Genomic DNA, 112,063 nt, shown 5'->3' with positions numbered 1-112,063 from the left:
ACGCACACCGGCCGGGCCGTCCCGCTGCGCCGCAGCAACGTCGACACCGACCAGATCATCCCTGCTCACTGGCTCAAGAAGGTGACGCGGGACGGGTTCGAGGACGGGCTGTTCGAGGCCTGGCGCAAGGACCCCGAGTTCGTGCTCAACAAGCCCGAGCGCGCGGGCGCCACCGTGCTGGTCGCCGGCCCCGACTTCGGCACCGGCTCGTCCCGTGAGCACGCGGTGTGGGCCCTGCAGAACTACGGGTTCAAGACCGTGATCTCCGCCCGGTTCGCCGACATCTTCCGTGGCAACTCCCTCAAGAACGGTCTGCTGACCGTGGTCCTGGACCAGAAGGTCGTGGACGCGCTCCAGGACCTGGTGGAGAAGGACCCGCAGGCCGAGATCACGGTCGACCTCCAGGAGCGCGAAGTTCGGGCGGAGGGCATCACCGCCTCCTTCGAGCTCGACGAGAACTCCCGCTGGCGACTGCTGAACGGGCTCGACGACATCAGCATCACGCTGAGCAACGAGAGCGACATCGCCTCCTACGAGGCGAACCGTCCCGCCCACAAGCCGCGGACGATCCAGGTCTGAGCAAGGCTCATTCAGGCCACATCCGCAGGCCCGGTACCCCCAATCGTGCATCGGTTGGGGGTACTTCTGTGTGCGGCTCCAAAGGCCCCCGGCTGACCTGAACGGGTGGTCTCCGGCGTGTCTCAACTCCCTTGCATATCAAGGGTGTTCCTGGGGTACGCGGGTCTCGGTGTGGCTCTGACCGGGCACGTCGCGCACGGGTCCAGGAAGCCCTTGTGGGGCGGGAGTTACCCCCTGCGGAGGCGACAACTCGCCCCAGATGGCACAATCTGTGCATGGAACACGACGGCCAACTCCAGATGTACATGGCGGTCGCGAACCAACTGAAGGAAGCGCACGCCCGAGTGCGCGCACTGCAAGTCCCGGAGGGCGTACGGATGGCGCTGACCCGGAAGCTGCTGGCCATTACGGCTGCGGCCAAACACGATCTCGCTACTGCGGCAAGGCGTCTGGAGCGATTCAGTGCGGACCTCGACGACTTCGAAGAGGGCTCAGGCACTGAAGAGGAACTCTGAGACAGCCGAGTTCGTTGCGGCACAAGGGTGATTAGCCCGTTTCGCGTTTGATTTGCGGTATATATCTGCCTAACGTGCGAAAAAGCCGGGTCGAAAGACATTCGTTCCGGCAATGGTCTCCGAAGGGGAAGACGTGAACAAGGCGCAGCTCGTAGAAGCGATTGCCGACAAGGTCGGTGGCCGTCAGCAGGCCGCCGAGGCTGTCGACGCCGTACTCGACGCCGTAGTCCGTGCCGTGGTCAACGGTGACCGCGTCTCGGTCACCGGCTTCGGTTCGTTCGAGAAGGTGGACCGTCCGGCCCGTTACGCCCGCAACCCGCAGACGGGTGAGCGCGTCCGGGTCAAGAAGACGTCGGTGCCGCGTTTCCGTGCGGGCCAGGGCTTCAAGGACCTCGTCGCGGGCTCGAAGAAGCTCCCGAAGAACGACGTCGCGGTCAAGAAGGCGCCCAAGGGCAGCCTGACCGGCACTGCTTCGGCGACCGTCAAGAAGGCCGCTGCCAAGAAGACGACGGCCAAGAAGGCCGCCGCCAAGAAGGCCACGCCGGCGAAGAAGACCGCCGCGAAGAAGGCGACCACCGCGAAGAAGGCGGCCACCGCCAAGAAGGCGTCCGCGGCCAAGAAGGCCACGGCGACGAAGACCGCCGCTGCCAAGAAGGCGACGCCTGCCAAGAAGGCAGCCACCGCCAAGAAGGCCACGGCCAAGAAGACGGCGCCTGCCAAGAAGGCCACGGCCAAGAAGGCGCCCGCCAAGAAGTCGACGGCGCGCAAGACCACCGCCAAGAAGGCCACCGCCCGCAAGAAGTAAGGGCGTACGCCACCAGGCTGCTCACGCGCCGGGCCGGGCTCCCCTCGGGGAGCCCGGCCCGCGGCATGTCCGGGCCAGGGCGCCAGGGGAGCGGCCGGGTGGTTCAGAAGGTCTGCCGGGTGGTTCAGAAGGTCTGCAGGGTCACGAGCGCGATCTGCCGCGCCTCGCCCTCACCTTGGACCTCGATGCGTACCCGCTGGCCGGGCCGGAGCAGGCGCAGCCCGCCCGCGTCGAAGGCGGCGGTGTCGAACGGCAGCGGCGTGCCGTCGTCCAGCAGGACGCTGCCGGAGCGGGAATCGGGGTCGTACGTATACGCGGTGGCCTGCATGCAGGCAGCGTACTCAGTCCACCGTCAGCAGCCCGGTGGTGGCCTTGGCGGTGTACGGGCCCACGCCCAGCGCGAGTGCGACGCGCAGATCGTCGCCGGTGTCGACGTCCTGGCGTACGGAGTCCACGCCGTCGAGGAAGAGTTCCGCGGCCCCGGACGCGGTGTGCCGGGCGCGAGAAGCCGTGCCGAATGCGGGAAGCAATTCCGCACCGGGGGCCGCACACAAGAGAGTGGTCCCGATTCCGGCGGCATCGGGCAGAAATGCCCGCGGAAATGCGGCGGCCGCGGTGAGAACGCGGGCCAATTCGACGGGCCGCAGCGCAGGGAGATCGGCGTTCATGGCCACCACGGGCGCGGCGGGGCGCAAGGAACGTACGGAAGCCGCCCCATGGGAGAGAGCGGCGTTGAGGCCCGCCCGGGGAGAGTCGGGGACGACGCGGGCGCCCAGCGCCGTCAGTTCGCGCGCCGCGCGGGCGTCGTCCGTGACGACCACCACATCGCGTACCGCCCTACAGGCACCCGCGGCGGCCACGGTGTCCTGCGCGAACGCCAGGGCCAGGCCCGGGCGCAGGCCCCCCGCCGCGGGTGCCAGCCTGCTCTTGGCCCGTACCAACGGTTTCAGCGGTATCACCAGGGTCCACTGCACGTGCCTATTGTGACCTGTGCATGAGGTGCGGCTGTTCAGGCGGGCGTACGGTGTTCTCGACAGACCGGTGGCCTGGGGCGACACTTGTGCGGCCCGACGGGGTCCCACCTGTCAGGTCCTAGAGGAAGGTGTCCGAGTGTCCCGCCGCAGAATCGGCTTCTGGTACCGCTTCGCAGCGGTCCTCTGCAAACCGCCCCTGGTGGTTCTGTTCAAGCGGGACTGGCGCGGAATGGAGAACATTCCTGCCGACGGCGGATTTATCACCGCGGTGAACCACAATTCGCATCTGGACCCCCTCCTGTACGGCCATTTCCAGTACAACACCGGACGGGTCCCGCGTTTCCTCGCCAAGGACGGCCTCTTCAGGAAGGGGTTCGTGGGGGCGGCGATGCGCGGCACCGGGCAGATTCCCGTCTATCGCGAGTCCACGAACGCGCTGAGCGCCTTCCGCGCCGCGATCGATGCCGTGGAGCGCGGTGAGTGCGTCGCCTTCTATCCCGAAGGAACTCTCACCCGGGATCCCGAACTGTGGCCCATGACCGGTAAGACGGGCGTCGCGCGCGTCGCGCTGCAGACGCAGGCCCCGGTCATTCCCGTCGGACAGTGGGGCGCCACCGAAGCACTCGCGCCCTATGCGAAGAAGCCGCATTTCTTCCCGCGCAAGAAGCACTATGTCCTCGCCGGTGAGCCCGTCGACCTGACGCGTTTCTACGACAAGGAAATGACCCCGGATCTTTTGAAGGAGGCGACCGAGGCCATCATGACCGAGATCACCTCCCTGGTGGCGGACCTGCGCGGCGAGAAGGCCCCGCAGAGGCGTTACGACCCGCGCGAGGCCCGCATCGAGCAACGCCGCAAGTCGCAGGCGCAGAGCGGCAGTTCGGAGGAGAGCAAGTGACCCGACCCGTGAAGGCCGCAGTCTTCGGCAACGGTTCGTGGGGCACGGCCTTCGCCATGGTGCTCGCGGACGCGGGGTGCGAGGTCACGCTGTGGGGCCGCCGCCCCGACCTCGCCGAAGCCATCAACTCCACGCGTACGAACCCGGATTACCTGCCCGGCGTCGAGCTTCCCGCGGGTGTGCGGGCCACGGCCGACGTGGCCGAGGCCGCGGCGGACGCCGACTTCACCGTGCTCGCCGTGCCCTCGCAGACGCTGCGCGGCAACCTCGCCGAGTGGGCGCCGCTGCTCGCCCCCGACACCGTCCTCGTCTCGCTGATGAAGGGCGTCGAGCTGGGTTCGGCGATGCGGATGACCGAGGTGATCGAGGACGTCACCAAGGTCGGAGAGGACCGCATCGCGATCGTCACCGGTCCGAACCTCGCGCGGGAGATCGCCGCCCGGCAGCCCGCCGCCGCCGTGGTCGCCTGTCGCTCCGAGCCGGTGGCCCAGCGCCTCCAAGTCGCCTGCCACACCCCGTACTTCAGGCCGTACACGAACACCGATGTGGTCGGCTGCGAGCTCGGCGGAGCCGTCAAGAACGTCATCGGGCTCGCTGTCGGCATCGCGGACGGCATGGGCCTGGGCGACAACACCAAGGGCTCGCTCATCACGCGCGGCCTCGCGGAGACGACGCGCCTCGGACACGCGATGGGCGCCGACCCGCTGACCTTCGCCGGGCTCGCGGGGCTCGGCGACCTCGTCGCCACCTGCTCCTCACCGCTGTCGCGCAACCACACCTTCGGCACGAACCTCGGCAAGGGCATGACGCTCGCGGAGACCATCGCGGTCACCAAGCAGACCGCCGAGGGCGTCAAGTCCTGCGAGTCCGTGCTCGACCTGGCGCGCCGCCACGGTGTCGACATGCCCATCACGGAGACGGTCGTCGGCATCGTGCACGAGGGGAAGCCGCCGGTCGTCGCTCTCAAGGAGCTGATGTCGCGCTCCGCCAAGCCCGAGCGACGCTGAGCGACGGCGCCGCGGCTTGGCTCTGTTGGGCGCTGACTCCCGTACTACCAGCAGGTACGCTCAACGCGATATGAGCAGCGAGAACCTCCCCCAGAGCCCTGCGCCTTCAGCGTCCTCGGCGTCCTCGGCGTCTTCGGTGTCCTCCGCGTCCTCTGTGAGTGGGGCGGACGGGCACAAGCCGCGGGTCGCCGTCGTCTTCGGTGGTCGTAGCTCCGAGCACGGCGTCTCCGTCGTCACCGCCGGCGCCGTACTGCGCGCCATCGACCGCTCCAAGTACGACGTGCTGCCCATCGGCATCACGCGCGAGGGCCGCTGGGCGCTGACGTCGGACGACCCCGAGCGGATGGCCATCGCCGACCGCAAGGTGCCGGATGTCGCCGACCTCGCGGATTCGGCCGAGGGCGGCGTGGTGCTCCCCGTCGACCCGGCGTCGCGCGAGGTCGTCTACACCGAGCCCGGTTCCGTGCCCAAGGCCCTCGGCGACGTCGACGTCGTCTTCCCCGTGCTGCACGGCCCGTACGGCGAGGACGGCACGATCCAGGGGCTCCTGGACCTGTCCGGGACGCCCTATGTCGGCTGCGGTGTGCTCTCCTCGGCCGTCGGCCAGGACAAGGAGTACATGAAGCGGATCTTCACGTCCTTCGGGCTGAAGGTCGGGCCGTACCTCGTCGTCCGGCCGCGCGAGTGGGAGCACGATCAGGAAGGCACGCGGCGACGCGTCGCGGAGTTCGTCGGCGAGCACGGCTGGCCGCTCTTCATCAAGCCCGCGCGTGCCGGTTCGTCGATCGGCATCACGAAGGTCGAATCGTTCGAGGGACTCGACGAGGCCATGGAGACCGCCCGCGCCCACGACCCGAAGGTCATCGTCGAGGCGGCGATCGTCGGGCGCGAGATCGAGTGCGGCGTGCTCGAGTTCGAGGACGGGCCGCGCGCCTCCGCCCCGGCCGAGATCCCGCCGGTACAGGCCCATGACTTCTACGACTTCGAGGCCAAGTACATCGACTCCGCCGCGGGGATCGTGCCCGCGCCACTCACGCCGGAGCAGACGGCGGAGGTCCAGCGGCTCGCCGTCGCCGCCTTCGACGCCGTGTCCTGCGAGGGAATCGTGCGGGCGGACTTCTTCCTCGGGGAGGACGGCGAGTTCGTGATCAATGAGATCAACACGCTGCCCGGCTTCACACCGATCTCGATGTACCCGCGGATGTGGCAGGAGAGCGGGGTCAGCTATCCGGAACTGGTGGACCTGCTGCTGCAGGCCGCGCTGCGCCGGTCGACCGGGCTGCGGTAGGACTCCGTCCCGCGGACGCGCGCCAGGCGCGTCCGCGTCAGTCGGCGATCCCCTTCGGGATCGCCTTCGATACGGGCCCGGCCAGGTCCACCAGCGGGCCCGCGCCGCCCTGCGAGACCTGCTTTTTGGGGATCGTCAACTCCACGTAGGCGAGACGCCCGCCCGTCGTCACGCGCTGCGCGCCGTTGTCGAGTTCCTCCACCACCCACTCGACCCCGTCAACGGTCGCGGGCATGGTGCCCTTCTTCAGCACCGCGTCAGGCCAGCCCACACCGCAGCGCAGTATGATCGCCGGACTTCCCCAGGCCGCGGTCAGCTCGGAGTGCGGTTCGGGATCGTTGCGCTCAAGTCCGTCGACCTTCTGCGGCAGCAGGTCGTGCAGATTCCGGCACAGCTTGGTGACCTTCGCGTCCGGGGTGGGCACCGTCGCCGCGGGCGCGTCGTCCGTCGAAGCGCAGCCCGAAGCGGTGGCCATCAGCAGCGACAGCGCGGGCACCCCGATGACAGAGCGGACACGACGGATCCGGTGACGGAAAGAGTTCACCGGAACAGGGTAGACGGGGGCTACAGGTGGACGACCGGGCAGGTCAGGGTGCGCGTGATGCCGTCCACTTGCTGGACCTTGGCGACCACCATGCGACCCAATTCATCCACCGTGTCGGCCTGCGCGCGCACGATCACGTCATAGGGGCCGGTGACGTCTTCGGCCTGCATCACTCCTGGAATCTTCGCGATCAGCTCGGCGACAGTCGACGCCTTGCCTACTTCGGTCTGGATCAGGATGTACGCCTGTACCACGGAACCTCCAGGGCGGCCACGAGGATCATGTGGGGGAGAAGGGACGCCACGGTATCGCGTCGTCGCTCGTCGCGGGGAGACCCGGGGCGGCTGTGGCGTACTCACCGTGTGCACGGCGACCGCCCGAGGGATCGTGGAGGCAGGCCCATGAGAGAAGCTGAGGGCACGCCCATGACAGAAACCGTACCCATGACAGAGACGGCCCGCGACCGCAAGCAGGCCGTGGCAGAAGGGGCAGCACGCGCATGAAGGGCACCGTCGGCGAACTGGGGGAGTTCGGACTCATCCGAGAGCTGACCTCTCGGCTCACCACCACCCCGGCCGTACGGATCGGCCCCGGCGACGACGCCGCCGTGGTCGCCGCGCCGGACCGCAGAGTCGTCGCCAGCACGGACATCCTGCTGGAGAACAGGCACTTCCGACGCGACTGGTCCACGGCGTACGACGTCGGCCGCAAGGCCGCCGCGCAGAACCTGGCCGACATCGCGGCCATGGGCGCCGTGCCGACGGCCCTGCTGCTCGGCCTCGTGGTGCCCGCAGAGCTGCCGGCCTCCTGGCCGTCGGAGCTGATGGACGGATTGCGCGACGAGTGCCAGGTGGCCGGCGCCGCGGTGGTGGGGGGCGACGTCGTCCGCGGCGACACCATCACCATCGCGATCACCGCCCTCGGCGATCTGCGCAACCACGAGCCCGTGACACGCGGTGGAGCAGGGCCCGGTGACGTCGTGGCCGTGACCGGGTGGCTGGGCTGGTCCGCGGCCGGATACGCCGTGCTCTCCCGCGGCTTCCGCTCGCCGCGCGCCTTCGTGGAGGCGCACCGACGCCCCGAACCGCCGTACCACGCGGGCCCCGCCGCGGCCGGGCTCGGCGCGACCGCCATGTGCGACGTGAGCGACGGACTCATCGCCGACCTGGGCCATATTGCCGAGGCCAGCAAGGTCCGCATCGACATCAAGTCCGGGAACGTGGACGTGCCTTCCCAGATGAACGACATCGGGCAGGCCGTCGGTGTCGACCCGCTGCAATGGGTGCTGACCGGGGGAGAGGACCACGCCATCGTGGCCACCTTCCCGCCGGACGTGAAACTGCCCGCACGCTGGAAGGTGATCGGCGAAGTGCTGCACCCTTCGGCTCTGCCGCAGGTCACTGTCGACGGCGCGCCCTGGACCAGCAAGGGCGGCTGGGACCACTTCGGGGACGACAGCCCCGGTGGGGAGATCGAGTCATGACCGCTTCCACCTCTTCCTCTGCCCCCTCCTCCGCCCCCACCGCGCCTGTACGCGTGCTGACCGTCGCCGGGTCCGACTCCGGGGGCGGTGCCGGGATCCAGGCGGACCTGAAGACCATGCTCGCCCTGGGCACCCACGGCATGAGCGTCGTCACCGCCGTCACCGCTCAGAACTCCCTCGGCGTGCAAGGAGCCTGGGAGCTTCCGGCGGAGGCGGTACGCGCGCAGTACCGCAGTGTCGTCGACGACATCGGGGTGCAGGCCGTCAAAACGGGGATGCTCGCGTCGCCCGAACTCGTGGAATGTGTAGCCGAGTTGCTCGCGGGCACCGCGGCCCCGATCGTGATCGACCCGGTCGGCGTGTCCAAGCACGGGGACTCGCTGCTCGCCGCGTCCGCGCTGGACTCCGTCCGCACGAAGCTGCTGCCGACCGCCACCGTCGCCACCCCGAACCTCGACGAGGTGGCACAACTCACCGGCGTGCACGTCGAGTCGGAGGACGGGATGCGCCGCGCCGCCGCGGCCATGCTCGCGTACGGGCCGAAGTGGGTGGTCATCAAGGGTGGACATCTGCGCTCCGAGGGTCGGCATGCGCTCTCCGGTTCCGAGTCGTTCGAGTCATTCGGTTCGGCGGGTTCAGCTGGTTCGGCCGGTTCGGCCGGTTCAGGTAGGGAGGCACTCGCCCCCGCGGGTTCCGCAGAGGCCGTTGATCTGCTCACGGACGGGTCCGAGGAGTACTGGCTGCGCGCCCCGCGCCACGACAACCGCCACACACACGGCACGGGCTGCACCCTCGCCTCCGCGATCGCGGCCCAACTGGCCAAGGGCCAGTCGGTGCCCGAGGCCGTGTACGCGGCCAAGGAGTACGTGGCCGGGGCGATCGCCGCCGGGTTCGCGCTCGGCGGTGGAATCGGTCCCGTGGATCACGGCTGGAGGTTCAAGCCTGCCGCGGGCCTTGACTCGACCGACTCACCGGCCAGGCCGTAGTCCTTCAGCGCCAGGTTGCTCGCCGCCTTCTCGGTGAGGCGCTTGAAGAAGCCGGCCACGAAGCGTGAGCTGAGCATCCGGTACGCCCGGTCGCGACTGCGTATCTTCTTCTCGGTGGGCGGGGCGAAGAACGGGCCCGCGTTCCCGGAAAGTTTCTGGCAGCCCTTCGCGTACTTCGTGATCTGCGCCTCGAAGGCCGCGAACGCGGTGCGGTGGTCGCCGTGCGCCGCCACGAGCTCGCCCGCCAGGACGTAGGCCGACACCAGCGCCGTACCGGTACCTATGCCGCCCATCGTGGCACCGTGCCCCGCGTCGCCGAGCAGGATCACACGGCCCTCGGAGAGCCGCTCTATATGGACCTGGGCGATGGCGTCGAAGTACAGGTCGTCCGTCGTGTCGAGGGCATCGAGGATCTGCTGCACATGAGGCCAGGCCATGCCGTGCAGCTTCTCGGCGATGATCCGCTTCTGCTGGGCGACGTCCCTGCGGTCGAACGTGAGCTGCTCCGAGTGGAAGACCACGGCCGCGCCCGCCCGGTCGGGGTGCCCGTCATAGTTGTTGATCATCGCGGTGCGGCCGGGCTCGCTGTACAGCCGGGCGGTCCGGTCGAGGCCCAGGTGGTTGGGCATGTCGAACCCGGCGATGTAGTAGTCGAAGAACCGCAGGAACCGGGGCTCGTCGCCGAAGGCCAGACGCCGGGTGTTCGAGTGCAGGCCGTCCGCGCCCACGACCAGGTCGAAGGTGCGTGGCGCGCCGTGGTCGAACGTCACGTCGATGCCGGTGGGCGTCTCCGTGAGCGAGGCGATCGAGTCGCCGAAGACATACGCGACGCTGTCCTTCGTGCGCTCGTACAGGAGCGCGGAGAGATCGCCGCGGAACACTTCGACGTCGCCGCTCATCAGATACGCGGGCAGGTCCACGCGCTCGCTGTCGTCGGCGCCGACGATGGTCTGCCGGCCCATGTCGGTCTGCATCCTGTGCAGTTCGTCCCAGATGCCCATGCGGGTGAGGACAGCGCGGTGGACGGGGCCGCGGAAGTCCACCGCGAAGCCGCCCTGGCGCAGGGCGGGCGCCTTCTCGACGACCGTGACGCTAGCGCCCTGAGCGGAGAGCCAGAAGGCGATCGCGGGGCCGGCGATGCTGGCACCGGAGACCAGGACGTCGAGGTGGGCGAGAGCATTGGAGGTGCTGGGAGCGTTGGAGGTGTTGGGGGTGCTGATGGTGTTGGGCGCGGGCTCGGGCGCGGAGTGAGTCGTGGGCCCGTGATGTTCGGGGGCCGGGTGGCCGTCGGTGAGGTGCGGCTGCTTCGTCATGTCAGTGAGCTTGCGGCCGAGGGCTTACCGTTCGCTGACCATGCGCTGACCGTCCCTTACCGGTCGCTGACCAGAGCGCCGGGGACGGCCCGGCCCGGCTCGACATGTACCGCGAGGGCGGCTGACCGGAGCGACGCTACGGCTCGCCCACGGCGTTGTGCCGCAGGCTGCCGCCCAGCTCGAAGGCCTTTTTGTACACATCCGGCGCGAGCATGCGCCGGAGCCGGAGTTCGAGCGGCGTGACGTCCGGGTCGTCCACGATCAACTGTCCCCGTAGCGCCGACGCGGCGCCGAGAAGCGTCGCCGCGTGCTCGGGCTCGTCCGTCCGGGACGCCAGCGCCTCGGCGACCTGAGCGACTTCGAGCCCCTGCGTCTGGGTGCCCGCCGACAGCGTGCGGGCCTGTGCGAACCAGTCGTCCGCCTCGTCCGTCCGTCCTTCGGCCAGGGCCACGCGGCCCAGCCCCACGAAGATGTGCACCGTCTGGCCGACGCTGTACCAGGAGCGTGCGCTCGTCTCCAGAGCCGCCTCGTAGTGCTCCCGCGCGAGCGCCGTGTTCCCCGACAGCCGCGCCGCGTCCCCCATGCCCCACATCGCCCCGGCCACCTTCCCTGGAGCGCCCGCCGTACGCGCCAGCTCAGCGGCCCGCGCGAAGTCCGCGGCCGCCTCGTCGTACGCGCCGCTGTGCAGCAGGACGGCGCCGCGTCTGCACAGCAGATCGGCGGTCTCCTCCGGCGCCGCCAACTCCCGTGCGTAGCCGAGCGCTTCGTCGATGAGCTCCAGAGCGCGGCCGCACTCGCCGCGCCAGTCGGCATACATCCCCAGCTGGTCGAGGGAGTTGGCCATGCCCCATCGGTCGCCGGTCTCCCGGAAACCCGCCAGGGCCTGCGCGAACAGCGCCTCCGACGCCGCGGGGCGCCCCGCGAACTGCTCCTGGAACCCCATCCCGACGGCGAGCAGTGCCCGCCCCCACGGATCGCTCCCGACCTGTGCGTGCACTCGCTCGTCGCGGGACCGCTCGGGCCCGACGGCGAGCGTCCACAGAACCACCGTGAACGGCAGTCTCAACTGGCGGTCGATCGTGCCCAGCACCCTGTCCGCACGGGCGAGCCGGACCTCGTCGCCGTCTCCCGTCACCGAGTTGAGCGCGCACAGCGCGTACTCCTCCTCCAGACCCGGCGGCGCCTGCGGCCCCACCTCGTCCATCAGTTCACGGGCCAGGGCGACCCGCTCGCCGGCCAGGCCGTGCAATCGCCAGAACCATGAGAGGTCCGCCATGAGGCGCAGTCCGTCGGACGGGGCGGCATGGAGGAAGTGGCGCAGGGCGGCGTCCAGATTGCCGCGCTCGGTGGACAGTCTGGCCAGCCAGGGGAGTTGGTCGTGTCCGCGCAGGCGCGGCTCGGCCTCCGCCGCCAGCCGCAGGAAGTAGGCCGCGTGCGCGCCCTTCAGCTCCGCAAGGATGGTGTCCGGCAGTTGCTCGGCGCAGAACGCGCGGATCGTCTCCAGCATCCGGTAGCGCCCGTCGAAGGCCTCCAGGAACGACTTCTCGGTGAGCGAGGCCAGCAGGTCCTCCGGATACGGGATGCCGCACACCGTCTCCACTGCGTCCAGCGTCGCACCGCCGGACAGGCCGCTGCCCACGAACACCGTCATCCGGCAGGCGAGGTCCCGCTCCTCCTCGTCGAGCAGCTCCCAGCTCCACTCCACGACGGCCCGCAGCGTGCGATGCCGCGGCGCCTTGGTGCGATCTCCGCGCGACAGGACCCGGAAGCGGTCATCGAGCCGCTCGGCCAGCTCGTCGACCGTGAGCGTACGCAGCCGGGCAGCGGCCAGCTCGATCGCCAGCGGCAGCCCGTCGAGCGCCTCGCAGATGCGGTCGACGGCGGCCACGTGCGCGTGCCCGGCCGCCTCGAAGTCCGGCCGCACCGCTGCCGCCCGGTCCCGGAACAGCTGGGCCGCCGGGCCGGCCGCGAGGGGCGGTACCGGGCACCGCACCTCACCGGTGATGCCGAGCGCCTCCCGGCTGGTCGCCAGGATGCGCAGGCCTGGGCAGCTGCCCAGGAGCACCCCCGCCATCTGGGCAGCGCCCTCGATCAGGTGCTCACAGTTGTCGAGCACCAGCAGCAGGTCTCGGCTTTCGAGCGCGGCCTCGAGCCGCTCCGTGGCCTCCTCGTCCTGCGGGCCGCGCAGCCCCTGACGCACACCGAGCGCGGTGAGGATCGCGTACGGGATCCCGGCATCGTCGGCGAGCGGCGCCAGTTCGACGTAACAGACGTCCTCGTGGGCCCGCCCCGCCTCGATCGCGAGCCGCGTCTTGCCCGCGCCGCCGGGGCCGGTCAGTGTCACCAGACGGGCGTCGGCCAGCAACGCGTCGATCCGGGCCAACTCCTCCGTGCGCCCGACGAAGCGCGTCAACTGGGCCGGCACCCTGCGCTGTCGCACGGGCCCCTGCCCTCGCAGCAGCTCCAGATGCAGCGCCGACAGTTCAGGTGACGGGTCGGTGCCCAACTCGTCCGCGAGCACGCGCCGCGCCTCTTCAAAGGCGTGCAGCGCCTCAGCGGGCCGTCCCGCCGCGTGCAGCGCGCGCATCAGCAGGCCGTACAGGCGCTCGCCGAGCGGATTCCGCGCGATCAGCTCGCGTACCTCCGCCACCAGGTCCGCATCGCAGCCCAAGGACAGATCGGCCTCGATCCGGTCCTGCACGGCACCGAGCCGCAGCTCGTCCAGGCGCGGCAGATCGTCCGGCGCCGGGCCGCGCCACAGGCCGAGGCCCTCGTGCAGAAGCGCCGCCGCGCGCGCGGGATCTCCCGAGGCCAGTGCCTGCTTGCCCTCGCGCGCCAGGCGCTCGAAGCGGTGCACGTCCACGGTGTCCGGATCGACGACGAGCCGGTAGCCGGCCGGGCCCGTATCGATGTCCAGGCCGAGCCGCTTGCGCAGCCGGGACACCTGCGACTGCAGCGCGTTGGCCGCGTTGGCCGGTGGGTCCTCGCCGTACAGGCCGTCGATCAGGCGCTCTGCCGAGACCGCACGCCCGGCCTCCAGGAGCAGCACGGTCAGCAGGGCACGCGGCCGTGGCCCGCCGGGGTCCAGGGGGCTGTCGTCGGGGCCCCGCACATCGAGGGGGCCGAGAATGCCGAACCGCATGCGCAGAGTCTGTCAGCCGCCACTGACAGTGCTCCCCGTCACGCGGGCCTTGTGCCTGTTCCGTTGAGCGGGCATACGAAAGAGCCGGCCCCCGAGGGGACCGGCTCTTTCAAGCAACCAGCGAGGTGGCCGCGCTACACGATTCGTCAGCGCGAGACCTTGCCGGCCTTGATGCACGAGGTGCAGACGTTGAGCCGCTTCGGCGTCCGCCCGACCACTGCACGCACACGCTGGATGTTCGGGTTCCAGCGACGGGACGTACGGCGGTGCGAGTGCGAAATGTTGTTGCCGAAGCCCGGCCCCTTGCCGCAGACGTCGCAGTTGGCAGCCACGGGTCACTCCAAAGACTTCAGATGCACTTAAGCACTTACGGTTGATCCCGGCATGCCGGAATCAGGATCGGAGGATCTGAGTGGCGGTGCCAGGGGAGAGCCCGACGGATATCGGGCAACCGGAGCAGCATACAACGGCTGCTTCGGTACAACGAAATTACCATGGCTGCCCGGGCCGCTGCCCCGGCGGCCGGACCGGGCCCCTTCCCCGGTGACGGCCCGGCGGGGTCTACTCTGCGAGGCCAGTCCGGCCGCTCAAGGAGGCGCAGGTGCCGCAGGTGCCGCAGGTGCTCGGCGTGGTCGCCGTGCGTACCTGGTGCTCACTCGCTCTGGCGGCGCTCGGCCGCGACCGTGCGGAGATCGACGCGATCAACGTCTATCCCGTGGCCGACGGGGACACCGGCACCAATCTCTACCTGACCTTCGAGTCCGCCCACCAAGCCGTCGAGGCGGTCTTCACAGGGCTCGAGGCAGGTCGCGAGCCCGCCGCCCCCACGCTCCCCGAAGTAATGCGCGCGATGGCCCATGGCGCGCTCATCGGCGCCCGCGGAAACTCGGGGACGATCCTCGCGCAGTTGCTGCGGGGCATGGCCCAGGTCCTCGCCGACAGCGGCGGAGGTGACGGGGGTCACGACAGCGGGGCGGACGCGGGCGTACTGCGGCTCGCGCTTCTCCGGGCCGCCGACTCCGCGCGCGAAGCGGTCGCCCACCCTGTGGAAGGCACCGTCCTGACCGTCGCGACGGCGGCCGCGCAGGCGGCATCGGAAACCGAAGGTGACTGCGGCGCGGTGCTCCGCGCCGCATATGAAGGCGCGTGCGCGGCGCTTGACGCGACGCCGGGACAGCTCACGGCGCTGCGCCGCGCCGGAGTCGTGGACGCGGGCGGGCGCGGCCTCGTCGTCGTGCTCGGGGCTCTGAGTGAGGCCGTCTCAGGGCAGGCCGCGCCGGTGCGCGGCCGTGGGGACGGCGGGCCCGCGCGCGTGGAGGCCCCGCTCGCCCCTACTGACGAAGCGCCTCTTGAATGCGGGGAGGAGCCCGGCGTCGCCGGGCCCGCCTTCGAGGTCATCTACCTTCTCGAAGCCGACGACCGAGCCGTGGCCCGGCTGCGGACCAGGCTCGACGCCCTAGGGGACTCGCTGGTCGTGGTAGGCGGGGACGGCCTGTGGAACGTGCACGTGCATGTCGACGACGCCGGCGCGGCCGTGGAGGCCGGCGTCGAGGCCGGTCGGCCGTACCGCATCCGCATCACGCACTTCGGGCTCGGCGACGCGCACGCGGCCCGCTCCTCGGCGCCGCCCCGCGAGCGGGCACAGCGGGCCGTGGTGGCGGTCGTACCGGGCGACGGGCTCGCCGGCCTGTACGCGGAGGCCGGCGCGACGACCGTGCCCGACCGCCCCGGTGAACCGCCCGCCAGCGGAGAACTGGTCGAAGCGATCCGGCGTGCCCACGCGCGTGAGGTGGTGCTGCTGCCGAACGACGCGGAGCTGCGGCACACCGCGGCGGCCGCGGCCGAACAGGCCCGGTCCGAGGGGGTACGGGTCGCGCTCATCCCGACCCGGTCCGCCGTGCAGGGCATCGCCGCGCTCGCCGTGCACGAACCCGACCGGCGGTTCGACGAGGACGTCGTCGCGATGACCTCGGCTGCGGGAGCGACCAGGTACGCCGAACTGGCCGTCGCCGAACGGCAGTCGTGGACGATGGCCGGCATCTGCCAGGCCGGTGACGTCCTCGGCCTCATCGACGGCGATGTCGCTGTCATCGGGGGCGAGGTCCCGGCGACCGCCCGCACCGTTCTGGACCGGATGCTCGCGGCCGGCGGTGAACTCGTCACGCTCGTCCTGGGCGACGAGGTCCCCGACGAGGTCGCGGACGGCCTCGAGCAGCACGTCCGCGAGACCTATCTGGCCGTGGACACCGTGGTGTACCGCGGCGGGCGGCAGTCCGCACCGATGCTGATCGGCGTCGAGTAGCCGTCCGCCGAAGGTTCGCCGGTCGTCCGCCTCCAGAGTCAGATGTGACCAGCGGTTTTCGGAGATGGTCGCGGGATTGTCAGTGGCGTGGTGTGCAATGGATCTCGTGCCCGTGCTCGAAGAACCGCTGAAGAAAGTGCTCGGCCCTCCCACCGCGAAGGTGATGGCCGAGCATCTAGGTCTGCACACCGTCGGTGACCTGCTCCACCACTACCCCCGCAGATACGCGGAGCGCGGGGAGCTCACCCGCCTCGCGGAGCTGCCGCTCGACGAGCACGTCACGGTCGTCGCGCAGGTCGCCACCGCCCGCATCCTGAGGTTCAACGGGGGGAGTGGGCAGCGCCTCGAAGTCACCATCACCGACGGTAGCGGCCAGCTCCAGCTCGTCTTCTTCGGCCGCGGCATCCACAAGCCGCACAAGGACCTGCTGCCGGGCACGCGCGCGATGTTCGCCGGCAAGGTCGGGGTCTTCAACAGGAAGATGCAGCTGGCGCACCCCGCCTATCAGTTGCTCAGCGCCGAGTCCTCGGAAGACGCCGCGGAGGCCGTCGGCTCCTGGGCCGGAGCGCTGCTCCCGCTGTACCCGGCCACCGCCAAGCTGGAGTCCTGGAAGGTCGCCAAGGCCGTCGACCTGGTGCTGCCCAGCGCCCAGGAAGCCGTCGACCCCCTGCCCGAGGCGCTGCGGGACGGCCGTGGCCTCGTTCCGCTAACCGAGGCCCTGCTCAAGATTCACCGGCCGCACACGAAGGCCGACATCGAGGACGCCCGGGCCCGCCTCAAGTGGGACGAGGCGTTCGTCCTCCAAGTCGCGCTCGCCAGGCGCCGGTTCGCGGACACCCAGCTGACCGCCGTCGCGCGCGTGCCGAAGCCGGACGGGCTCCTCACGGCCTTCGACGCGAAGCTGCCGTTCACACTCACCGACGGCCAGCAGAAGGTCTCCAAGGAGATCTTCGACGACCTGGCCACCGAGCACCCGATGCACCGGCTGCTCCAGGGCGAGGTCGGTTCCGGAAAGACGATGGTCGCGCTGCGCGCCATGCTCAGCGTCGTCGACGCGGGCGGTCAGGCCGCGATGCTCGCGCCCACCGAAGTCCTCGCGCAGCAGCACCACCGCTCGATCACCGAGATGATGGGGGAGCTGGCCGAGGGAGGCATGCTCGGCGGCTCCGAGCACTCCACCAAGGTCGTGCTGCTCACCGGCTCCATGGGCACCGCCGCGCGCCGTCAGGCACTGCTCGACCTGGTCACCGGCGAGGCCGGCGTCGTCATCGGCACGCATGCGTTGATCGAGGACAAGGTGCAGTTCCTCGATCTGGGCCTGGTCGTCGTGGACGAGCAGCACCGGTTCGGTGTGGAGCAGCGCGACGCCCTGCGCTCCAAGGGCAAACAGCCGCCGCACCTCCTGGTGATGACCGCGACGCCGATTCCGCGCACGGTCGCCATGACGGTCTTCGGCGACCTGGAGACCTCGGTCCTCGACCAGCTCCCGGCCGGCCGCTCCCCGATCGCCAGCCATGTGGTGCCCGCCGCCGACAAGCCGCACTTCCTGTCCCGCGCGTGGGAGCGCGTACGGGAGGAAGTGAGCAAGGGACATCAGGCGTACGTGGTCTGCCCGCGCATCGGTGACGACGAGGACGAGAAGCCCAAGAAGGGCGCGGCCTCCAGCAAGACCTCCAGTAAGACGTCCGGTAAGACGTCCGGCACGAGCTCCACCAAGACAGCCGCCAAGAAGCAGACCACCGAGGACGAGGCGGAGAAGCGGCCGCCGCTCGCCGTGCTCGCCGTCGCCGAGGAGCTGGCGCACGGGCCCCTCCAGGGACTCAAGGTCGAGGTGCTGCACGGCCGGATGCAGCCCGACGACAAGGATGCGGTGATGCGCCGCTTCACCGCGGGCGAGATCGACGTCCTGGTGGCGACGACGGTCATCGAGGTCGGTGTGAACGTGCCGAACGCGACAGCGATGGTGATCATGGACGCCGACCGTTTCGGCGTCTCCCAGCTCCACCAGCTGCGCGGCCGCGTCGGCCGTGGCTCGGCACCGGGCCTGTGCCTTTTGGTCACCGAAATGCCCGAGGCCAGCCCCGCCCGCGCGCGCCTGGGCGCCGTCGCCGCCACGCTCGACGGCTTCGAGCTGTCCCGTATCGACCTGGAGCAGCGCCGGGAAGGCGACGTCCTGGGACAGGCCCAGTCCGGAGTGCGTTCCTCGCTGCGGATGCTCGCCGTCATCGAGGACGAGGAGATCATCGCCGAGGCACGGGAGGAGGCCACCAAGGTGGTCGCCGCCGACCCGGACCTGGAGCGCCTGCCCGGTCTGCGTACGGCACTCGACGCCCTTCTGGACGAGGAGCGTGAGCAGTACCTCGACAAGGGCTGAGACACTGATCCCGCAGCCCTGCAGCCCCGTACTAGGACAAGGACCGAGATGACCCGCGTGATCGCCGGGCGCGCCGGCGGACGCCGCCTGGCCGTGCCGCCGGGAAACGGCACCCGCCCCACCTCCGAGCGGGCGCGTGAGGGCCTCTTCTCCACCTGGCAGGCGCTGCTCGGCACACTCGACGGCGCCCGCGTCGCCGACCTGTTCGCGGGCTCGGGAGCCGTCGGCCTGGAGTCCCTCTCCCGCGGCGCCGCGCACGCGCTGCTCGTCGAGGCCGACGCCCGTGCCGCCCGCACCATCCGGGAGAACATCCGCGCGGTCGGCCTGCCCGGCGCGGAGGCACGTACGGGAAAAGCGGCGCAAGTCGTTGCGGGAGCGCCCCCTGCCTCGCCCTACGACCTGGTCTTTCTCGACCCGCCGTACGCCGTGTCGGACGACGATCTTCGCGAGATCCTGCTCACACTCCGCACTCAGGGCTGGCTCACGGAGGATGCGCTCGTCACCGTGGAGCGCAGCACCAGAGGCGGCGAATTCCGGTGGCCGGACGGCTTTGAGGGACTCAGGTCCCGTCGCTACGGCGAGGGCACGTTTTGGTACGGTCGCGCCGCCCTGAACACCACCCTCACGTGCGACGACGCACGATGACCGGACCGGAGAGCGAGGGACTTCCCGTGCGCCGCGCAGTCTGTCCCGGGTCGTTCGACCCCATCACCAACGGCCACCTAGACATCATCGCCCGAGCCTCCAAGCTGTATGACGTCGTGCACGTCGCGGTGATGATCAATCAATCCAAGCAGGGCCTGTTCTCGGTCGACGAGCGGATCGAGCTGATCCGCGAGGTCACCGCCGAATTCGGCAACGTAGAGGTGGAGTCCTTCCACGGCCTCCTCGTCGACTTCTGCAAGCAGCGCGACATTCCTGCCATCGTGAAGGGCCTGCGCGCCGTCAGCGACTTCGACTACGAGCTGCAGATGGCCCAGATGAACAACGGCCTCTCGGGCGTCGAGACCCTCTTCGTGCCGACGAACCCCACCTACAGCTTCCTGTCCTCCTCGCTCGTCAAGGAGGTCGCTGCCTGGGGCGGCGACGTATCTCACCTGGTCCCGCCGCTGGTCCACGAGGCGCTGACCGAGCGCCTCCCCAAGAAGTGACAGCCACACACCAGTTGGGCATACAGTCGTCCCGTCCGTCTCCAAACCCCCTGTCACCCCGGTGACAAGACGAGAGAGTGGCGAGCACACGGTGGACGTGCAGAAGAAGCTCGACGAGATCGTCGCCGCGGTCGGCGGCGCCCGGTCCATGCCCATGTCGGCCTCGTGCGTGGTCAACCGCGCAGACCTGCTCTCGATGCTCGAAGAGGTGCGCCAGGCGCTGCCCGGCTCTCTCGCCCAGGCCCAGGAACTCATCGGCGGCCGTGAGCAGATGGTCGAGCAGGCCCGGGCGGAGGCCGACCGGATCATCGAGACCGCGCACGCCGAGCGCGGCTCCCTGATCTCCGACACCGAGATCGCCCGCCGCTCGCAGAACGAGGGCGACCGCATCCTCACCGAGGCCCGCCAGGAGGCCGAGGAGGTCCGCGCCGAGGCCGACGAGTACGTCGACTCCAAGCTGGCCAACTTCGAGGTCGTCCTGACCAAGACCCTCGGCTCCGTCGGCCGCGGCCGCGAGAAGCTCCTCGGCACCGGCCCCGGTACGGACGAGCAGGGGTACGAGGACGAGGACGCTCCCGAGCGCAGCCACGACCCCGAGACGCTCCGCCGCGACGCCGACGCGTACGTGGACACCAAGCTGGGCGCCTTCGAGGCGGTGCTCGCCAAGACGCTGGACGCCGTCGGCAAGGGCCGCCAGAAGCTGCACGGCCGCCTCGCCAGCGACGACCTGGGCGCGCTGTCCATGGACGGCGAGGGCGGCGCCCAGGCCCACACCAGCGACGCCGACTACCTGGCGGGCCTGGCCGAGATCGGCGGCCAGAGCCAGAGTCAGAGCCGGATCCCAGGTCAGGGGCAGGGCCAGGAGCAGCAGCCGGACCCCGCTGTCATGCCCCAGATCCCGGAGATCCCGGCCCAGCAGCCGGCCGCGGCCTACGCCCAGCAGCAGGATCCGTACGCGTACCAGCAGCAGTACGGACAGCAGGACCCGTACGCCGCATATCAGCAGGACCCTTACGCGTACCAGCAGCAGGTGCAGCAGGACCCGTATGCCGCGTACCAGCAGGATCCGTACGGATACCAGCAGCCGCAGCAGCAGGACCAGCAGCAGGACCAGCAGCAGGACCAGACCGGCGCGCTCGACGAGACCAGCCTCTTCGATACGAGCATGATCAGCATGGAGCAGATGCGGCAGTACGAGCAGGGCCGCTGACACCACTGCTCCGGGGGCGCCGCAGAGGGTGGCCGGGACCGGATTGGGCCGAAAGCGAAAGGTCCAGTACCCTGGTTCTTCGGTCGCGCGTACACGTGTGATCTCAAGCTGCCCGGAAATTTCGGGGTGGCGACCCCCATGAGTTTCGAAGATCGAAAGCAGGATCGGCCCTGAGTACTCACCTCGACCACCGCAACCCACTTGTGTTCGATACGCACGAGCTGGGTCGGCGTCCTGGTGCCATGCAGCGGTTGTCCCGCACGATCGACGCTCCCAAGGACTTCGGTATCCAGGGAGTCATCGAGGTGCCGGAAGGCGCCCCGGTGGAGCTCGACCTCCGTCTGGAGTCGGTCATGGACGGGGTGCTTGTCACAGGCACCGCCCGTGCACTGGCGAAGGGGGAGTGCGTAAGGTGTCTGGAGCCGATCGGCCTCGATGCCGATGCGGACTTCCAGGAGATGTTCTCGTACCCTGACGCCGACGACCGTGGCCGTGCCCGCACGGAACCGGTCGACGACGCCGAGGAAGACGAGGACAGACTCTTTCTCGAGGACGGCTTGTTCGACCTCGAGCCCGTGCTGCGTGATGCGGTGGTGCTCTCACTGCCGATGCAGCCGGTGTGCCAGGACGACTGCGAGGGACTGTGCTCCGAGTGCGGAGTGCGGCTCGCGGACGAACCGGGTCATCATCACGACGCCGTCGACATCCGTTGGGCGGCATTGCAGGGACTCGCTGGATCCGTCCAGGACGGCGAGAAGGACGAGCTGAGCGGCGCCGAGTCGGGCGTCGACGAGAAGCAGGAGAAGTAGCCGTGGCTGTTCCGAAGCGGAAGATGTCGCGCAGCAACACGCGCCACCGCCGGTCGCAGTGGAAGGCTGCGGTCCCCAACCTGGTTTCGTGCGAGCGTTGCCAGGAGCCCAAGCTGCAGCACATCGCGTGCCCGGCTTGTGGCACCTACAACAAGCGCCAGGTCCTCGAGGTCTGAGCGGCTGGTGAGAGGCACAGTGGCTAGCCATAAATCGGCGGATGACGCCAAGAAAAAGGCCGACACCACAGCCTCGTCCCACACGCTTCTGGAAGGGCGGCTCGGGTACAAGCTCGAGTCCGCCCTTCTGGTGCGTGCGCTGACGCATCGCTCGTACGCGTACGAGAACGGCGGACTGCCCACGAACGAGCGCCTGGAGTTCCTCGGGGACTCCGTGCTCGGCCTCGTGGTCACCGACACGCTCTACCGCACCCACCCAGACCTGCCCGAGGGCCAATTGGCCAAGTTGCGGGCCGCGGTGGTCAATTCGCGTGCACTGGCGGAGGTCAGCCGCGGGCTCGACCTGGGCTCCTTCATCCGGCTCGGCCGGGGCGAGGAAGGCACAGGCGGCCGGGACAAGGCGTCCATTCTGGCCGACACCCTTGAAGCGGTGATCGGCGCGGTCTATCTGGATCAAGGGCTGGAAGCGGCCGGTGAGTTGGTACACCGGTTGTTCGACCCGTTGATCGAGAAGTCCTCGAACCTGGGAGCCGGCCTGGACTGGAAGACCAGTCTCCAGGAGCTCACGGCGACCGAGGGGCTCGGCGTTCCCGAGTACCTGGTCTCCGAGACCGGCCCCGATCACGAGAAGACCTTCACTGCTGCCGCCCGCGTCGGAGGCGTCTCGTACGGCACCGGCACCGGCCGCAGCAAGAAGGAAGCGGAGCAGCAGGCCGCAGAGTCCGCGTGGCGTGCGATTCGCGCTGCCGCGGACGAGCGGGCCGAGGAAGCGGCTTCGGCCGCCGCCCCGGACGACGCCGCCCCCGGCGTCTGACCCGTTGCGCTTCCTGCGCCCGCCCCCAACCGGCTTCGGCCGGTGGGGGCGGGCGTTTTTTGGGCCCTGCCCCTGAGGGATGCGGTGGTACGCGCGGCTTCGTGGGGGCTGGTCGCGCAGTTCCCCGCGCCCCTTTTCGGGGCGCGATACGCTCCCCGGATCCCATCGCAACCGCCTTTTACGGAGGACCCCGTGCCAGAGCTGCCCGAAGTAGAGGTCGTCCGGCGCGGCCTCGCCCGCTGGGTGGCGCACCGGACCGTCTCCGACGCGGAGGTCCTGCACCCGCGCTCCGTACGCCGCCACATCGCGGGCGGCGACGACTTCGCGTACCGCCTCAAAGGGCAGCGCATCGGGGAGCCGAGCCGGCGCGGCAAATATCTCTGGCTGCCGCTCGAGACGACGCACATGTCCGTGCTCGCCCACCTCGGCATGAGCGGCCAGCTCCTGGTCCAGCCGCACGAGGCCCCGGACGAGAAGCACCTGCGGATCCGTGTCCGCTTCGCCGACGACCTCGGCACCGAACTCCGCTTCGTCGACCAGCGCACCTTCGGCGGGTTGTCGCTGCACGAGACCGCCGAGAACAGTGCGGACGGTCTGCCCGATGTCATCGCGCACATCGCCCGCGATCCGCTGGACCCGCTCTTCGACGACGTGGCTTTCCACGGAGCGCTGCGCGCGAAGCGCACCACCATCAAGCGGGCGCTGCTCGATCAGTCGCTCATCAGCGGCGTCGGCAACATCTACGCGGACGAGGCGCTCTGGCGCGCGAAGCTGCACTACGAGCGCCCCACGGGTACGTTCACGCGCCCGCGCACGGCCGAACTCCTCGGCCACGTAAGGGATGTGATGAACGAGGCGCTCGCGGTGGGCGGGACGAGCTTCGACTCGCTCTACGTGAATGTGAACGGGGAGTCGGGCTACTTCGACCGGTCGCTCGACGCGTACGGACGCGAGGGCGAACCCTGCCGTCGGTGCGCCACGCCCATGCTCCGGCGGGCCTGGATGAACCGGTCGAGCTACTTCTGCCCGCGCTGTCAGCGCGCCCCGCGCGTCGCGTCGTAACGCTCGCGCGCCACCAGTACGTCGTCCATCCGCTCCTCCACGAAGTGGATGAGGGCCAGCAGCCGCTCGGCCACGTCGCGGCCCAGCGGGGTCAGTTCGTAGTCCACGCGCGGCGGGTTCGTCGGCTGGGCGTCGCGGTGCACCAGGCCGTCGCGCTCCAGCGCTTGCAGCGTCTGGGAGAGCATCTTCTCGCTGACCCCGTCCACGCGGCGGCGCAATTCGTTGAAGCGGAGCGTGCCCTCGTACAACGCGCCGAGCGTGAGGCCGCCCCAGCGGCCGGTGACGTGCTCCAGTGTGCCGCGGGACGGACATGCCTTGGAGAACACGTCGAAGGCGAGGTCGGTGGAGTCCATACGCCGAGAATACTCTCGCGCAGCGCTATCCAATAGTTAGCGCAGGTGGGGGCGGTGAAGGGCTCAGAAGCCGAAGTCCTGCGTCCACCACGGGCCACCGGACCCGAAGTGCACGCCCACGCCGAGGGTCTTGTAGTCGCAGTTGAGGATGTTCGCCTTGTGGCCGGGGCTGTTCATCCAGGCGTCCATCACGGACTGGGCGTTGGCCTGGCCGCGGGCGATGTTCTCGCCGCCGAGGTCGGTGATGCCGGCCTTCTTGGCGCGGTCCCAGGGAGTCGCGCCGTCCGGGTCCGTGTGGTCGAAGAAGTTCCGTGCGGCCATGTCCTCGCTGAACGCGGTCGCCAGTGCGGCGAGGCCGCTGTCGGCGGTCACGGGGGAGCAGCCGGCCTTGGCCCGCTCCTGGTTGACGAGAGTCAGTACCTGAGCCGCGGCCGAGCTCTCCGTGGACGCGGCGGGCGCGCTCGCGGCGGGCGCCTTCGTCTTCTCGGGGGCCCTGGTCGAAGGGCTCGCGCTCTTCGTCGTACCGGAGCTGCCGGGAGCGGACGTCTTGGCCGGCGCCGGCTTCGTCGAGGGCTTCGCGGACGGCTCGGCCGACGTGGACTTCGAGGGTGAGGCCGAAGGAGTGGTGCGCTCGTTGTCGCGGCTCGCGGCGGACGGGGCGCGGTCGTCGACCGTGCCGCTCGTGCCGCCCTGCGCCTCGATGGTGGGGGTGCCGGCGGCCTGCACCTTGTTCCCGTTGTGGTCGCCGCCGAGCTTGAAGTTGTCGCCGCCCGGGATCAGCCCAGAGGCCACCGCGACCGCACCCATGGCGACGGCGGCGGAGACACCCAGCAGTCCGGTGCGGACGGGGACGCCGCCGCGCTTCCTGCGCCGGTGGGACCGGCCGTGCGGTTCCTGGCCCGAGCCGCCGGCCGCGGATATGGAGCCGTACACGCCGGTCACGGTCTCGTCGTCGTACGGGGAGTATGCCCCCGCCTGACCTGCGCCGTACGTCTCGCCATATGCTTCGGCGTACGTTCCCTCGGGTCCCGCAGAACGGATCTCCGAGGTTCCCGCGGCGCGGCCCGTGACGGCGCTGCCGGCGGCGGAGCGTCGGTGGCGTCCCATGTCTTGGCCTTCCTCGTCCTCGCGGTCATCAATGTGACTCACTCATACGAGTGAGGCTCATCGGTCCGCGACGGTACCGCAAGACGGAAGGGGACGAAGTGCTCCGAGTGCAATCGGCCGGTTAGCGTGCACCCATGAACGAAGAGGTGCGGCTCACCGCGTGGGTGCGAGGACGCGTCCAACGTGTGGGTTTTCGGTGGTTCACGCGTGCGCGAGCCATGGAGATCGGCGGCCTGAGTGGCTTTGCTCTCAATTTGGAGGACGGCCGCGTCCAAGTGGTCGCCGAGGGACAGCGGCCCGCGTGTCAACAACTGCTCGACTGGCTCCACGACGGCGACACACCCGGCCGCGTCGACGGTGTCACTGAGATCTGGGACACGCCCCGCGGTGGCTACGACGGGTTTGCCATCCGCTGAACAGTCACCGCAGGCGAGGCCGTGCGGCCCCCGGGAAGAGGTGCCGTGGGCAACTGCTCCGGGCAGAAACGCCCTGGTGGTTGCCAAGGCAGGGGACTCGTGGCAGGCTCCGGGGTTACGGAAGATCGCTACGCCCCCAGGGCCCCGAAGGTCAGGCCGCGCCGGACGATCCACGGCGCGAAGCCCCCGGGTTACCCACCGATACGGGGCGTGATCGTGTTGACCGTCAAACTTTTTGGTGAGACTCTGGAATCCCCGCGCACCTTAGCTGTTTGGCATGTAGAGCGGCAGCAAAAGACAGTAGTAGTGCCAAGCACCGCGGGTGCGATTCTCCCGACCCACACCGCTTCGGTCGGTCACTCAGTGTGGAGGACCATCCATCATGGCAAAGGCGCTTCTCGGTTACGTCGGCGGCAGCGACCCGCGACTCCTCTCCGAGATGCGACGGCTCCAGCAGCGCGTTCAGGATCTTGAATCCGAGCTCGGTCGGATCCAGGCCGAGAACGATGCGCTCGCGGCTGCCGCTTCTCACGACTCTCTGATGGAGAGCATCGACGTACCCCAGGCGGAGCCGGCGCTCACCTGATCACGCCCAGCGACGCGCGTGAGCAGGCTGCTCGTACCAGCCGCTTGAGAGTTCTGTAGCTGACAGAGATATGCAAGGGACGCTTCGGCGTCCCTTCTTTCTTGCTCCCCGTGTCTCGCCGCCCCGGCCCTTACAACCCCCACGCACCGAAGCACAGTCTTAACGTCTGATGTGCCCTGCACCTTCACAGGCGAAACCGTGGGTTCATGGAGTGAGACATGGCTGCCGGGTAGAGTCCGACGGCGTGCACCTCAAGGCTCTGACCCTGCGCGGGTTCAAATCATTCGCCTCGGCCACCACGCTGCGGTTCGAGCCGGGCATCACCTGCGTCGTGGGTCCCAACGGATCGGGCAAGTCCAACGTCGTGGACGCCCTGAGCTGGGTCATGGGAGAGCAGGGCGCCAAGTCACTGCGTGGCGGCAAGATGGAGGACGTCATCTTCGCCGGCACCACCGGGCGCCCCCCGCTGGGCCGCGCCGAGGTGTCGCTCACCATCGACAACTCCGACGGCGCGCTGCCCATCGAGTACGCCGAGGTCACCATCACGCGGATCATGTTCCGCAACGGCGGCAGCGAGTACCAGATCAACGGGGACACCTGCCGCCTCCTCGACATCCAGGACCTGCTCTCGGACTCCGGCATCGGGCGCGAGATGCACGTCATCGTCGGCCAGGGGCAGCTCGACGGCGTCCTGCACGCCGATCCCATGGGGCGCCGCGCCTTCATCGAGGAGGCCGCGGGCGTCCTCAAGCACCGCAAGCGCAAAGAGAAGGCGCTGCGGAAGCTGGACTCGATGCAGGCCAACCTCGCGCGCGTACAGGACCTGACCGACGAGTTGCGGCGGCAGCTGAAGCCGCTGGGCCGGCAGGCCGCCGTCGCGCGGCGGGCCGCCGTCATCCAGGCCGATCTGCGCGACGCGCGACTGCGGTTGCTCGCCGACGATCTCGTACGCCTCCAAGAGGCGCTCAGCACCGAGGTGGCCGACGAGGCCGAGCTGAAGCAGCGCAAGGAAGCGGCCGAGGACGAGCTGAAGAAGGCGCTGCTGCGCGAGGGGCACCTGGAGGATCAGGTGCGACAGCTGACGCCCCGGCTGCAGCGGGCGCAGCAGAGCTGGTACGAGCTGTCGCAGCTGGCCGAGCGGGTGCGCGGCACGATCTCGCTGGCCGACGCACGGGTCAAGAGCGCCACCTCCGCCCCGGCCGAGGAGCGGCGCGGGCGCGACCCCGAGGACCTGGAGCGCGAGGCCGCCCGGGTGCGGGAACAGGAGGCCGAGCTGGCCGCGGCGCTCGAATCGGCCCAGGTCGCGCTCGACGAGACCGCCGCCCACCGGGCCGAACTGGAGCGCGAGTTGGCGGTCGAGGAGCGCCGGCTGAGGGATGTCGCCCGCGCCATCGCCGACCGGCGGGAAGGCCTGGCGCGGCTGCAGGGCCAGGCCAACGCGGCCCGCTCCCGGGCCGCTTCCGCGCAGGCCGAGATCGACCGGCTCGCGGCCGCACGGGACGAGGCGCAGCAGCGGGCCGGCGCCGCGCAGGAGGAGTACGAGCAGCTCAAGGCCGAGGTCGACGGGCTCGACGCCGGTGACGAGGAACTCGTAGAACAACTGGAAGGCGCGAGGGCCGCGCTCGCCGGTGCCGAGTCCGCGCTGTCCGCGGCGCGCGATGCGGCCACGCAGGCCGAGCGGGAGCGGGCCGCTGTCGCCGCGCGGCGCGAGGCGCTCGCGCTCGGGCTGCGCAGGAAGGACGGGACGGGCGCGCTGCTCGGGGCCAAGGAGCAACTGACCGGGCTCATCGGGCCCGGCGCCGAGCTGTTGTCGGTGGCGCCGGGGTTCGAGGTGCCGGTGGCGGCCGCGTTCGGCGTGGCCGCCGACGCGATCGCCATGACCACGCCCGCCTCCGCAGCGGAAGCGATTCGCCTGCTGCGCAAGCAGGACGCGGGGCGGGCCGCCCTGCTGCTGGCGGGGGAGCCGGAGCCGGCCGGGACGCCCATGGACCAGCCGCCGGGCAGCCCGCCGTACGCCGCCGAACTCGTCCGCGGCCCCGCCGAGCTGATGCCCTCCGTGCGGCACCTGCTGCGCGGCATCGTGGTCGTGGGCAGCCTGGAGGACGCGGAGGATCTGGTCTACGCGCGTCCCGAGCTGACCGCGGTGACCGCCGAGGGGGACCTGCTCGGGGCGCACTTCGCGCAGGGCGGGTCCGCCGGGGCCCCCAGCCTGCTGGAGGTGCAGGCGTCCGTCGACGAGGCCGCCGCCGAGCTGGAACGACTGGCCGCACAGTGCACGGAGCTGGCCGAGGCGCAGCAGGTGGCGGCGGAGCGGCGCGAGGAGTGCGCCGGGCTCGTCGAGGAGCTGGGGCAGCGGCAGCGAGCCATAGAGCGGGAACGTTCCGGCAGGGCTCAGCAGCTCGGGCGGCTCGCCGGGCAGGCCCGTGGCGCCGCGGGCGAGGCCGAGCGCAGCGCCACCGCGGCGGCGAAGGCGCAGGACGCGTTGGAACAGGCCGCCATGGACGCGGAGGAGCTGGCCGAGCGGCTTGCTGTGGCCGAGGAGCAAGCCTCCTTTGGGGAAGGAGGGGATGAGGAACCCGACACCTCCGTGCGCGACCGCCTCTCCGCCGACGGCGCCAACGCACGGCAGACGGAGATGGAGGCCCGGCTCCAGGTGCGTACGCACGAGGAGCGGGTGAAGGGGCTCGCGGGGCGGGCCGACTCGCTGGACCGGGCGGCCCGCGCCGAGCGCGAGGCACGCGCGCGTGCGGAGCGGCAGCGAGCCCGGCTCAGATACGAGGCCGCTGTCGCCGAGGCCGTGGCGTCCGGCGCGCGGCAGCTGCTCGCGCACGTCGAGGTCTCCGTCACCCGGGCCGACGCGGAGCGGACCCTGGCCGAGCGGGCCAAGGCCGAGCGCGAGCGGGAACTCGTCACCGAGCGGACCCGCGGCCGCGATCTGAAGGCGGAACTCGACAAGTTGACTGATTCAGTTCACCGAGGCGAGGTACTAGGAGCTGAGAAGAGGCTGCGGATCGAGCAGCTGGAGACCAAGGCTCTGGAGGAACTGGGTGTCGAACCGGCCGGGCTCGTCGCGGACTACGGTCCCGGTCAGCCGGTGCCGCCCTCGCTCCCCGCCGAGGGTGAGGAACTGCCGGAGGATCCGGAGCACCCGCGCAACAGGCCGCGGCCCTTCGTCCGTTCGGAGCAGGAGAAGCGGCTCAAGTCCGCCGAGCGCGCGTACCAGCAGCTCGGGAAGGTCAATCCGCTGGCCCTCGAGGAGTTCTCGGCGCTGGAAGAGCGCCACAAGTTCCTCAGTGAGCAGCTGGAGGACCTGAAGAAGACCAGGACGGACCTCCTTCAGGTGGTGAAGGAGGTCGACGAGCGCGTCGAGCAGGTCTTCACCGAGGCCTACCGGGACACCGCGCGCGAGTTCGAGGGTGTCTTCAGCCGCTTGTTCCCGGGTGGCGAGGGACGGCTGATCCTGACCGATCCCGACAACATGCTCACCACGGGCGTGGACGTCGAGGCCCGCCCGCCGGGCAAGAAGGTCAAGCGTCTGAGCCTGCTCTCGGGTGGCGAGCGGTCGCTGACCGCGGTGGCTCTGCTGGTCTCCATCTTCAAGGCGCGACCCAGCCCGTTCTACGTGATGGACGAGGTCGAGGCCGCCCTCGACGACACCAATCTGCAGCGCCTCATCCGCATCATGCAGGAGCTGCAGGAGGCCTCGCAGCTCATCGTGATCACGCATCAGAAGCGCACGATGGAAGTCGCCGACGCGTTGTACGGGGTCTCCATGCAGGGCGACGGGGTGTCGAAGGTGATCAGTCAGCGGCTTCGGTAGCGCCGGACGGCATCGGCCGGCCCCTGACCGCGTCCGCCAGCGCTTCGGCAAAAGCGGAGCCGTCTCCAGGCAGTCTTCAAGAGTTGAACTCAATGTGCCACTTCATGCCCAGAAACTCACACCACTCGAAGTATTGACTTCGAAACTTGAAGGCATAGTCTCTGCAACGTTGCTTTTACCTTCAGGTGGTGGGCGGCGTGAAGTTGTGCGCCACTGGAAGGGCTCTCGCCCCCACCCCCGGCAGCGAAGCCGGTGGCCCGAGGAGTACACGTGACCAGCACTGAGGCACCTTCTTCAGGAGCCAAGGACGCCCAGCCCGATCACCTCGGGCACGTCATCTTCATCACGGCGGCAGCCGCGATGGGTGGTTTCCTGTTCGGATACGACAGCTCCGTGATCAACGGTGCGACCGTCGCCATCCAGCACAAGTTCGACGTGAACGCCGACGTGCTCGGCTGGATCATCGCGTCCGCGCTGCTCGGCTGCGCCGTCGGCGCGGCCGTCGCGGGCCGGCTCGCCGACCGCATCGGCCGTATCCGCTGTATGCAGATCGCCGCGGGCCTCTTCGCGATCAGCGCCGTCGGCTCGTCCCTGCCGTTCGCCGCCTGGGATCTGACGATGTGGCGCGTCATCGGCGGCATCGGCATCGGCATGGCCTCCGTCATCGGCCCGGCCTACATCGCCGAGGTGGCACCGCCCGCGTACCGCGGCCGGCTCGCCTCGTTCCAGCAGGCCGCCATCGTCATCGGTATCGCGATCTCCCAGCTCGTCAACTGGGGCATCCTGAACATGGCCGACGGTGACCAGCGCGGCAAGGTCGGCGGCCTGGAAGCCTGGCAGTGGATGCTCGGCGTCATGGTCATCCCGGCCCTGCTCTACGGGCTGCTCTCCTTCGCGATCCCCGAGTCGCCGCGCTTCCTGATCTCCGTCGGACGCCAGACCGAGGCCAAGAAGGTCCTGGCCGAGGTCGAGGGCGAGGGAATCGACCTCGACGCGCGCACCGCGCAGATCGAGGCCGGTATGCGCAGCGAGCACAAGTCGACCTTCAAGGACCTGCTCGGCGGCAAGTTCGGCTTCCTGCCGATCGTCTGGATCGGCATCTTCCTGTCGATCTTCCAGCAGCTCGTCGGCATCAACGTGATCTTCTACTACTCGAACCAGCTGTGGCAGTCCATCGGCAAGGACCCCTCCAGCTCTTTCCTGTACTCGTTCGAGACCTCGATCGTGAACATCATCGGTACGGTCATCGCGATGGTCTTCGTCGACCGCATCGGCCGCAAGCCGCTCGCGATCATCGGCTCCACCGGTATGGCGATCGCCCTGTTCACCTGTGCCTGGGCCTTCTCCTACCGGACCGGCTCCGGCGACAACGTCTCGCTGCCGAACGCGCAGGGCCTGACCGCGATCATCGCGGCCAATGCCTTCGTCCTCTTCTTCGCCCTGTCCTGGGGCGTGGTGGTCTGGGTGCTGCTCGGCGAGATCTTCCCGAACCGGCTGCGCGCGGCGGCGCTCGGTGTGGCGGCCTCGGCCCAGTGGCTGGCCAACTTCGCCATCACCAAGACCTTCCCGAGCATGTCGGAGTGGAGCCTGACCGGCTCGTACATCATCTACGGTGCCTTCGCCGCGCTCTCCATCCCGTTCGTGATGAAGTTCGTGAAGGAGACCAAGGGCAAGGCCCTGGAGGAGATGGGCTGACAAGCGCCCTGCTCCCCGCGAGACCCGGGGAGATGGATCAAGTCCCCGCTGCCATCTCCCCGTTCCCGTCACTGCCCCGGTTCATCGGCCTACGACAGGTCCTTGAGCCGGGGCAGTACGTTGTCGCAGAACAGGTGCAGGCTGCGCCAGCCCTCGTCGAGGGGCATGCCGCCCGACAGCGGGTGCAGTACGTAGCTGTCGAGGCCCTGCGCCAGGCACTCGTCGGGCGTGAGGATGCGGTAGACGCCCTCGGCGCGCAGCTCGTCGACCGTCGTCGCCGCCGACTTCACCGCCGACTTGATGTCCGTGGACTGCCAGGACGCATAGGTCCGCGCCTCGTGCAGGAAGTGCGCGCCGTGCGCGGCCCATGTGCGGTCCGGGTCCTCGGACAGGTGCAGCAGGGGCGTGGTCTTCGCGGGCATCATGGTCCAGCCCTCGGTGCCGTACTCGGCGAGCCGCTCCTTGTAGTACGCGTCGAGCTCCGGCAGATGCGCGCTCGGGAAGAAGGGCAGCCCGAGCCGGGCCGCCCGGCGCGCCGCCGCCTGTGAGGAGCCGCCGACCAGGAGCAACGGGTGCGGCTGGGTCAGCGGGCGCGGGGTGACGCGGACCCGGCGCCCACGGAAGGTGAACTCCTCGCCCGTCCAGGCCTGCAGCAACGTGTCGAGGAGCTCGTCCTGGAGCTTGCCGCGCCGCTTCCACTCCACGTCGAACTGCGCGTACTCCTGCGGCCGGTAGCCGATCCCGGCCACTGTCACCAGGCGGCCGCCGCTCAGCAGATCCAGTACGGCGATGTCCTCCGCGAGACGCAAGGGGTCGTGCAGCGGGCCGATGATCGCGGAGACGGTGACCGCGATGCGGCGGGTGGCGCCGAAGACCGCGCCCGCGAAGGTGAAGGGCGAGGGCAGCCAGTTGTTGCCGGCGCCGTGGTGCTCCTCGGTCTGCACCGTGTCGACGCCCCGGTCGTCGGCGTACGCCGCCATTTCGACCGCTGCTTTGTAGCGGGCGCTCAGCGACTCGGGGGTGCCGGCCGGGTCGACCAGATTGAACCGTACGACGGAGACGGGCATGAAAAAGTCCCCCTTCACGCGGGCTCGGGCTCGGGTGAAGGGGGACGGTAGCTGACGGAGCGTCAGACGGCCAGGGGTGCGGGCTCCCTGCTCCCGTCCGGGGCCGTGGTGGTGTCCGCGGGCTTCGGCAGCGCCATGTACAGCAGGCCGGAGACCACGATGGTGACGACCCAGCCGAGGCCGTACTCGCCGATGAAGTTGTTCGAGGCGAGCGGTCCCGTGAACCAGTCGGACGTGGTGAACACCAGTCCCGCGCCGAGGCCGACGGCCCAGGAGATGACGGCCGCGGGGGAGAAGCCGCCCTTGTACCAGTAGGCGCTGGTGCGGGTCGTGTCGATGAGGGCCGCCGCGTCGTAGTGCTTGCGCGTGAACATGTCCGCTCCGAACACCCCGACCCAGGCCGAGAAGGCGACGGCGAGGAGCGAGAGGAAGGCGATGAACGAGCCCATGAAGCTGGTGGCGACCAGCATCAGGATGCCGCCGAAGACCAGCGAGATCAGCGCGTTCACCGAGACGGCCCAGTGGCGCGGGACCTTGAAGCCCAGCGTCTGCGCGGTGAAGCCGGCCGAGTACATCGACATGGCGTTGATGAGCAGCATGCCGACCAGGGCGATCAGCAGGTACGGCACCGCGATCCACATCGGGAGGATCTCGCCGAGGAAGGAGACCGGGTCGGCGGCCGAGGCCAGGTCGGGGGTGGACACCGCCATGACGGCGCCCATCAGGACCATCGGCAGGACGACGATGCCGGCGCCGCCGATCGAGTTGCGCACGATCGCCTTGGAGGAGGCGGTGCGCGGCAGGTAGCGCGTGAAGTCGGGGGAGGCGGGGATCCAGCTGACGCCACCGGCGGCGATCAGGCCGATGCCGGCCACCATCAGGGACGTCCGGCCCGCGGGCCGCCCGAACACCTCCGACCAGTCGGTGTCGACGATCAGGAAGATCAGCACCAGGGCCGTGAAGAGACCGAAGAGGTAGGTCGCGTACTTGTTGCACTTCTGCACGGCGTTGATACCGAGACCCGAGATCACGAACGTCGCGACCACGAAGAGCAGCAGCGTCACGATCACCACGACGTCGTTCTGCTTGATGCCGAACAGGATGTCCAGGACGGTGAGCACGGCGTACGCGCCGGTCACCGCGTTGATCGTTTCCCAGCCCCAGCGTGCGACCCAGATCAGCGAGCCGGGCAGCAGGTTGCCGCGCTGACCGAAGACCGCGCGGGAGAGGGCCATGCCGGGGGCGCCGCCCCGCTTGCCCGCGATGCCGATCAGGCCGACGAGCCCGTACGACACGATGGGCGCGGCGACCGCGACGACGATGGCCTGCCAGAAGTTGAGCTTGTACGCCACGACGAGGCTCGCACCCATCGTGAGCAGCAGCACGCTGATGTTGGCGGCGACCCACGTCGGGAACAGCTCGCGGGTCTTCGCTGTGCGCTCGGCATCGGGGACGGGCTCGATGCCGCGCGTCTCCAGGGCGCCTTCGGATTCGGCGGTCTTGCTCATGCGGTGGGGTTCCGTGCCTCTGTGCAGTGGGGCGGGGCGAGGTGACGTGCGTGGGGGGCGGGTGCGGGATTGCGTTGGACTCTACGCGCGTTGATACACCGGCTTCCATCGTACTTTAGTCCGAGTAATGACCTCCGTATGCGTTTGTCCTTTGGAGGAAGTCACAAGTACGGCGCTGCCGGGGCCCCATGGCTGATACTGGACGAGTTATGGACATCGTCATCCTTGCTGTAGTCATCGCCGTGGTCGTGATCGGCGCGCTCGGTGGTCTCGTAGTAGGTAGCCGCAAGAAAAAGCAGCTGCCGCCTGCGCCGCCCTCCGCGCCCGACATCACCACCGCCCCGCCCACTGAGCCGCTCGTCGGCGACGAGGCCGAGACGCCGCGCGACGAAGCGCGGCGCACGATCGAGGAGGTCGACCTCCCGGTCGCCGAACCGGTCACCGAGGAGGTCACCGAAGCGGAGCCGCCGGCCCCGGCCGCTCCCGAGATCGAGGTCCCGGAGCCGACCGCGGGCCGCCTGGTGCGGCTGCGCACCAGGCTGTCCCGATCGCAGAACGCGCTCGGCAAGGGGCTGCTCACGCTCCTGTCCCGCGAGCACCTCGACGAGGACACCTGGGAGGAGATCGAGGACACACTGCTCACCGCCGACGTCGGTGTGCAGCCCACGCAGGAGCTGGTCGAGCGGCTGCGCGCGCGGGTGAAGGTGCTCGGCACGCGCTCTCCGGAAGAGCTGCGCACGCTGCTGCGCGAAGAGCTCCTGACGTTGCTCGTCCCCGAGTTCGACCGCACCGTGAAGACGGACTCGGCCCTGGACACCCCGGGCATCGTGATGGTCGTCGGGGTCAACGGCACCGGTAAGACCACCACGACCGGCAAGCTCGCGCGCGTGCTCGTCGCCGACGGCAAGAACGTGCTGCTCGGCGCCGCCGACACCTTCCGTGCCGCCGCCGCCGATCAGCTGCAGACATGGGGCGACCGGGTCGGCGCGCGTACGGTGCGCGGGCCCGAGGGCGGCGACCCGGCGTCCATCGCCTTCGACGCCGTGAAGGAAGGCATCGCGGTGGGCGCGGACGTCGTGCTCATCGACACCGCCGGCCGACTGCACACCAAGACCGGCCTGATGGACGAGCTCGGCAAGGTCAAGCGCGTCGTGGAGAAGCACGCGCCGGTCGACGAGGTGCTTCTGGTGCTCGACGCCACGACGGGGCAGAACGGCCTGGTGCAGGCCCGGGTGTTCGCCGAGGTCGTCGACATCACCGGCATCGTGCTGACGAAGCTGGACGGTACGGCCAAGGGCGGCATCGTCGTGGCCGTGCAGCGCGAGCTGGGCGTGCCGGTGAAGCTGGTCGGTCTCGGTGAGGGCGCGGACGATCTGGCGCCGTTCGAGCCCGAGGCGTTCGTGGACGCGCTGATCGGGGAGTAGAGCGAGGAGAGGTCCCGCTCGGGACTCGGGTTGTACAGGGGCGGGGGGGGGGGGGGGGGGGGGGGGGGGGGGGGCCGGGCCCCCCCCCCCCCCCCCCCCGCCCCCTGCTGTGTGCGCGTCTTTACGCGCAGGGCGAGCGATGGGCGACGTACGCCAACGTCCCCAGCAGCAGCCGCGCCTGCGGCGGCTGCGTCGCCGTGTCCAGGGACGGCGCCCGCAGCCAGGTCGCCGGGCCGAGGCCCGCACGGTCGGAGGGCGGGGCCGTGATGTACGTGCCAGGGCCGAGCGCGTGCAGGTCGAGGCTCGCGTCGTCCCAGCCCGTGCGGTAGAGCAGGGTCGGAAGCTGGGCGGCGGCTCCCGGCGCCACGAAGAAGTGGGCCCGGCCCTCGGGGGTGGCGATCACCGGGCCGAGCGGCAGACCCATCCGCTCCAGGCGGATCAGGGCCCGCCGGCCCGCCGGCTCCGGGACGTCGATGATGTCGAAGGCGCGGCCCACCGGGAGCAGGATCGAGGCGCCGGGGAATCGGCCCCAGGACTCGGTCACTTCGCCGAGTGTGGCGCCGGCCGGTACCACCGCCGCCGGGTCGAGCGGGTGGGCGCCGGGCGCCGGGCAGTTCGTCCTGCCGCAGGAGCAGTCCGGCCCCGCGGCGCGCGCGCCGGGCACCACGTCCCAGCCCCACAGTCCGGTGAACTCCGCCACCGTGGTGCACTCCGAAGCGCGGCCGGATGTGCGGCCGCGGCGACGAGAGCCCGAACGCATCTCGCGAATGCCGCCGATCGTGAAGCCCATGCCCCCTCCAACGGGTCCTGCGCGCCGGTGGTTACGAGACGGAATCGGATCGTGACCCACTGTGTGCGCCGCCTGGTCGCGGCGGCGCCGAGTCGTATCCGGGGTGGTGCGCCCGGTGTCACGCGCCCCGGCGCACACCGTTCCGCCTACTTCCGGCTGTCCTATGTCAAGTGAATCGTGTGGAGCCGCTTCTGAGTTCATTCGAAGGGGTGGCGAATGGTGGCGTTTCCAGGTTCGCCCTCGCCGGACGGGTGATCGTAGGATTACTTTCAGTGCACGAACCCTGAGGGTAAGTGCACCCGTGGGTATGCCGCAGGCAACTCGGTTTCCTGTTCGAGGAGTGACAAGTGCCGGACGGAAGGCCGTAGTTGACGGCATCCTGATAGGGCTTGCGGGCGAGAGCGACCGACAGGACGCGGCGTTGAGTGGCTTAGACGGCTTAGATGGCTTCAGGGATGGGGGCGTTCCAGTGGGCGGCAGCGGCGGAAGCGTGACGAACGCTGAGAAGCGCCCGAACGAACTGCTCGGCTCGTGGTTCGTGCGCAGCGGTTGGTCGAAGGGCGAGCTGGCGCGTCAAGTGAACCGGCGGGCACGGCAGTTGGGGGCGAACCACATCTCCACCGACACCTCGCGTGTGCGGCGCTGGCTCGACGGGGAGAACCCGCGCGAGCCGATCCCGCGCATCCTCAGCGAGTTGTTCTCCGAGCGGTTCGGCTGCGTGGTCGCCGTCGAGGACCTCGGGTTGCGGGCCGCGCACCAGGCACCCTCGGTGTCCGGCGTCGACCTGCCCTGGACGGGACCGCAGACCGTCGCCCTCATCGGTGAGTTCTCGCGCAGCGACCTGATGCTGGCGCGCCGCGGGTTCCTCGGCAGCTCGCTCGCGCTCGCCGCGGGCCCCTCGCTCATCGAACCGATGCAGCGGTGGCTGGTGCCCGGTCCCGGCGGCGCCTCGCCCTCGTCCTCGTCCGCACCCGACGCCGCGGCCCAGCGCCGGGGGAACCGGCTGTCCAGGCCGGAGTTGGACCTGCTCGAGTCCACCACCGTCATGTTCCGCCAGTGGGACGCCCAGTGCGGGGGCGGTCTGCGCCGCAAAGCGGTCGTAGGGCAGTTGCACGAGGTCACCGACCTCCTCCAGGAGCCGCAGCCCGAGGAGACCACGAAGCGCCTCTTCAAGGTCGCGTCCGAACTCGCCGAGCTGGCCGGGTGGATGAGCTACGACGTGGGTCTGCAGCCCACCGCCCAGAAGTACTTCGTGCTCGCCCTGCACGCCGCCAAGGAAGCGGGCGACAAGCCGCTGGGCTCGTACGTCCTGAGCAGCATGAGCCGCCAGATGATCCACCTCGGCCGCCCCGAGGATGCCCTGGAGCTCGTCCACCTCGCGCAGTACGGCAGTCGCGACTGCGCCAGCCCGCGCACCCAGTCCATGCTGTATGCGATGGAGGCCCGCGCGTACGCGAACATGGGGCAGCCCGGCAAGTGCAAGAGAGCCGTCCGGATGGCCGAGGACACCTTCACGGACGCCGACGACTGGGACGACCCGGACCCCGACTGGATCCGCTTCTTCTCCGAGGCCGAGCTGCACGGGGAGAACAGCCACTCCTTCCGCGATCTCGCCTACGTCGCAGGTCGCAGCCCCACGTACGCGTCGATGGCCGGGCCGCTGATGCAGACGGCCGTCGAGCTGTTCGGCAAGGACGTCGAGCACCAGCGTTCGTACGCGCTGAACCTGATCGGCATGGCCACGGTGCACCTGATCCAGAAGGAGCCCGAGCAGGCCACGGTCATGGCGGAGCAGGCGCTCGGGATCGCCAAGAAGGTGCGCTCCGAGCGGGTCAACACCCGTATCCGCAAGACCGTGGACACCGCCGTGCGCGACTTCGGGGACGTCGCCGAGGTCATCCAGCTGACGGACCAGTTGGCCGTCCAGCTGCCCGAGACCGCGGAAGCGGCGGTCTGACACCCCCGCATACGCCGGCCGCGGCCGACCGTCCCTGACAGCCCGACTCGGCTCCCTCACGCCAGGTCATCGAGGACGGAGGACCGTGGCCGGTTCTGTCGTGCCCGCGCCTGGTTGCGTCACGATAACGATCGACCCCGTCGCTATCCGGCATTTCATGTACGCGTAACACCCAGGACCTCTTCGTCACTGCGGCGAAACATCGAGGGGCGCCCGCGGAAACCGCGCTGGGCCAAAGTCTGGCGCATAACCGGCCCACCCCTCATGACCGCATCAGGCTTCGCCCGCACGGGGCCGTACCAACGACGAGGAGACGCCGATGGCACCAGCCGCCATCACGCTCGCCGCAGAGGCGCCCAAGCTCTCTGCCGCGAACACAGGCTTCATGCTGATCTGTTCCGCCCTGGTGATGCTCATGACGCCGGGCCTGGCCTTCTTCTACGGAGGCATGGTCCGCGTCAAGAGCACGTTGAACATGCTGATGATGAGCTTCATCAGCCTCGGGATCGTCACGATCCTGTGGGTGCTGTACGGCTTCTCCCTCGCGTTCGGCACCGACAAGGGGTCGCTGATCGGCTGGGACGGCGACTTCGTCGGTCTCAGCGGGGTCGGGCTGACCCAGCTCTGGGACGGCTACACGATCCCGGTCTATGTCTTCGCCGTCTTCCAGCTGATGTTCGCCATCATCACGCCCGCCCTGATCAGCGGCGCCCTCGCGGACCGCGTGAAATTCTCCGCATGGGCCCTGTTCATCGCCCTGTGGGCCACGATCGTCTACTTCCCGGTCGCGCACTGGGTGTGGGGGACCGGCGGCTGGGCCTTCGACCTCGGCGTCATCGACTTCGCCGGCGGCACGGCCGTGCACATCAACGCCGGTGCCGCAGCGCTCGGCGTGATCCTCGTCATCGGCAAGCGCGTCGGCTTCAAGAAGGACCCGATGCGGCCGCACTCGCTGCCCTGGACGATGCTCGGCGCCGGTCTGCTCTGGTTCGGCTGGTTCGGCTTCAACGCCGGTTCGTGGCTCGGCAACGACGACGGCGTCGGCGCGCTGATGTTCATCAACACACAGGTCGCCACCGCCGCCGCCATGCTCGCCTGGCTCATCTACGAGAAGCTGCGCCACGGCGCGTTCACCTCGCTGGGTGCCGCCTCCGGTGCCGTCGCCGGTCTCGTCGCCATCACCCCCTCCGGTGGTGCCGTCTCGCCGCTCGGCGCGATCGCCGTCGGCGCCATCGCCGGTGTGCTGTGCGCCATGGCCGTGGGCCTCAAGTACAAGTTCGGCTACGACGACTCGCTCGACGTCGTCGGTGTCCACCTGGTCGGCGGCATCGCCGGCTCCCTGCTCATCGGCTTCTTCGCCACCGGCGGAGGCCAGTCCGACGCGTCCGGCCTCTTCTACGGCGGCGGCCTCACCCAGTTCTGGAAGCAGTGCGCCGGTGTCGGCGGTGTCCTCGCCTACTCGCTCATCGCCTCCGCGATCCTCGCCTTCCTCATCGACAAGACGATGGGCATGCGGGTCAGCGAGGACGACGAGGTCGCCGGCATCGACCAGGTCGAGCACGCCGAGACCGCGTACGACTTCAGCGGGGCGGGCGGCGGCTCCATCGCCCGCACGGCGACGCCCGCACCGGGTGCTCAGAATTCGAAGAAGGTGGACGCATGAAGCTCATCACCGCGGTCGTCAAGCCGCACCGGCTCGACGAGATCAAGGAGGCCCTCCAGGCCTTCGGCGTCCAGGGCCTGACCGTGACGGAGGCCAGCGGTTACGGCCGCCAGCGCGGCCACACCGAGGTCTACCGTGGGGCGGAGTACACCGTCGACCTGGTGCCCAAGATCCGTATCGAGGTACTGGTCGAGGACGACGACGCCGAGCAGCTGATCGATGTCGTCGTGAAGGCCGCCCGCACAGGCAAGATCGGGGACGGCAAGGTCTGGGCGGTCCCTGTCGAGACGGCCGTGCGGGTCCGGACCGGCGAGCGCGGACCGGACGCGCTGTAACCGATTCGACGGACGGAACGGGAGTCGCTGGGTGACGAATGTGAACGACGTAACGACCGAAGCAGCGGACGACAAACCCAGCGGCTACGCGGCGGCCCGGCTGCGCCTTCTCCAGGGAGAGGCGCGGTCCGGGCCGCCGCGCCGTTCCGCCCTCGCCGAGCTCACCGACGACTGGCTGACGGAACTCTTCGGCGCCGGGGCGCCGGGAGGGGGCGTCTCGCTGGTGGCCGTCGGCGGGTACGGGCGCGGCGAACTCTCCCCGCGCAGCGACCTCGACCTGCTGCTCCTGCACGACGGCTCGGCCGACCCCGACGCGGTCGCCGCGCTCGCCGACCGCATCTGGTACCCGGTGTGGGACCTCGGCCTCGCCCTCGACCACTCCGTCCGTACGCCCGTGGAGGCGCGCAAGACCGCGGGCGACGATCTCAAGGTGCAGCTGGGACTGCTCGACGCCCGGCACCTCGCGGGCGACCTCGGCCTCACCGCAGGACTGCGCACCGCCGTCCTCGCGGACTGGCGCAACCAGGCACCCAAGCGCCTGCCCGGACTGCGCGAGCTGTGCGAGGAACGGGCCGAGCGCCAGGGCGAGCTGCAGTATCTTCTCGAACCCGACCTGAAGGAGGCGCGGGGCGGGCTGCGGGACGCGACCGCGCTGCGGGCGGTCGCCGCCTCCTGGCTGGCCGACGCGCCGCGCGAGGGCCTCGCCGACGCCCGGCGCCGCCTCCTTGACGTACGCGACGCGCTGCATCTGGCGACCGGCCGCGCCACCGACCGGCTCGCCCTCCAGGAACAGGACCAGGTCGCCGCTGAACTGGGCCTGCTGGACGCCGACACACTGCTGCGGCAGGTGTACGAGGCGGCCCGCACGGTGTCGTACGCGAGCGACGTGACCTGGCGCGAGGTCGGACGGGTCCTCAAGTCCCGCTCGGTACGCCCCCGCTTGCGGGCCATGCTGGGCGGCAGGTCCGCACCCGTGGAGCGCTCGCCGCTCGCCGAGGGCGTCGTCGAGATGGACGGCGAGGTCGTGCTCGCGCGGGCGGCCCGGCCCGAACGGGACCCGGCGCTCCCGCTGCGAGCGGCGGCCGCCGCCGCTCAGGCCGGCCTCCCGCTGTCGCTGCACGCGGTGCGGCGGATGGCCGCGGCGACCCGGCCCCTCCCCACGCCCTGGCCCGCCGAGGCCCGCGAACAACTCGTCACCCTGCTCGGTGCCGGCCGGACGACGGTCGAGGTGTGGGAGGCGTTGGAGGCCGAAGGACTGATCACGCGGCTGCTGCCGGACTGGGAGCGGGTCCGCTGCCGCCCGCAGCGCAACGCCGTCCATACCTGGACCGTCGACCGGCATCTCGTCGAGACCGCCGTGCGCGCCTCGGCACTGACGCGCCGCGTCGGGCGCCCCGACCTGCTGCTCGTCGCGGCGCTGCTGCACGACATCGGCAAGGGCTGGCCCGGCGACCACTCGGTCGCGGGGGAGGTCATCGCGCGGGACGTCGCGGCCCGGATCGGCTTCGACCGGGCCGACATCGCGGTGCTCGCCTGCCTCGTCCGCCACCACCTGCTGCTCATCGAGACCGCCACCCGGCGCGACCTGGAGGACCCGGCGACCGTGCGGGCCGTCGCCGACGCGGTCGGCTCGCACGGCACGCTGGAGCTGCTGCACGCGCTGACGGAGGCGGACGCGCTGGCCACGGGCCCCGCCGCGTGGTCGACGTGGCGCGGGTCGCTCGTGACCGACCTCGTCAAACGGGTCGCCGCGGTGCTCGCCGGGGACGATCCCACCGACCCCGACGCTCCCGACGCGGCCGAGCCCACCGCCGAACAGGAGCGGCTCGCGGTCGAGGCGTTCCGCACGGACGGGCCCGTGCTCTCGCTGCGCGCGCAGACGGAGGCGGTGGCTTCCTCGGAGGACGCCTCGGAGGACGCCTCCGAGGCGGTCGAGCCGGAGCCGCAGGGTGTCGAGTTGCTTATTGCGGTGCCGGACCAGTCGGGAGTGCTCCCCGCGGTGGCCGGCGTGCTCGCGATGCACCGGCTCACCGTGCGCACGGCCGAGCTGCGGTCCCTCTCGCTGCCCGACGAATGGGGTCAGGCCGCGCGGCCGCGGAAGGGCGCCGCCGGGCGGCGGGACGGCCGGTCGGTCCTGCTGCTGAACTGGCGGGTCTCCGCCGAGTACGGCTCCCTGCCACAGGCCGCCCGGCTCCGGGCCGATCTCGTACGCGCCCTCGACGGGTCGCTGGACATCGCGGCGCGGCTCGCCGAGCGGGACGCGGCCTACCCGCGCCGGCGCGGCGCCGTGGCACCGCCGCCCCGGGTCACCGTGGCGTCGGCCGGCTCCCGGCTCGCGACCGTCATCGAGGTACGGGCCCAGGACGCCCCGGGACTGCTGCACCGGATCGGACGCGCGCTCGAGGTCTCCGACGTGCGGGTGCGCTCCGCGCATGTCTCCACGCTGGGCGCCAACGCCGTGGATGCCTTCTACGTCACCGGGCCCGACGAGGCGCCGCTCCCGTCGGAAGAGGCGGTATCGGTGGCGCGGTCGCTGGAGAAAGCACTGCAGACAAGCCCCTCCGGTGGCTGAGAAGCTGGGTCCGCGTCGGGTACGGGAGGTACGTGGCCGGACGCGTGGTTTCCCATGCCCCCGACGGGGCGCTGACCCAATCCGTCGCGACAGATACCCTGGAAGGCGACCTGTCCGTAGAGCCACCCGACCCGAGGATTCGCGACCGCCGTGTTCGACACTCTTTCCGATCGCCTCGCAGCGACATTCAAGAATCTCCGTGGCAAGGGTCGCCTCAGCGAGGCGGACATCGACGCTACGGCGCGCGAGATCCGGATCGCCCTGCTGGAAGCCGACGTGGCCCTGCCCGTCGTCCGCGCCTTCATCAAGCAGGTCAAGGAGCGCGCTGCCGGCGTTGAGGTCTCCCAGGCGCTGAACCCCGCCCAGCAGGTCATCAAGATCGTCAACGAGGAGCTCGTCGGCATCCTCGGTGGCGAGACCCGCCGCCTGCGCTTCGCCAAGACCGCGCCGACCGTGATCATGCTCGCGGGTCTGCAGGGTGCCGGTAAGACGACCCTCGCGGGCAAGCTCGGCCACTGGCTCAAGTCCCAGGGCCACTCCCCGCTGCTCGTCGCCTGCGACCTGCAGCGCCCGAACGCCGTGAACCAGCTCAGCGTCGTCGCCGAGCGGGCCGGCGTCGGCATCTACGCCCCCGAGCCGGGCAATGGTGTGGGCGATCCGGTCAAGGTCGCCCAGGACTCCATCGAGTACGCGAAGTCGAAGGTCTTCGACATCGTCATCGTCGACACCGCCGGCCGCCTGGGTATCGACCAGGAGCTGATGCAGCAGGCCGCGGACATCCGCGACGCGGTCTCGCCCGACGAGGTCCTGTTCGTCGTCGACGCGATGATCGGTCAGGACGCGGTCAACACGGCCGAGGCATTCCGCGACGGTGTCGGCTTCGACGGTGTCGTGCTGTCGAAGCTCGACGGTGACGCGCGCGGTGGTGCGGCGCTGTCGATCGCGCACGTCACCGGCCGACAGATCATGTTCGCCTCGAACGGCGAGAAGCTGGACGACTTCGACGCGTTCCACCCGGACCGCATGGCGTCCCGCATTCTCGGCATGGGCGACATGCTCACGCTGATCGAGAAGGCCGAGCAGACCTTCTCGCAGCAAGAGGCCGAGAAGATGGCCTCGAAGCTGGCCTCCAAGAAGGGTCAGGACTTCACGCTCGACGACTTCCTGGCGCAGATGGAGCAGGTCAGGAAGATGGGCTCCATCTCCAAGCTGCTCGGCATGCTGCCGGGTATGGCCCAGATGAAGGACCAGATCGCCAATCTGGACGAGCGTGACGTCGACCGCACCGCGGCCATCATCAAGTCGATGACCCCGGCCGAGCGCGCCGACGCCGCGATCATCAACGGTTCGCGTCGCGCCCGAATCGCCAAGGGTTCCGGTGTCGAGGTCAGCGCGGTCAAGAACCTGGTCGAGCGGTTCTTCGAGGCCCGCAAGATGATGTCCCGCATGGCCCAGGGCGGCGGCATGCCGGGGATGCCCGGCCTGCCCGGCATGGGTGGCGGAGCCGGTCGGCAGAAGAAGCAGGCGAAGAAGGCCAAGGGCAAGCAGCGCTCCGGCAACCCGATGAAGCGCAAGCAGCAGGAGCAGGACGAGGCCGCCCGGCGTGCGGCCGCCGCTGAGGCGGGCGGCGCGCTGGGCCTGCCCGGCGCCGACCAGCAGGGCGGCAAGGACTTCGAACTCCCCGACGAGTTCAAGAAGTTCATGGGCTGACGTCATGGGTCGGTGACCTTTCCGTATACGGAGGGGAGAGGGGCGCTCGCTGGTGCGGGCGCCCCTCACCTCTGTACGGAGGTCCCTACGGAGGTGGTCAGGCGGCCCGCGTGGCGGCCCCGCGTATCTCCGTGCCGCTGGCCAGATCCGCCGGGTCGAGGCCCAGTGCCGCCGCTGCCGTGGCGCCCACGTCGGCCAGGCTCGTGGCGTCCGGCAAGAGCTCCGGACCCGGCGCCTCGGGGCGGTGGATCAGCACGGGCACGTACTCGCGCGTGTGGAAGGCGTGACCGATCGTCGGGTCGTTGCCGTGGTCGCCCGTGACGATCAGTCGGTCGCCGGGCTCGGACAGCAGGGACAGCAGAGCCGCCAGGCCCGCGTCGACCTGCTCCAGGATCCGTCCGTACCGCTCGACGTCCTGCTGGTGCCCGGCGAGGTCCGACTCCTGCACGTTCGCCACGACCAGCGCGTCTCCGTCGGCCCGCACCGCCTCCAGGGTGTGCGCGAGGACCTCTGCCGTGTCCACGGCGGGCCGCCGCACCGCCGCCTCGCAGGCCAGGATGTCCGCCGCCTTGCCCACGAGCGTCACCGGGATGCCCGCCCGCGCCGCCAGGTCCGGCAGCTGCCGGGTGTGGTCCAACTCGGCACCCAGGTGCTGCACTTGGAGCCCGCCGTTGCGGTAGAAGCCGCTGGCCGGGGTGTCCAGGCCGACCGTGCCGCCGTCGCCCGCGCGGACATACGCGCCCAGGGCGCCCTCCGCGTGGCCGCCCACCGCGATGACCCGGGCGACCGGTGCGACGGCCCGTACCGTACGGGCGATGGCCAGGATGCCGGCAAAGTCGATGTCGTCGAGTCGCCCCGACGCGTTCCAGTTGATCCCCGGGTCCGCCTCCAGGTTGTCGTGCACGAGGACCGCGCCGTCGACGACCAACAGGGGCTTTCCGTCGAGCCGCTCGACCTGGTGGCCAGCCTCTGTGAGGACCTGTGTCACCTCGTCCAGGTGCTCGGCGAGCCGGGCCACCGTCACCCGGCTGAAGTCCGCGCCCATCATCGTCTGGTGCCCGGCGAACGTGTCCGCCCCCGGGTAGCCGAGCGCGGCCCGCCCCACTGCCACCGGCAAGTGGGTGTGCCGGGCCAGATCGGCATGCGGGTGGACCAGGCCGAGGCCGAGCGCGCCGAGCACGGGCAGCCGCAGCGGTCTGCCGAACGCCTCCCGGCACCGGTCGAGCACGTGCCCGCAGGTGTCGGCGGCCAGGTCACCGGGGCGCAAGGCTCCCGCGTCCGACATGGCGCCGACGCCGAACCCGTCCACCACCACGATCACGGTCTTGCTCATGAGGCGGCCTTCCCTTGTGCGTCGTACAGCCCGACGAGGCGGGGCGCCCCGGTCGAGAGGCCGGCCACCACCGCGACCGTCGAGCGCGTCACGAAGATCTGCGTACGGAACGCGAGCAGCGCGGTATCGCCCGGCCGTACATCGGCGCCGGGCCCGGGTGCGTCGAGCAGTCGGTAGTAGTCGATGTTCTCCGGTGGCGCGTCCTGCACCGGCACGCGCAGGCCGGTGCGGGGGAGCAGCGCCGACGTGATGTGGGAACGCGCGTAGAAGCCGCCTCCGAATACCGCGGGCCGGCCGTCGGCGAGGGTGTGCGCGACCTCCGTGACGTACACGTAGGCGGGCTTCTCGGGCTGGCCGAGATCCCGCGCGTGCAGCGGGGTGGTGCCGGTGAGGGAGTGGCCGGGCTCGCCGTGCGTGGCCCCGAGCTCGGCGAGCAGCGGGAGCGTCGCCATCGAGGTGGCGCTGGGGGCGCTGAGCTTGAGGCCCTCGTGCCCGCGCGCGGCCAGCGCCTGACGTGCCGTGCGCGCGAGGTCGAAGTTCGGTGTGGGGGCCGGCAGGCCCGTGGCCGGGTCGCACAGCACGCAGGGGAACGCCGTGACACCCGCGATCCGCACCCCCGGAAGCCGCTCCACAGCCGCGGCGAACTCATCTATACCGGCGAGTGGGACGCCGCCCTCCTGCCCGGGATAGACGGACCCCGGCGCCCCCTCCAGACGAATCAACACGTCCTGTACGAGGCCGAGTTCGCGCGCGGCGTCGGACACCGCCCGCGCGTTCGCCACGTCGTACACGGTCACCGTCTCGGGTTGCCACGCCAGCATCTCGGGCAGCGCACGGTGCGGGATCTGGACCAGATGCCCGAGGTTGCCCGCCTGCGCGCCTGTCGCGTGCAGGGTGCGGGCCTCGGGTGCGTCGATGGCGGCGTACTTCGGGATGTGGCGGGCGATGGCCTTGATCAGCTCGGGGTTGCGGCCGAGCTGCTTGACGACGAACCAGAGGCTCAGGCCGAGCCGCTCGGCCTCCGCGGCGAGCAACGCCGCGTTCCCCTCGATCGCGTCGAGGTCCATCACATAGGTGTCCGGCGGAATCACGCCGCGGCGGTGAAGATCGGCCGCCGCGTCGATCAGTTCGGGGTTGCGGGTGAGCAGACTGTCGAGAAACACGGTCGGTCAGTCCTTGCTGAGTTCGTGGAGCGAGCGGCGCAGGATGTCGACGACCAGGTCTGCGCCCGCCCGCATCGGATTGATCCGGACCGTCCAGTCGGCGAGCTCCGGGGCGTCGTCGAGGGAGGAGCTGGACATGCGATAGAAGAGCGGCGCGATCTCGTACCGGGAGTTGGAGCCCACCGGGTAGGGCGCCGCCCCGAATCTCGCCGCCACAGCGGGCAGATCGCGTGCGACGGGTCGGTCGAGCCGCACCAGCAGGCAGCGGTCCTGCGCGTTGGCGAGCCGCACTTCGGCGACGCCCGGCACCTCACCGGCCGACAGGCGCTCGGCCACCTCGGCGCCGACCCTCGACTGCAGGGCCCACATCACCGGCACGTGCGTAAGGGCACGCAGCGCGTCGAGTGCTTGGTGGCCCTGGACCTGGCCGCCCCCCGAGTAGTTGTCCCCGCGTACATGCTCGACGAGGTCACGGGCGCCGACCACGACGCCCACGCCCTCCGGGCCGTGCAGTTTGAACAGGGAGAAGCAGGAGGCGTCCGCGCCCAGTTCGACACCGGAGGCCGGGACGCGCAGCACCGCGTAGTTGTCGTCGACGATCGTGCGGACCCCGGCCGCGCGGCAGGCGGCCAGCACCTCGCCCGGGTCGTACGAGTCGCCGAGCCGCTGGCGCGTGTGCTGCACGTACGCCCAGCGGAACCGGCCGGAGCCGAGCGCGGCGCGCAGCGCATCGAGGTCGTTGAAGTCGACCTCGTGCGTCTGTACACCCAGGCCGCGCAAGGTGACTTCAGTGGTGCGGTAGACGGGAGCCCGGTGGATGAGCAGCGGATCGCCCGCACTCACCGCGGCGCTCAGCGCGGCACGGATGGCACCCGTGCCCGCGCCCTGGACGAACGCGGCGTCCTCGGCACCGAAGAAGTCGGCGAGCACGGCCTCCACCTGGGCGGTGGTCCTCGGCCGGCCGAGGCCGGGCACCACACCCGCGTCCGCGGCGAACAGCTCGGGGCCCTGGAAGTGCGCGGCCGTGCACTCCAGAAGCCGGAACTGGCGCTCAGTGGCCTCCTCGACGGGAACAGTGGCGAGCGGGTGGGTCTTCGGCAGTGAAGGGGAGTTCGCGAGGGGCATGGTCAGATCTCCTCCGTGCTCGCGCCGGTCAGGAAGCGCAGGGGATTGCGCCGTGTCATGAGGTCGATCAGGTCGTCGTCCACCCCGGCTGCCCGCAGGCGCGGCAGGAACGAGCGGAACAGATGGCCGTAGCCCTGGCCGCCCTCCGACAGCAGGTACCCGTGCCGGGAGATGTCGCAGCTGAGCAGGGCCCGGTCGGCGTGGCCCGCCTCGATCAGCCCGAGCAGCAGTCGCAGCCGGGTGGTGTCGCTCTGGTAGTTCTCTTTGCCGACCGTGTCGAACGCGACGTACGCGCCACTCGCCGCGAGCTCCTTGTGTACGACCGGATCGTCCAGTAGATCCTGGTGTCCGACGGAGACGCGGTGCGCAGGCAGCCCTTCCGCGGTGAGCAGCTCCAGCTGGGCGAGGCCGCCGCGCCCCAGCTGGGCGTGCGTGGCGACGGACAGGCCCGTGGCGACGGCGGCCCGGGCGGCGGCGCGCAGCGAACGGCTCTCGGGTTCGCTCGGCACGTCGCCGTGGCTGCCGACCTCGCCGAGGACGCCGGGCCGGATGCCGGTGGCGCCGAAACCGTCCTCGATCTCACGCACGAGGCTTCCCGCAAGCTCCTCGACGCTCGCCCCTGTCAACTCCGGTGTATGGAACGGCTCGTAGTACCAGCCGGTGGCCGCGACGACCGCGACCCCCGACTCTCGCGCGATCGCGGCGAGTGCACCGGGATCGCGTCCCATCCCGCGGCAGGTCAGCTCTATGACGAGAGAGAGGTCGAACTCGTCGCGCAGCGACGCGAGTTCGGCGCTCACCGCCGCGCCGTGTCGCTCGGCGTCGAGGATCGCGCCACCGTCACCCTTGAGGTCCAGGTCCAGGACGAGGTGCTCATGGGAGAGGACGGGCCCGCGGACGGCTTCGTAGGAAAGGGGTCCCGTGACGGTGTGGAGAGTGGTGGTGTGCATGGTGAGGGTGTTCCTTTCCGGCGTCCTGACCCGGCGCTCTGACACGGCGATCTGATCCGGCGGGTTGGGTGGTGCTGTCGGCCTCGGTCGGCGGCCCGTTCACTCCCTCAACGGCTCGCGTCCCCCACGAGTTCCACGGAGAGTGACGAAATGTGGGGAGAATTTCACGGAGCGTGAAAAGTCGGGTGCGCGGCGGGCCGAGCCGCTCAGGTCTTGAGCGGGGTGAACAGGTTCAGCCAGTACAGGACATTGAGCAGGATGCCGCCGACGATCACGGCCGCGGGGGCCGCCGCCATCCGCACGACCGGCCGGCCCATCGCCTCGTTGAGCAGGTACAGCCCGCCCACGATGAGGATGCCGAGCCCCGCGCCCATCGCGTTCGCCGCCATCAGCGAGCCGAACAGGATGGCCAGTTGAAGCGTGTCGGAGATCGCGCTGCGCAGGTGCTCCGACGAGTCGCGCACACTCGGCAGCTTGCCGAGGACCTTGCCGATATAGGACAGGGCGAGCACCTCGGCCGCGAAGACGAGGGCGCCGACGACGGCCGCGACGAACGGGTTCGGCATGAGGTAGCCGATGGGATAGACGAGCGTGAAGCCCGCGATGCCGTACGCGCCGGAGGCCAGGGCCGTCGTCGCGATCAGCGGGATGAAGCCGAAGACGCGGTAGAAGTCGACCTGGGCCGCTTCCCCGTAATGGCCCTTGGCGATCAGGAAGCTGGTCGCCTCGCCGCCGCCGAAGATGTGCATCTGGGCCAGCACGCAGACGCCCGCGCCGAGCACCATGAACAGCGGCAGATACCTGCGGAGCCGGGCCGCGCTCGCGCTGAACAGGGAGGCCATCGGGTCGTCGGCGAGGGCGATCTCCTCGACGTCGTTCGCCCGGTCGGTCTTGCGCTGCTTGAGGTCCTTGGCGATCGCGAGGGAGATCAGCATCAGGACGCCGACCGCCATGGCGATGGCACCGGCGAAGACGTTCGGCCACAGCTTCATGGTCATGATGACCAGGGCCAGTTCGGCCACGCCCGCGATCGCGCCCCACTTGCGCCCGAACTGCTTGGTGATGGCGAGCACCGGGAACAGGGTGAACAGGAACAGGATCGGCGTCGACATCTGCTGCATCGCGGTCAGGAAGTCGACGGGCAGGTCGTGCGCGAGGTTGTTGGCGCCGTTCAGACCGAAGACGACGACCGCGCCCCAGGCTCCGCCGAGGATCGGCGCGAGCCACTTCTTGGGCGACAGGATGCCCAGGATGTCGGTCGGCAGGAACACCAGCCATGGGTTGAGGACGCCCGTGGACAGGGCCATCGGAGCGCCCAGGCCGAAGATGAACCCGGCGGAGAGACCGAAGGAGACCGCCGTGGTGGCGCTGCGGGTGGACCGCCCCTGGATGAAGTCGAGCATGAAGGGGCGCACGCCGTCGTTGAAGACGGCCAGGGCCATGTGCGAGATGAACGCGGTCAGCGCGCACAGGGCGATCACGGTGAGCTGTTGCGCGAGCGTGAAGTCGAGGTTCGCGCCGGCTGCGAGGACGGTGCCCGTGGACGTGTTCATGGTGGTGTCCTACGCGTCTACGAGCGGGCCGCGATCGCCCGCGCCATCAGCGGGGCGATCCGGTCGATCTGGTCCATGGAGAAGCCGAACACCTTCTTGCCGTCCGCCAGCAGGGAGTTGACCTCCTCCTCTGTCGGTACGCCGCGGCCGAAGGTGTGGCAGGCGGCCTGTCCCATCAGGCCGACGAGTACGCCCAGGGAGGCACCGGCACCGGTGTGGCAGGTGCCCAGGAAGTAGTCGGCCTGCCCGGCGCGCAGCTTCATCGCCGCGTCCATGTCGCTGGAGACGGTGATCTCGACGCCGTCGAGCCCCAGCTCCTTGACCGTGTTCGCCACTTCGACCTTGCCGACGCCGCCGGTGAGAATCTTCGTCATGGCTTATTCCTTCTTTCCGTAGGACTCAGTGGGTGGGCTGCTGCGCCAGAACGGCGAGATGCAGGGCGAGAAAGTTGATCTCCGACTCGGGCAGGGTCGCCCCGAGTTCCGCATGTGCCCGGCCGGAGACACGACGGGCGCGCTCCACGGCCTCGGGGTGGTCCGCGAGTTCGGCGGCGACCTGCTCGTCCGTGACGAACTCGCCGATCGGGGCGCCGCCCAGGAGCCGGGTGAGCGCCATCATCAGATGGCTGGTCAGCATCCCGGCGCTCTCTTCGGTGATGGGCCGGCCTTCGGCTTCGAGGGCCGCCAGCTCGGCGGTCACGAAGTCGGCGACCTCCGGTGAGACCTGGCCTCCCTCGCGGAACAGCTGGATGCGGAGGGCTAGTTGGTCGTCCATGGGACCTTCTCAGTGAGACAGTAACCGGGATTTTGGATTTTGAGCCGAAGTGAAGGTCCCGGAGGTCCGGGCCCGTGGCCGGCTCTCGTCAGTACGAAGGGATGCGCTCGCCTCGCAGCACCTCGGACTGCAGCTGTGCCACCTGGGACAGGTCGAGTGCGTCGCGCACCGCGGACAGCGCCTTCGCGCCCTCGGTCCTGCTGATGATCGCCGCACTGGAGTTGCGCAGCGCCAGATCTCGGGTGACCTCGTCGCCCAGGGGCAGTACATCCACTTCCATGCCGAGCCGGCCCTGCACCTCGTCGAGGTTCCAGACGGTGGCATCCGCCTGTTTCTGGGCGAACAGGTCACGTAGCTGCATGTACGACGACTCGACCCACTGGATGTCGCTCCGCCCCGCGAAGGCCAGCTCCGCCAGCATGCGCTGGTCCTCCGAAGCGTGGTCGACCGCGACCCGTAGGCCGGGGCTGTCCAGAGAGGCTCCCTCGCGCACCAGGAATCCGTGCGCGCCTACGTAGGTGGCCGGTCCCAGGTCGGCGACGAGCGCCAGCTGGTCCTTGTACTGCTCGACCAGCCCGTCCGCCGCGAGCCGCGACAGGACCACCAGGTCGACCTTGCCCTCAAGAAGGGCGGCCGTACGGTCGCCGGCGCCTCGCATGAAGGTGATGGCAAAAGGCGTACCGGCCTCTTCGAAGGCGGCGCGCAAGCCGGTGGCCAGACCTTCGTAGCGGCGTGAATAGGGGAGCGGCATCGCGGCCAGCAGGGTGCCGAGTCCGGAGAGGCGCCACAGTATGGCGCGGTCCGAGCGGACCAGGAAGGTGCCCAGATGGCCCCGAGCGGCGGTCGCGATGCCACCGGCCTCCTCAAGGAGGCGCAGCGCCGCCTGCACGGTTCCGTTCCCGCAACCCAGTTCCTGGGCGAAGTCCTTTACGCGCGGCAGCCGCGTGTCCGGCTCATGGCCCATGAGGAGGACCGCGAGCTGTCGGGCCGCGAGGCCGTTGCGCGTAAGGAAGCGCTCGTCGAAACCGTTCACAAATCAGACAGTAACCAGGATTCTGGATACTGGCAAGGGTTGGTGATCTGTGCGGTCATGGGCCCAAGGCTCATCGGCCAAGACGGCGCGTGCTCGGCGGCAGGCGGCAGGAGGAGAACAGGCGTGGCTGACCCCGTACCCCCGCGCGATCGGACCGATCAGCCCTGGCGCTCCGAGGGAGCGCCCCCGCCGCCGCCCCAGCAGCCGCCCAAGCGGAAGATGCCCGGCGGCTGGGGCGGGCTCATCCTCACGGCCCTGGTCGTCTATCTCATCGCCAACCTGGTGCTGTCGTTCTTCAACCAGGGCGACGAGCCGACGATCTCGTACACCGAATTCAGCAAACAGGTCGCCAACGACAACGTCACCAAGATCTACGCCAAGGGTGATGCGATCCAGGGGCAGCTCAAGAAGGAGCAGCCCACTCCGGACGAGAGCGACAGTGGCAGCAAGAACTACACGAAGTTCACGACACAGCGACCGTCGTTCGCCGACGACGACCTCTGGTCGAACCTGGAGAAGCACGACGTCGTCGTGACAGCCGAACCGGTCGTCCAGGAGCGCAGCTTCCTGTCCAACCTGCTCATCTCGCTCGCCCCGATGCTGCTCCTCGTCTTCCTGTGGATCTTCATCGCGCGGCGCATGAGCCAGGGCATGGGCGGCGCGGGCGGCATGCTCGGCCGTAAACAGCCGCCCAAGCCGGTCGAGTTGGAACCCGGCAAGAAGCGCACCACGTTCGAGGACGTCGCCGGCATCGACGAGGTCGAGGGCGAGCTCAACGATGTCGTCGACTTCCTCAAGAATCCCGACGCGTACCGCAAGATGGGCGCCAGGATGCCGCGCGGCGTGCTACTCGCCGGCCCGCCCGGCACCGGAAAGACGCTGCTGGCGCGCGCGGTCGCGGGCGAGGCCGGGGTGCCGTTCTTCTCGGCCTCCGCCTCGGAGTTCATCGAGATGATCGTCGGCGTCGGAGCCTCGCGCGTACGGGAACTCTTCGCCGAGGCCCGCAAGGTCGCCCCGTCGATCATCTTCATCGACGAGATCGACACCATCGGCCGGGCGCGGGGCGGCGGCAGCGGTATGGGTGGCCACGACGAGCGTGAGCAGACCCTGAACCAGATCCTCACCGAGATGGACGGGTTCACCGGCTCCGAGGGCGTCATCGTCATCGCCGCCACCAACCGCGCCGACGTCCTCGACCCCGCCCTCACCCGGCCCGGCCGCTTCGACCGCATGGTCAACGTCTCGCCCCCCGACCGCGGCGGCCGCGAGGCCATCCTGAAGATCCACTCCCGCGAGATCCCGCTCGCCTCCGACGTGGACCTCGCCCAGGTCGCGCGTACGACGCCGGGCATGACCGGTGCCGATCTCGCCAACCTCGCCAATGAAGCCGCCCTCCTCGCCGTCAAGCGCAAGCAGCAGCAGGTCACCCAGACCGACCTCTCCGAAGCGCTGGAGAAGGTCCAACTGGGCGCCGAACGGCCCCTGGTGATGCCCGACGAGGAACGCCGCCGCACCGCCTACCACGAGAGTGGTCACGCCCTTCTGGGCATGCTCCAGCCCGGCGCCGACCCGGTCCGCAAGATCACGATCGTGCCGCGCGGCAGGGCCCTGGGCGTGACGCTGTCCACCCCGGATGCCGACAAGTACGCGTACACGGAGGAGTACCTGCGCGGCCGCATCATCGGTGCTCTTGGCGGCATGGCGGCCGAACAGGTCGTCTACGGAGTCGTCACGACCGGGGCTGAGAACGACCTCGAACAGGTCACCAACATCGCCCGCGGCATGGTCGCCCGGTGGGGCATGAGCGAGAAGGTCGGCCGCCTGTCGGCCCTCCCGAACGACGCCCAGCAGGCGTACGGACTCGCCGCCGCCCCCGACACCCTCGACACGATCGACGGCGAAATGCGCCGCATCGTGGACGAGTGCTACCAGGAGGCATGCGACAAGTTGCGAGAGAACCGCGACAAGCTGGACGCGTTGGCAGCCGCGCTACTGGAGAACGAAACCCTGGAAGAGGCGCACGCATACCGGGTCGCCGGCATCACTCGCCTCTCCAAGGGCTGAACCATGTCACGGCGGTGTGCGGTCAGTTCACGGCGTACGGGCTATCAAGTACCGGAAGACGTTGGGCATCCAGACGGTGCCGTCCGGGCGCACATACGGTTGCAGCGCCTCGGTCACCTCCTTGTCCACCTGGGCCAGGTCCGTCGCACTCACAGCCGCGTCGAACAGACCGGTGGACAACAAGCCGCGCACCGCGCTCTCCGCGTCCGCGTATCCGAAGGGGCACGCCACGCGTCCCGAGCCGTCGGGCCGCAGCCCGGCCCGCTGGGCCACCTCCTCCAGGTCGTCCCGCAGAGCCGGCCGCCAACTCCCCGTACTACGTAGAGGTTCGGCGAGCTTCGTGGCCACCCGTAGGACGGCCGACGCGGTGCAGCGCTCCGGAGGGCCCCATCCGACGAGCACCACGGCAGCCCCTCGCTCCGCCAGCGGCGCCGCGCTCTCCAAAAGCGTGGACAGGCCGTCCGCGTCCCCTGCCGTGCAGCCGATCGGCTGGAAGGCCGTGATCAGGTTGTACGGGGGGTCGCCCGACTCGGCCACGGTGATGCCGTCCTCACCGCCGTCCGTCAGCCGGGTGGCCGACGGCTTGCGCCGCTCCCCGGCGGGGGGCAGCAGCCGGTCCCGGGCGAGTGCCAGACGCTCGGGCTCCGCGGACTCGACGCCTGTCACCGTGGCGCCACGCGAGGCCGCCAGAAGCAGGGCGAGGCCTGAACCGCAGCCCAGGCCCAGCAGCCGGGTGGCCGAGCCGACCTCCAGCCGCTCGTACACCGCTTCGTAGACAGGTGCCAGCATCCGCTCCTGGATCTCTGACCAGTCACGCGCGCGTGCGCACAGATCCGCGTGCGGCGCACGGGCCGCGTGGGGGAGGTGTCGCCGCACGAGCGTAGGTGTCATCGAAAGTGCCCCAATCCGCCGAGAGATGCCGAGAGTTGTCGCTGTGGTGTGTCGACCGTGTTCGCGCGCTGCTCGCAATCCCCCCGTATGCCAGGGAACTCCGCATCGTCCGTCACGTCTAGGGGGTGTTTGGCAGGCGTGCCGACAATGCTCGCGTGCACCGTCGTGCGCCCCCGAAAAGCGGCCCGCCGACGGCCGCGGGCATCCGGGCGAAAAGGATTCCCGTGCGCCCGTGCCCGCGCCGTAGCATGCGCGCCATGGCCAAAGCACCTGTTCTCACGCCCCAGGCGGAAGACTTCCCGCGCTGGTACCAGGACCTGATCTCCAAGGCCGAACTGGCCGACAACGGACCGGTGCGCGGCACGATGGTCATCCGACCGTACGGCTACGGCCTGTGGGAGCGGATGCAGCAGGACCTGGACGCCCGCATCAAGGAGACGGGCACGCAGAACGCGTACTTCCCGCTCCTGATCCCGCAGTCCTACCTGGCCAGGGAAGCCGACCACGTCGAGGGCTTCGCGCCCGAGCTCGCCGTGGTCACGCACGGCGGCGGCAAGGAACTCGAGGAACCCGCCGTCGTCCGCCCCACCTCGGAGATGATCGTCAACGAGTACTTCTCCAAGTGGATCCAGAGCTACCGCGACCTCCCGCTCCTCATCAACCAGTGGGCCAATGTGGTCCGTTGGGAACTGCGCCCCCGTCTCTTCCTGCGCACGACGGAGTTCCTGTGGCAGGAGGGCCACACGGCGCACGCGACGTACGAAGAGGCGCGCGACTTCGCGGCGCGCATCCACCGGCACGTCTACGCGGACTTCATGGAGAACGTTCTCGCCATGGACGTCATCCTGGGGCGCAAGACGCCCAAGGAGCGTTTCGCGGGCGCCATCAATACCCTCACCCTCGAAGGGATGATGGGCGACGGCAAGGCCCTGCAGATGGGCACCAGCCACGAACTCGGCCAGAACTTCGCCAAGGCGTTCCACACCCAGTACCTGTCCAAGGACAGCAGGCAGGAACTGGTCTGGCAGACCTCCTGGGGCTCGACGACCCGCATGATCGGCGCCCTGGTGATGATGCACGGCGACGACAACGGACTGCGGGTACCGCCCCGGCTCGCCCCCATCCAGGTCGTGGTGCTCGCGATCAAGGGTGACGAGGCCGTTCTCGCCAAGGTCCACGAGATCGGCGACGCCCTGAAGGCGGTGGGCCTTCGGGTCCAGGTCGACGACCGTACGGACACGCCTTTCGGACGTCGCGCGGTCGACTGGGAGCTGAAGGGTGTCCCCGTACGGGTCGAGGTCGGACCTCGCGACTTGGAGAACGGCACCGCGATGCTCGCCCGCCGTATCGCCGGGGGCAAGGAGGCCGTGTCCGTCGACGCCCTGCCAGGGCTGCTGCCCACCGTCCTCGAAGAGGACCAGGCGCTGCTCCTCAAGGAGTCACGCGAACGCCGGGAGTCCCGGACCACCGAGGTCACCACCATCGACGAGGCCATCGAAGCGACCGCCGCGGGCGGCTGGGCACGCATCCCGTGGGCGACCCTCGGGGAGGCGGGGGAGGCGACACTCGCCGAGCACGCGCTGTCCGTACGGTGTCTGCTTGCCGCGGACGGGGCGGTGCCGGACGCCGATGACACACCCGGTAACGTCGCGATCGTCGCACGCGCCTACTGAGCGGCCCCTGATCATGAGAAAGAGGCGGAAGAGGCCGAAACGTCTCTTGCGTAACTGACCGATACGTACGCCCCGGCGCGAGCGGGCATCTACGCGCCGGGGCGTACGTGTTGCTACGCACCACCTTGGTGTGAGCTGTGCGGCTTCTCCGCAGATCAGCGCACCCGCCCTCGTCCGGATGCATGAGCGGCAACTGACTGGTACGTGCAAAATATTTGGGATGCCCCGGAATAGGAACACAGAGGCACCCCGGCTCGTTGTCACGACGTGAGCACGACACCACCTGTTCTCGCCGCAGAGCTGGCAGGGGCGTGGGCCGACATTCAGCGGCACCACCCCGAACTGCCGGATCTTGCCGCGCCCGAATCCCTGATCGGGGAGTCGTCGTCCGCCTGCGGACACGAGCTCTCCTTCGAGCGACTCCTCCATGAGGCAGTCCACGGCATCGCTGCCACGCGCGGAATCCGCGACACCTCGCGCGCCGGCCGGTACCACAACCGCAGATTCCTGGCCATCGCCGAGGAGTTGGGCCTCGACCACCCCGAGGAACCGCACCCCAGTAGTGGCTTCTCACTGGTCACGCTCAACTCCGAGGCGAAGCAGCGCTACCGGCAGACGATCGAGCGGCTGCAGCACGCCCTCAAGGCGCACACCGTCGCGACCGCCGCGGACACCAAGCGCAGCTTCCGCGGCCCGGCCGCGCGGCACGGCTCCTCCGGAGGCGGCGTCCGCGTCAAGGCCGTCTGTGACTGTGGCCGCAATGTCCGCGTCGTACCGTCGGTGCTCGCCCAGGCCCCGATCATGTGCGGCGGGTGCGGCAAGCCGTTCCGTATCCCGGAGGTCGTCGGAGCCGCCGTGGGCTGACCGCCCGGAGACTGGTGGGGGCGGCCGAGGGGCCCCTCCCTGCTCGAGCGCAGTTGAGAGCCAGGGGAGGGTTCGGCCGCCCGGCGGCGTATGGCACAATGGCTAGCTGTACTCGACAGTCGCATAGGACCCCTCTCTCCTCCGGCTGACGCGTCCATCGGGCACTCGGGTACCGCAACCCCACGCGGCAATCTCGCCGTGCCCACCCACGTCAAGACCAGGAGACACCACTTCCGTGGCAGTCAAGATCAAGCTGAAGCGTCTGGGCAAGATCCGCGCGCCTCACTACCGCATCGTCGTCGCCGACTCCCGTACCCGCCGTGATGGCCGGGCCATCGAGGAGATCGGCCTGTACCACCCGGTGCAGAACCCGTCGCGCATCGAGGTCGACTCGGAGCGCGCGCAGTACTGGCTGGGTGTCGGCGCGCAGCCGACCGAGCCGGTCATGGCCATCCTGAAGCTCACCGGCGACTGGCAGAAGCACAAGGGTCTGCCGGCCCCGGAGCCGCTGAAGGTCGCCGAGCCGAAGAAGGCGCGCCCCTCCTTCGAGGCGCTCGCCACGGCCGACGAGCCCAAGGGTGAGGCCATCACCCAGAAGAAGAAGGCTGAGAAGAAGGACGAGGCCGCTGAGGCTGCGTCCGAGTCGACCGAGGCCTGAGCATGCTCGAGGAGGCTCTTGAGCACCTCGTGAAAGGCATTGTCGACAACCCCGACGACGTGCAGGTCGCCTCGCGCAACCTGCGGCGTGGGCGCGTGCTCGAGGTCCGGGTTCACCCCGATGACCTCGGCAAGGTGATCGGTCGTAACGGCCGCACCGCGCGTGCTCTGCGTACTGTCGTGGGCGCCATCGGCGGCCGCGGTGTCCGCGTCGACCTCGTCGACGTAGACCAGGCTCGCTGACAAGTTGAACACCGGCTCGGGCCGGGGAGGGCTTACGAGCCGTCCCCGGCCTTAGTCGTATGAACAGGCATGACAGGAGAGTCACCGATCGTGCAGTTGGTAGTCGGGCGCATCGGCCGCGCCCACGGCATCAAGGGCGACGTCACCATCGAGGTGCGCACCGACGAGCCCGAGCTGCGGCTCGGCCCCGGTGCGGTGCTCGCCACCGACCCCGCCGCCACCGGGCCGCTCACCATCGAGTCCGGCCGTGTCCACAGCGGGCGGTTGCTGCTGCGCTTCGCGGGCGTTCGCGACCGGACAGGGGCGGAAGCACTGCGCAACACGCTCCTGATCGCCGAGGTCGACCCGGAGGAGCTGCCGGAGGACCCGGAAGAGTTCTACGACCACCAGCTCATGGACCTCGACGTCGTCACGGCAGACGGCACCGAGGTCGGGCGCATCACGGAGATCTCGCACCTGCCCTCGCAGGACCTGTTCATCGTGGAGCGGCCCGATGGCAGCGAGGTCATGATCCCGTTCGTCGAGGAGATCGTCGCCGAGATCGACCTCGAGGAGCAGAAGGCGGTCATCACCCCGCCGCCCGGCCTCATCGACGGCCAGGCGGAGGTCGCCTCCGACCGCGACGCCGCCGAGGACGAGTCCGCATGAGGCTCGACGTCGTCACGATCTTCCCCGAGTACCTCGAACCGCTGAACGTCTCGCTCGTCGGCAAGGCACGCGCGCGTGGGCAGCTCGATGTCCACCTCCACGACCTGAGGGAGTGGACGTACGACCGGCACAACACGGTCGACGACACCCCCTACGGTGGCGGCCCCGGCATGGTCATGAAGACCGAACCGTGGGGCGACGCCCTCGACGCCGTCCTGGCAGACGGGTACGAGAACGGGGCGCAGGGGCCCGTCCTGGTCGTCCCCACGCCCAGCGGCCGCCCCTTCACCCAGGAACTCGCCGTGGAGCTCTCCGAGCGCCCCTGGCTGGTCTTCACGCCCGCGCGCTACGAGGGCATCGATCGTCGCGTCATCGACGAGTACGCGACCCGGATGCCGGTCTACGAAGTCTCCATCGGTGACTACGTCCTCGCGGGCGGCGAAGCCGCGGTGCTCGTGATCACGGAGGCGGTCGCCCGCCTGTTGCCGGGCGTGCTCGGCAATGCCGCCTCGCACCAGGACGACTCCTTCGCGCCCGGCGCCATGGCCAACCTCCTGGAGGGCCCCGTCTACACCAAGCCGCCCGAGTGGCGCGGCCGGGACATCCCGGACGTGCTCCTCAGCGGCCACCACGGCAAGATCGCGCGCTGGCGCCGTGACGAGGCGCTGCGGCGTACCGTGCGCCACCGGCCCGACCTCGTCGAGCGCACGGATCCGAAGGCCTTCGACAAGAAGGACCGGGAAATGCTCTCGATCCTGGGCTGGCGGCCCGGACCCGACGGGCGATTTGGGCCAACGCCCGAAGCCGTGGAAGAATAGGCCGCTGCTGTACGTCCAGCCTGCGCCCCTGCCACAGGGGGAACGACGCTGAGCCCGACGCGATCAGCTACCGAAACTCATCGCATACCCTCCCGCCGATGACCTGTGGCATCGGTGAAGAAAGCAGACGATCATGACTCACCTGCTCGACTCCGTCGACGCCGCGTCGATCCGCACCGACCTCCCGGCCTTCCGCCCGGGTGACACGGTCAACGTCCACGTCCGCGTCATCGAGGGCAACCGCTCCCGTGTGCAGCAGTTCAAGGGCGTAGTCATCCGCCGCCAGGGCGCCGGCGTCCGCGAGACCTTCACGGTCCGCAAGGTCTCCTTCTCCGTCGGCGTCGAGCGCACCTTCCCGGTGCACACGCCGATCGTCGAGAAGATCGAGCTCGTCACCAAGGGTGACGTCCGCCGCGCCAAGCTGTACTACCTGCGCGAGCTGCGCGGCAAGGCCGCGAAGATCAAGGAGAAGCGCGAGCACTGATCTCGCGCCCGCGAGAGCACCCTCTCGCGGTGGGGTCACAGCGCGGCCGGATACCATCTGGCCTCGATGGACACCGAAGCACAGCAGCATCTGGAGCGCGACCGCTCCTCCGAGCCACCAGAGAACATCTCGGCGGGCGAGGAGGACCGGTCGCGCTCCTCTTTGCTGTCCGGGGTCGTCGCCTGGCTGCCCGGCGGCCGCATCACACTCACGCTGCTTCTGTGCCTCGCTTTCCTGTGGGCCTTCGGCGTCTTTGTGATGCAACCCTTCCAGATACCCAGCGGTTCGATGGAGACCACGTTGAGGGTCGGGGACCGCGTCCTCGTAAATAAGGTGGCGTACCGTTTCGGTGCCGAACCGAGGCGAGGAGACGTGGTCGTCTTCGACGGCAGCGGGTACTTCGGGAACGCCGACTACATCAAGCGCGTCGTCGGCGTAGGGGGAGACCGCGTGCTCTGCTGCGACAGCAAGGGGAGGATCGAGGTGAACGGGCAGTCCGTGGACGAGAGCTCCCTGCTGCACGCGGGGGACGCTCCTTCGGAGGTGCCGTTCGACATCAAGGTTCCCGACGGCAGCCTCTTTCTGCTCGGTGACCATCGCAGCGACTCCCGTGACTCCCGCGACTACTTGGGCGCGCCGGGCGGCGGATTCGTCCCCGTCGACCAGGTGATCGGAAAGGCGCAGTGGATCGGCTGGCCTGCCGGACACTGGCACTCATTGTCACGTGATGACGTCTACGCGCGCGTGCCCGCACTCGGCGGTGCCCATGGGTAGGCGAGGCAAGGACCGCCCGGACCAGTACTCCGACGAGCAACTGCCCACCGGGAGCCGGCCCACCAGCGGCCAGCCACTGCCCGGCCGCGCCGAGCGGCGCAAGCTGGCCCGCAAGGTGAAGCGACGCAGAAGGCGCTCCGCGATCAAGGAGATACCCCTCCTCATAGGCGTGGCCCTGCTGATAGCTCTCGTCCTGAAGACGTTCCTCGTGCAGGCCTTCGTGATCCCGTCGGGCTCCATGGAACAGACGATCAAGATCGGTGACCGGGTCGTCGTCGACAAACTCACTCCGTGGTTCGGCGCGAAGGTGCAGCGCGGCGATGTCGTCGTCTTCCAGGATCCCGGCAGGTGGCTCGAGCAGGAGACCGGCCAGACGAAGGACGCCCCTGTCGGCGTCAAGCAGATCAAGACGGGCCTCACCTGGATCGGACTGCTGCCGTCCGACAACGAGCGCGATCTCATCAAACGGGTCGTCGGAGTCGGCGGCGACACCGTGAAGTGCTGTGACGATCAAGGGCGCGTCACGGTCAACGGGACTCCCCTGAACGAGACTTCGTACATCCACCCGGGCAACGCCCCCTCCAAGTTCGACTTCTCGGTGAAGGTGCCCGAGGGGCGGCTGTTCGTGATGGGGGACCACCGCGCCAACTCGGCGGACTCGCGCTATCACCTCACCGAGAAGTTCAACGGGACCGTCTCGGAGAAGTCTGTCGTGGGCCGTGCCCGGTGGATCGTGTGGCCCATCGGGCACTGGGCCGGGCTCGGGGAGCCGGACACGTTCGCGGCGGTGGCCGACTCGCATGGTGACAGGTCGACCGCGGCCCCCGGCGCGTCGCATAGGCTGGCCACCGCGAACAGCGCCGTATCGAGTTCGGTGACATCGGATTCGGACGGATTGAACCCCCTCCCGACCCCTGCGGAACTCCCGCTCGTTATGGGAATGGTGGGCCTGCATCGCGTAGGGATCAGGCAGCGGCACGGAGCGAGGAGTGGATGTGGGGGACTTGGCGGTCGGCGCACGGTCAGGGCATGGACCCGAAGAGCAGCCCGGGCGATCCGGCGACGCGGCGAGTCCGGCCGTGACGGACCGCGTTCCCGGGGACGGTGACGCGGTGGAGTCGGCACCCCCGGGCGAGGCGGGATCCGGCAGTGACGAGGTCGCGAGCGGGAAGAAGCCCCGCTCCTTCTGGAAGGAGCTGCCGCTCCTCATCATCATCGCCCTCGTCCTCGCCCTGGTGATCAAGACGTTCCTGGTCCAGGCGTTCTCGATCCCCTCGGCTTCGATGGAGAACACGCTGCAGATCGGCGACCGCGTACTCGTCGACAAGCTCACTCCGTGGTTCGGCTCGGAGCCCGAGCGGGGCGAGGTCATCGTCTTCCACGACCCGGCCAAGTGGCTCGAGGGTGAGCCCACCGCGGATCCGAACGCGGTGCAGCAGGTCCTCAGTTGGGTCGGCCTGATGCCGTCCGCCAACGAGAAGGACCTCATCAAGCGCGTCATCGGAGTCGGCGGCGACACCATCGAGTGCAAGAGCACGGGTCCGCTCAAGGTCAACGGCAACGCACTCAACGAGCCGTACGTGTACGCGGGCAACACCCCGTGCAGCGCCGACAACGCGGGCGGAACCTTCAAGGTGAAGGTTCCTGATGGCAAAGTTTGGGTCATGGGTGACCACCGCCAGGACTCGGCGGACTCCCGCTACCACCAGAACGACAAGAACGGCGGCTTCGTGCCGGTCGACAACGTCGTGGGCCGGGCCATCGTCGTCGCCTGGCCGCCCACGCACTGGTCGACGCTGCCGGTGCCGGACACCTTCGACCAGCCGGGCATCAACGCCGCGGCGGGCGCGGCTCCGGGGGCGCTCGGCCTCGCAGGCGCGTTGCCGCTGGTCCTGTGGCGCAGGCGCAAGATCAACCAGCGCCTTACCGAGGGGAACACCAGGGTTTCTGCGACCGGTACCGCCGGGTAGGGTGCCGTCCCAGATCGCCGATCTTCCGTGGTCCGTGCCGTTCCGAGGCCGGAACGCGAGGGTCGATTTCTCCAACGCGGGGAGCAACTGGGATGAGCAGGACACGTCGTACGGACGAGGGCCACGGCCAGGTCGGCAGCGCGCTGTCGGGCATAGCCGTGGCCCTCGGCTGTGTGCTGTTCCTCGGCGGGTTCGTATGGGGCGCCATCGTCTACCAGCCGTACACGGTGCCCACCGAGTCGATGACGCCGACGATCGGCGCGGGCGACCGTGTCCTCGCCCAGCGCATCGACGGCAGTGAGGTCAAGCGCGGTGACGTCGTCGTCTTCCAGGAGGCCAGCTGGGGCGACATGCCGATGGTCAAGCGCGTTGTCGGCATCGGCGGCGACAAGGTCGCCTGCTGCACGGACGGCAAGCTGACCATCAACGGTCAGAAGATTGCTGAACCGTATCTTCCGGCCGGCAAGAGCGTGTCGCTCACCGGCATCAAAACCACGACAGTCCCTGAGGGCCGGCTCTTCATGCTCGGCGACGAGCGCAGCGGATCCCTCGACTCCACCGTCCACCTCCAAGACGCCGATCACGGCTCGGTGGAGCGCGGCGCCGTGCGGGGCCGCGTGGACGCGGTGGCCTGGCCTATGGACGGCATGCTGGCGAAGCCCACCGGCTTCGAGGCGTTGCCCGGCGGGATCTCCCAGCCGGGGCCGCTCAAGCTGATGCTGACAGCCGTGGTCGCGGGCGCGGTCCTCGTGCTCGCGGGGGCGGCGTACGGGCCGATCGCCAAGCGGTCGCGGCGGCCCCGGACGAGGGCGGCGGAGCCCGTCCGTGCCTGAGCTCGGCCCCGAATTGCGCAGGGTGGCCCGGGTCGTACTGCTCGACCCGGAAGGGCGCGTCCTGTTGCTGCACGGGCACGAGCCCGATGACAGGGCGGACGACTGGTGGTTCACGCCGGGCGGCGGCCTGGAGGGCGACGAGACGCGTGAAGAGGCGGCGCTGCGGGAACTCGCAGAGGAGACCGGCATCACCGACGTGGAGCTGGGGCCTGTGCTGTGGCAGCGGATCTGCTCGTTCCCGTTCGACGGGCGGCGCTGGGACCAGGACGAGTGGTACTTCCTGGCCCGGACGACCGCCACGGCGGTACGCCCGGAGATCAACGAGAACGGCCTGACCGACCTGGAACGGCGCAGCGTCGCCGGAGCACGCTGGTGGACGTACCGGGAACTGGCCGAGGCGCATGAGACGGTGTATCCGACCAGACTCGCCGAGCTGCTGAACCGGCTGCTCGACGATGGTCCCCCGAGCCGGCCGCTGGTCCTCGACACGGAAATCGTCTAGAGGCCCCAGGGGCTGGCGCACAATAGGGGGACGCACGGCTGAAGGGGAACATGCCATGAGCGCCGAGGACCTCGAGAAGTACGAGACCGAGATGGAGCTGAAGCTCTACCGGGAGTACCGCGATGTCGTCGGGCTGTTCAAATACGTGATCGAGACCGAGCGGCGTTTCTACCTCACCAATGACTACGAGATGCAGGTGCACTCGGTTCAGGGCGAGGTGTTCTTCGAGGTCTCGATGGCGGACGCGTGGGTCTGGGACATGTATCGGCCCGCCCGGTTCGTCAAGCAGGTGCGGGTCCTCACGTTCAAGGACGTGAACATTGAAGAGCTCAACAAGAGCGACCTGGAGCTCCCCGGTAGTTGAGTCGGCCCGGGTCGGGTTGACCTGCCGGGTGTTCGGCGGCCCTCATATGGTCGGCCCGATATGGCCGTGACGCCCTGACGGGTGACGGAGTTTTCCACAACCCGTGAGTAGTTCACCAAGATCCACTTCGTGAGGGCCCGTGCGTCAGCGTGGGTGTCGGAGGTGGTGCCGACGTGAACGCACGGGGCGCAATGGGAAAGTACGGCGAGGATCTGGCCGCGAGGCGGCTGACCGACGCCGGGATGACGGTGCTCGCGAGGAACTGGCGAGCGGGCCGAACAGGCGAGCTGGACATCGTGGCGCGGGACGGCGACGCGATCGTCGTGTGCGAGGTCAAGACCCGCAGGGGGCGGGGCGAGGAGCATGCGCCCTTCGAGCACCCCATGGGCGCGATCACTCCGATCAAGGCCCGACGGCTGCGGCAGCTCGCGCAGCGGTGGGTGCAGGAGCACGGAGGAGCGCCACCCGGTGGCGTCCGGATCGATCTGGTCGGCGTCCTCCTGCCGGAGCGCGGAGCTCCGCGCGTCGAGCACGTGCGGGGGGTGTCCTGATGGGCTTCGCGCGTACGTGCTCCGTGGCCCTGGTGGGTGTCGAGGGCGTCGTCGTCGAAGTGCAGGCGGACCTGGAACCGGGCATCGCCGCGTTCACGCTCGTGGGCCTGCCCGACAAGAGCCTCGTCGAGAGCCGCGACCGGGTCAGGGCGGCGGTGGTCAACTCCGGGGCGGACTGGCCGCAGAAGAAGCTCACGGTGGGTCTCAGCCCGGCGTCGGTACCCAAGGGCGGCAGCGGTTTCGACCTGGCCGTCGCCTGCGCCGTGCTCGGTGCGGCCGAGCGCATCGATCCGCGGGTCCTCGCCGACATCGTGATGATCGGGGAGCTGGGGCTCGACGGGCGGGTGCGGCCGGTCCGCGGTGTACTGCCGGCCGTCCTCGCCGCGGCCGGTGCGGGATACGAGCAGGTCGTGGTCCCCGAGTGCACGGTCGGCGAGGCGACTCTGGTGCCGGGCGTCTCCGTTCTCGGGGTCCGCAGCCTGCGCCAGCTCATCGCGGTACTGACGGACGAGCCGGTGCCGGACGAGGACCCCGACGAGCGCGGCCGTCCCGATCCGATGCTCTCCGGCCTGAGCATTCCGGGCAGCGGTGCGGGCATGGGGCTCGGGGGACCGTCGCACGAGGGGCATGGGCTCGATCTGTCCGATGTCGTCGGCCAGATGTCGGCCCGCACCGCCATCGAGGTCGCCGCCGCGGGCGGACACCACGTGATGCTCTCGGGTCCGCCCGGAGCAGGCAAGACGATGCTCGCCGAGCGGTTGCCGGCCGTCCTGCCGCCGCTCACCCGCCAGGAGTCCCTGGAGGTCACCGCGATCCACTCGGTGGCCGGGATACTGCCACCGGGCACCTCGATGATCGACACCGCGCCGTACTGCGCACCTCACCACTCGGCGACCATGCAGTCCCTCGTCGGAGGCGGGCCCGGGGTGGCACGGCCGGGAGCCGTGTCGCTGTCCCACAGGGGTGTGCTGTTCCTGGACGAGGCGCCCGAGTTCAGCGGCCGGGCACTTGACGCCCTGCGCCAGCCGCTCGAAGCGGGGCATGTGGTGATCGCCCGCAGCGCCGGGGTGGTGCGGCTGCCCGCGCGCTTCCTGCTGGCGCTCGCCGCGAACCCCTGCCCGTGTGGGCAGTACCGGGCCCTGGGCGGAGAGTGCGACTGCCCGCCGGCCACCGTGCGGCGCTATCAGGCGCGGCTCTCCGGGCCGCTCCTCGACCGGGTCGACCTGCGCGTCGAGGTGGACGCCGTCACCCGCAACGAACTGGCCGGTCACGGGCCGCGGGGCGAGAGCACCCAGGTCGTCGCCGACCGGGTGCGGGCAGCGCGGGAGCGGGCGGTGGCGCGGTTCGCGGAGACCCCCTGGCGAACCAACAGCGAAGTGCCAGGACACGCCTTGCGTACGCGGTGGCCCGCCGCACCAGGTGCCTTGGACGAGGCGGAACTGGATCTGGAACGCGGCTTCCTGACCGCCCGTGGACTCGACCGGATTCTGCGGGTGGCCTGGACCGTGGCCGATCTCGCGGGGCGCGACCGTCCCTTCGCCCAGGACGTTGCGCTCGCGCTGCAACTGCGGACCGGGATCTCGCGCGGAGTGCCGATGACGATCGGGGCCGGCTCATGACGGCGGCGCGTGCCCCGCAGGAGGTGCGGCTCGCGCGGGCCCGGCTGACCCGGATCGTCGAGCCGGGCTGGGAGGTGGCGGGGAGCTGGCTCAGGGAGTTCGGTCCCGTGGAGACCGTGCGGCGGATCGACGAAGCCGACGAGGGAGGCGACGAGCCGCCGCCGTTGCCGGGGGTGCGCGCCGAGCGCTGGGCCGGGCTGCTCGCGAGAGCCCGTGAAACACCATCGCCGGAGCGGGACTTGGAGCGGGTGGAGAAGCTCGGGGCGCGCTTCGTGTGCCCGGGGGATGCCGAGTGGCCGGGGCAGTTGGACGACCTGGGGGACGCGCGACCCGTGGGGCTGTGGCTGCGGGGCGGGGCGAGCCTGCGGATGTGGGCGCTGCGCTCGGTGGCCGTGGTGGGCGCGCGAGCATGCACGGAGTACGGGGTGCGGATGGGCGCGAGCCTCGGCGCCGGACTGGCCGAGCGCGGGTGGGTCGTCGTCTCCGGGGGTGCGTACGGGGTCGACGCGGCGGCGCACCGTGGGGCACTCGGCGCGGCGGGGGCCACTGTCGCGGTCCTCGCCTGTGGTGTCGATCGCATCTATCCGCGCGGCCACGCCCAGTTGATCGACCGTGTCGCGGAACAGGGGCTTGTGGTGAGTGAGTTGCCGCCCGGTGATCACCCGACGCCCAGCCGTTTCATCCTGCGGAACCGGGTGATCGCCGCGCTCACCAGAGGCACGGTCGTCGTCGAAGCGGCCTATCGCAGCGGTGCTCTGGGCACGGCCCGTTGGGCCCAGCGCCTGGGCCGTCATGCGATGGGGGTGCCGGGGCCGGTGACCAGCAGTGTCTCCGCCGGGGTGCACGAACTGCTGCGCAAAGAGGGTGTGCTGGTCACCGATGCCGCGGAAGTCGTCGAGCTGGTCGGGGAGATGGGAGAGCTGGCGCCGGAGCGACGAGGGCCCGTGCTGCCGCGTGATCTGCTGCCACCGGCCACGGCGCGGGTGCTCGCCGCGTTGCCCGCGCAAGGGATGCGCTCGGTCGCGGAGATCGGCCGGGACGGGGCGGCGAGCGCGGACGACACGATCGGGAGGTTGTACGAGCTGCGCTCTTTGGGGTTCGTCGAACGACACGGCGATGGCTGGCAGTTGACACGCCAGGCGATCCGACCGGGGATTCCGGACGGGGACGTTCCGTGACGCAGCGTGTTCCGCCGTCCGGATGAACCCCGATGGCCTTGGCATTTCCGGTAGTTGACGGTTCGACCCGATCACGTACGGGAACGGAAGCGCTCGCGCAAGTCCCCCAACGGAACGTATCTGCGCGCGTACGATCCCATACCCTTCGCACACTGCGACACTCCAGTCACGCTACGCTCACCAGGATTCGGGTTCGTCCCCTCAAACCGGACTCAGGCAGGCGGTTCGGCACCAGTCACCATCAGACGGGCAAGACGGCATCTTCATCAGCAAAGCGAATCCAGCGACCAGAACCTCGGCCACTCTCCCCGACTCCCTGTCCGACTCCGTCGGTACGCAGCAGAACGGCACAAGGCGGCGCATGCCACAGCACACCTCCGGATCCGGCCGGGCGGCGGTCCCCCCCGCCGCCCGCGGCTCCAGCGTGCGGCCTCCGGCTCCCTCCTCCCTAGAGGAGCTGTGGAGGTCGTACAAGGCGACCGGCGACGAGCGGTTGCGCGAGCAGCTGATCCTGCACTATTCGCCGCTGGTGAAGTACGTCGCCGGCCGGGTCAGCGTGGGGCTTCCGCCCAATGTCGAGCAGGCCGACTTCGTCTCGTCGGGCGTCTTCGGGCTGATCGACGCGATCGAGAAGTTCGACATCGAGCGCGAGATCAAGTTCGAGACGTACGCGATCACCCGGATCCGCGGCGCGATGATCGACGAGCTGCGGGCCCTGGACTGGATCCCGCGGTCCGTGCGGCAGAAGGCGCGCAATGTGGAGCGGGCCTACGCGACGCTGGAGGCCAAGCTGCGGCGCAGCCCCTCGGAGACCGAGGTCGCGGAGGAGATGGGGGTGGCGCTGGAGGAACTGCATGCGGTTTTCAGCCAGTTGTCGCTGGCCAACGTGGTGGCGCTCGAGGAGCTGCTGCACGTCGGTGGTGAGAGCGGGGACCGGCTCAGCCTCATGGACACCCTCGAGGACCGTGCGGCGGACAATCCGGTGGAGGTCGCCGAGGACCGGGAACTGCGGAGGTTCCTGGCGCGGGCGATCACCACGTTGCCGGAGCGGGAGAAGACCGTGGTGACGCTCTACTACTACGAGGGCCTCACGCTCGCGGAGATCGGCAACGTGCTCGGGGTCACGGAGAGCCGGGTCAGTCAGATCCACACGAAGTCGGTGCTTCAGTTGCGGGCGAAGCTGGCCAGTTTCGGCCGTTGAGCGGCCGAACACCGCTGGTGGTGACGAATCGTCCCTGCCGGGCCGGTCGTGCGGGGTGGCCGGTGCGACTCCCGTACCGGGCGGGGCGTCCGTAAAGTGGAGCCGTGCCAAGGATTCGAGCGGCCTCTGTGGCCGAGCACCGGTCGATGCAGCGCGGCGCCCTTCTGGACGCGGCGCGCTCCCTGCTGTCCGAGGGAGGGACGGAGGCGCTGACGTTTCCCGCGCTGGCCGAGCGGACGGGGCTCGCGCGGTCGTCCGTGTACGAGTACTTCAAATCCCGCGCGGCGGTGGTCGAGGAGCTGTGCGAGGTCGACTTCCCGGTGTGGGCCGCCGAGGTCGAGGACGGGATGGCGCGGGCCGCGACGCCCGAGGGCAAGGTCGAGGCGTATGTGCGGGAACAGTTGGCCCTGGTCGGGGACCGGCGGCACCGCGCTGTGGTGGCCATCTCGGCGAGCGAGCTGGACGCCGGGGCGCGGGAGAAGATCCGCGCCGCGCACGGCGGGCTCGTCGCGATGATCGTCGAGGCGCTCGCGGAGATGGGGCACGAGCAGCCCCGGCTCGCCGCGATGCTGTTGCAGGGTGTCGTAGACGCGGCGGTGCGGCGGATCGAGCTCGGTGCAGCGGAGGATCCGGGCGTGATCGTGGACGCGGCCGTGGCGATGGCGCTGCGCGGCGTTCGCGGCTGAAGCTCGGTTTATCGGCCTCGGGGTGGCTCCCTGCGGGGCTCCCAGCGGGGTTGTTCTTCGCGGGATCGTTCCTCGCGGGGTCGTTCCTTGCCAGGTCGCTTCATACGCGGCCGTTCGTGGGGGCCGTTCTCTGTGGGACTGCTCCTCGTTGGGTTGTCCTTCCCGGGGCGCTTCATCGCGGGGTCGTTCCTGGTGAGGCTGCTCCTGGTCAGGCTGTTCCCCGGCGAGGCCGTTCCTGGTGCGGCGACCGCTCCCTGCGGGGCCCCCTGCTCGGGATGCTCCCCGTGGGGTCGTTCTTTGTGCGGTGGCCGCTCGCTGCGGGGCCGTTCCTGCTCGGGCTGCTCCCTGTGAGGCCGGTCTTCGTGCGGCGGCCGCTGCTCTCCGCCGGGCTGCTCCCCGCAGGTCCGCTCCCCGTGGGACTGCTCTCCGCGGGGCCGCTCTCTCCAGGGCACGCTCCCCGCGGGGCCGCTCTCCCCGGCGCACGGCTCCCCGCCGGGCCGCTCTCCCCAGGGCCCGCTCCCCGCCGGCCCGCTCCCCGCCCGGCACGCTTCCCCTCGCGTGGGGCCGTTCCTGGCGGGGTCGCCGCTGGGGCTCACGCGGGGCCGTTCCTAGCGAGGTCACTGCTGGGGCGCGTGTTCAGGAGCTGTTCGGCGTCAGGGGCGGCCGGCGACTCGCTCGCCCCGTTTTCCCACCAGGCGGCGGATCGCCCGAGGCCGGGCTGAGGCCATCCCCATACCGGTAGCAGCCTCGCCGGGGCTTCGTGCAGTTGGGACGGGTTCAGCAGGGACAGCGGGTCCAGGTACGTGGTGCCTCTCAGCAGACCCCAGTGCAGGCAGGACGGGGAAGAGGGCGGGCAGTGCCCTGTCGGGAGTTGCAGGACGCCTACCGGGGCGCCGGGCGCCACCTGTGCGCCCTTCTCGACCGTTGCCGTCACGGGTTCGTACGTCGTGCGTAGGGGTGGGTCCCCGGTGCCCGTCAGCTCCACCGACAGCACGCCCCGGCCCGCCACCTCGCCCGCGAACAGGACGTGGCCGGCTGCGACTGCGCGGACCGGGGCGCCGATCGGGGCGGACAGATCCACGCCGCGATGGCCGGGCCCGTAGGGAGTCGTCGGCGGGGACCAGGGCCGTACCACCGCCGGGCGGTCGCCCACCGGCCAGAACCGGGAGCCGTCCGCGAGCGCACGGTGCGGCAGGGCGCAGAGGAGCAGAGCCGCCGTCACACAGACCAGCGTTGCCCGCGCACAGGCCGGCCTCACCCGTACATAGACCGGCGCCACCGGTGCCATCCGAATCGGCGTGACCGTTACACAGAGTAGTTTTCGCATGGCTCCGAGGATCCACCGACGACCGGATTCCGGCGGATCATGGCCGGGAAATGTGGAGTACCGAACGGTTGTGGACAGCGGCGTCACCCCCTACCTCGCGGGTCCCGTACACTTCATGTGGCGATCCGGGCCACCGGATCGACTTCGCACGCCCCGGCACCGAGCCTGACGGCTTCGTGTCAGCGTCCTTCGGTCCCGTACTCACGTACGCGGCAGGCGCGCAACGGGGCGTCAGGAAACAACCGAGAACACACAAGGAGTACGGCCATGGCCGTCGTCACGATGCGGGAGCTGCTGGAAAGCGGCGTCCACTTCGGTCACCAGACCCGTCGTTGGAACCCGAAGATGAAGCGTTTCATCTTCACGGAGCGCAACGGCATCTACATCATCGACCTGCTCCAGTCGCTGTCGTACATCGACCGCGCCTACGAGTTCGTCAAGGAGACCGTCGCCCACGGCGGCACGGTCATGTTCGTCGGCACGAAGAAGCAGGCGCAGGAGGCGATCGCCGAGCAGGCGACCCGCGTCGGCATGCCCTACGTGAACCAGCGCTGGCTGGGCGGCATGCTCACCAACTTCTCGACCGTCTACAAGCGTCTGCAGCGCCTCAAGGAGCTCGAGCAGATCGACTTCGAGGACGTCGCCGCGTCCGGTCTCACCAAGAAGGAGCTTCTCGTGCTCTCGCGCGAGAAGGCCAAGCTGGAGAAGACCCTCGGTGGTATCCGCGAGATGTCCAAGGTTCCCAGCGCCGTCTGGATCGTGGACACCAAGAAGGAGCACATCGCGGTTGGTGAGGCCCGGAAGCTCAACATTCCGGTCGTCGCGATCCTCGACACCAACTGCGACCCCGACGAGGTCGACTACAAGATCCCGGGCAACGACGACGCGATCCGCTCCGTCACCCTGCTCACCCGCGTGATCGCCGACGCCGTCGCCGAGGGCCTCATCGCCCGCTCCGGCGCTGCGACCGGCGACCAGAAGCCGGGCGAGAAGGCCGCTGCCGAGCCGCTCGCCGAGTGGGAGCGCGACCTGCTCGAGGGCGAGAAGAAGGCCGACGACGCTGAGGCCCCGGCCGCCGAGGCCCCCGCTGCCGAGGCGCCCGCCGCCGAGGCTCCGGTTGCCGAAGAGGCTCCGGCCGCTGAGGCGCCCGCCGCCGAGGCTGCCGCCACCGAGGCTCCGGCCGCGGACGCCGAGCAGGCCTGACCCGTACGGGTACCGGGATCAACACCGGTTTCATGAGGTGACGGCGGGGGCCTATTCGGCCCCCGCCGTTCACCCGTGACCTTCGACTCCAGACTTCTCAGACTTCGTAGAGAGAAAACCAGGATCATGGCGAACTACACCGCCGCTGACGTCAAGAAGCTCCGCGAGCTCACGGGCGCCGGCATGATGGACTGCAAGAAGGCGCTCGACGAGGCCGACGGCAGTGTCGACAAGGCCGTCGAGGCCCTGCGCATCAAGGGTCAGAAGGGCGTCGCCAAGCGCGAGGGCCGTTCCGCCGAGAACGGTGCCGTCGTCTCCCTCATCGCCGACGACAACACCTCCGGTGTCATCGTCGAGCTGAAGTGCGAGACGGACTTCGTCGCCAAGGGCGAGAAGTTCCAGGCCGTCGCGAACCAGCTGGCCGCGCACGTCGCCAAGACGACCCCCGCCGACCTGCAGACGCTGCTCTCCTCCGAGATCGAGGCCGGCAAGACCGTCCAGGCCTTCGTCGACGAGGCGAACGCCACCCTCGGCGAGAAGATCGTCCTGGACCGTTTCGCGCAGTTCACCGACGGCTACGTGACCGCGTACATGCACCGCACCATGCCCGACCTGCCCCCGCAGATCGGTGTCCTTGTCGAGCTCGACAAGGAGAACGCCGAGATCGCCAAGGGCGTCGCGCAGCACATCGCCGCCTTCGCGCCGAAGTACCTCTCCCGCGAGGACGTTCCGGCCGAGGTCGTCGAGTCCGAGCGTCGTGTCGCCGAGGAGACCACCCGCGCCGAGGGCAAGCCCGAGGCCGCGCTCCCGAAGATCGTCGAGGGTCGCGTCAACGGTTTCTTCAAGGAGGCGACGCTGCTCGGTCAGCCGTACGCCCTCGACAACAAGAAGTCCGTCGAGAAGGTCCTCCAGGAGGCCGGTGTCACCCTGAAGCGCTTCTCGCGCATCAAGGTCGGCATCTGAGTCCGTACCGCGACAGCCGCGAGACCCCGCTAGGGTCGACAGCAGCCGTCCGGGTACGCGCCGGACGGCCGCAGATGTGACGAGGAGGCCATTGCCGCGCATGGGATGCGAACACCCCACCGGCAGTGGCCTCCTTCGTATGTGTGCCAAGTAAAAGAGGCGAGAACTCCATGACCACCACCCAGGCCGACAACGGTGACAAGAGCGACGACGGCAAAGGCGCGGGCCGCTTTCTGCTGAAGCTTTCAGGTGAGGCGTTCGCCGGGGGCGGGGGTCTGGGTGTCGACCCCGACGTGGTGCACGCCGTCGCCCGGGAGATCGCGGCCGTGGTCCGCGACGGGTGGCAGATCGCCGTCGTCATCGGCGGCGGCAACTTCTTCCGCGGCGCCGAGCTGCAGCAGCGCGGCATGGACCGGGCCCGCTCCGACTACATGGGCATGCTCGGCACCGTCATGAACTGCCTCGCCCTCCAGGACTTCCTGGAGAAGGAAGGCATCGACAGCCGCGTGCAGACCGCCATCACGATGGGCCAGGTCGCCGAGCCGTACATCCCGTTGCGCGCCGTGCGCCACTTGGAGAAGGGCCGCGTCGTCATCTTCGGCGCCGGTATGGGCATGCCGTACTTCTCCACCGACACCACTGCCGCGCAGCGCGCCCTGGAGATCGACGCCGAGGCGTTGCTCATGGGCAAGAACGGCGTGGACGGCGTCTACGACTCGGACCCGAAGACGAACCCCGGGGCCGTGAAGTTCGACGCGCTCAGCTACAGCGAGGTCATCACGCGCGACCTGAAGGTCGCCGACATGACCGCGATCACCCTGTGCCGCGACAACAAGATGCCCATTCTCGTCTTCGAGCTGCTGACGTCGGGCAATATCGCCCGGGCCGTCAAGGGTGAGAAGATCGGGACGCTCGTGGGCGACCAGGGTACCCGCGCCTGAACCTCACGTCCGTAACCTCATGTCCGTACGGGCCCTTGTGTGGGGCCGAGAGGGATGGACAATGTCCTGCCGGTCGGACACCGTGCAAGGACACCGCAGGAAACCGCGCGGGAAACAGACACGCGACGCAGCCGGCCGCCCCGTGCAAGCCGGGCCTCACTCAAGACACGCAGGAGCAAGTGGTGATCGAAGAGACCCTCCTCGAGGCCGAGGAAAAGATGGAGAAGGCCGTCGTGGTCGCCAAGGAGGACTTCGCGGCGATCCGCACCGGTCGTGCGCACCCGGCGATGTTCAACAAGATCGTGGCCGACTACTACGGTGCGCTGACGCCGATCAACCAGCTGGCCTCGTTCTCGGTGCCCGAGCCGCGGATGGCCGTGGTGACCCCGTTCGACAAGAGCGCGCTGCGCAACATCGAGACGGCGATCCGGGACTCCGACCTGGGCGTCAACCCCAGCAATGACGGCAGCATCATTCGAGTGACGTTCCCCGAGCTCACCGAGGAGCGTCGCCGCGACTACATCAAGGTCGCCAGGACCAAGGCGGAGGACAGCAAGGTGTCCATCCGCTCGGTCCGTCGCAAGGCCAAGGACACCATCGACAAGGCGATCAAGGACGGCGACGTCGGCGAGGACGAGGGCCGTCGCGGCGAGAAGGAACTGGACGACACCACCGCCAAGTACGTCGCCCAGGTGGACGAGTTGCTCAAGCACAAGGAAGCCGAGCTGCTCGAAGTCTGAGCGAGCGCGGAACATCGAGGTTCGAGGAATCCGTGAACGACTCTTCCTGGGGGACGCCGTCCGAGCCCGGGTACTGGGGGCCTGCCGGCCAAGGGCCCGCCTACGGTCAGGGGCCGTCGTACGACCCCTCGTACGACCAGGGGCGCGCTCCGGCGGGTCCCGCGTACGAACGGCACGCGGTTGAGGAGACTCGGCCCATGCCTATCGTGCCCGATATGCCCGACGTGCCCGCTGGTGGCGGGGACGGGGACCAGGACGGCGACCCGGGGGCCGCTCGGCTGAGTGGCCCCCTGTTCCGCGACGAGACGACGACCCCGCAGACGCCGCCGGAGCCCCTCTCCGGCGCAGCGCCGCAGCCTGCCCCGGCCGCTCCTGCGCAGCCTCAGCCTTCCGCGCCGAAGCAGAAGAAGAGCGCCGGCCGGGACCTCGGGTCGGCCATAGGAGTCGGCGTCGGACTCGGCGTGGTGATCATCGCGTCGCTGTTCATCGTCAAGGCCGTGTTCGTCGGCGTGATAGCGGTCGCCGTCGTCGTCGGTCTGTGGGAGCTGACGTCGAGGCTCGATGAGCGCAAGGGCATCAAGGCCCCGCTCGTGCCGCTGGCCGTCGGCGGCGCGGCGATGGTCGTCGCCGGATACGTCCGCGGCGCCGAGGGCGCCTGGGTGGCGATGGCGCTGACCGCGCTCGCCGTCCTGGTGTGGCGGATGACCGAGCCGCCCGAGGGCTACCTGAAGGACGTCACGGCGGGGGTCTTCGCCGCGTTCTACGTGCCGTTCCTCGCGACCTTCGTGGCGATGATGCTCACCGCGGACGACGGCGCCTGGCGCGTCCTCACGTTCCTGATCCTGACCGTGGTCAGCGACACCGGGGCGTACGCGATCGGCTGGCGGTTCGGCAAGCACAAGCTCGCGCCGCGCATCAGCCCCGGCAAGACCCGCGAGGGTCTGGTCGGCGCGGTGACGTTCGCGATGGCGGCGGGTGTGCTGTGCATGGAGTTCCTGGTGGACGATGGCACCTGGTGGCAGGGCCTCATCCTCGGAGTCCTCGTCGCCGCGAGCGCGACCCTCGGCGACCTCGGCGAATCCATGATCAAGCGGGACCTCGGCATCAAGGACATGGGCACGCTGCTCCCCGGGCACGGGGGCATCATGGACCGCCTCGACTCGCTGCTGCCGACCGCGCCGGTGGTGTGGCTGCTTCTGGTGCTGTTCGTGGGGTCCTGACCCGACCCTCCCGAACGTTGCCGTTCCGGTACGGGCTCCCACCTCGGGGTGGGGGCCCGTTGTCGTAGGGTCCGGTCCATGAGGCGTGCCGAGCGGGGCGAGAACGGCACCTACAGCGGCTACACGCCGTGCAAGTGGTGCGATACATCCATCGACCAGAGCGGGCGTCGCAGACGGCGGCGCTACTGCCGGCCGGGGCACCGGTGGAGGCTTTACGGATCTCGGGTCGCGGTGCTGATCGGCGGGATTCTTGGCTGATCGGGGTCGCGTGCGACACTGGTACAGCCATGCCTAAGCCCGGAGAACTGGCAGTGATCCGGCATCAAAAAGGCCCCCGACCTGCGCGTTTGGCGCGGATCAGGGGCCCGTTTTGGGTTACTGGGCCGTCTCTGGGCCGTGCCCCATCGACGCGAGCGCTTGTCCGGCCGATGTGAGGAACTGGTCCTGTGCGGCGGCGGCTGTATGACCCGCGTGTATGAGGTTGAGATCAGCAAGCTGCTCAAGATGTGCGTGGCCGTCGTCGGACGCCTCATGTGCCTCACGCCAATGGGTGGCTGCTGCCCACTGACGGAAGATCTGAAGCAGCTTGTGCGCCTGCTCCGCAACAGGGGGCGGGCCTTCGAGCTGCACGGTGTGACAGGCCCTGACGAGAGTGCCCACCAACTCAGTTGTGTCAGCCGGTGTCGAGAACGGTTCGCCGTGCTCCAGCGCGAGCCCGCGTGGGCCTATTACGGAGCGCAGGTCGTGAGCCGCGTTGAGAAATGCGCCGTAGGCCTCACGTCGAATTTGGCGAAGCCATTGGGACTGCTGAGCATGTTCTTGGCTGCGCCCAGCAACTCTCGCTGAGAGGACGGCTCCGCCCGCACCGACTGCGGCGCCGAGTAGACCCGAAGCTGAGCTGATGATCGCTATAACCCCCGCATCCATACGGAGCATTGTGCAGGCCCAGGTCTACGATTGGGCTTGAACTGTCGAACCCAAGACCTCATCGATCGCCCGACGAGTCCGTTCCTGGCTCGACGGCATGAGATGGGCGTACACCCGAAGCGTCAATGCCGGGTCGGTGTGCCCCAGGTACTGGCTGACGGCCTTGATGTTCTCGCCGGCGTCCAACAGAGCGGACGCGTAGAAGTGCCTCAGCGCGTGCATGCCGTGCTCGCGGGCGGAGCCGTGCTTGCCGTTCTCTCCGGCGTCAGGGATGAGGCCAGCCAAGGCCAGAGCGGGCTTCCACTCCTGGATGTTGAAGTTGCTTCGCCACACGACCCCGCTCGCGGTGTTCGTGAACAGGAGGCGGGCCGACACCTTCGGTCCGTCCGGCTTCCGCCACGGCAACGTGATCTCAACCGGCTTGTAGGAGTCCATGTGGGTACGCAGAGCTTCCGCGACTGATGCCGGCAGCGGTACATCCCGCTCCTTGCCACACTTCGGCGGGGCGAATACAGCCTTTCCCCGGATGAGCTTCACCTGCCGAACTACCCGCAGGATTCCGCCCTCGAAATCGATTGCGTCCTCGGCGAGTCCCACGACTTCGCCCTGTCGGAGCCCGCACCCTGCGCCCGTGTCCACCATGGTCCGGTAGCGCTCGGGGAGCGCAGCACGAACGGCGTGTACCTGGGTGGGCAGCCACGGCACGACGCGCCGCCGCTCGACTGTCGGCGGGCGGACCGACTTCGCGGAGCACGGGTTCCGCGGCAAAAGGCCGTCGTCCACGGCTGCGCTCAGCACAGCGCGTACGTCGCCGTAGATATTGCGCGCGTACGCTCCGCCCACCGCGGGGTCGTTCTCCAGAGCGCTCGTGAGTTCGCGGATGTGCTCAGGACGGAATGAGTCCAGCGGCCGCGTGCCCACGACGGGGAACGCGTGCAGGCGTAGCCGCTGTTCGGTGACGATCTGGCTGGACAGGTCAGCACTGTGGGCCGTGAGCCACTTCTCGGCGTAGCCCTTGAAGGTGATTCGGGCTGCGTGCGGGTCGATGTAGTGGCCGCGTGACATGTCCGATGCGGTGTTGGTGAGCCACTTCTCGGCGAGCCGCTTCTGTCCGTCGGGGAAGCTCTTGGACTTCTCGGTGCCGTCGGGGCCGATGTAGCGGGCGCGGTAGCGCAGGCCAATGCCGTAGCGGTCGCTCTTAACGCGGGCGGTCTTACCGTCGGGGGTGGTCTCAGTCTTGAACCAGCGGTCTTGGATGTGGCCTGCCATTGGAGACGCGATCCCTTCTGGGCATGCGGAAGGGAGGGGCACGGGTGTGCCCCTCCCTTGGGGTGTCGAGCTGTGTGGTGCCTGGTCGTGTCAGGCTGCGTCTCGGTCTGCGTGCTTGCGTTCGGTGACGTAGGCGCGGATGTCAGCGGGGTCGTAGCGGACATGCCTGCCGATGCGGAAGCCAGGCGGGCCGGTGCGCTTCTTGCGCCACTGGTAGACGGTTTCGAGCGGAACCTCGAAGATCTCGGCGATGTCGCCGGGGGTGAGGTACCGATCGGGCAGGCCGCCCCGGAGGGTGGCGCGGGGATCAGCTTTGACGGGGGTGGGCGCGCTCACTGGAGCCTCCGTGAGTTGGAAATACATTGCTCTGAGTCGCGACTCATCGGCACTCAACGGCACTCAGAGGGGCTTTGAGACGCGCTGAGTCGCGACTCAGGCAAATGTGGTTCGTACTGAGCGAGGGTGATCCCGTTGTAGGTGACCACCTGCCGGCCGTACTCGTCGCGGGGCCGTGTGCGGTTGAGCTGGGGTACGACGGACAGCAGGTTGCGGCCGAACACCTGCTTTGTGCCGGGGCGCACGCCGTTGTCCTCGGCCCACTCGCGCCACACGTTCCACAGGGCGTCCACGGGCACGCTGCATGCGGGTCCGGTGGTGCAGCGCTCGCGGACGAATGCGCTGGTCGGTGAGGCGGTGTCCTGCATGGTGGTGACCGCTTCGCGGCTGGACTGGGGTTCTGTGATGCGGCCGGTCCGCTGGAGACGGGCCAGGCCGTCAAGGGCCCAGTTGAGGATGCCGGGCATTTCTGCGGCGAGGCGGTCGGTGAGGGTGGTGTCTTCCTTGCCCAGCCACGACACCCGCATGTTGAGCAGGACGAATCGTTTGGCGATGACGCCGGATGAGTCTCCGAAGTGCGGCAGCTCGTTGGACAACAGCATCAACCGGGTGGGCAGCCGTCCCGTCCATTGCTCGCGGTACTTGCGGTCGACGTCGATGGTGTCTTCACCGGAGATCGTCAGCAGCCGCTCGACCACTTGACTGTTGTCGCTGCCGGACAGCCGGGCGTCGGAGATGACCGCGAGCGGCTTGCCGATCAGGGTGGACAGTCCGAAGTTCGTGCCGAGTCCGGCCAGGGTGGGACCGGCAAGGTTTTCCTTGCCGACCAGCTCTTTGAGGACGCGTGCGATGGTGCCCTTTCCTGATCGGGAGGGACCGACGATCAACATGACCTTCTGCTGGTCGGTCCGGCCCGAGAGCACGTATCCGAACCACTCTTGAAGCGCGTGGATCGCGTCGAGGTCGTCGGGCCAGATCTGGGCCAGGAACCTTTCCCAGGCTGGGGCGGTCGCGGTGGGGTCGTAGGCGAAGGGGACGGATACGAGGTTGAAGAAGTGCGGTCCGTGGGGGAGGAGCGCACGGTCTTTAATCCTGAGCAGGCCGTTCTCACAGGCCACGATCGTCCCGCCGTCCTGCTCGCTCACCTCGCCGTTGGTGTCGAGCCAGACCGGGGCATCGGTGCCGGTGGGCAGCAGGGTGATCGCGCCGAGCGCGTCGAGAAGGTTGCTGATCTTCTGCTTGGTCGGTGCCCACTCCCGCGCTTCGGGCTGTCCGTCCTTGCCGGGCACGTAGAACAGGGCGTGTTCCAGGCGTCGGTACATCGAGGCGCGCATCTGGGCGTCGTCCAGCTCGCGCCAGCTGGAGCCGTTCCAGCGCATCCAGGAGGCACGCCAGCGGCGGCAGACGAGTTGCCCGTCCTCGGTCTGCCAGTCGGGCAGCAGACGGCGGGCGACGGCCAACGGGTTTGAGGGCGCGGGCAGTTCCTCGCCCTCGATCGTGCTGGGGTCCATCATGCGGCGGCCCTCCCTTCCTGGGGGGTGCGGAGCGGGCAGAGGTCACGGTGTCCGGTGTGGTCGCTGATCAGGGCGAGCACCCTGCGGTGTCCGACGGCGCTGCGGTCCCATCCGCACAGGCATGTTGACGTTGCGGTCGGCGTCGCGCCGCGCGGGGCAGTGATGCGCAGCCATGCGACGGGGTACCGGCCGTCTCCGGTCTGCGGGTCACGGCGAACAGCAGTGAGGACGCCTTCGGCGACTTCCTTCGGGGCGCCAACGGCCCCGGCGTCCACGGGTCGTGTGGCGGCACGGAGGCAGGTGGGCTTGTCGGGTAGGCCTTCCAAGGGGAGACGGGTACGGCCGGTCATGCTGCTTCCCGCGGTCGGACGGTGCGGGCGGAGCTGTCCAGGGCGCTGCGGATGGTGGCGCGGCACTCGGCCGGCGTCAGTCCGCTCGCCTCCCCCGCCCCTTGGAAGGCCTCCTCCACCACATGCCGGGGGAGGTCGCCCCACGCGACGAACCGCCCCACTTTGAAGGCGCACCGGTTCAGCGTGGTGTTGCGCTGCTTGTCCGGTGCCGCCGCGACGATGGCGCACTCCGCGTCCAGGGCGGCCAGAGCTGCGCGGCTCCCGTCGGCCGCAGGAAGCCTCAGTGGCCCCGTGGCGCGAACGGGAGTGGGTTTGAGGATGGTGTGTAGCCATCCGGGCAACGGGAGCGCCACAGAGTCGCTCAGGACTTCGTACGGTCCGCTGTTGGTGGTGCTGCCCGCGGCGACGACGTATCCGCCCCATGCTCGAGTGTCCACCAACTCTCCGATGGTTCCTGCGGTGTTGGCGAGTTGGGTGCCCTCCGGGATGGCGAAGTACAGATGCTGTCCGCCGCTCGCGGTCCGCACTCGGTAGGTGTTGGGGACGGCGTGCCCTGTGCGCTCGCAGAGCGCCGCAAAGGTCGCCGCGCCGCAAGGCGCGTCCCCATTACTCTTGTCCTTGGGCATGTCCAAGTCGACGACCAGCAGCCCGGAAGGGCCGGTGGCAATACCGACGTTGAACGCCCCCGCGCTCCAGGCGGCGCGGATGCGGGCGGGGTCGGTGGTGGCGCGCTGTTCCCACTTCGAGTGTCCGCCAGCGCACTGGCCGGTGCCCGGGCAGGCGGCTTCGCCGTGGAGGGCGGGCCGCTTGGTGCCTGGGCGTAGGGGGAAGACGTGCCAGCCGCGAGCAGCGGCGTCCAGTGCTGCGTTTCGCAGGTGCCTTGGGGAAGGGTCTCGCGGGTTGTGAGTGGGTTGGGTCATTCTGAGTTCTCCAGTTCCCGTGAGCTGGGGCAGGGGGCAGCCGCGGACTTTGGCGAGACGTCGGCTGCCCTCGTCTGGGCGGAGTCAGGGGGGCCATGAATAGCGCGGTGATTGCTCTGGTTGTTGGGGTGTGCGGTGTGATGGGCACGCTGCTGGCCCCGGTCCTCTCCCAGCGTTCTCAGGCCAGAGCTCTGGAAGCAGACTTTGAGCGGCACCAGCAAGCGGACGGAGCTCAATGGCGGCGCGAGCAGGAACGCGTGGGGTTGGAGCAACGGCGCACGTGCTACGTGGACACGAACGCTGCTTTCCGCAGGTATCGGGTTCAGTTGATGAACTTCCTGTACTTCGTCCACCGAGGTGAGGTGGACGAAGTAGCCAGCCAGGAACTTGAAGCAGCGCGTCAAGCGCATCACGCGGCTTTTGCCGAGGCTCAGATGGTTGCTTCTGCCTCGGTTCTTGGTCACTTGGATGAGCTGGCTCTTGCTCTCGGGCAGAGCTACCGCAGGACGAAAAATCTGCAAGAGGGTCACCCAGAACCGAACGGATCTTTCGAAGAGATTGAGGCGTACTTAAGCTGGCTCTGGGAGCGTTGGGATGCAATGCGGGGTGCTATGCGTGCTGATTTAGGCATCAGCGACGTACCGCGCACGCCACCGTCGAGTGGCTCCCTGTGAGTGCGGAATGCCTCCGTAGGGCCTATCAGCCGTGGAAGTGGTTGCGCTTGATCACGGCCCTGCGGATGTTGACCGTGGTCCCGCCGCGTGAGGCGCCGAGGACCTGCACAGCGACCCAGCCGCCGAAGATGACGGCGGCCAGGATGATGAGCTGGTGGATGAGCGCGGCGAGTGCGGCGATGAACGTGGTGAGCAGCAGCAGGCCGCCGCAGACCGCGAGGAAGCCGACGCCTCCGAGCGCGATGTTCACCGCGGCCCTCGACACGACCGGCTTGGCCACGACCGGTTCGGGCTTGGTCGCGTCGATGGCGTAGCCGGTGACCACGCGGCCGTCGGGCAGGACGATGGACTGCACGGCGGGAATCTGGCCGTTCTGTACGGGCAACATCGGCGCCCCGGCCGCTATCGGGGTGGGGTAGTGGACGGTGCCGGCCGTCTCGGCCGGGCGGTAGGTGGTGGGCTCGTTCACGGCCTGTCCTCTCACTGCTCAGGTGTTGGGGAGGGCGCTGATGAGCGCGCTCATGAGGTCGTCGATGGTTCCGGCGGCGCCGGTGCTGGCGAGGTAGAAGCCGAACAGCGCGGCCACGAGCGCGGTGCCGTAACCCTTATTGGCGCGCAGGAGCAGGGCGAGGATCAGCCCGAACAGCAGGACCAGGGAGATGTGCACGGCCACGGGAAACTCCTTTGACGGGGCGGGGGTTGGGGGATTGGCTGTGCGTGTCCTCGGGTGCTGGCAAGCTCGGGTGACTGGCCGACGGTTGCGCCCGCCTAGCTCTGGCAACGAGCGGGGTACGTCTGATGACGGGCACCGTCGGCCGTCTCGCGTTCCGAGCCGGTCAGCGGGTGCCGTCGCGGTAGGTGCGGGCCCACAGGTTGTAGAGGTGGCGGCCGAGGCGGATGCGCTTGCCGGTGGCCTTGCAGTGGCGGCAGTCGTGGCCGCGCTTCTGGCGCCCTTTGCGGTCGGTCTTGATGTCGTGGCCCATGCCGTTGCAGCGCGGGCAGTCACGGAACGGGACCGTGGCACACATCCCGGCGTAGCAGAGCGTGATGAGCAGGATGAAGGCGATAGCGAGCAGGGTGGAGCTCATGGCGGGCCCTCCCAGGCGGTTTCCGGGGGTTTTCGCAGGTGGGCCGCTATCCGCTAGCAGCCTGATCAGAGCAGGTTTGGGGCGCTAGCGGGGCCGCTAACGTTAGCGGGATGTGCCGCTAGCGCTAGCGGCCCCGGAGGGTCAGGACGCGTCCCGCTTTCCGTCACGCTCCGCGATCGCGGTGGTGATGTGGGAGCGGTCGACGCCGCGCCGGTTGACGACCTTGCCGTTCACGCGGCGGCCCACCTGGATGGTGGTGATGCCGTGCGGCTTGAGCGCGGCGGCGAGCGCGTCGGGCTCCCAGCCGTCGTAGACCTCGGGGCGCAGTTCGGCCAGCCGCGCCACGACCGTCTCGGACCACACCTTGGCCTCCTTGGCGGGGATCACGGCGAGGATGTCGGCGAGCAGGTCGTAGGCGCTCGCGGTCACCTCCGGTTCCTCGCCGAGCGCGTAGCCGGACAGGAATCCGGCCTTCTCGCGGGCGGCGCGGGCGCGGGCGGCGATCCGCTCGGCGTCGCGGCCGTCGACGTAGACGGAGCGCACGATGCTGGCGTCCGAGCCCTCACCGACCAGGTAGTGGATGCCCTTGTCACCCCAGGCGAACATGGTCGCCCGTACCCCGCGCTTGTAGGCGGAGGTGCCGAGCACCATGTCGTTCTCCAGCTGGCCCATGACCTTCAGGCACAGCCGCAGCGACGCGTTCGCGCTGATGCCGGTGGGCAGTGACTTGGCGTCCGGGCGCTGGGTGGCCAGCAGGAGCACGATGCCGGTGGCCGGGCCGCGCTTGACCAGGTCGGTGAAGATCTCCTCGAACTCCTTGCCGTGCTCGGCGTGCTCGAACAGGACCTGGCACTCATCCACCCCGACGACGATCGGGTGCAGTCCGAGCGAACGCTTGTCGGCAAGTGCGCTGGTCACCTTGGACTCCGGGCAGATGTCCCGGGGCAGGGACCGGATCACCTTGGTCCGCCGGCGCAGCTCCTCGCGCAGCGCGCGGGCATCGTTCAGCGCGTAGGTGATGGTGTCGTCGTCGTCGCCCGCGCCGTGGCGGTGGGAGACGGCGTTGCCGACTGGGTCGAGGTCGCCGGTGCCCTTCATGTCGTAGGTGTGCACCTCGGCCCGCGGGTCCAGGGCGGCGATGAGCAGCAGCAGCCGCAGGAGGAATGTTTTGCCCATGCGGGGGATCGCGCCGATGATTCCCGCGATGTACATGAGGGTCAGCTCGGTCCAGCGTCCGCGCTGGTCAGTGGCGTAGGCGGCGGGCTTGAACAGGTCCACCGTGCCCGACTTGGCGAGCGGCCAGGCAGGCTGCCGGGCCTTGGACATGTCCTGATCGCCGACCCACAGCACGAGATGCCCGGTGTGCTCGTCCGGCACTGCTTCGGGCCACACACAGCCCAGCGGGCGGCGCAGACCAGAGGCGAGACGGTCCCGGCGCTCGATGACGTCGGTAACCGTGACACCGAAGGGCAGGTTCCCTTCGGCGCGCCAGCCAGGACCGTCGCGGGTGATCGGGGCGGTGAACTCGAACCCGTCCCGGCCCTTGCCCTGCGCCTGGTTGATGGCCGGGATGCCGAGCGCACCGAGCGCCCGCAACACGATGTCGCTGGTGAGCTTGGTCGCCTTGGGCATCTCGACGGCCCGGTGGATGACCGGGGCATCGGCCCGCCGGCCGTTGAAGCCCAGCGCCATGACCAGCGCAGATACCGACACCGTCTGAAGCCAGCCCGGGGCCAGCACGTACATGGCGAGCGCGGTGCCGAGCCCGACGAACAGGGCCAGGACCGTGACCAGGGTGCGCAGCCGCACCCTGCCGTCACGCTGCCGGGACAGCTTCAGGTACTCGGCGGCGTCCTCGCGGCGCACCGCGGCCAGCCGGACCGGCTCACCTTCGCGGTCGGCGACCCAGCGCATGGTGGAGCCGATGAACTTCGCGGCCCCGGTGGGGGATTGGAGGGCCAGGCGAAGGGCGTAGACCGGGGAGCGCAGTGCGTGATACCCGGCCGTGTGTAGGTAGTGCCGGGTCACCCAGGCGGTGGCGGTCTTCAGCTCATCGAGCGAGCGCAGCCAGACGGGGACGACCTCACGGCGCTTGGCGTTGATGAGGCGGCCTAGGTAGCCGGGGCCGGTCGCCCTGGCCGGGGAGTCGACCATCACGGTCGTCTCCGGGTCGACCGGCTCGCCCTTGGCCGAGGGCTCGGCTGCGGTTTCGGCGCGGGCGGATCGGGCCTTGTCGAGGTCGACCACGTTGCCGTCCGGGACGGTGCCGGCGGTCATCTCGGCTTCGAGTCGGGCGAACAGCTCGGGGTCGTCGTCGGGGTGCTTCACTGAGGGTTCCTCCGCTTCAGGGTGTGAGGGATGGCGGGCCCGATCGCGTGCTGTGAGAGGTGAGCGATCGGGCCCGCGCGTTCATGCAGCGTTCTGGGAATGCGGATAGGCGCAGGGCACGCACGTGCCGAGCGTGGGCGGGATGACGTATCCGGCATCCCGCCGGCACTCGGGGCAGGTGCGGCGTGCGCGGTTGGCTTTGGCGAGCGCGGCCCACTTGGCGAGCGTCATGGTCCGTATCGGCTTGGCCAGGTCGACGCGGTACAGGTACGCGGTCAGCGGCTCGCGCCGGCGGCGTGGGCGCAGGAGTTGAGCGGCGATGTCCTGCCCTCCGGGCCGCAGGCCGCGGGCCCGGAGCTGTCGGCGCGTTGCCATCCCGTCGGGGGCCAGCTTCCACGGGTAGGTGGGAAGGCCGAACCGCTCGCCCGCAGGGTCGAAGCAGTCGGCCAGCGACAGCCGCATCAGGCGGCCTTAAGGCCGCGTTCGGCGCGCAGGGTGTCGCGCAGCATCCGGGCGTTGGCCGGGGACGTGTGCAGGGCGCGGCGGATGCCCTCACCGGTCAGCTTGGCGTCCGCCCAACCGGCCGTTTCGGTACGCGCCTCGGCAAGCAGTTGGTCCGGTGTGCGCTTGGGTCGAAGCGGCTTCGCGGCGTCCGGCACACGGCCGGTTGCCCGGCGCGGACGACTCGATTCGGCGGGCACCGCGCGCGGCGCGATCGGGGCGACAGGCGCCGACTCGATCGCCCTGACGGGCTTGGTCGGAAGGGTCGACTTGATGAAGCCGACGGCCACCGGTCGAGGCAGTTCCTTGACGTTCGGCGTGATCGGTTCGGGGGCCGATACGGGCAGGTCAGCCGTAGACCGAATCCTCTTGGTCTCGGTAGATTCCTCCGCATTCGCTCCCAGGGCCGGTAGGGCGTCGGGGGTGAGGTGGAACATCGCCCCGAGCGCGGCGTCCGCCCCGATCGTGACGCGCTCCCGCTGAACATCGAGCAGGGGCGATCCGAGCGTCACATCCCCCGATCCGACCTTGCGGGCCAGCCGCCACGACGCCCGATCCGAGCGCTCACGGATCTTCTCGTCGGGGTGGTTGGCGGCGCGGGCCCGGTGATAGGCGAGGCGCTGCACGATCTCGACCGCGCGCCGCTCGCCCTCCGCGTCCCGTCCCTCGGTGTGCACCGCGATTCGGCGGGCCAGGAATGCCATCCCTTCAGCGGAGACGCACATGCCCATCGGGGTGATGGCGTAGATGACGGTGGTGCCCGGGTCATTAGCCGCCATCGGGGCCATCGCCGACGCGGCAGCAGGCAGCGCCCACAGACCGAGGCGCACGATGCGCGGGGACGCCTGCCCGAGCATGGTCAGACCGAGCAGCACCAGCGCGAGTACCGCGGTGGCGCCTTCGCCCGCGGCTACGGCGCCGAGTGCGGTGCCCTTACCGTAGGCGCCGCTGATGTTGGAGTAGGTGCCGATCCCGCCGAACGCGCCGGTGGCGAGCATCGGCACGAACGCCGCGCCCAGCACGATCAGCTGCATCCGGGTCAGTGGCCTACGAGCCGTGGTGGCAGTCATCGGGTACCGCCCTTCGAACCGGCGATGCGCCGGCCGAGCAGCACCCAGCCGACGAACTGCACCGCACTGCCCCCCACGGTTACCCATCGCCATCCGTGCCCGCCGGTCACCGCCGGCATCGTCGTGGCCAGGATCAGCGCCATGGCACCCAGCACGATCAGCACCAGCGGAAGACCGCTCAGGGGAGCCGAGTTGGCTTCTCGCTCCTTCATGCGGCGCCTCCCAGTGCGAGGACGGCGGTCGCGATGAGCAGCAGGCCGCCGATACGGGTGAGGTCGATCGCGCGGCGCAGGCCGGTGAACTTGGTGACGGCGATGCGGGACAGGCCCGCGATGTCGGCGGCGATGTCGGTGGCCACCGCGTCCCGGATCTGTTCCGGGGTGAGGGTGGCCCACAGCGGAAAGCCGTGTCGGCCCGACAGGTTCGGCCGCACCGAGGACAGCAGCAGCGCCGCGGCGCCCAGCAGCAGCGCGATTCCGGTAAGGCCCGAGGCGAGCACGGTGGAGGTGAGCGGGAGGTCGTGGCCTGCGCTCCATACGCCGGCCAGGACGGCGCCGATGAAGGCCAGCAGGAGACTGGCCTTGTTGTCGGTCCGCGAGATTTCCGCCTTCACCTCGGCGTGTGCGGCGGGCAGGTCCCGCACTGTGGCGTTCATGCGGCACCGCCGGACACGTTCGTCATGGCCGGGCGGTTGAGGAGAGCGACGCGAGCGGCCAGCGCCCGGCGACGGGCCCGGCGGATACGGCGCTCGTCCAGTTCGCTCGGCGTGCGGTCCAGCGTGACGATCTCGGCGTCCAGCAGGTCGACGTCCGCCAGGATGACGGGCATCTCCTGCTCGATCGCGTCCAGCTCCGCGGCCGTGGGCTCCATGATGTCGGTGAACGCGGTAACAGCGTCCTGAACAGTGACGATGTAGCTCATTGGGTCGTGTTCTCCCTAGCAGGTGGCAACGGCCCGAACAGCGGCCCCGGTGTTCGAGCACCGGGGCCGCGCGCCGTTGAAGTCGGTAGATCCGGCTCCCCTCGGCGCTGCTCGTGCGAGACGAGCAGCGGAGGCAACCGGCCGCAGCCGCTGAGCTGCGGAGAGGTCGAGACGCGGCGGGGCCGGGTCAGCCGTAGACGGCGGTCTGAACGATCCCGGCGTGGTCGAAAGCGAGCTGTTCGGGCAGGGCGTCCAGCGGGAACCAGCGGGCTTCCGTGGCGTCGTCTCCGGCCGTGGGGATCACGTCGGATCCGATCGTCACGGTGTAGGCCGCGGACACGTACCGTCCGCGCGGGTCGCGGTCCGGGGTGTCGAAAAGGCCGGAGAACTCCAGGTCGAGCGGGCGGACGCGGACGCCGGTCTCCTCGGCCAGCTCGCGGGCCGCGGCCTGGAGGCTGGTCTCCCCCGCGTCGACGTGACCGCCGGGGAGAGCCCAGTGCCCCTCGAAGGGGGCCCAGCCGCGCTTGATCAGGAGGATGTTGTGGTCGGGGTTGATCACGACGATGTCGGCGGTGTAGCGGATGACCTCGTGGTTCTCCATGTCTGCTCCCAGTGGTGGTGGCTGGTAGGCGTGCCGAAGTGCCCCGGCCGGGAGGCGAACTTCGACCGGCGGGGCGAAACGAACGAGTGAGGCGGTGCGAGTGTCAGAGCTTCTGCAGCTGGCCCGTGGCGCACAGAACCGAACCGGTGAGGACGCCGATGCGTCCGAGGGTCCACTTGCCGCCGGTCAGCGGACCGGGCGGCACCTCATCGACGATCCGGCCGGTCTTGCCGGCCGCTCGCGGGTTGTCCGAACAGGAGACGATCCGCACCTTGTCGCCAGACTTGAACGACATACGAACTCCCTTCACCAAGCCGGGGCGTGCCCGACTCGGAACCCCGAAGCGGGGCCGGTCATCCGGCTCCCCTCGACCCCGTCCGTACGGCCCGCCCAGCAGGGCGCCCGGACGGACGGAGGAGGCAACCGGCGCAGCGATAGCCGCCGCGACGCGGTGAGAAGTGACCGGTTGGCCGCGGCGCTCGTTCGCGCTCACGGACCGAGGGTGAAGCGGCGCCACCGTGCCGGGTCGATCACGGCCGCGCCCATCGCTTTCGTCGACTCACTGTCACTCCTTCGACTGGCTGAACAGGGGATACGCACTGCAAGGGGGACCTCGTCCCCACACTCCGGCCGTTGCTCGCGGTCGCCGGGCCACCTCGCCAGTTCGGGCCGAAGCCCTTTGCGTCCTACCTGGCCTTTAGCGGGATTGCAGCGTCCCCGCCCTGTGCATTCGTGCAGGTCAAACAGTTGAGGCACGCCGGATGGGAGCCCTTCCGGGTCCGCCGTTCGACGTGATTACAGATTGACCGAGGTCAATCTGAACGTCAAGAGGGTGCGGCCGAAGAGTCGGAGATTGACCTAGGTCCGGTTACTCTCGATGCCATGGATCAGAGCCCTGAAGCGCCCAAGCAGACGCCCATGGCCAAGGAGATCGCGGCGAGATTCCGCGAGAAGATCACGGGACCCAACCGCGAGTACGAACCCGGCGACCGGCTTCCGGCGGCGCGGACGCTCGCCAAAGATCTCGGTGTGCAGCTCATGACCGTTCAGAGCGCGTTCGGTCAACTTCGTGACGAGGGACTGGTCCTGACTCAGCAGGGCCGCGGCACGTTCGTCCGAGATCCTTCCGTGCCTCTTGGTACTGAGCCGGGGAGTAGTCCGGCGTTCACTGCCTTGGCGTCGGAACTCAGCACGATCCATGACGCGCTCCGCGTGCTCGGTGAGCGTATGGATCGCCTTGAGCGGCTCGTCGATACTGAGACTCCGCCCTCACCGTGAGGTCGTCCGCGCGCCTGGCTAGGTGTTCGACCTTGGCGCGGGCATCGCGCAAACTCGCCTCGATCACAGCGAGTTCAGCGGGAGTGAGGTCTCCCAGGCCGCCGTTTCGCTCATTGCTCCCTGACATGCCAATGAGCATGTAGTCGTCAACGACATAGGACCCGGACAGTCTGTCCGGGTCCTATGTCGTTGCAGGTCAAGTGCGTTGACGAACCGTCACTCGCTGGCCGCGTTCACCGCATCTAGTACTGCCGACCAGGGGAGCCCGCGCCCCGCCGGCGCTTCTCGCGGCTCATACAGCGGCCACACGTCCGGGCTGTCGACGACATGCACGCCGCCGGACCGCAGAGCCTTGATGTGGCTTTGCCACGCCGGGTGGCGAGCGTGCGCCGCGTTCACCCGCGGGAAGACGATGACCGGCAGAGAGAGAGTGCCGATAGCTTCGCCCACCTGTGTAAGAGCCTGGTTGTCCATCAGGCCCATCGCGAGCTTGGCCACCGTGTTGGCCGACGCGGGGGCAACCACGTAGCAGTCGACCGGCGGATGTGGGCGGGCCTCGCCGGGGAAGCGCGGCTCATCGCGGACAGGGAGGCCGGTTGCTTTCTCAAGCCGCTCCACCTCGCCACTGAGGCGCAGCCACTGGCCCGCGGTCGGTGTGAGCGTAACGGCCACCTGCCACCCGCGCTCGATCGCCGGTTCCACGAGGCCGGTACGGAGCGCCTCCACCCCACCGGCCCCAGACCCGACGATTCCGAGTACTCCACGCCCTTCGGACCTCACTGCACCGCCCTGCATCGTTGAGCCATCACGAACACTTCGGACGAACGCGAGCCTCCGGACACGGGAGCCTGCTTGATCAGGTCCCGCAGCGTCTCGCGCACCCTGGGATTGTTGCGTACGAGCTGCGGGGACGTGCGCTCAGCCGTTCGTAGCTCCGCAAATGACTCGTCGCCCTGCCCCGCCAGGGACAGGGCGCGTGCGTAGTCGATTCGGTGCGAGACGCTGCGCTCTTGCGGCATGTGGTCGACGTTGATCCGACCGTTCTCGACCACGTAGGAGATGTTGTCGAGGTCCAGCTCAACGGACAGACGGTGAAGCAGCACGTTCGTGGGCCCGAAGCCTGTCTGCCAGTAGTTCTCATCAGACCCGAGGTCCTCCGCCAGTTCCTCGGCACGGTTCAGCAAGCCTGTCGCGGCGGGGCGGTCCTGGTGACGAGCAGCCGCTACGGCGGCGCGCAGGTGAATCATGCCCAGCAGGCTCAGCGCTGCCGGGTCGTTCTCGGTGACCTGCGACGACAGCCAGGCGGCGGCAGTGTTGCCCAGCTCCAGGGCGTCGTCGTACCGGCCGTTGGCGAGCAGGGCATGAGTGCCGGAGCGTGCGGCCGACGCCAGCACGAGCGGATTGTCCGACTCGTCAGCGGCCCGCATCGCGCGCTCGGCAGCAAGCCATGAGATGTCTGACTCGCCGATCTTTGCGAGCGTCGTTGCCGCGAGGTGGTGCGTGCGGGCGGATACGGCCCAGCAGTCGCTACGGTCCTCACCACGCCGTGCCGCTCGTTCCTCCAGCTCTTGAGCGGTCTGCAGAAGCGCCGGCAGGGCCGCGATGACGCTGCCGAGTCGCCCACCCTGGTAGTCGTTCCAAGCGTGCTCAACGCGCACGGCCACGGGGGAGGGCGTCGGAAGCTGCACCTCGGCTTCAGGGCCGAAGAGCAAGCGGGACAGTCGGCGGGGGCTCATAAGGGCGTCACGCACTGCGGGCACGTCGTCCTGCTGTCGCTCGTCTTCTACGAGCACGGTCTGTCCGAGCAGGTCCCCGAGGGGAACGCGCATGATGCGTGACAACTCGGCGAGCATGTCGATCCGGGGAGGCTTGCGGCGCCCTGTTTCGATCTTTGCCAACCAGTCGGTGCTTCGGCCGACTAGTCCAGCCAGAACCTCCTGCGTGTAGCCGCGACGCTTGCGGTAGAACGCGATCCGCTCGCCGATGCTGAGGTGATCTCCCAAACCACGCATTGCGCGCTGCCTCCTGCTACTGGTCGGAGCCGTTCCACGGTACAGATCCGGTGATCGAGGCGATAGGTAGTCCTCCTCGATTGCTGCGAAGACAGCATTCAGCACACAACGGTGAGGGACCCGGACAGACTGTCCGGGTCCCTCACCGTTGTGTGCCTCGGCTACGTCTCACACCACCGTTAGCGCATCCGAGAAGACCATGACTTCGTTGGCCTTAGTTACCCTATGCGCTGAGTAGTTCAGGGAGAAGACTTCTCGGCGCCGCATATTGTAGAGATCTGCCACTCTGGGGACATTGTCGTACGTCAGCAACCACTTGGCGTCCTTCACGGCATTTAGGCATGCGGCGAGGTCGGAGTGGTTCGAATCCGCGAATGAGTTCAAGTAAAGAGAACCCGCCTTCTCGAAGTAAGGTGGGTCGGCATAAATTAGCGTGTTGTCGCGCTTTGAATACCTTTTGATTACCGACATGCCGTCAGAGTTGCTGACCGAGATTTTTTTGGCGTGCAGACTGATTAACCGCAGGCGCTCGATCAACGTTTCGCGATTGAAGCGAGCGTCAATTTTATAGTTGCCGGTCTGATCCATCCCGCCGATGGGGCCGCCGTTGAGCACGCCTGATCGATTAGTGCGATTCAAGAAAAACGTGGCGTAGCCGAGATTCAGGTAGTCGTCTCGGGGCGCATTGAGGTAGACGTCCTTCTGGCGGGACCATTCGGTCACGGTGAGCTCTGCGCGTTCGATCCGCCGTGTGATTTCTTGCGGCTCTGTGGTGATGGCCTTCCAGAAAGCGTAGATCGCAGGGTCGAGGTCGTTGATCACGATGCGTCGTACCTGACCGGTAACAAGAAGCCCTAAGGCGGCTCCAGCGCCACCGGCATAGGGTTCTACGTACGTTCCTCCGGTCAGGTCATTGGCCCGTACGATCTCTCGCAGTCTCGTGTAAAGCGAGGCCTTGCCTCCCGGGTAGCGTAACGGCGAGATGATTGGCTTTTTGTGGTGCCTCATGGGCGTGTCTGAATCGATCATGGCTTCAGCACCATCCTAATGAGACCTTCCATGCCATCCCAGCATGCCTTAACTTCTTCTGCCGTGGCAAAAACGTGGTGATTGTGGTTAATGGCGTTCATGTGGTCAATGGTCGGTATGTAGACTCCGATTTTGTTGCCTCGAATCTTCTGAATCACCTGAATGAAGGGAGTCTTTTTCGTCGACTTAACGTGATCCTCCAGCCAGGCTAGACATCCTCCCAGCTGTACGAATCCAGCTCCCTGCCTGCCTGAATGAGCCTTTAGGTCTACGCCGAGTTTTTCGGCGTAGGCTTTGATCGACTTCTCTAGAAATGTGCGAATCAGATCGAGTGTTGCGTTGGGGAATTTCTTGACGTTGATGACTGCGAGTTCTTCGCAGACTTTTCTAATGGAGGCGGGGTAGCTTGGATCGATTTTGATTTGACTGAGATTTAGGTAGTTCGAGGTAGATGCTCTCTGGTGGCTGCCTGGAGCTGATTGAGTTGCACTGCTGGGTGGTGCTTGCGTGCCTGGCTGAGACGTAAGTTGCGGGTGTGTTGAGTTGTTAGTTGAGGTTAGAGATCGTGCTTGTGAGGTATGTGGTGAGGTTGGTGTTTGCTGATCTCTCGACGAACCAGACTGCACTTTCTGGCCACTTGATGCGGTGGAATTCGAAGCGCTATCCACTGCCGTGACAAGTTCTCGCAGTTCGTCCATGTAGTCGGTATATGATTTGGCCCTCGTTGAGTTTAGGGTACGAGTATTGATATTTTTGCTCTTGATGTCGCCGACGATCTTCTCTGCGAGTCGCGCGAACTGCTGCGATGCTGCCCCCAGCTCAACAGTTGCAGTCTGCTCGTTTACCCGAATTTGCGCCAGGAGTAGAAACTCCTCATTAGAGTAGAGGCGAGCCAGTACGGAAACGGGAAAATTGCGAGTAGCGACGTAATCGGAGAGTGCGGGGTCTCTGTAGTGCGCATCTCGGAAAAATTGGAGAATCCGACTTCGTATGATGAACTTCTTGACCTCAACCGTTGGGTAATGGGAGATCAGGTATTCGGGTGATTTTCCGGCATCTATTTGAGCTTGGAAAAAAGCGGCTTGCCGTGAGGGAGACCAACCAACCCGTTGCGTCCCCGTGTGGATGGCCGCGATTAGCTGGTTTGCTTCGTCTTGATTTGGGGCGACCTTTACGGAAATACGTCGGAAGGTGTCCAGGGCTACAGCCTGAGTAGCTTTCTTGATACGGCCTTGGAATTCCGGTGCCAGGAAGGGGTTCTGCATGGCTTTGAGGGCTGCTATGCGTCTATTGCCTTCCACGACAACGAACTCCCCATCGCGCTTTAGCGCTATGGGGAGTTCGTGTGTCAACAGTCCAACCTTGCAAATGCTTTCAACGAGGGCTAACGCTTTCTCGTTGTGAAACAGGTCCTGAATTATGTCGGCCTGAAGCGAAGCGTCTTTGAGGTCGATCCGAACATTCAGTGGATCTAACTCAAGCTCATTAACAACGTCGACAGTAATTTCTTCCCACGCTGACATGTCGATCATCGGATCCCCACCCCTGTTGCCGCGACACCGTGCTGCGCCTGCGATCTTCCACTGACTTACAGCACTTGGCTCGCTACGGCAAGACCCTCAACTGAACGAATCTCGCTAGTAAGAGCGACTTCGGGGTCGCTCGCGCTTTAGAGGTCGGGCCTTGCTATTCCAGCGAGGCCGGATCGAGCATCCAGCCGTTCTCGTGTCTGCGACTGGACGGTATGGCGCGGAAACTCGACCCAGGCCAGTGTCGCAGTGTGCGATGCCGACGACCTTGGTGCTGAGTGTCACGCCGCGACTGGGGTTTTCGTCCTGCTGGCCACGGGGACGTGCAGCTACGCCATCCCGCAGCGCTCTGGCAGGTGCTCTGGCCAGCGTAAATTGCAATGGTGCTGGGCCGCCTGTGGGCCGTCCGAGGAGAACCCACCATGGCCGGGGACGACCAACGATGACCACGGCGTAGGGCCGAGACCCCAGGTCACGCCCGTTCGTCTGCCACACTGGTACAGCCATGCCTAAGCCCGGAGAACTCACTTTCGTTGCCCCCCGCGGAGCCAAGAAGCCGCCGCGGCACCTTGCCGACCTCTCGCCCGCCGAGCGGAAGGAAGCCGTTGCCGCGATCGGTGAGAAGCCGTTTCGCGCCAAGCAGCTGTCGCAGCACTACTTTGCGCGGCTCGCGCATGATCCCGCGGAGTGGACCGACATCCCCGCCGGTTCGCGCGAGAAGCTGCGGGAGGCGTTGCTTCCCGAGCTGATGACCGTCGTGCGGCATCTGTCGACCGACCAGGACACCACGCGCAAGACCCTGTGGCGGCTCTTCGACGGCACGCTCGTCGAGTCCGTGCTGATGCGGTACCCGGACCGGGTCACCATGTGTATTTCGTCCCAGGCCGGCTGCGGGATGAACTGCCCGTTCTGTGCCACCGGGCAGGCCGGTCTCGACCGGAACCTGTCGACCGGCGAGATCGTGCACCAGATCGTGGACGGGATGCGGGCGCTGCGTGACGGGGAGATCCCCGGTGGGCCGGCCCGGCTGAGCAACATCGTGTTCATGGGCATGGGTGAGCCGCTCGCCAACTACAAGCGTGTCGTGCAGTCCATCCGGGCGCTGACCGACCCCGAGCCCGACGGGCTCGGGCTCTCGCAGCGCGGTATCACCGTGTCGACGGTCGGGCTCGTCCCCGCCATCAACCGGTTCACCGACGAGGGTTTCAAGTGCCGCCTCGCCATCTCGCTGCACGCGCCCGACGACGAGCTGCGCGACACCCTCGTACCGGTCAATACACGGTGGAAGGTGCGGGAGGTGCTCGACGCCGGTTTCGAGTACGCCGCCAGGTCCGGGCGCCGGCTCTCCATCGAGTACGCCCTCATCCGTGACATCAACGACCAGGCGTGGCGCGGTGACCGGCTCGGCCGGATGCTCAAGGGCAAGCCGGTGCATGTGAACCTGATCCCGTTGAACCCGACGCCGGGCTCGAAGTGGACGGCGTCGCGGCCGGAGGACGAGAAGGCCTTCGTCGAGGCGATCGCGGCGCACGGTGTGCCCGTCACCGTCCGGGACACCCGTGGTCAGGAGATCGACGGGGCGTGTGGCCAGCTCGCCGCGACCGAGCGGTAGCCTGGACTCCAGTTGGTCCGAAGGGCTTCTGCTCCACGTAGTCTCAGTAGTACCTACATCTGCATATTCCGACAGGGGAGCGCCACAGCGCTGAGAGTGCGGCACCAGACCAATGGCAGGCCGCAGACCCTCTGAACCTCGCCCGGGTCATTCCGGGTAGGAAGTTCGGTCACCACTCATGCTGTTGCGCCCTGCCCGGAGATCTTCGGAGGTCTCCGGGCAGGGCCGCGTCTTCTCCTGGTCATTCCAGGAGGAATTCGAATGAGAACGAGCAAGAAGACGTACGTGGTCATGGCCGTGGGCCTCGGGCTTGTCGCGTTGTCCGCGTGCGGGTCGTCGAGCGGCTCGGGCTCCGGCGGCGACTCCAAGACCGTCACCCTCGTCAGCCACGACTCGTGGGCCGTCTCCAAGAACGTACTGAAGGACTTCGAGAGAAAGTCCGGCTACAACGTGAAGGTCCTGGAGGACGGTGACGCCGGGCAGGCCGTCAACAAGGCGATCCTCTCCAAGGGCAATCCGCAGGGGGACGTCTTCTTCGGCGTCGACAACACCCTGCTGTCGCGCGCGCTCGACAACGGAGTCTTCTCCTCGTACAAGGCCAAGGGTCTGGGAGAGGTGAAGAGCGAGTACCAGCTCGATGCCGGGAAGAATCGTGTCACTCCCGTCGACACCGGTGACATCTGCGTCAACTACGACAAGAAGTACTTTTCCGAGCACAAGTTGACGCCGCCCTCGTCCTTCGCCGATCTGGCCGAGCCGAAGTACAAGGATCTTCTGGTCACCGAGAACGCGGCCACCTCCTCGCCGGGCCTCGGCTTTCTGCTCGGGTCCGCCGCGCAGTACGGCGACGACGGCTGGCAGGGCTACTGGAAGAAGCTCGTCGCCAACGGTGTGAAGGTCGTCGACGGCTGGGACCAGGCCTACAACGAGGAGTTCAGCGGGAGCGCCGGCGGCAAGAAGGCGGGTGGCGAGCGGCCGCTCGTCGTCTCGTACGCGTCCTCGCCGCCCGCCGAGGCGATCTACTCCGACCCGCAGCCCAAGACGTCGCCGGTCGGCGTCTCGACCGGGACCTGCTTCCGGCAGATCGAGTTCGCCGGGCTGCTCGACGGGGCCGGGAACGAGAAGGGCGGGCAGGCGCTCCTCGACTTCCTGATCTCGAAGGAGTTCCAGCAGGACATGCCGCTCAACATGTTCGTCGACCCGGTGGCCGGGAACGCCACCGCGCCCGCCGACTACACGAAGTACGCCGCGAAGGTCGACGATCCCGAGACCATGAGCCCGCGCAAGATCGCGGACAACCGTGACAGCTGGGTCAAGGCGTGGACATCGCTCGTAAGGAAGTGACGGCGAAGACTCGCCCCGTACGAGTACGACGCCCGTCCGGGAGCGCGGCGCGGCTCGGCCTGATGGTCGTGCCCGTCGTGTTCTTCGGGGTCTTCTTCGCGTACCCGGTCGTCGCGATCGTCCGGCGGGGGCTGCACGTCAGCGGTGCCTGGCAGTTCGGGCGGATCGTGGACGTGCTGGGGGAGTCGGACATCCGGCACGTCCTGTGGTTCACGGCGTGGCAGGCCCTCGCCTCTACCGCCCTCACGCTGCTGATCGCGCTGCCGGGCGCGTACGTGTTCGCCCGGTTCGACTTCCCCGGCAAGCAACTGTTGCGGGCCGTCGTGACCGTGCCGTTCGTGCTGCCGACCGTCGTCGTCGGGACGGCGTTCCTGGCGCTGGTCGGCCGGGGCGGGCTGCTCGACGCGTTGTGGGGTGTGCGGCTCGACACCACGGTCTGGGCGATCCTGATCGCCCACGTCTTCTTCAACTACGCGGTGGTCGTACGGACCGTGGGCGGGCTGTGGTCGCAGCTCGACCCGCGCCAGGAGGAGGCCGCGCGGATGCTCGGCGCCTCGCGGTTCGCGGCCTGGCGGACGGTGACGCTGCCCGCGCTCGGTCCGGCCGTGGCGGCCGCGGCGCTCATGGTCTTCCTGTTCACGTTCACGTCGTTCGGGGTCGTGCAGATCCTCGGCGGGCCGGGCTACTCGACCCTCGAAGTGGAGATCTACCGGCAGACCGCGCAGATCTTCGACCTGTCGACCGCGGCCGTCCTGACGATCGTGCAGTTCGTCGCGGTGGGACTCATCCTCGGTGTGCACGCCTGGAGCGTCCGGCGCCGGGAGAGCGCGCTGCGGCTCGTCGACCCCGCCCACACCGCGCGCCGGCCGCGCGGGGCGGGCCAATGGGCGCTCCTCGGTGGGGTGTTGGTGACCGTCGCCGTGCTGATCCTGCTGCCGCTCGGCGTGCTGGTGCAGCGCTCGCTCGATGCCCCGGGCGGGTACGGGTTCGCGTACTACCGGGCGCTGGGCGACGCCGACGGCGGCACCTTCCTCGTGCCGCCCATCGACGCCATCGGGAATTCGCTGGAGTACGCGCTCGCCGCCACCGCCATCGCGCTGCTGGTCGGCGGGCTCGCCGCCGCCGCGCTCACTCGGCGCGCGGGACGCCTTGTACGCGGGTTCGACGCGCTGCTGATGCTGCCGCTCGGGGTGTCCGCGGTGACCGTCGGCTTCGGGTTCCTGATCACCCTCGACAAGCCGCCGCTCGACCTGCGGGCGTCCTGGATCCTGGTGCCGCTCGCGCAGGCGCTGGTCGGTGTGCCCTTCGTGGTCCGCACCATGCTGCCGGTGCTGCGGGCCGTCGACGGGCGGCTGCGGGAGGCCGCCACCGTGCTCGGGGCCTCGCCGCTGCGGGCCTGGCGGGAGGTCGATCTGCCCATGGTGCGCCGGGCGTTGCTGGTCGCGGCGGGGTTCGCGTTCGCCGTGTCGCTCGGCGAGTTCGGGGCCACCGTGTTCATCGCGCGGCCCGACAACCCGACCCTGCCGGTCGCCGTGGCGCGGCTGCTCGGCCGGGCCGGTGACCTCAACTACGGGCAGGCGATGGCCCTTTCGACGGTCCTCATGGTCGTCTGCGCCGTCTCCCTGCTGCTGCTCGAACGTATGCGGCCCGCGCGGGCCTCGACCGGGGAGTTCTGATGGCGGCCTTGCTCGCACTCGATGACGCGACCGTACGGTTCGGCGGGCGCGCGGTGCTCGACGGCGTGGACCTGGAGGTCGCCGACCACGAGATCGTGTGCGTCCTCGGCCCCAGCGGCAGCGGCAAGTCGACGCTGCTGCGGGCCGTCGCGGGCCTCCAACCTCTCGACCGGGGAAGGGTGTTGCTGGGCGGCCAGGACCAGGGCGCAGTGCCCGCCCACAAGCGGGGTGTGGGTCTGATGTTCCAGGACCACCAGCTCTTCCCGCAGCGGGACGTGGGCGGCAATGTCGCTTTCGGGCTGCGGATGCACGGTGCCGGTCGGAGCGAACAGGCTTCACGCGTAGGGGAGTTGCTCAAGCTCGTCGGCCTGCCCGGCGCCGAGCGGCGGGCCGTCGCCGCTCTGTCGGGAGGCGAGCAGCAGCGTGTCGCGCTCGCCAGGGCGCTCGCGCCGCGGCCCCGGCTGCTGATGCTGGACGAGCCGCTCGGCCAGCTCGACCGGTCGCTGCGCGAACGCCTCGTCGTCGAACTGCGGGAACTCTTCGGCGAGTTGGGGACCACCGTGCTCGCCGTCACACACGACCAGGGTGAGGCCTTCGCGCTCGCCGACCGGGTCGTCGTCATGCGCGACGGACGGATCGCCCAGTCCGGCACGCCTCTCGACGTGTGGCGGCACCCGGCCGACGAATTCGTGGCCCGCTTCCTCGGCTTCGACAACGTCGTCGAGGCAGCCGTATCGGTCTCCGGCGACGCCGCGGACACTCCGTGGGGCAAGGTGCCGGTGCCGCCCGGCTCGCAACCGGGCCCGGCCAAGATCCTCGTACGGCCCGCGGGAGTACGCCTGGTCGCCGCCGCCGACGCCCAGGTGACCTGCACCGTCGCCGCCCGCACCTTCCGCGGCACCCATGTCGCCCTGCACCTGCAGCCCGACGGCGCGCCCCGGCTCGAAGTGGCCTGCGCACTGCGCGCGGCGCCGGAGCAGGGCGCCGAGGTCGGCGTCGCCTTCGACGCGGCGGAAATCGTGGTGCTGGGCGGGGGACCGGCTACGTAGGGTCGGCGCATGACGACACCCGCGCCACAACCGACCGGACATCTCTCGCACGACCGATTCTGCGACGAAATCATCGCGCAGACAGGGGCGTTGAGGGAGCACCTGGCCGGCGCCGACCTCTCCGCGACCGTGCCGACCTGCCCCGACTGGAGCCTGCGCGAACTCGCCGAACACGTCGGCCGCGCCCACCGCTGGGCCGAGGCGATGGTGCGTACCCGGGCGGTCGAGGCGCTGCCCGAGGACGCGGTGCCGGACCGTGCGCCGGCGGACGACGCCCCCGCCACGCTCGATGCCTGGCTCGGGGACGGGGCCCGGCGCCTGGCGGAGACGCTGCGCGCCGCCGGGCCCGACACCGGCTGCTGGAGCTGGGCCTGGCAGCAGGACGCCGGGTTCTGGGCCCGCCGGATGACCCACGAGACGGTGATCCACCGGGCGGACGCGGCGCTCACCGTGCAGGCCGACTACGCCGTGGCGCCCGAAGTCGCCGCGGACGCGATCGACGAGTGGCTGCGGATCGTGCGCTTCGTCCAGGATGTGAACGCCCTGCCGGCGGCACAGGAGTTGAAGGCGGGCGGGCGCACCCTGCATCTGCACGCCACCGACACCGCCCCGGAGCTGGCCGCCGAATGGCTGGTCGAGCTGTGCGACGAGGGCATCGTCTGGCACCGCGACCACGCGAAGGCCGACGTCGCGCTGCGCGGCCCGCTGACGGCCGTGCTGCTCGCCTTCTACCGGCGTGAACCGCTCGACGCCGGCCGGGTCGAGGTGCTCGGCGACCGGCCGCTGCTGGACTTCTGGATGGAGCGGGCGTCCTTCGAGTGATCCCGGTGAGTCCCGGTGAGTCCCGGTGAGTCCCGGTGAGTCCCGGTGAGTTCCGGTGAGTCCCAGTGAGTCCCAGTGAGTTCCGGTGAGTCCTACGACCGTTACAGGATCTAGGACGCGGGTCGGACGAGGCCCGTCTCGTACGCGGTGATCACCGCCTGTGCCCGGTCGCGCAGCCCCAGCTTGGCGAAGAGCCGGTTGATGTGGGTCTTCACTGTGTGGTCGGTGATGGTGAGCCGGTCGGCGATCTGGGCGTTCGACAGGCCGCGCGCGATCAGGACGAGCACCTCCACCTCGCGGGTGGTGAGTCCTTCGACGCTGCGGTTCAGCGGTGCGGTGGCGCGCTGGCGCGTGAACTCGGCGACCAGACGCTTGGTGATCTCCGGGGACAGCAGGGCGTTCCCGGCCGCCACCACCCGTACGGCGTGCAGGAGTTCGGGGAACGTGGCGTCCTTGAGGAGGAAACCGGACGCGCCCGCGGCCAGCGCCTCGTAGACGTACTCGTCGAGCCCGAACGTCGTCAGCATCAGCGCCTTCGTCGCGCCCTGCGACGCGTCGAGGATGGTCCTGGCGGCCTCGATACCGTTCGTGCCGGGCATCCGGATGTCCAGGAGCACCACGTCGGGGCGGTGCTCGGCGGCGAGCCGCACGGCGTCCGCGCCGTCCTCGGCCTCCGCCACCACCTCGATGTCCGGCTGGGTCGAGAGAAGTCCGGCGAAGGCGGTGCGCACGACCGCCTGGTCGTCGGCGACCAGGGTGCGGATGACCGGCCGGGTGACAGGAGGGGTCGGCGTCACCACGGCAGCACCGCCTCCACCAGGAACCCGCCGTCCTTGCCGGGCCCCGCCCGCAGGCTGCCGCCGACCAGGGCGGCGCGCCGGCGCATGCCCGGCAGGCCGTGGCCGGGGGGTTTCGCCGAGGAGGGTGCGTCGGGCCCGGCTCCCGGCCCGTCGTCGATGACGCGAATGGTCAACTGGTTACGCCCGTAGGCGAGTTCGATGCGGGTGCGGGCTCCGGCGGCGTGCTTGCGTACGTTCGTCAGGGACTCCTGCACGATCCGGTACGCCGACAGCTCCCACGCGGCGGCCAGCGGCGCCCGCTCCCCGGTGACGGTCAGCTCGGCGGCGCCGCCCACCGTCCGGTGCTGCTCGATCAGCTCGCCGAGGCGGTCCAGGGAAGGCTGCGGGGCCGTCGCCGGGCCGCCGTCCTCGTGCAACACGCCCAGCAGGCGCCGTAGTTCGGCCATCGAGGAGCGGGCCGTACCGGCGATCTGCTGGAAGCCGTCGCGGGCCCCCGGCGACAGATCCGGGGTCGTGTACGTGGCGCTCTCCGCCTGCACCGCGATCATCGACACCGAGTGGGAGACGATGTCGTGCAGCTCTCGGGCGATCGCCGCCCGTTCCGCCTCCGCCGCCTGCCGCCGCTCCATGGAGATCAACTGGGTCTGCGCCAACTCCCGTTCGCTGCGGGCCTGTTCACGGGAGCGGACCGCGTCGCCGAGCGAGACGGCCGCCAGGATGAACGCCGACACGCCGAACGTCTCCGTGAACAGACTCAGGGCGCCCGCCTGGCCGAACGCCGGTATGTCCGGCAGGCGGTCGCTCCGCGCCCAGCTCGCGATGTGCACGAGGTTCACGCTGAGCGCGCCGAGGGCTCCGCCGGCCACCAGGAGCACGGGGTGCAGGACACGGTGCCGGCCCAGGACGTAGCAGCCCATCGGCCCGCAGGTCATCGCCGAGATCGACAGCGCCGTGTCCGCGCCGAAGCTCACCAGGGCGGCCGCGACGGTGAGCAGGGCGACGGGCGGACAGACGCGGCGCCACATCAGCGACGCGGCGCACAGGACGATCGCGGTCGTCATGGTGGCCGAGCCGGGGAAGAAGGTCAGCTCCGCGAGCGTGCCGACGGTGAGCGCGGCGCCCGTGACGTACGGATAGGACGGGGCGTCGGCCCAGGTCTTCCACGACGCCGCGTTGGTCCAGGTCTTCCACGACGGCGCGTTGGTCCAGGTCTTCCAGGACGTCGCGGTGATCCAGATTTTCCAGGACGTCGCGGCGGTCCGGTGTGGCGTGCTCATGCGTCCGATTGTGTCCGGCGTCCGCAGGGGCGGGCGTCGCCGCGGGGGTGGAGATCGTCCGGCGGTGTCATGCCACGGGTTGACGTACAGGTGCGGAGGCACGGTTGATGCCCTCGGCTCCGCCGGTTCCTAGCGTCGGGGGCATGTCTGAACTGGGTTCTCGCACGCACTCCGGGCCGCCGCGCACGCTCGTCGTCACCAATGACCTGCCACCCCGGCAGGGCGGCATCGAGGTCTTCGTCGACGGACTGCTGCGCCGCTTCCCCGCGGACAGCGCCGTCGTCTACGCCTCGTCGGAACCCGGCGCGGAGGCGTACGACCGGAGCCTGCCGCACCCCGTGGTCCGGGACGCCGCCCGCACCCTGCTGCCCACCCGCGGCACGGCCGAGCGGGCCGTCGCCCTGGCCCGCCGCTTCCGGTGCGACAGCGTCTGGTTCGGGGCCGCCGCACCGCTCGGGCTGCTCGCCGGGGCGCTGTGCCGCGACACCGGGGTGCGCCGCGTCGTCGCCACCACGCACGGCCACGAGGTGTGGTGGGCGAAGACGCCGGGCAGCCGGACGCTGCTGCGCCGCGTCGGGGCGGGCGCGGACGTCGTCACGTACCTCGGGGACCGTACGCGGCGGGCCATCGCGCCGGTGCTGTCGCCGGGCACCGGGCTCGCGCGGCTCGTGCCGGGCGTCGACGCCGAGGTCTTCCGGCCGGGCCTCGACCCGCGGCCCGTACGCGTCCGGCACGGCATCGGGGAGCGGGAGCCCGTCGTGCTGTGCGCCGCCCGGCTCGTGCCCCGCAAGGGCCAGGACACGCTCGTCGAGGCGCTCCCGATGGTGCGGCGCGTGGTGCCGGGGGCCCGGCTGCTGCTCGTGGGCGCGGGACCGTACGAGCGCGGACTCCGTCGACGGGCAGCAAAAGAAGGCGTGTTGGATGCCGTCGTCTTCGCCGGAGGGCGGGCGCACGCGGAACTCCCGGGGTATTACGCCGCCGCCGACGTCTTCGCGATGCCGTGCCGCACCCGGCGGGCCGGGCTCGAAGTGGAAGGGCTCGGAATCGTCTTCCTGGAGGCCGCGGCCGCCGGCCTCCCCGTGATCGCAGGGAACTCCGGTGGTGCGCCCGAGACCGTACGGGAGGGGGAGAGCGGGTACGTGGTCGACGGCCGGTCACCGGCGGCTGTCGCGGACCGCGTCGTACGGCTGCTGCTCGACCGGGAGTTGGCGCGCGCGATGGGCGCCAAGGGGAGGGACCGCGTACTCCGTGAGTGGAACTGGAAAGGGTCGTACGAGACGTTGGCCCACCTGCTCGGCCGATGACGCCCCGTACGACCCCTTCAGAGTGCTAGCGCTGGGTCGCGCCGCGCTTGCGCAGGGCGAACACCACGCCGCCACCCGCGACGACGAGCGCCGCGGCGATGCCGGCGAACAGGCCGGTGTTGCTGTTGGCACCGGTCTCGGCGAGGTCCGAACCGCCGGCCGGGGAGGCCGAGTTGCTCGGGGCCGGAGCCGCCGGGGTCGAGGACTCCGAGGTCGACGGGGTCGGCTTGGCCGTCTCGGCCGGCGTGCTCGGCGCCGGGGAGGACGCCGGCGGGGTGGACGCCGGCGTAGTCGGCTTCTCCGTGGCGCAGGCCGTCGCCGGGGTGGTGACGCCGCCCTTGATGTCCTCATCCACGTTGTACTTGTCCGTCTTCACGTGGACGCGGTAGTGGGCGTTCGGGGCCCAGTTCTCCTTGAACGTGACGGTGGTGCCCTGCTTGGAGCCCGTCACGGTCTCGGTGCCGACGAGCTTGCCCGCCTCGTTGTACAGGGTGATGGTGGCAGGCGTGCCTGAGGAGTCGACGTCAGTGACGGTGATGACGCCCTGCTCGCCTTCGCAGCTGGCTGTGGCGCTGAACTCACTGATGTTGCACGCCGAAGCGGTACCGGCGACACCCAGCGTCAGTGCGGTGGCGGCGGCCGCCACACCGGCGAAACGCGCGGCGCGTGCGGATATACGGGGGGTTACGGACACGGTTGTCCTTCACGGGATAAAGTGCAGAAATCGATGGGTACCGTAAGGGAACACGCGGCTCCCGCCTCAGTACCCTCACGGTCCCCTCACGTTTACAAGTGTCTATAACGTAGCGTCAATACGCAGAGGGTGCTGGGAGTTGAGTCTTGACCTGTACTTGACCTTACGTCCATCAGGTCGTTAGCTCCGGCCCTCAGCGCTCTCCATCGGCTCCCGCCATCCGCGCCAGCGCCTCGCCCGCCTCCTCCACCGTGTCGACGAGCGCGATGCGCGACTCCATCGACCGGCCGCGCGCGAGCGCCTGCAGCAGCGGCCACGCCGGCAGCCGCTCCGTCCAGTGCGTCCGGTCGACGAGGACCATCGGGGTCGGTTCGCCGCGCGACTCGTAGTAGTTGGGCGTCGCGTTGTCGAAGATCTCCTGGACCGTGCCGGCCGCGCCGGGCAGGAAGATGACGCCAGCGTTCGAGCGGGCCAACAGGCCGTCCTCGCGGGTGGCGTTGGCGAAGTACTTGGCGAGATGCGCGGCGAACGCGTTGGGCGGCTCGTGCCCGTAGAACCAGGTGGGGATGCCGACCGAGGCGCCGCCGCCCGGCCACCGCGAGCGCACCTCGAACGCGGCGCCCGCCCAGTCCGTGACCGACGGCGTGAACGACGGCTGTTTCGCCAGGAGTTGCAGCGCCTCGTCCAGCATGCCGTCGGCGAAGGGCGCCGCGTACCCGCCCAGGTTCGCCGCCTCCATGGCGCCGGGGCCGCCGCCCGTGGCCACCGTGAACCCGGCCCGCGCCAGCGACCGGCCGAGCCGGGCCGCCCCGGCGTACTCCTGGGTGCCGCGCGCCATCGCGTGGCCGCCCATGACGCCCACCACCCGCGCCCCGGCGAGGAGTTCGTCGAGGGCGTCGGAGACCGAGTCGTCGTGCACGGCGCGCAGCATGGACGCGAACACGTCGCCGTCGGCCTTGGTCCGCTGGAACCAGGTGTACGCGCGGGCGTCCGGCGTCGCCTCGTAGCCGCCCGGGTCGGACAGGCCGTCGAAGAGCTCGTCGGGGGTGTACAGGTGCCCCCGGTACGGGTCGAACGGGAGGCCGGGGACCGGTGGGAAGACCAGGGCCCCGGCGGCCCTGACCTGCGCGGCGGCCGCCGGGTCCATGGGGCAGCCGAGGAAGACGGCGCCCGCGACGTCGGCGGCGAGCAGCCGGTCCGTGCGGTCCGTCAGGTCGACGGCCTGCACGCGGTGACCGGCGAGTGTGCCCAGCGCGGCGACGGTCGCGTCGAACTCCGCGAGCGTCTCGATCTCGCGGTCGGACGTGGTCCCGGGCGTGGGGGCGGATGCGGATGCGGATGTCTCATGTGATGTCGGCTGCACCCGCCCATGCTAGGAGCCCGCCTGCGCACGGCGCCGGGCGCGGCTCCGATCACGGCACCAAAGCCGGTCCCCGGCCCGGTAGTTGCTCAGCCCTGGATGGCCGACGGGTCCATCCACGCGACCTCGAAGGTGTGGCCGTCCAGGTCGTCGAAAGCCCGCCCGTACATGAAGCCGTGATCCTGCTTCTCGCCGTGCTCGGTGCCACCTGCCGCGAGAGCCCGCTCGACCAGCTCGTCGACCTTCTCCCGGCTCTCCGCGCTCAGACACAGCAGCACCTCGCTGCTCGTCGTCGAGTCCACGATCGTCTTCCGGGTGAAGCCCGCGTACTTCTCCTTCGTCATCAGCATGAACACGATGGTGTCGCTGATCTCCACGGCGGAGGCGGTCTCGTCGGTGAACTGCTTATTGATGGAGTAGCCGAGCTCCGAGAAGAATTTCTTGGCGGCGTCCAGGTCGTTCACGGCCAGGTTCACGAAGATCATCTGCTGGTACATGGGGCCCGTCGCCTTCTGAGTCGGTCGGTGTCGTCCTCGTGTGCGGGAGTCGCGTGCGGGACTCCTGGAGGACTCGTACGCAGGATTAGACGGGCCGCGCGGGCGAAAGTCATCGGGACGACAGAGGAATGGCCGAAAGTTCCGAGACTGCCCAGGTCAGCGCTCCGAACATGGCCAGCAGGGCGCCTGCGCGCAGGGCCGCGGCGCCGCGCAGCATCGTCGCCGGGGCGCCGATCCGCAGGAGCGCGGACGTGGTGTGCCTGCGGGCCTGACGGGCCTCGACGGCCGCGGTCACCAGCGTGGCGAGGGTGCAGCCGACGACGAGCGCCGCGCCGAGGGCCGACAGCGGCCCGAGGCCGGGAGCGGCCGCTCCTGCGTGCCCGTACAGGATGTTCGCCGCGTACGCGGCCGAGGCGACCGCGCAGACGACGCCGAGCGGGCGCCCGATGCGCCGCGCCTCCTCCTGCAGTACGCGCCCGGCGAGCAGCCGGACGGCTCCCGGGCGCACCGCCTGAAGTGCCCGCCCGCACAGATAGGTGAGACCGGGTCCGGCGAGCGCCAGGCCGAGCGCGGTCAGCGCCCAGCCGGCCAGGGCTCCGCCGGGGCTGCCGCCGAGGCCGCCCGGCAGCGGCGGGCCGTCGGCGCCGCGCGCGTGCGAGGCGTACGTCTCCACGGCGAGGCCGGCGGCGAGCAGGGCGACCCCCCACGGCAGGCCGGTCGGCGCGGGCGTCGGCTCGGCGGCGGGCTGCTCGGGCTCGTCGGCCACCGACGTGCCGGGCCTGCCGGGCCTGACCCGCCCCGCAGGCTTGGCGATCCCGGGGCGCAGCACCACGGCGCTGGCGCCGGACGCGGCGAGCGGCACGAAGGTGAGCAGGGTGAGGGCGGCGGCCAGCGGCAACGGCCGGTCCGAGGCGAGGAGTCGATGTGCCGCTCCGTCGAACGGCAGCCCCGACAGGTCGCCGCGCAGATGCAGGAAGAACAGCAGCGCCAGCATCGAGCCGAGCGTGCAGGCGACCGCCGTGGAGATCGCGGCGAGGAGCGTCAGGCGGGCCGGGCCGAGTCCCACCGCGGACAGGCCGGGGCGCGGTTTCGTCGCCGGGTCCGAGCGGGCGACGGCGACCGCGAAGTACACGGTGGCGGCGAGCGGCACGGCGCACCAGACCAGGCGCAGCACGGCGTTCGTGGAGGCTTCGGGGTGGCCCATCGCGTAGCCCAGCGTGCACAGCAGCAGGAAGCCGGTGCCGGCCGAGGCGGCGGCGACCAGGAGTCTGCGGAGCTGGACCAGGGGACGGGCGCCGCGGGCTAGACGGAGAGCGAGCACTCGGCCCGGCCTTCCGTCCCCGCGGTCCCCGCGGGCAGGTGCACCGTGGTGACGAGGCGCCCGTCGAGCAGCGCCACCGTGCGGTCGGCGAGCGCGCTGACCTCGGGGTCGTGCGTGGCCAGGACGACGGTGATGGCGTGCGAGCGGGCCGCCGCCGTCAGCGTGCGCAGGACGTGCGCGCGGTCGGCGCGGTGCAGGGTCGCGGTCGGCTCGTCGGCGAAGACCACGTCCGGGGCGTGCACCAGGGCGCGGGCGATGGCGACGCGCTGCCGCTCGGCCATCCGCAGGGCGCCGGGGCGCTTGCGGGCGAGGTGGCCGACGTCGAGCCGGTCGAGCCACTCCTGGGCGGCGGCCTTGGCGGGGCGCCGGCCGGTGCCGCGCATCATCAGCGGCAGGGCGGTGTTCTCCCACACGTTCAGCTCGGGGACGAGGGCGGGCTCGGGGTCGATCCAGCCGAACCGGTCGCGGCGCAGCCGCTCGCGCACCAGCGGGCCCATGGTGTGCACCGGGGTGCTGTTGAACCACACCTCGCCCTCCCGCGGCAGCAGCTGGCCCGACAGGCACTGCAGCAGGGTCGTCTTGCCGGCGCCGCGTGGGCCGCTGACGGCGAGGATCTCGCCCTCGCGGACGCCGAGCGACACGCTTGTGAGCGCGGGCGAGCCGTTGTGGGAGAAGTGCAGGGCGCGTGCCCAGAGCACGTCGTTGTCCGGCGGGGCCACCATGGCGTACACCTCGTTCAGATCAGTTGCCTTCCCCCATACGGGGGAACGAAGGCGGGGCCGATCGGTCACTGGGCACGGTAGGTATCCATGGGCGGGCGCCGGAGAAAGGACGCGGCCCGGCCGCCCCCATCTCACTCGGATGGGCGCAGCCGGGCCGGTTACTGAAGGCTGATCAGATCTTCGTCCAGGCCTCGGTGAGCACCTGGCGGACGATGCCCTCGATCTCGTCGAACGTCGACTGGTCCGCGATCAGCGGCGGGGAGAGCTGGATGACCGGGTCGCCGCGGTCGTCGGCGCGGCAGTACAGGCCGTACTCGAAGAGCTTCTTGGAGACGAAGCCGTAGAGCACGCGCTCCGACTCCTCGTCCGTGAAGGTCTCCTTGGTGGCCTTGTCCTTGACGAGCTCGATGCCGTAGAAGAAGCCGTTGCCGCGGACGTCGCCGACGATCGGCAGGTCGTGCAGCTTCTGCAGCGTCTGGAGGAAGTTCGCCTCGTTGTCGAGCACGTGCTGGTTGAGGCCCTCACGCTCGAACAGGTCGAGGTTGGCGACGCCCACGGCCGCGGAGACCGGGTGACCGCCGAAGGTGTAGCCGTGCAGGAAGGTGTTGTCGCCCTTGTAGAACGGCTCGGCGAGCCGGTCCGAGATGATGCAGGCGCCGATCGGGGAGTAGCCCGAGGTCATGCCCTTGGCGCAGGTGATCATGTCCGGGACGTAGTCGAACTTGTCGCAGGCGAACATCGTGCCGAGGCGGCCGAAGGCGCAGATGACCTCGTCCGAGACGAGCAGCACGTCGTACTGGTCGCAGATCTCGCGCACGCGCTGGAAGTAGCCGGGCGGCGGCGGAAAGCAGCCGCCGGCGTTCTGTACCGGCTCCAGGAAGACGGCCGCGACCGTCTCCGGGCCCTCGAAGAGGATCTCCTGCTCGATCTGGTCGGCGGCCCAGCGGCCGAAGGCCTCCGGATCGTCGCCGTGGATCGGGGCGCGGTAGATGTTCGTGTTCGGCACCTTGTGCGCGCCGGGCACGAGCGGCTCGAACGGGGCCTTCAGCGCCGGGAGTCCGGTGATGGACAGGGCGCCCTGCGGGGTGCCGTGGTAGGCGACCGCGCGCGAGATGACCTTGTACTTCGTGTGGTTGCCGGTGAGCTTGTGGTACTGCTTCGCCAGCTTCCACGCGGTCTCGACGGCCTCGCCGCCACCGGTGGTGAAGAAGACCTTGTTGAGGTCGCCCGGGGCGTGGTGGGCCAGGCGCTCCGCCAGCTCCACGGCCTTGGGGTGGGCGTACGACCAGATGGGGAAGAAGGCCAGCTCGGCCGCCTGCTTGGCGGCGACCTCGGCGAGCTCACGGCGGCCGTGACCGGCCTGGACCACGAAGAGGCCCGCGAGCCCGTCGAGGTACTTCTTGCCCTGGTCGTCCCAGATGTAGGTGCCCTCGCCACGCACGATGGTGGGAACGGGCGCGTTCTCGTACGACGACATACGCGTGAAGTGCATCCACAGGTGGTCGTACGCGGTTCGGCTGAGGTCCTTGCTCACGGCTATCGGGTTCCCCACATATAGGTCTGCTTCTTGAGCTTGAGGTAGACGAAGCTCTCGGTGGAGCGCACTCCGGGGAGGGCCCGGATGCGTTTGTTGATCACGTCCAGAAGGTGGTCGTCGTCCTCGCAGACGACCTCCACCATCAGGTCGAACGAGCCCGCGGTCATCACGACGTACTCGCACTCCGGCATGGCCGTCAGCGCGTCGGCCACGGGATCGAGATCGCCCTCCGCGTTGATCCCGACCATCGCCTGCCGCCGGAAGCCCACGGTGAGCGGGTCCGTGACGGCGACGATCTGCATCACGCCCTGGTCGAGCAGCTTCTGGACGCGCTGGCGCACGGCCGCCTCGGAGAGGCCCACGGCCTTGCCGATGGCGGCGTACGGGCGCCTGCCGTCCTCCTGGAGCTGCTCGATGATGGCGAGGGAGACGGCGTCCAGCGGCGGACTTCCGCCGTTCCTCTGACGGGGTCCCTTGGGATCTGCGCTGCGACTGGCCACGACCTCACTCTGCACGAGGACTCGACAGTTCCGCAAGCCTGGATCGATGTAATTCGTTGTCTACGCGTCCGATCGTCACGGATTTCGTAGGTGCGGGGGAGTGGGGGGTGTCGAAAACGTCGGTGCTCGGATTAGGGTGGGTGTCTCAAGCAGTGGACACCCGACATAAGGAGGCCGGTCAGTGACCACCAGTGAGCTGCGTCGTCTGCGTAATTACATCGATGGCGAGTTCCGGGACGCCGCCGACGGCCGGACCACCGAAGTGGTCAACCCGGCCAACGGCGAGGCGTACGCGACCGCCCCGCTCTCCGGGCAGGCCGACGTCGACGCCGCGATGGCCGCCGCCGAGGCCGCGTTCCCGGCCTGGCGCGACCAGACCCCGGCCGAGCGTCAGAAGGCCCTCCTGAAGATCGCGGACGCG

110 protein-coding genes and 1 riboswitch (2 of these 111 cut by a window edge) are annotated in these 112,063 nt (G+C 69.4%); of the genes, 60 read left to right on the top strand and 50 right to left on the bottom strand.

The features are described from left to right. The 3 genes from leuD to ACIREE_RS22405 all read left to right on the top strand — a co-directional run. Positions 1 to 579, top strand: the 3' portion of a protein-coding gene (leuD, locus tag ACIREE_RS22415; RefSeq protein WP_404154809.1) for a 3-isopropylmalate dehydratase small subunit. Its footprint begins 15 nt before the window's first position; 579 of the gene's 594 nt are visible here — the last part of the coding sequence; its start codon lies off the left edge, out of view; the stop codon is at positions 577 to 579. Positions 580 to 854: 275 nt separating this feature from the next. Further along, positions 855 to 1,094 carry a hypothetical protein gene (locus tag ACIREE_RS22410; protein WP_363196427.1) on the top strand — a complete coding sequence of 80 codons (240 nt, stop codon included), beginning with the start codon at positions 855 to 857 and terminating at the stop codon, positions 1,092 to 1,094. 133 nt (positions 1,095 to 1,227) lie between these two features. Beyond that, positions 1,228 to 1,899 carry an HU family DNA-binding protein gene (locus ACIREE_RS22405; RefSeq protein ID WP_404154806.1) on the top strand — a complete coding sequence of 224 codons (672 nt, stop codon included), beginning with the start codon at positions 1,228 to 1,230 and terminating at the stop codon, positions 1,897 to 1,899. Positions 1,900 to 2,023: 124 nt separating this feature from the next. Here ACIREE_RS22405 and ACIREE_RS22400 read toward each other — a convergent pair whose 3' ends face one another. Together ACIREE_RS22400 and cofC are read right to left on the bottom strand one after the other, a co-directional pair. Next, positions 2,024 to 2,227 carry a hypothetical protein gene (locus tag ACIREE_RS22400; protein ID WP_404154803.1) on the bottom strand — a complete coding sequence of 68 codons (204 nt, stop codon included), beginning with the start codon at positions 2,225 to 2,227 and terminating at the stop codon, positions 2,024 to 2,026. 13 nt (positions 2,228 to 2,240) lie between these two features. Continuing rightward, positions 2,241 to 2,873 (bottom strand): 2-phospho-L-lactate guanylyltransferase, encoded by a 633-nt coding sequence (cofC, locus tag ACIREE_RS22395; RefSeq protein WP_404154800.1) that lies wholly within the window; start codon positions 2,871 to 2,873, stop codon positions 2,241 to 2,243. 136 nt (positions 2,874 to 3,009) lie between these two features. Here cofC and ACIREE_RS22390 point away from each other — a divergent pair, with 136 nt between their 5' ends. The 3 genes from ACIREE_RS22390 to ACIREE_RS22380 all read left to right on the top strand — a co-directional run bounded on the left by ACIREE_RS22390 (position 3,010) and on the right by ACIREE_RS22380 (position 6,066). Next, positions 3,010 to 3,771, top strand: coding sequence for a lysophospholipid acyltransferase family protein (locus ACIREE_RS22390; RefSeq protein WP_404154797.1), 762 nt, complete (start codon positions 3,010 to 3,012; stop codon positions 3,769 to 3,771). Next, positions 3,768 to 4,778: an NAD(P)H-dependent glycerol-3-phosphate dehydrogenase gene (locus ACIREE_RS22385; RefSeq protein WP_404154794.1), complete on the top strand. Its 1,011-nt coding sequence runs from the start codon at positions 3,768 to 3,770 to the stop codon at positions 4,776 to 4,778. The genes ACIREE_RS22390 and ACIREE_RS22385 overlap by 4 nt, the downstream gene beginning before the upstream one ends. A gap of 154 nt (positions 4,779 to 4,932) precedes the next feature. Further along, entirely contained in the window at positions 4,933 to 6,066 is a 1,134-nt protein-coding gene (locus tag ACIREE_RS22380; protein WP_404154791.1) for a D-alanine--D-alanine ligase family protein, read from the top strand. Between the two features lie 37 nt (positions 6,067 to 6,103). Here ACIREE_RS22380 and ACIREE_RS22375 read toward each other — a convergent pair whose 3' ends face one another. Together ACIREE_RS22375 and ACIREE_RS22370 are read right to left on the bottom strand one after the other, a co-directional pair. Further along, positions 6,104 to 6,610 (bottom strand): DUF3515 domain-containing protein, encoded by a 507-nt coding sequence (locus tag ACIREE_RS22375; RefSeq protein WP_404154788.1) that lies wholly within the window; start codon positions 6,608 to 6,610, stop codon positions 6,104 to 6,106. Between the two features lie 20 nt (positions 6,611 to 6,630). Continuing rightward, positions 6,631 to 6,864, bottom strand: a complete 234-nt coding sequence (locus ACIREE_RS22370; RefSeq protein WP_363196435.1) for an Lrp/AsnC ligand binding domain-containing protein — start codon at positions 6,862 to 6,864, stop codon at positions 6,631 to 6,633. 245 nt (positions 6,865 to 7,109) lie between these two features. Here ACIREE_RS22370 and ACIREE_RS22365 point away from each other — a divergent pair, with 245 nt between their 5' ends. Both ACIREE_RS22365 and thiD read left to right on the top strand, forming a co-directional pair. Beyond that, entirely contained in the window at positions 7,110 to 8,093 is a 984-nt protein-coding gene (locus ACIREE_RS22365) for a thiamine-phosphate kinase (protein WP_404154785.1), read from the top strand. Beyond that, entirely contained in the window at positions 8,090 to 9,079 is a 990-nt protein-coding gene (thiD, locus tag ACIREE_RS22360) for a bifunctional hydroxymethylpyrimidine kinase/phosphomethylpyrimidine kinase (protein WP_404154782.1), read from the top strand. Before ACIREE_RS22365 ends, thiD begins: the two co-directional genes overlap by 4 nt. On the opposite strand, the gene ACIREE_RS22355 is transcribed toward thiD, so the two are convergent. The 3 genes from ACIREE_RS22355 to rpmB form a co-directional block, all read right to left on the bottom strand. After that, positions 9,016 to 10,392 carry an FAD-dependent monooxygenase gene (locus ACIREE_RS22355; RefSeq protein WP_404154779.1) on the bottom strand — a complete coding sequence of 459 codons (1,377 nt, stop codon included), beginning with the start codon at positions 10,390 to 10,392 and terminating at the stop codon, positions 9,016 to 9,018. The genes thiD and ACIREE_RS22355 overlap by 64 nt on opposite strands. Before the next feature lie 136 nt (positions 10,393 to 10,528). Further along, positions 10,529 to 13,534, bottom strand: coding sequence for a BTAD domain-containing putative transcriptional regulator (locus ACIREE_RS22350; RefSeq protein WP_404154776.1), 3,006 nt, complete (start codon positions 13,532 to 13,534; stop codon positions 10,529 to 10,531). A 146-nt stretch (positions 13,535 to 13,680) separates the two neighbouring features. Then, entirely contained in the window at positions 13,681 to 13,866 is a 186-nt protein-coding gene (gene rpmB, locus ACIREE_RS22345) for a 50S ribosomal protein L28 (protein WP_003957616.1), read from the bottom strand. A gap of 269 nt (positions 13,867 to 14,135) precedes the next feature. On the opposite strand from rpmB, the gene ACIREE_RS22340 reads away from it, so the two are divergent. The 9 genes from ACIREE_RS22340 (at position 14,136) to mutM (ending at position 23,432) form a co-directional block, all read left to right on the top strand. Further along, positions 14,136 to 15,836, top strand: coding sequence for a DAK2 domain-containing protein (locus tag ACIREE_RS22340; protein ID WP_404154773.1), 1,701 nt, complete (start codon positions 14,136 to 14,138; stop codon positions 15,834 to 15,836). 97 nt (positions 15,837 to 15,933) lie between these two features. Continuing rightward, positions 15,934 to 18,210: an ATP-dependent DNA helicase RecG gene (recG, locus tag ACIREE_RS22335; protein WP_404154770.1), complete on the top strand. Its 2,277-nt coding sequence runs from the start codon at positions 15,934 to 15,936 to the stop codon at positions 18,208 to 18,210. Positions 18,211 to 18,258: 48 nt separating this feature from the next. After that, the gene (gene rsmD / locus ACIREE_RS22330; RefSeq protein ID WP_404154767.1) at positions 18,259 to 18,855 is read left to right on the top strand and encodes a 16S rRNA (guanine(966)-N(2))-methyltransferase RsmD; all 597 of its coding nucleotides are present in this window, start codon (positions 18,259 to 18,261) and stop codon (positions 18,853 to 18,855) included. Between the two features lie 26 nt (positions 18,856 to 18,881). Then, entirely contained in the window at positions 18,882 to 19,361 is a 480-nt protein-coding gene (coaD, locus tag ACIREE_RS22325; RefSeq protein ID WP_404154764.1) for a pantetheine-phosphate adenylyltransferase, read from the top strand. 91 nt (positions 19,362 to 19,452) lie between these two features. Then, positions 19,453 to 20,571: an ATP synthase F0 subunit B gene (locus tag ACIREE_RS22320; RefSeq protein ID WP_404155157.1), complete on the top strand. Its 1,119-nt coding sequence runs from the start codon at positions 19,453 to 19,455 to the stop codon at positions 20,569 to 20,571. A gap of 170 nt (positions 20,572 to 20,741) precedes the next feature. Further along, a complete protein-coding gene (locus tag ACIREE_RS22315; RefSeq protein WP_404155154.1) occupies positions 20,742 to 21,380 on the top strand; it encodes a YceD family protein in 639 nt (212 codons plus the stop codon). A 2-nt stretch (positions 21,381 to 21,382) separates the two neighbouring features. Beyond that, positions 21,383 to 21,556 (top strand): 50S ribosomal protein L32, encoded by a 174-nt coding sequence (rpmF, locus tag ACIREE_RS22310; RefSeq protein WP_363196444.1) that lies wholly within the window; start codon positions 21,383 to 21,385, stop codon positions 21,554 to 21,556. Positions 21,557 to 21,563: 7 nt separating this feature from the next. Further along, positions 21,564 to 22,370, top strand: a complete 807-nt coding sequence (rnc, locus tag ACIREE_RS22305) for a ribonuclease III (protein ID WP_404154761.1) — start codon at positions 21,564 to 21,566, stop codon at positions 22,368 to 22,370. 192 nt (positions 22,371 to 22,562) lie between these two features. Continuing rightward, entirely contained in the window at positions 22,563 to 23,432 is an 870-nt protein-coding gene (gene mutM / locus ACIREE_RS22300) for a bifunctional DNA-formamidopyrimidine glycosylase/DNA-(apurinic or apyrimidinic site) lyase (RefSeq protein WP_404154758.1), read from the top strand. Here the strand turns inward: mutM and ACIREE_RS22295 are convergent. Both ACIREE_RS22295 and ACIREE_RS22290 read right to left on the bottom strand, forming a co-directional pair. Further along, the gene (locus tag ACIREE_RS22295; RefSeq protein ID WP_404154755.1) at positions 23,405 to 23,785 is read right to left on the bottom strand and encodes a winged helix-turn-helix transcriptional regulator; all 381 of its coding nucleotides are present in this window, start codon (positions 23,783 to 23,785) and stop codon (positions 23,405 to 23,407) included. The two genes, mutM and ACIREE_RS22295, sit on opposite strands and share 28 nt — an antisense overlap. Positions 23,786 to 23,848: 63 nt before the next feature. Next, complete coding sequence (locus tag ACIREE_RS22290; RefSeq protein ID WP_404154752.1) at positions 23,849 to 24,892, bottom strand: CAP domain-containing protein; 1,044 nt, start codon at positions 24,890 to 24,892, stop codon at positions 23,849 to 23,851. A gap of 134 nt (positions 24,893 to 25,026) precedes the next feature. Between ACIREE_RS22290 and ACIREE_RS22285 the strand changes: the two genes are divergently transcribed. The 4 genes from ACIREE_RS22285 to ACIREE_RS22270 all read left to right on the top strand — a co-directional run bounded on the left by ACIREE_RS22285 (position 25,027) and on the right by ACIREE_RS22270 (position 31,409). Then, a complete protein-coding gene (locus tag ACIREE_RS22285; protein WP_404154750.1) occupies positions 25,027 to 25,308 on the top strand; it encodes an acylphosphatase in 282 nt (93 codons plus the stop codon). Positions 25,309 to 25,690: 382 nt separating this feature from the next. Beyond that, on the top strand, positions 25,691 to 25,894 hold the full coding sequence (locus tag ACIREE_RS22280; protein WP_324767428.1) for a hypothetical protein: 204 nt from the start codon (positions 25,691 to 25,693) through the stop codon (positions 25,892 to 25,894). Positions 25,895 to 26,138: 244 nt separating this feature from the next. Further along, positions 26,139 to 29,714, top strand: coding sequence for a chromosome segregation protein SMC (gene smc, locus ACIREE_RS22275; protein ID WP_404154747.1), 3,576 nt, complete (start codon positions 26,139 to 26,141; stop codon positions 29,712 to 29,714). Positions 29,715 to 29,984: 270 nt separating this feature from the next. Continuing rightward, entirely contained in the window at positions 29,985 to 31,409 is a 1,425-nt protein-coding gene (locus tag ACIREE_RS22270; protein WP_404154744.1) for a sugar porter family MFS transporter, read from the top strand. Between the two features lie 89 nt (positions 31,410 to 31,498). On the opposite strand, the gene ACIREE_RS22265 is transcribed toward ACIREE_RS22270, so the two are convergent. After that, positions 31,499 to 32,476: an LLM class flavin-dependent oxidoreductase gene (locus ACIREE_RS22265; protein WP_404154741.1), complete on the bottom strand. Its 978-nt coding sequence runs from the start codon at positions 32,474 to 32,476 to the stop codon at positions 31,499 to 31,501. 62 nt (positions 32,477 to 32,538) lie between these two features. Then, positions 32,539 to 33,984, bottom strand: a complete 1,446-nt coding sequence (locus ACIREE_RS22260; RefSeq protein WP_404154738.1) for a cytosine permease — start codon at positions 33,982 to 33,984, stop codon at positions 32,539 to 32,541. Between the two features lie 209 nt (positions 33,985 to 34,193). On the opposite strand from ACIREE_RS22260, the gene ftsY reads away from it, so the two are divergent. Further along, positions 34,194 to 35,408: a signal recognition particle-docking protein FtsY gene (ftsY, locus tag ACIREE_RS22255; protein WP_404154735.1), complete on the top strand. Its 1,215-nt coding sequence runs from the start codon at positions 34,194 to 34,196 to the stop codon at positions 35,406 to 35,408. Positions 35,409 to 35,529: 121 nt separating this feature from the next. Here the strand turns inward: ftsY and ACIREE_RS22250 are convergent, their stop codons facing one another. Further along, on the bottom strand, positions 35,530 to 36,198 hold the full coding sequence (locus tag ACIREE_RS22250) for a bifunctional DNA primase/polymerase (protein ID WP_404154733.1): 669 nt from the start codon (positions 36,196 to 36,198) through the stop codon (positions 35,530 to 35,532). A 469-nt stretch (positions 36,199 to 36,667) separates the two neighbouring features. Here ACIREE_RS22250 and ACIREE_RS22245 point away from each other — a divergent pair, with 469 nt between their 5' ends. The 5 genes from ACIREE_RS22245 to ffh all read left to right on the top strand — a co-directional run bounded on the left by ACIREE_RS22245 (position 36,668) and on the right by ffh (position 44,435). Next, positions 36,668 to 38,155, top strand: a complete 1,488-nt coding sequence (locus ACIREE_RS22245) for a hypothetical protein (protein ID WP_404154730.1) — start codon at positions 36,668 to 36,670, stop codon at positions 38,153 to 38,155. Between the two features lie 319 nt (positions 38,156 to 38,474). Beyond that, on the top strand, positions 38,475 to 39,818 hold the full coding sequence (locus tag ACIREE_RS22240) for an ammonium transporter (RefSeq protein ID WP_404154727.1): 1,344 nt from the start codon (positions 38,475 to 38,477) through the stop codon (positions 39,816 to 39,818). Then, positions 39,815 to 40,153, top strand: coding sequence for a P-II family nitrogen regulator (locus tag ACIREE_RS22235; RefSeq protein ID WP_116509391.1), 339 nt, complete (start codon positions 39,815 to 39,817; stop codon positions 40,151 to 40,153). The genes ACIREE_RS22240 and ACIREE_RS22235 overlap by 4 nt, the downstream gene beginning before the upstream one ends. A 40-nt stretch (positions 40,154 to 40,193) precedes the next feature. After that, entirely contained in the window at positions 40,194 to 42,725 is a 2,532-nt protein-coding gene (locus ACIREE_RS22230; RefSeq protein ID WP_404155151.1) for a [protein-PII] uridylyltransferase, read from the top strand. A gap of 150 nt (positions 42,726 to 42,875) precedes the next feature. Further along, positions 42,876 to 44,435: a signal recognition particle protein gene (gene ffh, locus ACIREE_RS22225; protein WP_404154724.1), complete on the top strand. Its 1,560-nt coding sequence runs from the start codon at positions 42,876 to 42,878 to the stop codon at positions 44,433 to 44,435. Positions 44,436 to 44,532: 97 nt separating this feature from the next. Here ffh and ACIREE_RS22220 read toward each other — a convergent pair whose 3' ends face one another. From ACIREE_RS22220 to yhfZ, 8 genes are all read right to left on the bottom strand, one after another. After that, positions 44,533 to 45,768, bottom strand: coding sequence for a phosphopentomutase (locus ACIREE_RS22220; protein ID WP_404154721.1), 1,236 nt, complete (start codon positions 45,766 to 45,768; stop codon positions 44,533 to 44,535). Beyond that, the gene (locus ACIREE_RS22215; RefSeq protein WP_404154718.1) at positions 45,765 to 46,931 is read right to left on the bottom strand and encodes an alanine racemase; all 1,167 of its coding nucleotides are present in this window, start codon (positions 46,929 to 46,931) and stop codon (positions 45,765 to 45,767) included. Before ACIREE_RS22215 ends, ACIREE_RS22220 begins: the two co-directional genes overlap by 4 nt. Positions 46,932 to 46,937: 6 nt before the next feature. After that, positions 46,938 to 48,056, bottom strand: a complete 1,119-nt coding sequence (locus ACIREE_RS22210; RefSeq protein ID WP_404154715.1) for an aminotransferase class V-fold PLP-dependent enzyme — start codon at positions 48,054 to 48,056, stop codon at positions 46,938 to 46,940. 2 nt (positions 48,057 to 48,058) lie between these two features. After that, positions 48,059 to 49,006, bottom strand: a complete 948-nt coding sequence (locus ACIREE_RS22205; protein ID WP_404154712.1) for a phosphotriesterase — start codon at positions 49,004 to 49,006, stop codon at positions 48,059 to 48,061. A gap of 206 nt (positions 49,007 to 49,212) precedes the next feature. After that, a complete protein-coding gene (locus tag ACIREE_RS22200; RefSeq protein ID WP_404154709.1) occupies positions 49,213 to 50,559 on the bottom strand; it encodes a YhfT family protein in 1,347 nt (448 codons plus the stop codon). Between the two features lie 17 nt (positions 50,560 to 50,576). Beyond that, positions 50,577 to 50,933 carry a DUF2620 domain-containing protein gene (locus ACIREE_RS22195; RefSeq protein WP_404154707.1) on the bottom strand — a complete coding sequence of 119 codons (357 nt, stop codon included), beginning with the start codon at positions 50,931 to 50,933 and terminating at the stop codon, positions 50,577 to 50,579. 25 nt (positions 50,934 to 50,958) lie between these two features. After that, entirely contained in the window at positions 50,959 to 51,333 is a 375-nt protein-coding gene (locus ACIREE_RS22190; protein ID WP_404154704.1) for a PRD domain-containing protein, read from the bottom strand. 88 nt (positions 51,334 to 51,421) lie between these two features. Then, positions 51,422 to 52,366, bottom strand: a complete 945-nt coding sequence (yhfZ, locus tag ACIREE_RS22185) for a GntR family transcriptional regulator YhfZ (protein ID WP_404154701.1) — start codon at positions 52,364 to 52,366, stop codon at positions 51,422 to 51,424. 123 nt (positions 52,367 to 52,489) lie between these two features. On the opposite strand from yhfZ, the gene ftsH reads away from it, so the two are divergent. Next, a complete protein-coding gene (ftsH, locus tag ACIREE_RS22180) occupies positions 52,490 to 54,430 on the top strand; it encodes an ATP-dependent zinc metalloprotease FtsH (RefSeq protein ID WP_404154698.1) in 1,941 nt (646 codons plus the stop codon). A gap of 27 nt (positions 54,431 to 54,457) precedes the next feature. On the opposite strand, the gene ACIREE_RS22175 is transcribed toward ftsH, so the two are convergent. Next, positions 54,458 to 55,321 (bottom strand): SAM-dependent methyltransferase, encoded by an 864-nt coding sequence (locus ACIREE_RS22175; RefSeq protein WP_404154696.1) that lies wholly within the window; start codon positions 55,319 to 55,321, stop codon positions 54,458 to 54,460. A gap of 257 nt (positions 55,322 to 55,578) precedes the next feature. On the opposite strand from ACIREE_RS22175, the gene proS reads away from it, so the two are divergent. From proS to ACIREE_RS22085, 18 genes are all read left to right on the top strand, one after another. Further along, positions 55,579 to 56,994, top strand: coding sequence for a proline--tRNA ligase (gene proS / locus ACIREE_RS22170; RefSeq protein WP_404154693.1), 1,416 nt, complete (start codon positions 55,579 to 55,581; stop codon positions 56,992 to 56,994). A 267-nt stretch (positions 56,995 to 57,261) separates the two neighbouring features. Beyond that, on the top strand, positions 57,262 to 57,858 hold the full coding sequence (locus ACIREE_RS22165; RefSeq protein WP_404154690.1) for a hypothetical protein: 597 nt from the start codon (positions 57,262 to 57,264) through the stop codon (positions 57,856 to 57,858). A 235-nt stretch (positions 57,859 to 58,093) separates the two neighbouring features. Next, positions 58,094 to 58,516 (top strand): 30S ribosomal protein S16, encoded by a 423-nt coding sequence (gene rpsP / locus ACIREE_RS22160; RefSeq protein WP_404154687.1) that lies wholly within the window; start codon positions 58,094 to 58,096, stop codon positions 58,514 to 58,516. Positions 58,517 to 58,518: 2 nt separating this feature from the next. Next, positions 58,519 to 58,758 (top strand): RNA-binding protein, encoded by a 240-nt coding sequence (locus ACIREE_RS22155; protein ID WP_324767399.1) that lies wholly within the window; start codon positions 58,519 to 58,521, stop codon positions 58,756 to 58,758. Between the two features lie 90 nt (positions 58,759 to 58,848). Continuing rightward, a complete protein-coding gene (rimM, locus tag ACIREE_RS22150; protein WP_404155148.1) occupies positions 58,849 to 59,406 on the top strand; it encodes a ribosome maturation factor RimM in 558 nt (185 codons plus the stop codon). Beyond that, positions 59,403 to 60,224, top strand: a complete 822-nt coding sequence (gene trmD / locus ACIREE_RS22145) for a tRNA (guanosine(37)-N1)-methyltransferase TrmD (RefSeq protein WP_404154683.1) — start codon at positions 59,403 to 59,405, stop codon at positions 60,222 to 60,224. The genes rimM and trmD overlap by 4 nt, the downstream gene beginning before the upstream one ends. 133 nt (positions 60,225 to 60,357) lie before the next feature. Beyond that, the gene (rplS, locus tag ACIREE_RS22140) at positions 60,358 to 60,708 is read left to right on the top strand and encodes a 50S ribosomal protein L19 (RefSeq protein ID WP_404154681.1); all 351 of its coding nucleotides are present in this window, start codon (positions 60,358 to 60,360) and stop codon (positions 60,706 to 60,708) included. 66 nt (positions 60,709 to 60,774) lie between these two features. After that, positions 60,775 to 61,482, top strand: coding sequence for a signal peptidase I (lepB, locus tag ACIREE_RS22135; RefSeq protein ID WP_404154678.1), 708 nt, complete (start codon positions 60,775 to 60,777; stop codon positions 61,480 to 61,482). After that, positions 61,475 to 62,590 carry a signal peptidase I gene (gene lepB / locus ACIREE_RS22130; protein ID WP_404155145.1) on the top strand — a complete coding sequence of 372 codons (1,116 nt, stop codon included), beginning with the start codon at positions 61,475 to 61,477 and terminating at the stop codon, positions 62,588 to 62,590. Before lepB (ACIREE_RS22135) ends, lepB (ACIREE_RS22130) begins: the two co-directional genes overlap by 8 nt. After that, a complete protein-coding gene (lepB, locus tag ACIREE_RS22125) occupies positions 62,478 to 63,452 on the top strand; it encodes a signal peptidase I (RefSeq protein ID WP_404154675.1) in 975 nt (324 codons plus the stop codon). Before lepB (ACIREE_RS22130) ends, lepB (ACIREE_RS22125) begins: the two co-directional genes overlap by 113 nt. A gap of 92 nt (positions 63,453 to 63,544) precedes the next feature. Next, the gene (gene lepB, locus ACIREE_RS22120) at positions 63,545 to 64,285 is read left to right on the top strand and encodes a signal peptidase I (protein WP_404154673.1); all 741 of its coding nucleotides are present in this window, start codon (positions 63,545 to 63,547) and stop codon (positions 64,283 to 64,285) included. Beyond that, on the top strand, positions 64,278 to 64,787 hold the full coding sequence (locus ACIREE_RS22115; RefSeq protein ID WP_404154670.1) for an NUDIX hydrolase: 510 nt from the start codon (positions 64,278 to 64,280) through the stop codon (positions 64,785 to 64,787). The genes lepB (ACIREE_RS22120) and ACIREE_RS22115 overlap by 8 nt, the downstream gene beginning before the upstream one ends. A 55-nt stretch (positions 64,788 to 64,842) precedes the next feature. Beyond that, entirely contained in the window at positions 64,843 to 65,151 is a 309-nt protein-coding gene (locus ACIREE_RS22110; RefSeq protein WP_005311352.1) for a DUF2469 domain-containing protein, read from the top strand. A gap of 173 nt (positions 65,152 to 65,324) precedes the next feature. Next, complete coding sequence (locus ACIREE_RS22105; RefSeq protein WP_404154667.1) at positions 65,325 to 65,702, top strand: YraN family protein; 378 nt, start codon at positions 65,325 to 65,327, stop codon at positions 65,700 to 65,702. Beyond that, the gene (locus ACIREE_RS22100; protein ID WP_404154664.1) at positions 65,702 to 67,321 is read left to right on the top strand and encodes a YifB family Mg chelatase-like AAA ATPase; all 1,620 of its coding nucleotides are present in this window, start codon (positions 65,702 to 65,704) and stop codon (positions 67,319 to 67,321) included. The genes ACIREE_RS22105 and ACIREE_RS22100 overlap by 1 nt, the downstream gene beginning before the upstream one ends. Beyond that, a complete protein-coding gene (gene dprA / locus ACIREE_RS22095) occupies positions 67,318 to 68,499 on the top strand; it encodes a DNA-processing protein DprA (protein ID WP_404154662.1) in 1,182 nt (393 codons plus the stop codon). The genes ACIREE_RS22100 and dprA overlap by 4 nt, the downstream gene beginning before the upstream one ends. A gap of 361 nt (positions 68,500 to 68,860) precedes the next feature. After that, positions 68,861 to 69,700 carry an RNA polymerase sigma factor WhiG gene (whiG, locus tag ACIREE_RS22090; protein WP_404154659.1) on the top strand — a complete coding sequence of 280 codons (840 nt, stop codon included), beginning with the start codon at positions 68,861 to 68,863 and terminating at the stop codon, positions 69,698 to 69,700. A gap of 128 nt (positions 69,701 to 69,828) precedes the next feature. Beyond that, positions 69,829 to 70,386, top strand: a complete 558-nt coding sequence (locus ACIREE_RS22085; protein ID WP_404155142.1) for a TetR/AcrR family transcriptional regulator — start codon at positions 69,829 to 69,831, stop codon at positions 70,384 to 70,386. Between the two features lie 592 nt (positions 70,387 to 70,978). Here ACIREE_RS22085 and ACIREE_RS22080 read toward each other — a convergent pair. After that, positions 70,979 to 71,674, bottom strand: a complete 696-nt coding sequence (locus ACIREE_RS22080) for a M23 family metallopeptidase (protein WP_404154656.1) — start codon at positions 71,672 to 71,674, stop codon at positions 70,979 to 70,981. Between the two features lie 306 nt (positions 71,675 to 71,980). On the opposite strand from ACIREE_RS22080, the gene rpsB reads away from it, so the two are divergent. The 5 genes from rpsB to ACIREE_RS22055 all read left to right on the top strand — a co-directional run bounded on the left by rpsB (position 71,981) and on the right by ACIREE_RS22055 (position 76,780). Continuing rightward, positions 71,981 to 72,916 carry a 30S ribosomal protein S2 gene (gene rpsB / locus ACIREE_RS22075; protein WP_404154653.1) on the top strand — a complete coding sequence of 312 codons (936 nt, stop codon included), beginning with the start codon at positions 71,981 to 71,983 and terminating at the stop codon, positions 72,914 to 72,916. A 126-nt stretch (positions 72,917 to 73,042) separates the two neighbouring features. Next, a complete protein-coding gene (tsf, locus tag ACIREE_RS22070; protein WP_404154650.1) occupies positions 73,043 to 73,879 on the top strand; it encodes a translation elongation factor Ts in 837 nt (278 codons plus the stop codon). 170 nt (positions 73,880 to 74,049) lie between these two features. Then, positions 74,050 to 74,820, top strand: a complete 771-nt coding sequence (pyrH, locus tag ACIREE_RS22065; RefSeq protein WP_404154648.1) for a UMP kinase — start codon at positions 74,050 to 74,052, stop codon at positions 74,818 to 74,820. 182 nt (positions 74,821 to 75,002) lie between these two features. Further along, positions 75,003 to 75,560 carry a ribosome recycling factor gene (gene frr, locus ACIREE_RS22060; protein WP_404154646.1) on the top strand — a complete coding sequence of 186 codons (558 nt, stop codon included), beginning with the start codon at positions 75,003 to 75,005 and terminating at the stop codon, positions 75,558 to 75,560. 32 nt (positions 75,561 to 75,592) lie between these two features. Next, the gene (locus ACIREE_RS22055; protein ID WP_404154643.1) at positions 75,593 to 76,780 is read left to right on the top strand and encodes a phosphatidate cytidylyltransferase; all 1,188 of its coding nucleotides are present in this window, start codon (positions 75,593 to 75,595) and stop codon (positions 76,778 to 76,780) included. A 951-nt stretch (positions 76,781 to 77,731) separates the two neighbouring features. On the opposite strand, the gene ACIREE_RS22050 is transcribed toward ACIREE_RS22055, so the two are convergent. From ACIREE_RS22050 to ACIREE_RS22035, 4 genes are all read right to left on the bottom strand, one after another. Further along, complete coding sequence (locus ACIREE_RS22050; protein ID WP_404154641.1) at positions 77,732 to 78,976, bottom strand: tyrosine-type recombinase/integrase; 1,245 nt, start codon at positions 78,974 to 78,976, stop codon at positions 77,732 to 77,734. Positions 78,977 to 79,066: 90 nt separating this feature from the next. After that, on the bottom strand, positions 79,067 to 79,339 hold the full coding sequence (locus ACIREE_RS22045; RefSeq protein ID WP_404154638.1) for a helix-turn-helix transcriptional regulator: 273 nt from the start codon (positions 79,337 to 79,339) through the stop codon (positions 79,067 to 79,069). Positions 79,340 to 79,365: 26 nt separating this feature from the next. Next, entirely contained in the window at positions 79,366 to 80,826 is a 1,461-nt protein-coding gene (locus ACIREE_RS22040; RefSeq protein WP_404154636.1) for a phage/plasmid primase, P4 family, read from the bottom strand. A 346-nt stretch (positions 80,827 to 81,172) separates the two neighbouring features. After that, positions 81,173 to 82,096 (bottom strand): bifunctional DNA primase/polymerase, encoded by a 924-nt coding sequence (locus tag ACIREE_RS22035; protein WP_404154633.1) that lies wholly within the window; start codon positions 82,094 to 82,096, stop codon positions 81,173 to 81,175. A gap of 95 nt (positions 82,097 to 82,191) precedes the next feature. On the opposite strand from ACIREE_RS22035, the gene ACIREE_RS22030 reads away from it, so the two are divergent. Next, positions 82,192 to 82,770: a hypothetical protein gene (locus ACIREE_RS22030; RefSeq protein WP_404154630.1), complete on the top strand. Its 579-nt coding sequence runs from the start codon at positions 82,192 to 82,194 to the stop codon at positions 82,768 to 82,770. Positions 82,771 to 82,795: 25 nt separating this feature from the next. On the opposite strand, the gene ACIREE_RS22025 is transcribed toward ACIREE_RS22030, so the two are convergent. From ACIREE_RS22025 to ACIREE_RS21975, 11 genes are all read right to left on the bottom strand, one after another. After that, positions 82,796 to 83,239 (bottom strand): hypothetical protein, encoded by a 444-nt coding sequence (locus tag ACIREE_RS22025; protein ID WP_404154627.1) that lies wholly within the window; start codon positions 83,237 to 83,239, stop codon positions 82,796 to 82,798. 18 nt (positions 83,240 to 83,257) lie between these two features. Continuing rightward, complete coding sequence (locus tag ACIREE_RS22020) at positions 83,258 to 83,443, bottom strand: hypothetical protein (protein WP_404154624.1); 186 nt, start codon at positions 83,441 to 83,443, stop codon at positions 83,258 to 83,260. Between the two features lie 163 nt (positions 83,444 to 83,606). After that, on the bottom strand, positions 83,607 to 83,858 hold the full coding sequence (locus tag ACIREE_RS22015) for a hypothetical protein (protein WP_404154621.1): 252 nt from the start codon (positions 83,856 to 83,858) through the stop codon (positions 83,607 to 83,609). Positions 83,859 to 83,999: 141 nt separating this feature from the next. Beyond that, positions 84,000 to 86,186, bottom strand: a complete 2,187-nt coding sequence (locus tag ACIREE_RS22010) for a cell division protein FtsK (protein WP_404154618.1) — start codon at positions 86,184 to 86,186, stop codon at positions 84,000 to 84,002. 81 nt (positions 86,187 to 86,267) lie between these two features. Next, the gene (locus ACIREE_RS22005; protein ID WP_404154616.1) at positions 86,268 to 86,648 is read right to left on the bottom strand and encodes an RRQRL motif-containing zinc-binding protein; all 381 of its coding nucleotides are present in this window, start codon (positions 86,646 to 86,648) and stop codon (positions 86,268 to 86,270) included. Next, positions 86,648 to 87,757: a conjugal transfer protein gene (locus tag ACIREE_RS22000; RefSeq protein WP_404154614.1), complete on the bottom strand. Its 1,110-nt coding sequence runs from the start codon at positions 87,755 to 87,757 to the stop codon at positions 86,648 to 86,650. Before ACIREE_RS22000 ends, ACIREE_RS22005 begins: the two co-directional genes overlap by 1 nt. Beyond that, entirely contained in the window at positions 87,754 to 87,969 is a 216-nt protein-coding gene (locus ACIREE_RS21995) for a hypothetical protein (RefSeq protein ID WP_404154612.1), read from the bottom strand. Before ACIREE_RS21995 ends, ACIREE_RS22000 begins: the two co-directional genes overlap by 4 nt. After that, the gene (locus ACIREE_RS21990; RefSeq protein ID WP_404154609.1) at positions 87,966 to 88,412 is read right to left on the bottom strand and encodes a Pycsar system effector family protein; all 447 of its coding nucleotides are present in this window, start codon (positions 88,410 to 88,412) and stop codon (positions 87,966 to 87,968) included. Before ACIREE_RS21990 ends, ACIREE_RS21995 begins: the two co-directional genes overlap by 4 nt. After that, positions 88,409 to 88,678, bottom strand: a complete 270-nt coding sequence (locus tag ACIREE_RS21985; protein WP_404154606.1) for a DUF6284 family protein — start codon at positions 88,676 to 88,678, stop codon at positions 88,409 to 88,411. The genes ACIREE_RS21990 and ACIREE_RS21985 overlap by 4 nt, the downstream gene beginning before the upstream one ends. A gap of 187 nt (positions 88,679 to 88,865) precedes the next feature. Continuing rightward, positions 88,866 to 89,279, bottom strand: a complete 414-nt coding sequence (locus tag ACIREE_RS21980) for an NUDIX domain-containing protein (protein WP_404154603.1) — start codon at positions 89,277 to 89,279, stop codon at positions 88,866 to 88,868. A 103-nt stretch (positions 89,280 to 89,382) separates the two neighbouring features. Further along, complete coding sequence (locus tag ACIREE_RS21975; RefSeq protein ID WP_404154601.1) at positions 89,383 to 89,574, bottom strand: hypothetical protein; 192 nt, start codon at positions 89,572 to 89,574, stop codon at positions 89,383 to 89,385. A 587-nt stretch (positions 89,575 to 90,161) separates the two neighbouring features. Here ACIREE_RS21975 and ACIREE_RS21970 point away from each other — a divergent pair. Continuing rightward, complete coding sequence (locus ACIREE_RS21970; protein ID WP_404154598.1) at positions 90,162 to 90,557, top strand: GntR family transcriptional regulator; 396 nt, start codon at positions 90,162 to 90,164, stop codon at positions 90,555 to 90,557. A gap of 216 nt (positions 90,558 to 90,773) precedes the next feature. Here the strand turns inward: ACIREE_RS21970 and ACIREE_RS21965 are convergent, their stop codons facing one another. The 4 genes from ACIREE_RS21965 to ACIREE_RS21950 form a co-directional block, all read right to left on the bottom strand. After that, complete coding sequence (locus ACIREE_RS21965) at positions 90,774 to 91,352, bottom strand: flavoprotein (protein ID WP_404154595.1); 579 nt, start codon at positions 91,350 to 91,352, stop codon at positions 90,774 to 90,776. Then, positions 91,334 to 92,569 carry a helix-turn-helix domain-containing protein gene (locus ACIREE_RS21960; RefSeq protein WP_404154592.1) on the bottom strand — a complete coding sequence of 412 codons (1,236 nt, stop codon included), beginning with the start codon at positions 92,567 to 92,569 and terminating at the stop codon, positions 91,334 to 91,336. The genes ACIREE_RS21965 and ACIREE_RS21960 overlap by 19 nt, the downstream gene beginning before the upstream one ends. 168 nt (positions 92,570 to 92,737) lie before the next feature. After that, on the bottom strand, positions 92,738 to 93,598 hold the full coding sequence (locus tag ACIREE_RS21955) for a DNA adenine methylase (RefSeq protein WP_404154589.1): 861 nt from the start codon (positions 93,596 to 93,598) through the stop codon (positions 92,738 to 92,740). After that, positions 93,595 to 95,130 carry a hypothetical protein gene (locus tag ACIREE_RS21950; protein WP_404154586.1) on the bottom strand — a complete coding sequence of 512 codons (1,536 nt, stop codon included), beginning with the start codon at positions 95,128 to 95,130 and terminating at the stop codon, positions 93,595 to 93,597. The genes ACIREE_RS21955 and ACIREE_RS21950 overlap by 4 nt, the downstream gene beginning before the upstream one ends. 502 nt (positions 95,131 to 95,632) lie before the next feature. Between ACIREE_RS21950 and rlmN the strand changes: the two genes are divergently transcribed. From rlmN to ACIREE_RS21925, 5 genes are all read left to right on the top strand, one after another. Further along, positions 95,633 to 96,739, top strand: coding sequence for a 23S rRNA (adenine(2503)-C(2))-methyltransferase RlmN (gene rlmN, locus ACIREE_RS21945; RefSeq protein ID WP_404154583.1), 1,107 nt, complete (start codon positions 95,633 to 95,635; stop codon positions 96,737 to 96,739). A 63-nt stretch (positions 96,740 to 96,802) separates the two neighbouring features. Continuing rightward, a riboswitch (TPP riboswitch) is annotated at positions 96,803 to 96,920 on the top strand. A gap of 80 nt (positions 96,921 to 97,000) precedes the next feature. Further along, positions 97,001 to 98,083: a thiamine ABC transporter substrate binding subunit gene (locus ACIREE_RS21940; RefSeq protein ID WP_404154580.1), complete on the top strand. Its 1,083-nt coding sequence runs from the start codon at positions 97,001 to 97,003 to the stop codon at positions 98,081 to 98,083. After that, positions 98,059 to 99,759, top strand: coding sequence for an ABC transporter permease (locus ACIREE_RS21935; RefSeq protein WP_404154578.1), 1,701 nt, complete (start codon positions 98,059 to 98,061; stop codon positions 99,757 to 99,759). Before ACIREE_RS21940 ends, ACIREE_RS21935 begins: the two co-directional genes overlap by 25 nt. Then, on the top strand, positions 99,759 to 100,808 hold the full coding sequence (locus tag ACIREE_RS21930; protein WP_404154575.1) for an ABC transporter ATP-binding protein: 1,050 nt from the start codon (positions 99,759 to 99,761) through the stop codon (positions 100,806 to 100,808). The genes ACIREE_RS21935 and ACIREE_RS21930 overlap by 1 nt, the downstream gene beginning before the upstream one ends. A 9-nt stretch (positions 100,809 to 100,817) precedes the next feature. Further along, positions 100,818 to 101,630: a maleylpyruvate isomerase N-terminal domain-containing protein gene (locus ACIREE_RS21925; RefSeq protein ID WP_404154572.1), complete on the top strand. Its 813-nt coding sequence runs from the start codon at positions 100,818 to 100,820 to the stop codon at positions 101,628 to 101,630. A gap of 110 nt (positions 101,631 to 101,740) precedes the next feature. On the opposite strand, the gene ACIREE_RS21920 is transcribed toward ACIREE_RS21925, so the two are convergent. Next, complete coding sequence (locus tag ACIREE_RS21920; protein ID WP_404155139.1) at positions 101,741 to 102,427, bottom strand: response regulator; 687 nt, start codon at positions 102,425 to 102,427, stop codon at positions 101,741 to 101,743. Continuing rightward, positions 102,424 to 103,707: a sensor histidine kinase gene (locus ACIREE_RS21915; RefSeq protein WP_404154569.1), complete on the bottom strand. Its 1,284-nt coding sequence runs from the start codon at positions 103,705 to 103,707 to the stop codon at positions 102,424 to 102,426. The genes ACIREE_RS21920 and ACIREE_RS21915 overlap by 4 nt, the downstream gene beginning before the upstream one ends. A 143-nt stretch (positions 103,708 to 103,850) precedes the next feature. On the opposite strand from ACIREE_RS21915, the gene ACIREE_RS21910 reads away from it, so the two are divergent. Further along, positions 103,851 to 105,011 carry a glycosyltransferase family 4 protein gene (locus tag ACIREE_RS21910; protein ID WP_404154566.1) on the top strand — a complete coding sequence of 387 codons (1,161 nt, stop codon included), beginning with the start codon at positions 103,851 to 103,853 and terminating at the stop codon, positions 105,009 to 105,011. Between the two features lie 25 nt (positions 105,012 to 105,036). Here ACIREE_RS21910 and ACIREE_RS21905 read toward each other — a convergent pair whose 3' ends face one another. The 7 genes from ACIREE_RS21905 to ACIREE_RS21875 form a co-directional block, all read right to left on the bottom strand. Next, positions 105,037 to 105,705, bottom strand: coding sequence for an LAETG motif-containing sortase-dependent surface protein (locus tag ACIREE_RS21905; protein WP_404154564.1), 669 nt, complete (start codon positions 105,703 to 105,705; stop codon positions 105,037 to 105,039). A 193-nt stretch (positions 105,706 to 105,898) separates the two neighbouring features. Further along, positions 105,899 to 106,996 (bottom strand): LOG family protein, encoded by a 1,098-nt coding sequence (locus ACIREE_RS21900; protein ID WP_404155136.1) that lies wholly within the window; start codon positions 106,994 to 106,996, stop codon positions 105,899 to 105,901. 158 nt (positions 106,997 to 107,154) lie between these two features. Then, a complete protein-coding gene (locus ACIREE_RS21895; RefSeq protein ID WP_404154561.1) occupies positions 107,155 to 107,562 on the bottom strand; it encodes a VOC family protein in 408 nt (135 codons plus the stop codon). Between the two features lie 109 nt (positions 107,563 to 107,671). Next, positions 107,672 to 108,883: a hypothetical protein gene (locus tag ACIREE_RS21890; RefSeq protein ID WP_404154559.1), complete on the bottom strand. Its 1,212-nt coding sequence runs from the start codon at positions 108,881 to 108,883 to the stop codon at positions 107,672 to 107,674. Further along, positions 108,865 to 109,605 (bottom strand): ABC transporter ATP-binding protein, encoded by a 741-nt coding sequence (locus tag ACIREE_RS21885; protein WP_404154555.1) that lies wholly within the window; start codon positions 109,603 to 109,605, stop codon positions 108,865 to 108,867. The genes ACIREE_RS21890 and ACIREE_RS21885 overlap by 19 nt, the downstream gene beginning before the upstream one ends. A 172-nt stretch (positions 109,606 to 109,777) precedes the next feature. Then, the gene (locus ACIREE_RS21880; protein ID WP_404154552.1) at positions 109,778 to 111,157 is read right to left on the bottom strand and encodes an aspartate aminotransferase family protein; all 1,380 of its coding nucleotides are present in this window, start codon (positions 111,155 to 111,157) and stop codon (positions 109,778 to 109,780) included. Continuing rightward, entirely contained in the window at positions 111,142 to 111,657 is a 516-nt protein-coding gene (locus tag ACIREE_RS21875) for an Lrp/AsnC family transcriptional regulator (protein ID WP_404154549.1), read from the bottom strand. Before ACIREE_RS21875 ends, ACIREE_RS21880 begins: the two co-directional genes overlap by 16 nt. A gap of 166 nt (positions 111,658 to 111,823) precedes the next feature. On the opposite strand from ACIREE_RS21875, the gene ACIREE_RS21870 reads away from it, so the two are divergent. Beyond that, positions 111,824 to 112,063 carry the 5' end (the start) of a gamma-aminobutyraldehyde dehydrogenase gene (locus ACIREE_RS21870; protein WP_404154546.1) on the top strand. It continues 1,203 nt past the right edge of the window, so 240 of the gene's 1,443 nt are visible here — the first part of the coding sequence; it begins with the start codon at positions 111,824 to 111,826; its stop codon lies off the right edge, out of view.

The sequence above is a fragment of the Streptomyces sp. NPDC102467 genome (assembly GCF_044765445.1).
Taxonomy (GTDB): domain Bacteria; phylum Actinomycetota; class Actinomycetes; order Streptomycetales; family Streptomycetaceae; genus Streptomyces.
Note: the sequence above shows the minus strand (reverse complement) of the source record. Positions and strands in the feature narration are given on the sequence as shown.

What these genes read in the sequence shown, in the direction of transcription:
- ftsY (WP_404154735.1), top strand. Translation starts at nt 34,194, where the DNA reads ATGGACATCGTCATCCTTGCTGTAGTCATCGCCGTGGTCGTGATCGGC.
- recG (WP_404154770.1), top strand. Translation starts at nt 15,934, where the DNA reads ATGGATCTCGTGCCCGTGCTCGAAGAACCGCTGAAGAAAGTGCTCGGC.
- dprA (WP_404154662.1), top strand. Translation starts at nt 67,318, where the DNA reads ATGACGGCGGCGCGTGCCCCGCAGGAGGTGCGGCTCGCGCGGGCCCGG.
- ACIREE_RS22355 (WP_404154779.1), bottom strand. Translation starts at nt 10,392, where the DNA reads ATGACGAAGCAGCCGCACCTCACCGACGGCCACCCGGCCCCCGAACAT.
- ACIREE_RS22350 (WP_404154776.1), bottom strand. Translation starts at nt 13,534, where the DNA reads ATGCGGTTCGGCATTCTCGGCCCCCTCGATGTGCGGGGCCCCGACGAC.
- ACIREE_RS21985 (WP_404154606.1), bottom strand. Translation starts at nt 88,678, where the DNA reads ATGAGCTACATCGTCACTGTTCAGGACGCTGTTACCGCGTTCACCGAC.
- ACIREE_RS21960 (WP_404154592.1), bottom strand. Translation starts at nt 92,569, where the DNA reads ATGCGTGGTTTGGGAGATCACCTCAGCATCGGCGAGCGGATCGCGTTC.
- ACIREE_RS21885 (WP_404154555.1), bottom strand. Translation starts at nt 109,605, where the DNA reads ATGGTGGCCCCGCCGGACAACGACGTGCTCTGGGCACGCGCCCTGCAC.
- rpsB (WP_404154653.1), top strand. Translation starts at nt 71,981, where the DNA reads ATGGCCGTCGTCACGATGCGGGAGCTGCTGGAAAGCGGCGTCCACTTC.
- ACIREE_RS22365 (WP_404154785.1), top strand. Translation starts at nt 7,110, where the DNA reads ATGAAGGGCACCGTCGGCGAACTGGGGGAGTTCGGACTCATCCGAGAG.
- ACIREE_RS21995 (WP_404154612.1), bottom strand. Translation starts at nt 87,969, where the DNA reads ATGAAGGAGCGAGAAGCCAACTCGGCTCCCCTGAGCGGTCTTCCGCTG.
- lepB (WP_404154673.1), top strand. Translation starts at nt 63,545, where the DNA reads ATGAGCAGGACACGTCGTACGGACGAGGGCCACGGCCAGGTCGGCAGC.
- ACIREE_RS22400 (WP_404154803.1), bottom strand. Translation starts at nt 2,227, where the DNA reads ATGCAGGCCACCGCGTATACGTACGACCCCGATTCCCGCTCCGGCAGC.
- ACIREE_RS22045 (WP_404154638.1), bottom strand. Translation starts at nt 79,339, where the DNA reads ATGTATTTCCAACTCACGGAGGCTCCAGTGAGCGCGCCCACCCCCGTC.
- ACIREE_RS21990 (WP_404154609.1), bottom strand. Translation starts at nt 88,412, where the DNA reads ATGAACGCCACAGTGCGGGACCTGCCCGCCGCACACGCCGAGGTGAAG.
- ACIREE_RS22175 (WP_404154696.1), bottom strand. Translation starts at nt 55,321, where the DNA reads ATGACACCTACGCTCGTGCGGCGACACCTCCCCCACGCGGCCCGTGCG.
- lepB (WP_404154678.1), top strand. Translation starts at nt 60,775, where the DNA reads ATGGACACCGAAGCACAGCAGCATCTGGAGCGCGACCGCTCCTCCGAG.
- ACIREE_RS22205 (WP_404154712.1), bottom strand. Translation starts at nt 49,006, where the DNA reads ATGCACACCACCACTCTCCACACCGTCACGGGACCCCTTTCCTACGAA.
- ACIREE_RS22290 (WP_404154752.1), bottom strand. Translation starts at nt 24,892, where the DNA reads ATGGGACGCCACCGACGCTCCGCCGCCGGCAGCGCCGTCACGGGCCGC.
- ACIREE_RS21910 (WP_404154566.1), top strand. Translation starts at nt 103,851, where the DNA reads ATGTCTGAACTGGGTTCTCGCACGCACTCCGGGCCGCCGCGCACGCTC.
- ACIREE_RS22210 (WP_404154715.1), bottom strand. Translation starts at nt 48,056, where the DNA reads ATGCCCCTCGCGAACTCCCCTTCACTGCCGAAGACCCACCCGCTCGCC.
- ACIREE_RS21965 (WP_404154595.1), bottom strand. Translation starts at nt 91,352, where the DNA reads ATGCAGGGCGGTGCAGTGAGGTCCGAAGGGCGTGGAGTACTCGGAATC.
- whiG (WP_404154659.1), top strand. Translation starts at nt 68,861, where the DNA reads ATGCCACAGCACACCTCCGGATCCGGCCGGGCGGCGGTCCCCCCCGCC.
- ACIREE_RS22235 (WP_116509391.1), top strand. Translation starts at nt 39,815, where the DNA reads ATGAAGCTCATCACCGCGGTCGTCAAGCCGCACCGGCTCGACGAGATC.
- ACIREE_RS22250 (WP_404154733.1), bottom strand. Translation starts at nt 36,198, where the DNA reads ATGGGCTTCACGATCGGCGGCATTCGCGAGATGCGTTCGGGCTCTCGT.
- ACIREE_RS21955 (WP_404154589.1), bottom strand. Translation starts at nt 93,598, where the DNA reads ATGATCGATTCAGACACGCCCATGAGGCACCACAAAAAGCCAATCATC.
- ACIREE_RS22240 (WP_404154727.1), top strand. Translation starts at nt 38,475, where the DNA reads ATGGCACCAGCCGCCATCACGCTCGCCGCAGAGGCGCCCAAGCTCTCT.
- ACIREE_RS22260 (WP_404154738.1), bottom strand. Translation starts at nt 33,984, where the DNA reads ATGAGCAAGACCGCCGAATCCGAAGGCGCCCTGGAGACGCGCGGCATC.
- rplS (WP_404154681.1), top strand. Translation starts at nt 60,358, where the DNA reads ATGACTCACCTGCTCGACTCCGTCGACGCCGCGTCGATCCGCACCGAC.
- ACIREE_RS21915 (WP_404154569.1), bottom strand. Translation starts at nt 103,707, where the DNA reads ATGAGCACGCCACACCGGACCGCCGCGACGTCCTGGAAAATCTGGATC.
- ACIREE_RS22000 (WP_404154614.1), bottom strand. Translation starts at nt 87,757, where the DNA reads ATGACTGCCACCACGGCTCGTAGGCCACTGACCCGGATGCAGCTGATC.
- ACIREE_RS22220 (WP_404154721.1), bottom strand. Translation starts at nt 45,768, where the DNA reads ATGAGCAAGACCGTGATCGTGGTGGTGGACGGGTTCGGCGTCGGCGCC.
- ACIREE_RS22040 (WP_404154636.1), bottom strand. Translation starts at nt 80,826, where the DNA reads ATGATGGACCCCAGCACGATCGAGGGCGAGGAACTGCCCGCGCCCTCA.
- ACIREE_RS21930 (WP_404154575.1), top strand. Translation starts at nt 99,759, where the DNA reads ATGGCGGCCTTGCTCGCACTCGATGACGCGACCGTACGGTTCGGCGGG.
- ACIREE_RS21940 (WP_404154580.1), top strand. Translation starts at nt 97,001, where the DNA reads ATGAGAACGAGCAAGAAGACGTACGTGGTCATGGCCGTGGGCCTCGGG.
- ACIREE_RS22190 (WP_404154704.1), bottom strand. Translation starts at nt 51,333, where the DNA reads ATGGACGACCAACTAGCCCTCCGCATCCAGCTGTTCCGCGAGGGAGGC.
- ACIREE_RS22200 (WP_404154709.1), bottom strand. Translation starts at nt 50,559, where the DNA reads ATGAACACGTCCACGGGCACCGTCCTCGCAGCCGGCGCGAACCTCGAC.
- ACIREE_RS22100 (WP_404154664.1), top strand. Translation starts at nt 65,702, where the DNA reads ATGGGCTTCGCGCGTACGTGCTCCGTGGCCCTGGTGGGTGTCGAGGGC.
- ACIREE_RS22295 (WP_404154755.1), bottom strand. Translation starts at nt 23,785, where the DNA reads ATGGACTCCACCGACCTCGCCTTCGACGTGTTCTCCAAGGCATGTCCG.
- ACIREE_RS22015 (WP_404154621.1), bottom strand. Translation starts at nt 83,858, where the DNA reads ATGAGCTCCACCCTGCTCGCTATCGCCTTCATCCTGCTCATCACGCTC.
- trmD (WP_404154683.1), top strand. Translation starts at nt 59,403, where the DNA reads ATGAGGCTCGACGTCGTCACGATCTTCCCCGAGTACCTCGAACCGCTG.
- ACIREE_RS22035 (WP_404154633.1), bottom strand. Translation starts at nt 82,096, where the DNA reads ATGACCCAACCCACTCACAACCCGCGAGACCCTTCCCCAAGGCACCTG.
- rlmN (WP_404154583.1), top strand. Translation starts at nt 95,633, where the DNA reads ATGCCTAAGCCCGGAGAACTCACTTTCGTTGCCCCCCGCGGAGCCAAG.
- ACIREE_RS22410 (WP_363196427.1), top strand. Translation starts at nt 855, where the DNA reads ATGGAACACGACGGCCAACTCCAGATGTACATGGCGGTCGCGAACCAA.
- ACIREE_RS22280 (WP_324767428.1), top strand. Translation starts at nt 25,691, where the DNA reads ATGGCAAAGGCGCTTCTCGGTTACGTCGGCGGCAGCGACCCGCGACTC.
- ACIREE_RS21950 (WP_404154586.1), bottom strand. Translation starts at nt 95,130, where the DNA reads ATGATCGACATGTCAGCGTGGGAAGAAATTACTGTCGACGTTGTTAAT.
- ACIREE_RS22195 (WP_404154707.1), bottom strand. Translation starts at nt 50,933, where the DNA reads ATGACGAAGATTCTCACCGGCGGCGTCGGCAAGGTCGAAGTGGCGAAC.
- ACIREE_RS22030 (WP_404154630.1), top strand. Translation starts at nt 82,192, where the DNA reads ATGAATAGCGCGGTGATTGCTCTGGTTGTTGGGGTGTGCGGTGTGATG.
- ACIREE_RS21970 (WP_404154598.1), top strand. Translation starts at nt 90,162, where the DNA reads ATGGATCAGAGCCCTGAAGCGCCCAAGCAGACGCCCATGGCCAAGGAG.
- ACIREE_RS22265 (WP_404154741.1), bottom strand. Translation starts at nt 32,476, where the DNA reads ATGCCCGTCTCCGTCGTACGGTTCAATCTGGTCGACCCGGCCGGCACC.
- thiD (WP_404154782.1), top strand. Translation starts at nt 8,090, where the DNA reads ATGACCGCTTCCACCTCTTCCTCTGCCCCCTCCTCCGCCCCCACCGCG.
- ACIREE_RS22050 (WP_404154641.1), bottom strand. Translation starts at nt 78,976, where the DNA reads ATGGCAGGCCACATCCAAGACCGCTGGTTCAAGACTGAGACCACCCCC.
- ACIREE_RS22080 (WP_404154656.1), bottom strand. Translation starts at nt 71,674, where the DNA reads ATGGCACCGGTGGCGCCGGTCTATGTACGGGTGAGGCCGGCCTGTGCG.
- ACIREE_RS21975 (WP_404154601.1), bottom strand. Translation starts at nt 89,574, where the DNA reads ATGTCGTTCAAGTCTGGCGACAAGGTGCGGATCGTCTCCTGTTCGGAC.
- lepB (WP_404155145.1), top strand. Translation starts at nt 61,475, where the DNA reads ATGGGTAGGCGAGGCAAGGACCGCCCGGACCAGTACTCCGACGAGCAA.
- proS (WP_404154693.1), top strand. Translation starts at nt 55,579, where the DNA reads ATGGCCAAAGCACCTGTTCTCACGCCCCAGGCGGAAGACTTCCCGCGC.
- ACIREE_RS21980 (WP_404154603.1), bottom strand. Translation starts at nt 89,279, where the DNA reads ATGGAGAACCACGAGGTCATCCGCTACACCGCCGACATCGTCGTGATC.
- ACIREE_RS22285 (WP_404154750.1), top strand. Translation starts at nt 25,027, where the DNA reads ATGAACGAAGAGGTGCGGCTCACCGCGTGGGTGCGAGGACGCGTCCAA.
- ACIREE_RS22110 (WP_005311352.1), top strand. Translation starts at nt 64,843, where the DNA reads ATGAGCGCCGAGGACCTCGAGAAGTACGAGACCGAGATGGAGCTGAAG.
- ACIREE_RS21925 (WP_404154572.1), top strand. Translation starts at nt 100,818, where the DNA reads ATGACGACACCCGCGCCACAACCGACCGGACATCTCTCGCACGACCGA.
- tsf (WP_404154650.1), top strand. Translation starts at nt 73,043, where the DNA reads ATGGCGAACTACACCGCCGCTGACGTCAAGAAGCTCCGCGAGCTCACG.
- pyrH (WP_404154648.1), top strand. Translation starts at nt 74,050, where the DNA reads ATGACCACCACCCAGGCCGACAACGGTGACAAGAGCGACGACGGCAAA.
- ACIREE_RS21895 (WP_404154561.1), bottom strand. Translation starts at nt 107,562, where the DNA reads ATGTACCAGCAGATGATCTTCGTGAACCTGGCCGTGAACGACCTGGAC.
- ACIREE_RS22005 (WP_404154616.1), bottom strand. Translation starts at nt 86,648, where the DNA reads ATGCGGCTGTCGCTGGCCGACTGCTTCGACCCTGCGGGCGAGCGGTTC.
- rsmD (WP_404154767.1), top strand. Translation starts at nt 18,259, where the DNA reads ATGACCCGCGTGATCGCCGGGCGCGCCGGCGGACGCCGCCTGGCCGTG.
- ACIREE_RS22155 (WP_324767399.1), top strand. Translation starts at nt 58,519, where the DNA reads ATGCTCGAGGAGGCTCTTGAGCACCTCGTGAAAGGCATTGTCGACAAC.